97 protein-coding genes, 4 pseudogenes and 2 riboswitches (1 of these 103 cut by a window edge) are annotated in these 102,810 nt (G+C 57.4%); of the genes and pseudogenes, 48 read left to right on the forward strand and 53 right to left on the reverse strand.

From position 1 onward, the window contains the following. The 4 genes from ABLV52_RS18885 to ABLV52_RS18900 form a co-directional block, all read left to right on the forward strand. Window positions 1-1,407, forward strand: the 3' portion of a protein-coding gene (locus tag ABLV52_RS18885) for a fimbria/pilus outer membrane usher protein (protein WP_348890771.1). Its footprint begins 1,128 nt before the window's first position; the window shows 1,407 of its 2,535 coding nt (coding positions 1,129-2,535); its start codon lies off the left edge, out of view; the stop codon is at window positions 1,405-1,407. Further along, complete coding sequence (locus tag ABLV52_RS18890) at window positions 1,391-2,449, forward strand: fimbrial protein (protein WP_348890773.1); 1,059 nt, start codon at window positions 1,391-1,393, stop codon at window positions 2,447-2,449. The genes ABLV52_RS18885 and ABLV52_RS18890 overlap by 17 nt, the downstream gene beginning before the upstream one ends. A 10-nt stretch (window positions 2,450-2,459) precedes the next feature. Continuing rightward, the gene (locus ABLV52_RS18895; RefSeq protein ID WP_348890774.1) at window positions 2,460-2,972 is read left to right on the forward strand and encodes a fimbrial protein; all 513 of its coding nucleotides are present in this window, start codon (window positions 2,460-2,462) and stop codon (window positions 2,970-2,972) included. Window positions 2,973-3,103: 131 nt separating this feature from the next. After that, the gene (locus ABLV52_RS18900) at window positions 3,104-3,727 is read left to right on the forward strand and encodes a LuxR family transcriptional regulator (protein ID WP_032452878.1); all 624 of its coding nucleotides are present in this window, start codon (window positions 3,104-3,106) and stop codon (window positions 3,725-3,727) included. A 252-nt stretch (window positions 3,728-3,979) separates the two neighbouring features. Here ABLV52_RS18900 and ABLV52_RS18905 read toward each other — a convergent pair whose 3' ends face one another. Further along, the gene (locus ABLV52_RS18905; RefSeq protein ID WP_348890775.1) at window positions 3,980-5,167 is read right to left on the reverse strand and encodes an outer membrane protein transport protein; all 1,188 of its coding nucleotides are present in this window, start codon (window positions 5,165-5,167) and stop codon (window positions 3,980-3,982) included. 60 nt (window positions 5,168-5,227) lie between these two features. Beyond that, window positions 5,228-6,853: a mechanosensitive ion channel domain-containing protein gene (locus ABLV52_RS18910; protein WP_348890776.1), complete on the reverse strand. Its 1,626-nt coding sequence runs from the start codon at window positions 6,851-6,853 to the stop codon at window positions 5,228-5,230. Window positions 6,854-7,473: 620 nt separating this feature from the next. Here ABLV52_RS18910 and ABLV52_RS18915 point away from each other — a divergent pair. The 9 genes from ABLV52_RS18915 (at window position 7,474) to ABLV52_RS18955 (ending at window position 17,291) form a co-directional block, all read left to right on the forward strand. Continuing rightward, complete coding sequence (locus ABLV52_RS18915) at window positions 7,474-9,063, forward strand: arylsulfatase (RefSeq protein ID WP_348890777.1); 1,590 nt, start codon at window positions 7,474-7,476, stop codon at window positions 9,061-9,063. A 96-nt stretch (window positions 9,064-9,159) separates the two neighbouring features. Then, window positions 9,160-10,455, forward strand: a complete 1,296-nt coding sequence (locus ABLV52_RS18920; RefSeq protein ID WP_348890779.1) for an anaerobic sulfatase maturase — start codon at window positions 9,160-9,162, stop codon at window positions 10,453-10,455. After that, entirely contained in the window at window positions 10,452-11,456 is a 1,005-nt protein-coding gene (locus ABLV52_RS18925; RefSeq protein ID WP_348816130.1) for a MoxR family ATPase, read from the forward strand. The genes ABLV52_RS18920 and ABLV52_RS18925 overlap by 4 nt, the downstream gene beginning before the upstream one ends. Next, window positions 11,456-12,361 (forward strand): DUF58 domain-containing protein, encoded by a 906-nt coding sequence (locus ABLV52_RS18930; protein ID WP_348890780.1) that lies wholly within the window; start codon window positions 11,456-11,458, stop codon window positions 12,359-12,361. Before ABLV52_RS18925 ends, ABLV52_RS18930 begins: the two co-directional genes overlap by 1 nt. Further along, window positions 12,362-12,802 carry a DUF4381 domain-containing protein gene (locus ABLV52_RS18935; protein ID WP_110237701.1) on the forward strand — a complete coding sequence of 147 codons (441 nt, stop codon included), beginning with the start codon at window positions 12,362-12,364 and terminating at the stop codon, window positions 12,800-12,802. It begins immediately after the preceding gene. Then, a complete protein-coding gene (locus tag ABLV52_RS18940; protein ID WP_348890781.1) occupies window positions 12,795-13,772 on the forward strand; it encodes a VWA domain-containing protein in 978 nt (325 codons plus the stop codon). The genes ABLV52_RS18935 and ABLV52_RS18940 overlap by 8 nt, the downstream gene beginning before the upstream one ends. Continuing rightward, window positions 13,769-15,283, forward strand: a complete 1,515-nt coding sequence (locus tag ABLV52_RS18945; RefSeq protein ID WP_348890782.1) for a tetratricopeptide repeat protein — start codon at window positions 13,769-13,771, stop codon at window positions 15,281-15,283. The genes ABLV52_RS18940 and ABLV52_RS18945 overlap by 4 nt, the downstream gene beginning before the upstream one ends. After that, on the forward strand, window positions 15,280-16,293 hold the full coding sequence (locus ABLV52_RS18950) for a BatD family protein (protein WP_023289724.1): 1,014 nt from the start codon (window positions 15,280-15,282) through the stop codon (window positions 16,291-16,293). Before ABLV52_RS18945 ends, ABLV52_RS18950 begins: the two co-directional genes overlap by 4 nt. Next, window positions 16,290-17,291 carry an HAD family hydrolase gene (locus tag ABLV52_RS18955; RefSeq protein WP_117137003.1) on the forward strand — a complete coding sequence of 334 codons (1,002 nt, stop codon included), beginning with the start codon at window positions 16,290-16,292 and terminating at the stop codon, window positions 17,289-17,291. The genes ABLV52_RS18950 and ABLV52_RS18955 overlap by 4 nt, the downstream gene beginning before the upstream one ends. A gap of 60 nt (window positions 17,292-17,351) precedes the next feature. Here the strand turns inward: ABLV52_RS18955 and ABLV52_RS18960 are convergent, their stop codons facing one another. The 8 genes from ABLV52_RS18960 to ABLV52_RS18995 form a co-directional block, all read right to left on the reverse strand. Continuing rightward, the gene (locus ABLV52_RS18960; RefSeq protein ID WP_060590609.1) at window positions 17,352-17,972 is read right to left on the reverse strand and encodes a LysE family translocator; all 621 of its coding nucleotides are present in this window, start codon (window positions 17,970-17,972) and stop codon (window positions 17,352-17,354) included. 187 nt (window positions 17,973-18,159) lie between these two features. Next, window positions 18,160-19,266, reverse strand: a complete 1,107-nt coding sequence (locus ABLV52_RS18965; RefSeq protein WP_044523279.1) for a PTS fructose transporter subunit IIC — start codon at window positions 19,264-19,266, stop codon at window positions 18,160-18,162. Between the two features lie 42 nt (window positions 19,267-19,308). Continuing rightward, the gene (locus ABLV52_RS18970; RefSeq protein ID WP_004179922.1) at window positions 19,309-19,620 is read right to left on the reverse strand and encodes a fructose PTS transporter subunit IIB; all 312 of its coding nucleotides are present in this window, start codon (window positions 19,618-19,620) and stop codon (window positions 19,309-19,311) included. A 55-nt stretch (window positions 19,621-19,675) separates the two neighbouring features. Beyond that, window positions 19,676-20,146 (reverse strand): PTS sugar transporter subunit IIA, encoded by a 471-nt coding sequence (locus ABLV52_RS18975; RefSeq protein ID WP_044523281.1) that lies wholly within the window; start codon window positions 20,144-20,146, stop codon window positions 19,676-19,678. 125 nt (window positions 20,147-20,271) lie between these two features. Then, window positions 20,272-20,952 (reverse strand): D-allulose 6-phosphate 3-epimerase, encoded by a 681-nt coding sequence (alsE, locus tag ABLV52_RS18980; RefSeq protein WP_087848825.1) that lies wholly within the window; start codon window positions 20,950-20,952, stop codon window positions 20,272-20,274. Window positions 20,953-20,975: 23 nt separating this feature from the next. Continuing rightward, complete coding sequence (locus ABLV52_RS18985; RefSeq protein WP_072420169.1) at window positions 20,976-22,238, reverse strand: PTS ascorbate transporter subunit IIC; 1,263 nt, start codon at window positions 22,236-22,238, stop codon at window positions 20,976-20,978. A 30-nt stretch (window positions 22,239-22,268) separates the two neighbouring features. Continuing rightward, entirely contained in the window at window positions 22,269-22,535 is a 267-nt protein-coding gene (locus tag ABLV52_RS18990; RefSeq protein ID WP_289553471.1) for a PTS sugar transporter subunit IIB, read from the reverse strand. An 11-nt stretch (window positions 22,536-22,546) separates the two neighbouring features. Beyond that, on the reverse strand, window positions 22,547-22,984 hold the full coding sequence (locus ABLV52_RS18995) for a PTS sugar transporter subunit IIA (protein ID WP_044523291.1): 438 nt from the start codon (window positions 22,982-22,984) through the stop codon (window positions 22,547-22,549). A 217-nt stretch (window positions 22,985-23,201) separates the two neighbouring features. Here ABLV52_RS18995 and ABLV52_RS19000 point away from each other — a divergent pair, with 217 nt between their 5' ends. Further along, entirely contained in the window at window positions 23,202-24,254 is a 1,053-nt protein-coding gene (locus ABLV52_RS19000) for a LacI family DNA-binding transcriptional regulator (protein ID WP_086075890.1), read from the forward strand. Between the two features lie 36 nt (window positions 24,255-24,290). Here the strand turns inward: ABLV52_RS19000 and ABLV52_RS19005 are convergent, their stop codons facing one another. From ABLV52_RS19005 to ABLV52_RS19040, 8 genes are all read right to left on the reverse strand, one after another. After that, entirely contained in the window at window positions 24,291-24,590 is a 300-nt protein-coding gene (locus tag ABLV52_RS19005; protein WP_348890784.1) for a LysR substrate-binding domain-containing protein, read from the reverse strand. Between the two features lie 139 nt (window positions 24,591-24,729). Beyond that, on the reverse strand, window positions 24,730-26,526 hold the full coding sequence (gene atzF, locus ABLV52_RS19010; protein ID WP_348890785.1) for an allophanate hydrolase: 1,797 nt from the start codon (window positions 26,524-26,526) through the stop codon (window positions 24,730-24,732). Beyond that, entirely contained in the window at window positions 26,523-30,128 is a 3,606-nt protein-coding gene (gene uca / locus ABLV52_RS19015) for an urea carboxylase (protein WP_348890786.1), read from the reverse strand. Before uca ends, atzF begins: the two co-directional genes overlap by 4 nt. Window positions 30,129-30,294: 166 nt before the next feature. Beyond that, window positions 30,295-30,930: an urea amidolyase associated protein UAAP2 gene (locus tag ABLV52_RS19020; RefSeq protein ID WP_023289733.1), complete on the reverse strand. Its 636-nt coding sequence runs from the start codon at window positions 30,928-30,930 to the stop codon at window positions 30,295-30,297. Window positions 30,931-30,940: 10 nt separating this feature from the next. Continuing rightward, the gene (locus tag ABLV52_RS19025) at window positions 30,941-31,669 is read right to left on the reverse strand and encodes an urea amidolyase associated protein UAAP1 (RefSeq protein WP_348890788.1); all 729 of its coding nucleotides are present in this window, start codon (window positions 31,667-31,669) and stop codon (window positions 30,941-30,943) included. Between the two features lie 4 nt (window positions 31,670-31,673). Beyond that, complete coding sequence (locus ABLV52_RS19030; protein ID WP_044523302.1) at window positions 31,674-32,450, reverse strand: ABC transporter ATP-binding protein; 777 nt, start codon at window positions 32,448-32,450, stop codon at window positions 31,674-31,676. After that, window positions 32,447-33,262: an ABC transporter permease gene (locus ABLV52_RS19035; RefSeq protein WP_023289736.1), complete on the reverse strand. Its 816-nt coding sequence runs from the start codon at window positions 33,260-33,262 to the stop codon at window positions 32,447-32,449. Before ABLV52_RS19035 ends, ABLV52_RS19030 begins: the two co-directional genes overlap by 4 nt. Before the next feature lie 24 nt (window positions 33,263-33,286). Further along, window positions 33,287-34,345: a putative urea ABC transporter substrate-binding protein gene (locus ABLV52_RS19040; RefSeq protein WP_348890789.1), complete on the reverse strand. Its 1,059-nt coding sequence runs from the start codon at window positions 34,343-34,345 to the stop codon at window positions 33,287-33,289. Window positions 34,346-34,401: 56 nt separating this feature from the next. Further along, window positions 34,402-34,500, reverse strand: a riboswitch (guanidine-I (ykkC/yxkD leader). Window positions 34,501-35,039: 539 nt separating this feature from the next. Between ABLV52_RS19040 and ABLV52_RS19045 the strand changes: the two genes are divergently transcribed. After that, window positions 35,040-35,390 (forward strand): hypothetical protein, encoded by a 351-nt coding sequence (locus tag ABLV52_RS19045; RefSeq protein WP_348890791.1) that lies wholly within the window; start codon window positions 35,040-35,042, stop codon window positions 35,388-35,390. A gap of 45 nt (window positions 35,391-35,435) precedes the next feature. Then, window positions 35,436-35,660 carry a hypothetical protein gene (locus ABLV52_RS19050; protein ID WP_032428852.1) on the forward strand — a complete coding sequence of 75 codons (225 nt, stop codon included), beginning with the start codon at window positions 35,436-35,438 and terminating at the stop codon, window positions 35,658-35,660. 228 nt (window positions 35,661-35,888) lie between these two features. Here the strand turns inward: ABLV52_RS19050 and ABLV52_RS19055 are convergent, their stop codons facing one another. Continuing rightward, the gene (locus ABLV52_RS19055; RefSeq protein ID WP_032452906.1) at window positions 35,889-36,320 is read right to left on the reverse strand and encodes a DUF4354 family protein; all 432 of its coding nucleotides are present in this window, start codon (window positions 36,318-36,320) and stop codon (window positions 35,889-35,891) included. Window positions 36,321-37,030: 710 nt separating this feature from the next. Between ABLV52_RS19055 and oxlT the strand changes: the two genes are divergently transcribed. Continuing rightward, complete coding sequence (gene oxlT / locus ABLV52_RS19060; protein ID WP_050534108.1) at window positions 37,031-38,287, forward strand: oxalate/formate MFS antiporter; 1,257 nt, start codon at window positions 37,031-37,033, stop codon at window positions 38,285-38,287. Between the two features lie 37 nt (window positions 38,288-38,324). Here oxlT and ABLV52_RS19065 read toward each other — a convergent pair whose 3' ends face one another. The 5 genes from ABLV52_RS19065 to ABLV52_RS19085 all read right to left on the reverse strand — a co-directional run bounded on the left by ABLV52_RS19065 (window position 38,325) and on the right by ABLV52_RS19085 (window position 40,454). Then, window positions 38,325-38,861, reverse strand: coding sequence for a GNAT family protein (locus ABLV52_RS19065; protein WP_348890793.1), 537 nt, complete (start codon window positions 38,859-38,861; stop codon window positions 38,325-38,327). A gap of 71 nt (window positions 38,862-38,932) precedes the next feature. Further along, complete coding sequence (locus tag ABLV52_RS19070; protein WP_012968192.1) at window positions 38,933-39,061, reverse strand: hypothetical protein; 129 nt, start codon at window positions 39,059-39,061, stop codon at window positions 38,933-38,935. Next, complete coding sequence (tssD, locus tag ABLV52_RS19075) at window positions 39,049-39,528, reverse strand: type VI secretion system tube protein TssD (protein WP_032418948.1); 480 nt, start codon at window positions 39,526-39,528, stop codon at window positions 39,049-39,051. The genes ABLV52_RS19070 and tssD overlap by 13 nt, the downstream gene beginning before the upstream one ends. A 42-nt stretch (window positions 39,529-39,570) precedes the next feature. Further along, window positions 39,571-39,759 (reverse strand): hypothetical protein, encoded by a 189-nt coding sequence (locus ABLV52_RS19080; RefSeq protein ID WP_032411087.1) that lies wholly within the window; start codon window positions 39,757-39,759, stop codon window positions 39,571-39,573. Window positions 39,760-39,761: 2 nt separating this feature from the next. Beyond that, window positions 39,762-40,454, reverse strand: coding sequence for a hypothetical protein (locus ABLV52_RS19085; protein ID WP_012968190.1), 693 nt, complete (start codon window positions 40,452-40,454; stop codon window positions 39,762-39,764). 340 nt (window positions 40,455-40,794) lie between these two features. Between ABLV52_RS19085 and ABLV52_RS19090 the strand changes: the two genes are divergently transcribed. Beyond that, window positions 40,795-41,373 (forward strand): TetR/AcrR family transcriptional regulator, encoded by a 579-nt coding sequence (locus ABLV52_RS19090; protein WP_023289743.1) that lies wholly within the window; start codon window positions 40,795-40,797, stop codon window positions 41,371-41,373. Here ABLV52_RS19090 and ABLV52_RS19095 read toward each other — a convergent pair. After that, window positions 41,349-42,447: pseudogene (locus ABLV52_RS19095) on the reverse strand (iron-containing redox enzyme family protein). The gene ABLV52_RS19090 and the pseudogene ABLV52_RS19095 sit on opposite strands and share 25 nt — an antisense overlap. Before the next feature lie 202 nt (window positions 42,448-42,649). Here ABLV52_RS19095 and ABLV52_RS19100 point away from each other — a divergent pair. Further along, a complete protein-coding gene (locus ABLV52_RS19100) occupies window positions 42,650-43,564 on the forward strand; it encodes a DMT family transporter (RefSeq protein WP_023289745.1) in 915 nt (304 codons plus the stop codon). A 39-nt stretch (window positions 43,565-43,603) separates the two neighbouring features. On the opposite strand, the gene ABLV52_RS19105 is transcribed toward ABLV52_RS19100, so the two are convergent. Then, window positions 43,604-44,836: an MFS transporter gene (locus ABLV52_RS19105; RefSeq protein WP_348890794.1), complete on the reverse strand. Its 1,233-nt coding sequence runs from the start codon at window positions 44,834-44,836 to the stop codon at window positions 43,604-43,606. A gap of 275 nt (window positions 44,837-45,111) precedes the next feature. Between ABLV52_RS19105 and ABLV52_RS19110 the strand changes: the two genes are divergently transcribed. Together ABLV52_RS19110 and ABLV52_RS19115 are read left to right on the forward strand one after the other, a co-directional pair. Further along, window positions 45,112-46,719 carry an FAD-NAD(P)-binding protein gene (locus ABLV52_RS19110; RefSeq protein ID WP_348890795.1) on the forward strand — a complete coding sequence of 536 codons (1,608 nt, stop codon included), beginning with the start codon at window positions 45,112-45,114 and terminating at the stop codon, window positions 46,717-46,719. A gap of 107 nt (window positions 46,720-46,826) precedes the next feature. After that, on the forward strand, window positions 46,827-47,927 hold the full coding sequence (locus tag ABLV52_RS19115; protein WP_023289748.1) for an NADH:flavin oxidoreductase/NADH oxidase: 1,101 nt from the start codon (window positions 46,827-46,829) through the stop codon (window positions 47,925-47,927). Between the two features lie 230 nt (window positions 47,928-48,157). Here ABLV52_RS19115 and ABLV52_RS19120 read toward each other — a convergent pair whose 3' ends face one another. Together ABLV52_RS19120 and ABLV52_RS19125 are read right to left on the reverse strand one after the other, a co-directional pair. After that, window positions 48,158-48,646 carry a hypothetical protein gene (locus tag ABLV52_RS19120; protein ID WP_032452914.1) on the reverse strand — a complete coding sequence of 163 codons (489 nt, stop codon included), beginning with the start codon at window positions 48,644-48,646 and terminating at the stop codon, window positions 48,158-48,160. Window positions 48,647-48,734: 88 nt separating this feature from the next. Then, window positions 48,735-49,640, reverse strand: coding sequence for a LysR family transcriptional regulator (locus ABLV52_RS19125; protein ID WP_348890830.1), 906 nt, complete (start codon window positions 49,638-49,640; stop codon window positions 48,735-48,737). A gap of 175 nt (window positions 49,641-49,815) precedes the next feature. On the opposite strand from ABLV52_RS19125, the gene ABLV52_RS19130 reads away from it, so the two are divergent. Beyond that, a complete protein-coding gene (locus ABLV52_RS19130; RefSeq protein ID WP_348890797.1) occupies window positions 49,816-50,793 on the forward strand; it encodes a nitronate monooxygenase in 978 nt (325 codons plus the stop codon). 32 nt (window positions 50,794-50,825) lie between these two features. On the opposite strand, the gene hpxK is transcribed toward ABLV52_RS19130, so the two are convergent. The 7 genes from hpxK to hpxU all read right to left on the reverse strand — a co-directional run bounded on the left by hpxK (window position 50,826) and on the right by hpxU (window position 57,227). After that, a complete protein-coding gene (gene hpxK, locus ABLV52_RS19135) occupies window positions 50,826-52,085 on the reverse strand; it encodes an allantoate amidohydrolase (protein ID WP_348890798.1) in 1,260 nt (419 codons plus the stop codon). Further along, complete coding sequence (locus ABLV52_RS19140) at window positions 52,082-53,323, reverse strand: alanine--glyoxylate aminotransferase family protein (protein WP_153678582.1); 1,242 nt, start codon at window positions 53,321-53,323, stop codon at window positions 52,082-52,084. Before ABLV52_RS19140 ends, hpxK begins: the two co-directional genes overlap by 4 nt. 15 nt (window positions 53,324-53,338) lie before the next feature. Next, a complete protein-coding gene (locus tag ABLV52_RS19145) occupies window positions 53,339-54,076 on the reverse strand; it encodes an amino acid ABC transporter ATP-binding protein (RefSeq protein WP_002905293.1) in 738 nt (245 codons plus the stop codon). Continuing rightward, the gene (locus ABLV52_RS19150; RefSeq protein WP_002905295.1) at window positions 54,057-54,713 is read right to left on the reverse strand and encodes an amino acid ABC transporter permease; all 657 of its coding nucleotides are present in this window, start codon (window positions 54,711-54,713) and stop codon (window positions 54,057-54,059) included. Before ABLV52_RS19150 ends, ABLV52_RS19145 begins: the two co-directional genes overlap by 20 nt. Beyond that, window positions 54,713-55,378, reverse strand: coding sequence for an amino acid ABC transporter permease (locus ABLV52_RS19155; protein WP_023289754.1), 666 nt, complete (start codon window positions 55,376-55,378; stop codon window positions 54,713-54,715). The genes ABLV52_RS19150 and ABLV52_RS19155 overlap by 1 nt, the downstream gene beginning before the upstream one ends. Window positions 55,379-55,387: 9 nt before the next feature. Next, the gene (locus tag ABLV52_RS19160; protein WP_023289755.1) at window positions 55,388-56,173 is read right to left on the reverse strand and encodes a transporter substrate-binding domain-containing protein; all 786 of its coding nucleotides are present in this window, start codon (window positions 56,171-56,173) and stop codon (window positions 55,388-55,390) included. A 214-nt stretch (window positions 56,174-56,387) separates the two neighbouring features. Beyond that, window positions 56,388-57,227 carry a MurR/RpiR family transcriptional regulator HpxU gene (hpxU, locus tag ABLV52_RS19165; RefSeq protein WP_023289756.1) on the reverse strand — a complete coding sequence of 280 codons (840 nt, stop codon included), beginning with the start codon at window positions 57,225-57,227 and terminating at the stop codon, window positions 56,388-56,390. A 179-nt stretch (window positions 57,228-57,406) separates the two neighbouring features. Here hpxU and hpxW point away from each other — a divergent pair, with 179 nt between their 5' ends. The 4 genes from hpxW to hpxZ are packed head-to-tail and all read left to right on the forward strand — an operon-like array spanning window position 57,407 to window position 60,966. After that, entirely contained in the window at window positions 57,407-58,993 is a 1,587-nt protein-coding gene (gene hpxW / locus ABLV52_RS19170; RefSeq protein ID WP_348890800.1) for an oxamate amidohydrolase, read from the forward strand. Between the two features lie 10 nt (window positions 58,994-59,003). Beyond that, on the forward strand, window positions 59,004-59,189 hold the full coding sequence (hpxX, locus tag ABLV52_RS19175; protein WP_023289758.1) for an oxalurate catabolism protein HpxX: 186 nt from the start codon (window positions 59,004-59,006) through the stop codon (window positions 59,187-59,189). After that, entirely contained in the window at window positions 59,186-60,583 is a 1,398-nt protein-coding gene (locus ABLV52_RS19180) for an AtzE family amidohydrolase (RefSeq protein WP_121936043.1), read from the forward strand. Before hpxX ends, ABLV52_RS19180 begins: the two co-directional genes overlap by 4 nt. Next, window positions 60,580-60,966 carry an oxalurate catabolism protein HpxZ gene (gene hpxZ / locus ABLV52_RS19185; RefSeq protein ID WP_348890802.1) on the forward strand — a complete coding sequence of 129 codons (387 nt, stop codon included), beginning with the start codon at window positions 60,580-60,582 and terminating at the stop codon, window positions 60,964-60,966. Before ABLV52_RS19180 ends, hpxZ begins: the two co-directional genes overlap by 4 nt. A gap of 172 nt (window positions 60,967-61,138) precedes the next feature. Here hpxZ and asd read toward each other — a convergent pair whose 3' ends face one another. Then, on the reverse strand, window positions 61,139-62,257 hold the full coding sequence (asd, locus tag ABLV52_RS19190) for an aspartate-semialdehyde dehydrogenase (RefSeq protein ID WP_044523352.1): 1,119 nt from the start codon (window positions 62,255-62,257) through the stop codon (window positions 61,139-61,141). A gap of 323 nt (window positions 62,258-62,580) precedes the next feature. Between asd and ABLV52_RS19195 the strand changes: the two genes are divergently transcribed. The 3 genes and pseudogenes from ABLV52_RS19195 to fabF all read left to right on the forward strand — a co-directional run bounded on the left by ABLV52_RS19195 (window position 62,581) and on the right by fabF (window position 64,649). Beyond that, window positions 62,581-63,138 carry a helix-turn-helix domain-containing protein gene (locus ABLV52_RS19195; RefSeq protein WP_049014063.1) on the forward strand — a complete coding sequence of 186 codons (558 nt, stop codon included), beginning with the start codon at window positions 62,581-62,583 and terminating at the stop codon, window positions 63,136-63,138. Window positions 63,139-63,179: 41 nt separating this feature from the next. Next, window positions 63,180-63,355 (forward strand): annotated as a pseudogene (locus ABLV52_RS19200) (EmrB/QacA family drug resistance transporter); the annotation flags it as partial. 19 nt (window positions 63,356-63,374) lie between these two features. Then, window positions 63,375-64,649 carry a beta-ketoacyl-ACP synthase II gene (gene fabF, locus ABLV52_RS19205; protein ID WP_348890803.1) on the forward strand — a complete coding sequence of 425 codons (1,275 nt, stop codon included), beginning with the start codon at window positions 63,375-63,377 and terminating at the stop codon, window positions 64,647-64,649. A 261-nt stretch (window positions 64,650-64,910) separates the two neighbouring features. Here the strand turns inward: fabF and ABLV52_RS19210 are convergent, their stop codons facing one another. Further along, the gene (locus ABLV52_RS19210) at window positions 64,911-65,402 is read right to left on the reverse strand and encodes a DMT family transporter (protein WP_072420149.1); all 492 of its coding nucleotides are present in this window, start codon (window positions 65,400-65,402) and stop codon (window positions 64,911-64,913) included. 9 nt (window positions 65,403-65,411) lie between these two features. After that, on the reverse strand, window positions 65,412-65,846 hold the full coding sequence (locus ABLV52_RS19215; RefSeq protein WP_023289765.1) for a DMT family transporter: 435 nt from the start codon (window positions 65,844-65,846) through the stop codon (window positions 65,412-65,414). A gap of 99 nt (window positions 65,847-65,945) precedes the next feature. Between ABLV52_RS19215 and ABLV52_RS19220 the strand changes: the two genes are divergently transcribed. Together ABLV52_RS19220 and ABLV52_RS19225 are read left to right on the forward strand one after the other, a co-directional pair. After that, a complete protein-coding gene (locus ABLV52_RS19220; RefSeq protein WP_348890805.1) occupies window positions 65,946-66,881 on the forward strand; it encodes a LysR family transcriptional regulator in 936 nt (311 codons plus the stop codon). A gap of 251 nt (window positions 66,882-67,132) precedes the next feature. Next, a complete protein-coding gene (locus ABLV52_RS19225; protein WP_348890831.1) occupies window positions 67,133-67,489 on the forward strand; it encodes an ASCH domain-containing protein in 357 nt (118 codons plus the stop codon). 502 nt (window positions 67,490-67,991) lie between these two features. Here the strand turns inward: ABLV52_RS19225 and ABLV52_RS19230 are convergent. Continuing rightward, window positions 67,992-68,792: a helix-turn-helix transcriptional regulator gene (locus ABLV52_RS19230; protein ID WP_178944547.1), complete on the reverse strand. Its 801-nt coding sequence runs from the start codon at window positions 68,790-68,792 to the stop codon at window positions 67,992-67,994. Between the two features lie 92 nt (window positions 68,793-68,884). On the opposite strand from ABLV52_RS19230, the gene ABLV52_RS19235 reads away from it, so the two are divergent. Then, a complete protein-coding gene (locus ABLV52_RS19235; protein WP_348890807.1) occupies window positions 68,885-69,610 on the forward strand; it encodes a type 1 glutamine amidotransferase in 726 nt (241 codons plus the stop codon). 171 nt (window positions 69,611-69,781) lie between these two features. Here the strand turns inward: ABLV52_RS19235 and ABLV52_RS19240 are convergent, their stop codons facing one another. Further along, the gene (locus ABLV52_RS19240; RefSeq protein ID WP_348890809.1) at window positions 69,782-70,783 is read right to left on the reverse strand and encodes a LysR family transcriptional regulator; all 1,002 of its coding nucleotides are present in this window, start codon (window positions 70,781-70,783) and stop codon (window positions 69,782-69,784) included. Window positions 70,784-70,881: 98 nt separating this feature from the next. On the opposite strand from ABLV52_RS19240, the gene ABLV52_RS19245 reads away from it, so the two are divergent. From ABLV52_RS19245 to ABLV52_RS19260, 4 genes are all read left to right on the forward strand, one after another. Further along, entirely contained in the window at window positions 70,882-72,204 is a 1,323-nt protein-coding gene (locus ABLV52_RS19245) for an amidohydrolase family protein (protein ID WP_348890811.1), read from the forward strand. Between the two features lie 66 nt (window positions 72,205-72,270). Continuing rightward, window positions 72,271-73,470 carry an arabinose transporter gene (locus tag ABLV52_RS19250; protein WP_348890813.1) on the forward strand — a complete coding sequence of 400 codons (1,200 nt, stop codon included), beginning with the start codon at window positions 72,271-72,273 and terminating at the stop codon, window positions 73,468-73,470. Window positions 73,471-73,525: 55 nt separating this feature from the next. Next, window positions 73,526-74,296: an SDR family NAD(P)-dependent oxidoreductase gene (locus tag ABLV52_RS19255; RefSeq protein WP_335892328.1), complete on the forward strand. Its 771-nt coding sequence runs from the start codon at window positions 73,526-73,528 to the stop codon at window positions 74,294-74,296. 164 nt (window positions 74,297-74,460) lie between these two features. After that, a complete protein-coding gene (locus ABLV52_RS19260) occupies window positions 74,461-74,808 on the forward strand; it encodes an ASCH domain-containing protein (RefSeq protein ID WP_348890832.1) in 348 nt (115 codons plus the stop codon). Window positions 74,809-74,896: 88 nt separating this feature from the next. Here ABLV52_RS19260 and ABLV52_RS19265 read toward each other — a convergent pair whose 3' ends face one another. From ABLV52_RS19265 to ABLV52_RS19300, 8 genes and pseudogenes are all read right to left on the reverse strand, one after another. Next, window positions 74,897-76,174 carry a DUF2254 domain-containing protein gene (locus tag ABLV52_RS19265; protein WP_348890815.1) on the reverse strand — a complete coding sequence of 426 codons (1,278 nt, stop codon included), beginning with the start codon at window positions 76,172-76,174 and terminating at the stop codon, window positions 74,897-74,899. Window positions 76,175-76,236: 62 nt separating this feature from the next. Beyond that, window positions 76,237-78,234, reverse strand: coding sequence for a choline BCCT transporter BetT (gene betT, locus ABLV52_RS19270; protein ID WP_142793133.1), 1,998 nt, complete (start codon window positions 78,232-78,234; stop codon window positions 76,237-76,239). Between the two features lie 243 nt (window positions 78,235-78,477). Next, window positions 78,478-79,098 carry a histidine phosphatase family protein gene (locus ABLV52_RS19275; RefSeq protein ID WP_085551109.1) on the reverse strand — a complete coding sequence of 207 codons (621 nt, stop codon included), beginning with the start codon at window positions 79,096-79,098 and terminating at the stop codon, window positions 78,478-78,480. A 143-nt stretch (window positions 79,099-79,241) separates the two neighbouring features. Further along, complete coding sequence (locus ABLV52_RS19280) at window positions 79,242-79,466, reverse strand: hypothetical protein (RefSeq protein ID WP_102006076.1); 225 nt, start codon at window positions 79,464-79,466, stop codon at window positions 79,242-79,244. A 204-nt stretch (window positions 79,467-79,670) separates the two neighbouring features. Then, window positions 79,671-79,745: pseudogene (locus ABLV52_RS19285) on the reverse strand (hypothetical protein); the annotation flags it as partial. Between the two features lie 90 nt (window positions 79,746-79,835). Then, complete coding sequence (gene puuE, locus ABLV52_RS19290) at window positions 79,836-80,735, reverse strand: allantoinase PuuE (protein WP_223171644.1); 900 nt, start codon at window positions 80,733-80,735, stop codon at window positions 79,836-79,838. After that, window positions 80,659-81,524: pseudogene (hpxA, locus tag ABLV52_RS19295) on the reverse strand (allantoin racemase). The gene puuE and the pseudogene hpxA overlap by 77 nt, the downstream one beginning before the upstream one ends. Then, a complete protein-coding gene (locus ABLV52_RS19300) occupies window positions 81,524-82,240 on the reverse strand; it encodes a GntR family transcriptional regulator (RefSeq protein ID WP_348890818.1) in 717 nt (238 codons plus the stop codon). Before ABLV52_RS19300 ends, hpxA begins: the two are co-directional and overlap by 1 nt. Before the next feature lie 144 nt (window positions 82,241-82,384). Between ABLV52_RS19300 and ABLV52_RS19305 the strand changes: the two genes are divergently transcribed. After that, window positions 82,385-83,881, forward strand: a complete 1,497-nt coding sequence (locus ABLV52_RS19305; RefSeq protein ID WP_023289774.1) for an NCS1 family nucleobase:cation symporter-1 — start codon at window positions 82,385-82,387, stop codon at window positions 83,879-83,881. Between the two features lie 101 nt (window positions 83,882-83,982). Next, complete coding sequence (guaD, locus tag ABLV52_RS19310) at window positions 83,983-85,293, forward strand: guanine deaminase (protein WP_023289775.1); 1,311 nt, start codon at window positions 83,983-83,985, stop codon at window positions 85,291-85,293. A 54-nt stretch (window positions 85,294-85,347) separates the two neighbouring features. Here the strand turns inward: guaD and ABLV52_RS19315 are convergent, their stop codons facing one another. Both ABLV52_RS19315 and ABLV52_RS19320 read right to left on the reverse strand, forming a co-directional pair. After that, complete coding sequence (locus ABLV52_RS19315) at window positions 85,348-86,289, reverse strand: hypothetical protein (RefSeq protein WP_023289776.1); 942 nt, start codon at window positions 86,287-86,289, stop codon at window positions 85,348-85,350. An 89-nt stretch (window positions 86,290-86,378) separates the two neighbouring features. Then, window positions 86,379-87,635 carry a sensor domain-containing diguanylate cyclase gene (locus ABLV52_RS19320; protein WP_348890820.1) on the reverse strand — a complete coding sequence of 419 codons (1,257 nt, stop codon included), beginning with the start codon at window positions 87,633-87,635 and terminating at the stop codon, window positions 86,379-86,381. 396 nt (window positions 87,636-88,031) lie between these two features. Here ABLV52_RS19320 and ABLV52_RS19325 point away from each other — a divergent pair, with 396 nt between their 5' ends. From ABLV52_RS19325 to ABLV52_RS19335, 3 genes are all read left to right on the forward strand, one after another. Further along, window positions 88,032-89,072, forward strand: coding sequence for a LacI family DNA-binding transcriptional regulator (locus ABLV52_RS19325; protein ID WP_101976439.1), 1,041 nt, complete (start codon window positions 88,032-88,034; stop codon window positions 89,070-89,072). Window positions 89,073-89,262: 190 nt separating this feature from the next. Further along, window positions 89,263-90,186, forward strand: coding sequence for a TIM barrel protein (locus ABLV52_RS19330; RefSeq protein ID WP_048297560.1), 924 nt, complete (start codon window positions 89,263-89,265; stop codon window positions 90,184-90,186). Window positions 90,187-90,198: 12 nt separating this feature from the next. Next, complete coding sequence (locus ABLV52_RS19335) at window positions 90,199-91,371, forward strand: Gfo/Idh/MocA family oxidoreductase (protein ID WP_348890823.1); 1,173 nt, start codon at window positions 90,199-90,201, stop codon at window positions 91,369-91,371. A 36-nt stretch (window positions 91,372-91,407) separates the two neighbouring features. Here the strand turns inward: ABLV52_RS19335 and ABLV52_RS19340 are convergent, their stop codons facing one another. The 3 genes from ABLV52_RS19340 to ABLV52_RS19350 all read right to left on the reverse strand — a co-directional run bounded on the left by ABLV52_RS19340 (window position 91,408) and on the right by ABLV52_RS19350 (window position 94,664). Further along, complete coding sequence (locus ABLV52_RS19340; protein WP_023289781.1) at window positions 91,408-92,514, reverse strand: DUF4056 domain-containing protein; 1,107 nt, start codon at window positions 92,512-92,514, stop codon at window positions 91,408-91,410. Window positions 92,515-92,579: 65 nt separating this feature from the next. Then, window positions 92,580-93,524: a hypothetical protein gene (locus ABLV52_RS19345; RefSeq protein WP_251907438.1), complete on the reverse strand. Its 945-nt coding sequence runs from the start codon at window positions 93,522-93,524 to the stop codon at window positions 92,580-92,582. An 18-nt stretch (window positions 93,525-93,542) separates the two neighbouring features. Next, window positions 93,543-94,664, reverse strand: coding sequence for a BamA/TamA family outer membrane protein (locus ABLV52_RS19350; protein ID WP_348890825.1), 1,122 nt, complete (start codon window positions 94,662-94,664; stop codon window positions 93,543-93,545). Between the two features lie 220 nt (window positions 94,665-94,884). Beyond that, window positions 94,885-94,986: riboswitch (TPP riboswitch) on the forward strand. Window positions 94,987-95,054: 68 nt separating this feature from the next. Here ABLV52_RS19350 and tenA point away from each other — a divergent pair. The 7 genes from tenA (at window position 95,055) to ABLV52_RS19385 (ending at window position 102,452) form a co-directional block, all read left to right on the forward strand. Then, window positions 95,055-95,750, forward strand: coding sequence for a thiaminase II (gene tenA / locus ABLV52_RS19355; protein ID WP_032452946.1), 696 nt, complete (start codon window positions 95,055-95,057; stop codon window positions 95,748-95,750). Further along, window positions 95,747-96,475 (forward strand): ABC transporter ATP-binding protein, encoded by a 729-nt coding sequence (locus ABLV52_RS19360; protein WP_048335802.1) that lies wholly within the window; start codon window positions 95,747-95,749, stop codon window positions 96,473-96,475. The genes tenA and ABLV52_RS19360 overlap by 4 nt, the downstream gene beginning before the upstream one ends. Beyond that, window positions 96,472-97,212 (forward strand): ABC transporter permease, encoded by a 741-nt coding sequence (locus ABLV52_RS19365; RefSeq protein WP_032452953.1) that lies wholly within the window; start codon window positions 96,472-96,474, stop codon window positions 97,210-97,212. Before ABLV52_RS19360 ends, ABLV52_RS19365 begins: the two co-directional genes overlap by 4 nt. Before the next feature lie 24 nt (window positions 97,213-97,236). Continuing rightward, window positions 97,237-98,172, forward strand: a complete 936-nt coding sequence (locus ABLV52_RS19370) for an ABC transporter substrate-binding protein (RefSeq protein ID WP_348890827.1) — start codon at window positions 97,237-97,239, stop codon at window positions 98,170-98,172. Window positions 98,173-98,478: 306 nt separating this feature from the next. Next, window positions 98,479-99,864, forward strand: coding sequence for a diaminobutyrate--2-oxoglutarate transaminase (locus ABLV52_RS19375; RefSeq protein ID WP_072096675.1), 1,386 nt, complete (start codon window positions 98,479-98,481; stop codon window positions 99,862-99,864). 9 nt (window positions 99,865-99,873) lie between these two features. Continuing rightward, complete coding sequence (locus tag ABLV52_RS19380; protein WP_072413243.1) at window positions 99,874-101,355, forward strand: aspartate aminotransferase family protein; 1,482 nt, start codon at window positions 99,874-99,876, stop codon at window positions 101,353-101,355. A 203-nt stretch (window positions 101,356-101,558) separates the two neighbouring features. After that, the gene (locus ABLV52_RS19385) at window positions 101,559-102,452 is read left to right on the forward strand and encodes a LysR substrate-binding domain-containing protein (RefSeq protein WP_348890833.1); all 894 of its coding nucleotides are present in this window, start codon (window positions 101,559-101,561) and stop codon (window positions 102,450-102,452) included. Window positions 102,453-102,810 lie beyond the last annotated feature (358 nt).

The raw sequence follows: 102,810 nt of genomic DNA on the forward strand, positions 1-102,810 counted from the left end.
AAAACGCCCTTTGCTCAGATGAGCGTTATTCTCGGCTTGCCCTATGGCTTTACGTTTTACGGCGGATTACAGGAGTCGAGTAAGTACCAGTCCCTCGCCGCGGGCGTCGGTAAAAACATGGGTAACTTTGGCGCAATCTCCAGCGATATCACCCAGGGCTGGTCCACGCCGCAAAATATGCCGAAATCCAGGGGGCAATCATGGCGGGCTCGATACAGTAAAAATTTTGCCGCAACGGGCACCAACTTCGCGATTGCCGGCTACCGCTATTCGACCAGCGGCTACTATGGCATGCAAGAGGTCCTGGATTCTTACGGTGACAGTCAGGCGCTTCAGGACCGACGCCGCAACCGTGCTGAGCTGACGTTGAGCCAGGGGTTGGGAGACCATCTGGGATCGTTGATGCTGAACGCCGCGCGTGAAGATTACTGGAATTCGGGTAAGGCGATGGAATCATGGAGCGTTGGGTATAACAACTACTGGCACAGTATCAGTTATGGCCTGACCTGGACGCTGAGTAAGAATGGGAGCGCGGGATCGTACAGCTCACCCCAGAGCGACGATAAAAACCAGATGCTGGCGCTGAATATCAGCATTCCCCTGGAAAAACTGTTGCCGCAGACATGGGCAAACTATGGCATGAATACCAGCAAGAATAACGGTACGACACACAGCGCTGGGTTAAATGGCGTTGCTTTGCCGAATAATGCGCTCAACTGGAATATTCAACAGGGTTTCGGCACTCACGACGTGGCCTACACCGGCAATATGAATGGTGATTATCGCGGCACCTATGGCGAAATCACAGCCGGGTACAGCTATGACAAAAATACCGATCGTCTGAATTATGGGATTCAGGGAGGTGTGGTTGCGCATGCCAATGGCGTGACGTTTTCTCAGCCCCTGGGTGAAACCAACGTGCTGATTGCCGCCCCCGGGGCTGCCGGCGTAGGCATCCAGAATATGACCGGAGCGACAACCGATTATCGCGGATATACGGTTGCCTCTAACTTAATGCCTTATCGCAAAAATGAGGTGTCATTAATCACCGATACATTACCGGCTAACGTTGAGTTAGAGCAAACGGTCAAAACCGTGGTTCCTACGCGTGGCGCGATTGTCAGGGCGAACTATCGGGCAAGCGTAGGCGTTCGCATGTTGATGACCTTGAGCCAGCGAAACGGCCAGTTAGTGCCGTTTGGCGCAATGGCCAGCGTTGAAGGAACAGATCATAACAGTTTTATCGTGGGTGATAGCGGACAGGTCTATTTGACGGGTCTCGATCCCGAGGTAAACCTGACCGTGAAATGGGGAAATCAATCCGCAAACACCTGCAGGGTTCATTACTCGATAAACATGACGAAGCTGAATAACGATGTGATTATCGATAATGCTGTTTGCCGATAACGTTGAAATGAATTTTTATATCAGGTGCATAGGTATGCGACTTTTCCGAACTGCATTATTAATGCTGGCTGTGTTGTTTCCATTGAGTGGCTTCTGTTGTGATTATACTTACATCGGCTCTCCCTATACCGTGGATTATGGCAATATTATCGTTCAGCGCGATGTTCCCGTTGGCCAGGCGATAAGCAATGAGATATATGGCTCTTTAGCACATGCTTATACCTGCGTCACAACCGGCAATGAAGGGTCTAGCTCAGGAATGAAAAGCGCTATTTTACCCTATGTCGCGACGTACGGCGCGCGGCGCGTTTATCAAACCAATGTGCCTGGGGTGGGTATTTCTTTTGGCTTTTACATGAACTCCAAAGCAGGCGCGTCGACATTTAGCGGCACCGATTATATTGACCGTGGTAACGCTTCAATGTCCAGTTGGTCTTCAAACCCAGGCGAGCTGGTTATTCATGATTATCAGCCGGTTATACAATTCTGGAAGATTGGTGATATTACATCTGGCTCAGTAACGGGACAACTGGCATCGTTTGTCGCCTTTACGATGCAATATCTCGGCGGAGAACAAGCTCCTGAGATCCCCGTCAATGCGGGGGCCGGATCTATTACCCAGGTGGCATGCGCGGTGACAACGTCGAATATGGTATTTGAACTGGGGGACGTTTTGGTCAGCGAGTTTGGTACTGCGGTGGGATCAACCCCCGCTAATGCGCAGAAAACGCAGAATCTCATTCTGGACTGTGATGCCGGAGCCAATATTAACGTCATGCTCTCCGGGGCACAAAATCCAGACGTCAGCGATAATACCGTGCTGGCGTTAACCGGTCAGGGAAGCGCAGGCGTCGCACAGGGGGTTGGCGTGCAGCTGGTTTATAACAATACCCCTCTCATCCTTGGCAATAATCTTGTTCTGAAGAGAACCAATGGCGGCCAGGAGATGTTTCCGTTAACCGCACGCTACTATCAGACCAATACAACGGTAACCACCGGCATCGCCAATGCCTCCGCAACGCTGAGTCTTACCTATCAATAAGGGCTGTTAAATGAAAATGAATAAACTCGTGTTGCTGATGGCATGCGCAATAGTATTGCCTGCGTTGTCGGCAGACAACGTCGATATCAAAGTCACAGGTCGGATTATCGCAGCGCCCTGCGTCTTTAACGGGGGGAGTGAAAATATGAATGTTGATCTTGGTAATATTCAGGCAACAAACATGTTCACCCCCGGGTCATCTTCCGATCCGGTTACCTTTAATCTCCTGTTTACCCGCTGTCCGCCGGGTACGTTAAGCGTGACAACCCGTTTTAGCGGAACGCCTGACCCGGAATCGGGCATGAATTATTACCAAAACAGTGGCACGGCAACCCGTGTGGCCATTGTGATGTCTGATGCTACTACAGGTTTGTTGATGGGCAGCGGATCCAGCATCACGCAAAATATTGCCGCAGACAGAACGGCGACGATTCCGATGAGCGCCATGGTGACCTCAGTGGCGGGAAGGCCGACGCCAGGTTCCATTCATGCCGTTGTCGTTTTGACAATGCAATACAACTGACGGGTCGCTGGCTATAGCGGGTCATAGGCGCGTGAGTCGTCATCCCCTTCAGGAAGCTAACAGGGTAAAAAAGCTGCGTCTATTATTCCCCCAATGCAGCTGCGCTTAATAATTATGTTTCGGTATAGTAAATGGTTAACATTGTAATAAAAGAGTGGGATACCCTCTTCAGGCGTGGACTGACCTTTTTTTTTAATGATTTCTTTTCTCAGCACAACACTAAAGTTAATTTCAGCTTTAACTTTACCTCAGAAAGCGTGAAGGTAGCGGACGTTATTGTGCTGGCATTATGCCCAGGAGAATGTTTTATTTGCCGCCCTGAGCTGCGGAGTCGAAAAAAAAGCATTGTGATTGGTATTGTTGATGATGACATGCGTGTCTCAGCGCTACCCTCTTGCTTTCAGGATATTATCTTTCTCTCTCGCCGACATTCCGTGACGCAGTTACGTACAGCAATGCATACCGCCTGGCACCGGCTGCAGCAGACAAATTATCGGCACTCAACCGGGTCATGTTGTGATTGCCAGCTTACCAAACTGTCGCCACAGCAAATCCGCATCATGAGCTATTTAAATGAGGGGATGTCAGTCATGCAAATTGCCGAAGAACTGATGGTGAGTGAGAAAACGGTCTATACGCATAAATATATGGTGATGAGGAAATTTAACTTACATAGCGATTATGAGTTAATGCTCCTGCTCAATAAACTGACAATAAATAGCGACTGGCCCAAGGGCTTTATAAATGTAAATTAATGATAGCTGGCAAGTCACAGAAACAGACCGCCGGGCGTCTTCCCTGCGCCACTTACCATCGCCCCCGGGTCTCAAAGAAAGACCCGAGGGATCGTGGATAACCAGCGCTCAGGATATACAGGCGAATTAATCAAACTGATTCAGGATAAACGCCACACCCACCGTACAAAGGCGGTGATGTCCCTTTACGAGGGCACAAAAAATCATTTGTGCATCCCTCCCCGCGCATTGCACGGCAAAGACATCAGCCCATTAGAATTGATAACTATAGTTTACATTAGCAAACCATAAATATGGGTGGTTGTAGCTACCGCTATAGATAGCAGGCGACTGAACGTGAGACGATTGCATATGCAAGTAGGAGACGGCGACGCCAATATTACTCTGCGGTGTAATCTGGTACTGGGCGCCTGTGGCAAAACGCCATTCATCACCCGTCGGTAAGGTGAGCGCTACGTCACTCTGCGAATTGTATACCGTGCTGTCAAAGGCAACACCAGCGTTGAGACGCCATTGTTCGGTAGGACGGTACTGCATGCCTAATGCCGTATGCCAGGAATCCTTCAGACGGCTCTTTTTATCCAGTTCCTGCCCCGCCACGGCAATTTGTGGGGCGCCAAACTGGCTCCAGTCCTGCCAACCGAGATCGCCCATCACCGACCATCGTTTATTGATATCATGCACCAGGCTCAGCATAATTTGCTGAGGCGCGCGTACCTGCGCTGAGACAGGAAGCTCGTACTCAACGTTGGCTAAATTCGGCAAGCGCGCCTTACCATCAATATCAAAATCGTATTCTGTCTTACTCGTCCATGCTATACCAAGTCGGGTCTGTTCCGTCAGCTGCATCAGCAAGCCAAGACGATACCCTAACGCCCAGTCGTGATCCTTCTGCGTTTCATCAGTATTATCGACGTTACGTGTTAATGACAGGAAGCCATAGTTGATGTTTACAGAGCCGCCCACAGACACTCTATCGCTTAATTTGTAAGCTATTGAAGGGCTGAGTGTCATCGCCACCATGGTGCTTTTCTTGATTAATCTGTCCCCAGCCCACTGACCAAAGTCAATCCCCAGGCCATAGTTGCCGTAAATGCCGAGGCCAGCATAGAGATCATCATTGATTTTTTGCGCATAGAATGCGCTGGCATTAGGGAAGAAGCGCATAATATCCCCAGGGCTCTTACGTCCGGCGTCATCGTTAAGTGAATAAGATACATCACCGTCCATCGCCTGAACTCCCCCGGTAAACATATGGTCAGGCAAACGAGTCATCCCGGCCGGGTTGGTGACAATCGTTGATGCATCCTGAGCGCGAGCAGCCTGCCCTGCGCCTGCCAGTGCCGTATCTTCTGTGCCAATTTCGTAGAAGTAGAGTGCACTCGCCTGCGTGGTCTGCGAAATAAGGAGCCCAAAACATACCAGTATCAATTTTTTCATGCGCTATCTGCCAATTTATATTACAAAATGTCCCTCTCTATCAGGAAGGACGGAAATAAGTTACGCACTCACATTTTTATTGCCATCGGGAGGAACCGCCGGGGCTGAATACCAGTTTTCTTTGGCAACAGTGACTGAACCCTCGGGTTGCATAACATAATTCGGGGACATAATCTGTACGTTGAATTCGTTAAATACATCCTGAATATGGCTATAAAGTTCATTGCGTGCTGCGGCTAATGATTGCCCTGCTTTCAGTTGTACCTGTAATTCGTAGGCGATATACCAGTCCATCAAACTGAGCTGGCGTACCAGCGGTGGTTGAGCCGGATCGACTGAGCTTGCCCGCTTGGCGGCGAGCTCTAGCATGGCGTGAACCTGTCGCCAGGGTGTGTCATAACCAATCGTCACGCTGATGGTCAGGTTGATGCCGCCACCGTGAGCATGTGCGCTCAAATTGGTGATTTTTCCACTCACAACCACCGCATTAGGCACCGTGACCACGTAATTTTCTCGGGTAATGATCTTGGTGGCCAACATACCAATTTCACTCACCAGCCCTTCGTTATCGGCCACGCGTATCACATCGCCTTTGCGCAGCGCGCGGGAATAAATCAGTACAAGACCGCTCATGGCGTGGTTCATCACCCCGGCAGAACCTAACGTCAACATCAGACCAAAGAAGACGCTGATCCCTTTAAACGCGAGTGAGTTAGCGCCTGGCAGAAAAGGGTACGCTGCTGACAGCGCAAACAGCCATACCACCACAGCGATCAGTTTACGAGTCGCCCCAACCGTTTCCGGATGAATGCCTGGAAGTTGCAAACGCCCTGCTGCCACCTGATTGAGAACCACTTTAAGCAGTTTCAAAATCACGGCGGTTAGCATAAAAATAATCAGCACGATCATCAGGCCCGGCAAGGCAGATACCACAGCAAGCGCTATGCCCTGAAAAATGCGCACAGACCAATCGCCCAGTGAGGCTCCCCATACGCGTGTCCATGGGAACAGGCTTAATACCCAGCTCAGCCAGACATACAGTGCTATGACGCCCAGCAAGATCATCAATGTGGCATAAAGTCGCGCTTCGATAGCACCGATAAAGCGTCGCCAGCTTTGGGGGATCCAGCTACGATTCTCGATGATACGTCGCCGAAATAGCTGTTTTACCCTGCGCCATGAGCGGTATGCACCGTACCAAAGCGCGGCTAGCCCAAGCAGACCTCCAACGGCTTTTATGGCGGAAAGCACCAGCCAGCTGCGGTTATACTGGTCGCGCAGAGCGGTTCTCTGCGCCTCCATACGCGCCATAACCCGCTGCGCGGCCTGATCGAGCGTGAGGTCATCCCCTTCGTCAAGATCACCTTCGGTAAGCAGCATAACTGGCTTACCGTTCATCACGATGAGTTTTCCAGGCTGGTTATAACGGGTAACAGATACCAGTTTGAGAGGTTGGCGAACATCCTCCTCAGTGAAATTCCGCAGCGTATTTCTAATTCGCAATACCCGCTCTTCCGGCGTGGTAAGTCCAAATTTAGCCTGCAGCATGACTATCGGCTGATGAAAGATATATACCGTACGGGCACGCTCTTGCGGCGTCGCCTCCTGTCGTGGCTCTGCGGCATGTGAAATGAAACTTGTTATCGTGAACAAGCTCGCCAGCCAAATGAACAGAATTTGCTTCATTTCCACCCTCAACCCACGAAACATTGTTGTTATTGTTCTGAAAAGTTTTGAACTATTTCTCTTTAACAATTGAGCATAGACTAGCCGTTCGCTTCTGCAATATGCACCAGAAGATATTGTTCGCCTATCTTATATCTCTACCCCCGCCGACTAACGGATACAACCGACTATTTCGAAGTTGAAAGTGAGTTCACATCAATATTGATCAAAGGATAACATTTTTCACCAGTAATGCATAATTCGTAGTCTATAAAATAATACGATTGGTTAATCGATTCAGCATGAATAGACTAAACTTTTGCATGAGAATAAGTTAAAGGGATATTCGGATTTTCCTTCCATTTATTTGGCACAACGATGAAAGTGATACTTCGTAACTGACACGGGATGCCGCAGCGACGCTAATTTATTAATAAACAACATTTCCTTTTATATAGTCGCGCTTTTGAATTAATCTGGTATTCCGATGTGTGACAGAGAATTCACTATAACCGCTAGTAATATTTCATTGACGATACTTGATTTTTTCGTCAAACCTATTAATTTTATTACTAAAATTAATGTAAGCGTTTTTACCCGTCTATACTCAACTTGCCATCATAAAGACTGGAGTGTCCCTAATGCAAAAAAGTGTCCCTTTTAGAAGGACCGTGATTGCCAGCATGCTGACGTTAGCGGCTGGCGTGGTTTCCACAGTCCATGCAGCACCCGCAACGACCGCCGCAGAAAATGCCCCGAAACAAGATCCCGCTAAACCAAATATTGTGGTAATTTTTGGCGATGATATCGGCTACTGGAACCTGAGTACCTACAATCAGGGCATGATGGGATATAAAACCCCAAATATCGACAGTATTGCTGCCGAAGGCGCCAAGTTCACCTCTTATTACGCTGAGCAAAGCTCTACCGCAGGTCGCTCATCGTTTATTACCGGCCAGATGCCGTTCCGCACCGGGATGAGTAAAGTCGGAATGCCGGGCGCACCTCAGGGTCTGCAAAAAGAAGATCCGACTATTGCGAACATCCTTAAGCAGCTGGGCTACGCTACCGGTCAGTTTGGTAAAAACCACCTGGGCGATCGCGATGAATTCCTGCCGACCGCTCACGGCTTTGATGAATTCATGGGTAACCTTTACCACCTGAATGCCGAAGAAGAGCCAGAAAACTCAGACTATCCGAAAGATCCTGCCTTCCGTAAGGAATTTGGTCCGCGCGGCGTAATTAAGAGTACCGCAGACGGCAAAATTGAAGATACGGGTCCATTAACGGTGAAGCGTATGGGCACCGTGGATGAAGAGACCCTGGCTGCGAATAATGACTTCATGGAGCGCCAGGTTAAAGCCAACAAACCGTTCTTTACCTGGTTCAATACCACCAGGATGCACAATAAAACCCACCTGAAAGATGCCAGCATTGGTGCAACGGGCCTTGGGACCTATGCCGATGGCATGGTGGAACACGATAAAATGATTGGCGAAGTGCTGAAGAAAATTAAAGAACTCGGCATTGAAGACAATACGATCGTCATTTATACCACTGACAACGGCCCCATGACCGCGACCTGGCCAGATGCCGGTATCACACCGTTCCGTGGCGAGAAGAATACGGGATGGGAAGGCGGTTTCCGCGTACCTGCAATGATCAAATGGCCAGGTCATATTAAACCAGGCACGCTAATTAATGATATTTTTGCCAGCTACGACTGGTTCCCTACCCTCATTGCCGCAGCGGGTAACCCGAATATCAAACAAGAGCTTTTAAAAGGTTATAAAACGCCATCTATTACTTATAAAGTTCATCTCGACGGCTATAACCAGCTCGACTTCCTGCAGGGCAAAGGCGAGGATCAGCGTAAAGAATTCTTCTACTGGAGCGATGACGGCGATCTGCTGGCTATGCGCTACGGACGCTGGAAAGCGCATTTCATGATTCAGGAGCATACCGGTCTTGATTTGTGGCGTTATCCGTTCACCAAACTGCGTGCGCCAATGATCTTTGATCTCGAAGTTGACCCGCTGGAGAAAGGCAGCGACGGTATGGGATACAACTCCTGGTTCTACGATCGTATGTTCCTGATGGGCGGCGCGCAGAAGTACGCCAAAGAAATGTTGGCCACCTTTAAGGAGTTCCCGCCACGTCAGAAGCCAGGTTCATTCACGATCTCTGATGCTTCGGCAATGCTGGAACAAGGCTCTAATATCAATAAATGATGAAAGCCTGCGGACAGACTGCCCCGGCAGTCTGTTCGTGCTTTGAAGAGCAGTCAATCTGCGCTTTGTTTGTTTTTCTGTTCAGGGGTCTGCTATATGAAGTACAGCACCACACTACCCGTTAAGGCGCTTCCGTCGGCGGAAAAATATGACGGCAAAGGGCCAGAATACAAGCGCCGCTTTCATGTCATGGCTAAACCAACCGGCTCAACCTGCAACCTCGATTGTTCCTACTGTTTTTACCTGCACAAAGAAGAGCTTCTGCATCAGGACAGGCATACCGGAATGAGTGACGAGGTGCTGGAGAATTTCATTCGCCAGTATATTGACGGTCAGGACGGTGACCAGGTGGTATTTTCCTGGCAAGGCGGCGAACCCACGCTGATGGGGTTAGCGTTTTTCCAGAAGGTTGTTAAATTTCAGAAGCAGTACCAGAAGCCCGGACAGCGTGTCGAGAATGATTTACAAACCAATGGCGTGTTGTTAAACGATAAATGGGCTGAATTTCTAAAAGAACATCAATTTCTGGTGGGACTCTCGATTGATGGCCCACGAGAACTGCATGACCGCTATCGCGTGACCCGTAGCGGCAAACCGACATTTGACAAAGTGATGGCGGGCGTTGAGGCCCTGAAGCGTCACGGCGTCCCATTTAACGCGCTGGTAACGGTAAACCGGACCAACGCCCGCTTTCCGCTGGAAGTGTACCGCTTCGTCACCCGCGAACTGGGTGCGACCTATGTACAGTTTAATCCCTGCGTCGAACCTGTTGATTTCAAACAAACCGCGCCGCAATTCTGGCAGGATGACACCATCCCGCTCACCGGTAGCCGCCGCGCGCGTCCTGGCGACCTCGACTCCATTGTTACCGACTGGTCGGTTGACCCGGAAGACTGGGGCACGTTTCTGATTGCCGTTTTTGAAGAGTGGGTGAATAACGACCTGGGCCGCGTGCAGGTCAATCTGTTTGAAACGGCGGTCGCCCAGACAATGGGAATGCCGGCGCAAATTTGCACCCACTCAGAATTCTGCGGAAAAGGGCTGGCGATTGAGAAAAACGGCGATATTTATTCCTGTGATCACTATGTCTACCCGGAATATCAGATCGGCAACATTGAGCATGCTCAGCTTTCGCATCTGGCTTTCTCCGAACGGCAGAAAGCGTTTGGCATGGGCAAGCGCGACACGCTGCCCAACTACTGTAAAGCCTGCCCTTATCTGAAGCTGTGCTGGGGCGAATGCCCGAAAAACCGCCTGGTGCGCGCACCGGACGGCGAGTTGGGACTGAATTATCTTTGCCCGGGCATTAAGGCCTTTTTCAACTATGCCGAGCCGATCCTGGTGGGCATCGCCACTTTAATTAAACGTGATTTTGCAGGGCTACGCCGATGATAAATCGAGAGAAGTTATTGCAGCTTGAGCAACGCATGAACGAACAGGTTCTCGGTCAGGAAGAACTGGTGCGCATGTTGATAGTCGCCCTGTTGTGCGACGGACACGTGTTGCTTGAAGGATTACCGGGCCTGGCGAAAACGCGCGCGGTACGCGAACTTGCCCGCCACGTTGAGGGGGATTACCGTCGTATTCAGTTCACGCCTGATCTTCTGCCCTCAGATATCACCGGCAGCGAAATTTATCAGCAAAACGCCATCCGTGAAGAGGATCAGTTCCGCTTCCGTCCCGGCCCGGTGTTCGGCAATATCATCCTCGCCGATGAAATCAACCGCGCCTCGGCCCGCGTGCAGTCCGCGCTGCTCGAAGCCATGGAAGAACGTCACGTCACCGTGGCGGGCAAAAGCTGGCCTTTACCCGGTGTTTTTATGGTTCTGGCCACGCAAAACCCAGTGGATCAGGAAGGTACCTGGCCTCTGCCGGAAGCCCAGCTGGACCGTTTTTTAATGAAGGTACTGGTGCACTATCCGTCAAAAGACAATGAACAGAAAGTGATGCAGCTGGTGCGCGCCGAGCAGCAGAAAAAGTATCAACAACTGACGAGTACCGCATCAGCACAGCCAGAACAGACCGATACGCTCATGCTGAGTCAGCAGGAAATCGCTGAATGCTGGCAGGCGATTTCCGCTATTCACGTCTCCCCGACCGTCGAAAATTATATCGTCAACCTGGTAGACTTAAGTCGTCATCCACAGTCGGTGAGCGATACGCTGGCCGGTTATCTGACGTTTGGCATCAGTCCTCGCGGCACGCTGGCCCTGGAGCGCTGCGGGCGAGCGCAAGCCTGGCTGGAAGGCCGGGACGCGGTGCTGCCCGAAGACATTAAAAAGATCGCCCCAGCGGTATTACGTCATCGTCTGATGCTCAGCTACCAGGCCAGCGCGGATAACTGCACGCCGGACGATGCCGTGCGGATGCTGCTTGATGCCGTGGTGGCATAATGAGTAGCGCCGTTCGCATTGACCGGGAAACGCTGCTGAAGCTCGCCGCAGAAGCGCGAGCCATCGCCAATCCGCCAGGGCAGATCCCGCCTGGCGCGCTTGGGGGTGAACGTACATCACGCCAGCAGGGCCGCGGGCTGAACTTTGACAGCCTGCGTCGTTATCAGCCCGGCGACGACGTCCGGCTGATTGACTGGCAGGCTACTGCCCGCATGCGTACGCCGTGGATCCGACTTTATAACGAAGAAAAAGAGCGCCCCGTCTTTCTGCTGGTTGATCAACGACGGGATATGTTTTTTTCCACGCGCGTTCAGACAAAATCCGTCGCGGCAGCGAAAACTGCCGGATTGCTGGCGTGGCGCAGCTGGCACGACGGCGATCGTTTAGGCGGTATTGTCTTTGGCGATCGGGACTTTTCTCTGCGTAAATGCCGCGCGCCAAACGGTACGCTTCCCGCATTTCTCGACGATATTGTGCAGTACAACCACGCCGTGGCGGATAATTATCCGCGGGAAACGCCTGACCCACATTCGCTGGCCACCATTCTGCGCCACTCTCTGCCGTTAATTCCAACCGGCTGCTGGGTCGCGTTAATCAGCGACTTTCACGATCTGGATAACGAGTGCGATGCGCTGCTGGCAGCCCTGCGCCGTCGAGGGGAAGTGAGTGCATTCGTGATCCTCGACGATCTGCATTTGCGCCTGCCTGCACACGGGCGGCTGGCCGCCCGGTATGAAGGGCAAGAGGCGGCCTTTTCGCTCTCGCCTGCGCTACAGGACGGCATCAAACAAAGCATCACGGCGCGACTCTCAGCCCAGGCGTCTCGTCTCACGCGACTTGGCGTGCAGGTGAAGCAGATTGTCGTCGCCGGGGATCTAGTCAGACAGCTTCAAAAAGAGGTATAGATGCTGGAGAAAGGATTTACGGTACCCGAACTGGCGGAACCGGTTCTTCCCGATTCACCGTCATGGTTTCCCCTACCGCCGGGATGGTTTGTACTGGGCGGTATCCTGCTCGCCCTGTTGCTCATTTATCTCATCATCCGCATCGCCAGATGGCGGCGAAACCTGTGGCGTCGCCAGGCGCTGGCGGCTCTCGCTCAACCGCAAACGGTAGACAGCTGGCTGCTGCTGATGAAACGTATTTTGCTGGTGCATCAGCCGCGGGAGCAAGTGAGCGGCGCGCTGGATCCTGCCCAATGGTTGCAAAACGTCCCGCTGGATGACGCGTTACGCCAGCACCTGTGCGAACGCTACTGTCAGCCAGAGAACCAGCTCAGTGATGGCGATACCGAACGGCTGCGTATGCAGCTTCGCTCCTGGCTTGAAGGATTACCCCATGTCTGACTTCTTCTCACGTCTGGCGTTCGCCTGGCCGTGGGCCTGGCTGCTACTGATCCTGCCGCTGGCAAGTCGCTTTGTGATGGCCAAAGAGCGCTCGTTGAAAGAGTATGTCCGGGTTCCTTTTTTGCCTGGGCTGATTAATGAGCTCCAGCTTAACCACCAACCCGCACATGGCGGGAAGCTATCCACCTGGCTGTTCTGGCTGGTATGGTCGCTGTTGGTCTGCGCCCTCGCCCGCCCGGAATTGCTTGCCCCGCCGCAGCATACTGAAAAACCGATGCGCGATATTATGCTGATTCTGGATGTTTCCGGCTCTATGGAGAAGAACGACGTCACGGGCGGTATCACCCGTCTGCAGGCGGTACAGAGCTCCGTTAAAAAATTCGTAGCGGCTCGTAAATCCGATCGTATCGGGCTGGTGATTTTTGCCAACAGCGCCTGGCCTTTCGCGCCCGTCAGTGAGGATAAACAGGCGCTGGAAACCCGTATCAATCAGCTTGCGCCTGGCATGGCGGGACAACAGACGGCGATTGGCGACGCGCTGGGCGTCACGGTGAAACTGCTGGATTCCAGCGGCGATACTGACGCCAGTAAATTAGCCATCCTTTTGACCGATGGTAACGACACCGCGTCACAACTGACCCCTCGCCTCGCCGCTCAGCTGGCGGCCCGTCATCACGTACAGGTTCACACCATCGCCTTTGGCGACGTGAACAGCGACGGCGATGACAAAGTGGATGTCGCTCTTTTACAGGATATAGCTCGCACCACCGGCGGGCGCGCCTGGACGGCAGAGAATAGCGGAGCTTCGCTGGATGCGGTCTGGCAGGAAATTGACGCGATTACGCCAGTGCAGGTAAAAAGCATCGGCTGGTCGTGGCGTATACCGCTTTTTGCCTGGCCGCTTGCCGCCGCACTGCTTCTGTTGCTGACCTGTAATCTGTATCGCGCGTTCAGGGAGAGAGCGGCATGAGTGATTTTCACTTTTTATACCCCTGGCGTTTGCTGCTGCTGATCCCGGCCATCGCGCTGTGGTGGTTACCCTCCGCCGGGCACAGCGCCTGGTCGCGCATCATGGACAAGCCGCTGGCGAAAGCGCTGATCGTCGGGCGGCAGCGCAAGCTCACCCGCGTACTGCCATGGCTGGCGATGCTTGGCCTCATCGCGCTGGCTGGCCCAAGTTGGCAGCGTCAGCTTCCCGCCGCGCTGACGACGGAAAGTAACGTGATGGTGATTTTGCAACAGGATACCGCCATGTTTGCCAGCGATCTGCCTCCCAGCCGCCATCAGAGGATGCAGACCAAAATCCTGTCCCTCATGGAGCGCATGCCGGGTACCCGATTTGGCCTGGTGGTGTATAAGTCCGGTGCCTGGTTAACCACCCCGCTCACTGTCGATACGGCGTTTTATTCGCTATTTCTGCATGCGCAAACCCCCGCGTTATTACCGTCTGGCGAGGGTTCCGGACTTCAGCATGCCATCTCACTGGCCATGCATAATATGCCCACCGCCCCGCGCAGCATTATTCTGGTGGCGGATACCCTAAGTGCGGATGACGCCAGATGGCTAGGCACACAAAAGACACCGCTGCAGATCTGGGTGCCGGGAACCGCTCAGGGGGGCGCGCTGCCTGAAAAATATGCCGCCAGTGAAACCGATACGCGACTGAATGTTAAACGCTTTGAGCAGGTGCGAGACGAGGGGATCCCCGTCACGCTGGTGACCACCGATGATGACGATCTGCCCGTGATACAGAGCCATATTCAACAAAGTGTCACCGCGCAGAACAATGCCCGGAGTGATTTACACTGGCGTAACGATGGCTGGATGCTGGCGATACCTATGCTCGTCATGCTGTTTATCTGGCGACGCCAGCTCTTTTGCTGGATTTTAATCGCGCCGCTGCTGCTCTGGCAGCCATCCGGCCATGCCGCCTGGCTGGATGCCTGGATAAGCCCCGATGTGCAGGGTCAGCGTGCCTTTGCCGAGGGGGATTATGCCCGCGCGGCCCAGCATTATAGCGACCCGCTCCGGCAAGGTATTGCATGGTATCGGGCGGGCAATTACCCCGCCGCTACCGCCGCGTTCCGCCAGGCGCAACAAACCCCGGAAACCCTGCTCTGGACAGGCAATAGTTATGCCCAGCAAAAACAGTGGCAGCAGGCGCTAAACAGCTATGACCGGGCGTTAAGTCTGCGCCCGGACTGGAAGCTGGCCCAGGGGAACCGCGCCAAAATCGCCGCGATCATCATGCAACTGCGGCAAAAAGAACGCGAGAAAAAGTCGGCGCAAGGTGAAAAAGCCGATTACAAACCTGATGAAATTAAGCATGATTTGAAACCCGACGATGGCGTTGAACAAAAGGACATTCAGCCCATTGCTGGAGGGAATCCGCAGGTGAATCAGTGGTACGAAAATCTGACCGTTTCGCCTTCGGGGCTGCTGGAAAGTCTCTACCGGACTCAGTCAGGAGAAGGCCAATGAAACTTATCTGGTTAATTCTTTTGGCGGCGCTTCCCTGTCAGGCAGCCATGACGGTCACGCGCGAGCTGGTCGCTCCCGAACACGTTGTCCCAGGCCAACCGGTGCGCGTGGCGGTGACGTTCTGGACGGATTCATGGTTTAATCCGCCACCGCAGTGGCCCGGTTTCCCGGTTGAAAATGGCGATATCTCGAGCAAAGCCGAACCCAATCAGCTGCTGACCCGTCACGCTGAGGGAACCAGCTGGAGCGGCGTGCGCATGGAACGCCAGCTCACTGCCTGGGATGCAGGTAAGCTGCGTTTACCGGCTTTTGAAATGACGTTAACCGCCTCCGGACAGGCGCCCGTGACGGTCAAACTACCGGCGCTGGAAACGCAGGTTAACTGGCCGCAAGGAATTGAACAGCCAGACCGTTTCCTGCCCGCGTCAGGTCTCTCGCTCAGCCAGAAGGTCAATATTTACCGTAGTGGTAAAGATAAAACGCTGCGTGCCGGCGACGTTATTGAACGCGTCGTCACCGTCCGAGCCACGGAGGTGATGCCCGCCCAAATCCCACCGCTGCTCTATGCCATCAGCGGCACCCATACCCAACGTCTGCCGCCTGAAAATCGTCTGCTGACTTCGGGTCGGGGGGATCTTGAAGGCGCGGAACGCGTGGAAACGCTCCGCTATTTGCCTGTTGTTGCGGGGGAAGTCACGCTGCCGCCGATCAAATTGCGGTGGTGGGATACAACCCATCAGCAGTGGCAAACCGCTGAACTCCCCGGCAGCACCTACCGAATTGCCGCTTCGCGCTCGGCCGGTGCGGAATCTTCGTTAAAGGGCGATCGTGGCACGTTGACCCGGCAGAATGCGTTAATGCTCGCAGGCGGCCTCGCGTTACTCATGCTGATGTTTATTTTCCGCCGCACTTTGCTGCGTAGCGCGCGTTACTTATCTCACCGTTGGCGCCGATTCTGGCAGCCACTTTCGCTACCGGGACAGACCCCGGATAACAGGAGTTCACGATGAAGCGTACGTTAATCGCTCTGACTTTATTCGCCCTCTGCGGCAACGCAGTGGCAGATCCACTCTCAGCATGGAACGATACGGCAGCCAAGCGCGCCATTGAAGAATGGGTGCAAGGTGCCACCAACCCAGACCGCTCAACGTTTATTCCGGCCGAAAAACGCTACGTCGTATTTGATAATGATGGCACCCTGTGGCCAGAAGCGCCGCTGACGTTTCAGATCCGGTTCGTGCTGGATGAGATCAAACGTCTGGCCCCGCAACACCAGGAGTGGTCTAGCGACGCGTTGGTGCAGGCCGTGTTGAAAGACGATATCAAAACTGTCGCCGCTTCCGGCGAAAAAGGGCTTATTCATCTTTTATCGCTGACGCACAGCGGCATGACGACAGATGACTTTAATCAGCGCGTTGCTAACTGGGTTTCATCGCATAAGGACCCGCGTTTTGGCTGCCAGTACGATCGGATGGGATATCAGCCGATGCGTCAGCTACTGGAATATCTGCGGGCCAACGGTTTCAAAACCTGGATTGTCTCCGGCGGCGGTATCGATTTTATGCGCGTACTGTCGCAAAAGATGTACGGTATTCCACCTGAACAAGTGATCGGGTCGTTTTCGCTTGGCGAATTCGCGTTATCTGATGAAGGGACAAAAATTACCAAGACAATGTCGGGGGCCTTCAATGACGATGCAGCCAATAAACCCGTGGCGATCCACCTTTTCATGGGCCAGCGCCCTGTCGCGGCATTTGGCAATAGCGATGGCGATCTCGCCATGCTGCAGTACACCGCCGCCAATCCTGACGTCAAACCCTTTGGCCTTCTGGTGCATCATACGGATCCCGTGCGTGAATATGCCTATGATAGTCATCCTCCAGCCAGCGGAAAGCTGATTGATGGATTAACGCAGGCAAAAGCGCATGGCTGGACCGTCGTTGATATGAAGCAAGACTGGAAAACGGTGTTTGATCCGGCACAGTGTGTGACCCAGCCGGGATCGTAGAGCCTGTACCTCAAGATAGCTGAGCAAAGCGCAAAAACAGGGGCAAAGGCCCCTGTTTGATTACCGGCGGCTCATCGCCAGCTTCGCCGCAAAAAGCAGAAACAGGCAGCCGGTCGTTCGATCCATCCATTTCACTACCGCCGTTTTTTTCAGGATACCCGCGGCATAGCGAGTGGCGGTAATCAGGGTTAACGACCACAGCGTACCAATCAATACATGGATAGTAACCAGGAGAAAGGTCCATGTGATGGGGGAATGCCCCGCCGGGATAAACTGAGGTAAAAACGAAACGTAGAAGACGCCCATTTTGGGATTAAGCACATTTCCCAGCATCCCACGCAGAAACCAGTTGCTTGTGGCGGTTGCCGCTGCCGGATTACTGTCAAATTGCTGGCGCGGACGCAGAAGCAACTGGATGCCCAGCCAACAAAGGTAGCCCGCGCCGCACCATTTCAATAAGGTATAAGCCAGCTCAGAAACCGCCAGCAGCGCGCCCAAACCAAAGGCCACCAGCGCCCCCCAGATAAAGCACCCGAGATCGATACCTAACGCGGCATGCAAGGCTTTGCGCCCGCCTTCAGCGGTCGCCGTGCGCAGTATAAGCGCGGTATCCAAACCTGGCGTCAGGGTAAGCAGAGTGGCAGCGAGGGTGTAAGCCAGAAGTGAATCAGTGACGAGCATTTCCTGTCTCCGAAAGAGACAAGGCTACTGAAGAGTTCACATTTTTGCAACAAGAATGTTCACCCTGCTCCACCTTCACCTGGGCTTCTGCCAGACGCAAAACACAGCCCATAACCAGGAAACAGTCGGCTATGGGCGGGTGTGCAGAAATAGCACAATGCGATTGATAAAATAATATAGAGGTAAGTTAACTCACTTTAATATCATCGAGGTCTATATCCTCTTCTTCGTGATCGTTATTAACAATGACATCGCGCGGTATATCTTTTTTGATGACAGCGTAGACTGTAGCGGTGACCACGATATTCACCAGCAGCGCCATAATGCCGGCCATGGGATGTGACATGGTGGGGATCATCAATACCCCACCAAAAGGCACCGTGGCGTCCGCACCATATACCATGGTCACTGCCCCACCGCACGCGCCGCCGATGGCCGCGGCGGCGATACCGCGGACGATATCGTTCATGACGATCGGGATAGAGCCTTCAACGATATTAACAATCCCCATCGGAACCGCCGATTTTAAGGTTTCCACTTCTTCACTGTTATAGATGTTCTTACGCAGAAGCTTGGCAATGAAAAAAGCCAGGCCGAAACCAATAGGCGTTGCGGTATTAACTAACTGAAGTGCGGTTATCGGCTCATTTATTCCCTGCGCCTGCAGCGTCAGAACGAAGGCAAAGCATGTTTTATTGAGCGGGCCGCCAAAATCAACGATACACAGCGCGCCTATCACTGCGCCCAACACTAAATTCGATGACGTACCCATACTTCTCAGGAAAGACGTAAGCGCTTCCGTAAAGATACCGATAGGCGTACCGATGATATAGACCATAATCAAGCAGCTGATAATGGAAGCAAAAAAGGGCACGATCAACGTCGGCATCAACCCGCGGGCCCAGTCCGGGACCTTCACCTTTTTAATGATCGCCAGCGCGATATAGCCGGCAATGTAGCCCCCGATCATCCCGCCGATAAAGCCAGCGCTGATGGTGTTTGCCGCCAGCCCGACGACAAATCCCGGTGCGATGCCCGGCTTGCCAGCAATCGAGCCGGAAATCCCCACCGCAATGACCACCGGCAACAGCCCAAGCGCCTTAGCGCCCAGAGTGGCCATCGCCTGCCATAAATCAAATTGCCCCGGAGTTAACGTGTCCTGCACTGTTCCACCAAGCCCCATGCCGATAGCAATAATAAACCCTGCGCCACAGACAATGGGGATCAGAAACGAGATAGCGGTCAGCAGATGTCCTTTAGGATTTGCTGCTTGCCATATTTGTTTTAGAGACATAAGTTACGCCCTTAAGTATAGAGTCAGCAGGCCGAAATAAAATTATGAATTGACTATTTCGCTGAGTTTTTCAATCAGCTTATTAGGAGATTTCACTGCCGTTTCTGTGGCGACTTTGACCACTTTCTTACCCGCAAATCGCTCTTCTCCCGTCACTTTAACATCAGCGGCAAGCAGCACAATATCTGCCATGGCAATCTCATCAGCGGTTAACTGATTCTCAATGCCTATGGTCCCTTGTGTCTCTATTTTAACGTTATGACCGGCTTTTTTGGCGGCTGTTTCAATTTTCTTTTGAGCAATATAGGTGTGTGCAATTCCCACCGTACAGGCGGTAACTCCGACGATATTCATCTCGATTCTCCGTGATTTATTTAATAAGGTACAAAAGGATGTTAACAACTATGTATTAAGCATCGGCGCTTTCAGTTTCAGAATTGAAAAGCGCAATGATTTTATGTGGATCAGATTCAACCAGTAACTTAGCAATAATGTCTTCGTCTGCCAGCGATCCGGACACTTGCGCTAACAGACGAATATGAGTGGCATTTTGATCCACCAGGCAGACCGCAAATAAAATAATACAGCGGACATCGCTACCATCCATTGTCTCCCAGGGGATTTCATGTTGGGTACGACCGATAGCTAATGCGGTTCGGGCCACACCGGAAGATTTACCATGCGGGATCGCAATATGATTTTCAAAACCGGTTGAGCCTTGCTCTTCCCGTAACCAAACATCGCGAATAAAGTCCTCCTTATTGGTCACCGCACCATCCTGTACCAGTAACTCGGTGAGTTCTTCTATCACCTCTTCTTTCGTTCTGGCAGTCATTTTTAGCTTGATGTTCTTTACATTAAGTACTGTTGCAATATCCATAATTCACCCGCATTCATATAGAGTGGTCGTTGAATAACAGAACAGGCATCGCTGGCGTGATGCAGTTTTTTAATATTTACTTGAATATACACTGTGGTTCGAAATAAATAATACGCAAAAATGAATCAGGCAGCGACGGTTTCACGCTGGAAAATATCGATCATTCTGTCCCATGCCAGGCTGACATCTTCATGAAGAGAAAACAGACCAGATGTACCAACGATAAATACATCCACCCCAGATTCAGCAATCAAACCAAAGGTTTTTTCATTGCAAGAACCATCAATTTCCGTCAGATAATGATAGCCATTATTTTTGCGCATACTGATGAGCTTTCTTATTTTGTTCAGCGACTCAGGTATAAACTTTTGCCCGGCATAGCCAGGGTCAACTGACATGACCGTCACTTTATCCAGCAGGTGCGCATATTCAGCAATGCTTTCAGCCGGTGTCGCCGGGTTCAGCACCACCCCGCATTTTTTTCCCGCATCCTTGATCTGATTCAGCAGGCGGAAAATTTTGTTATTCGCAGTCTCGGGATGGAAGCTAATGATATCGGCTCCTGCGGCGAGACACATTGGGATAATATCTTCCGGGTGGTTCACCATCAGATGGACATCGATGGGAACGGTAGTGATTTTTTTCAGATTCTCAATAAAAAAGGGAGACAGAGTGATATTGCGGACGTAATTGCCATCCATTATATCTACGTGATAAAAATCCGCTTTGTTATTCATTGCTGTGATCTGTTCTTTGAACTGTGTCAAATCCATACACATCAGTGAGGGTGAAAATTTAGCGCCCATAAACCAGCTCCGATAATAAATAGTTAGTTAAACATTGCGATGATATGACCTAAAACGATGCCGACAACGCCAAAGTCTGCATCGCCAAAGGTTGTAGAACCGAGGCCCATATCTCCCATCATTGGCAAAAGGATTGCCGGCAGGAACGAAATGAGCAGGCCATGGGCAAATGCCCCCACCACTGCCCCACGACGTCCGCCGGTGATGTTGCCGTAAACGCCAGCCGTTGCCCCGCAAAAGAAATGAGGCACTAGTCCCGGTACGATGACGCTCAAACCGAACAGCGGGCAGAGGAACATGCTGAGCAGGCCTGCAACAAAGCTTGCGAGAAACCCGACGATAACGGCATTGGGAGCAAAGGGAAACACCGTCGGGCAGTCCAGCGCCGGTTTCGCATCTTTCACTAGTTTGTCTGCAATACCTTTAAACGCTGGCACAATCTCGGCAATCACCATCCGCACACCGGCGAGGATGATATAAACCCCCGCAGCAAAAGTGAGGGACTGAATAATGGCGAAGATAATAAAATTCTGACCGGCACTCAGGGTCTCCTCGACAAAGGTTTTGCCTGCGACGACCACCAGCACCAGGAACAGAATCATCATGGTGAGAGAGATGGCCACCGACGAATCACGAAGGAAATTGAGTGACTTAGGCACTTTAATTTCTTCAATCGAGGGGCTACCTTTCCCTACGACTTTTCCCACCAGCGCGGAGAGCAGATAACCAATAGAGCCAAAATGGCCGAGAGCCAGATCGTCGGTATTGGTAATTTTTCGGGTAAACGGCTGCAAGATCGCCGGAGAGATCACCATCATCGCGCCGAGAATCACCGCCCCGATGGTCACCACCCAACCACCCGACAAGCCACCTACTGACAAGATCACCGCCAGCATCGCGGCCATATAGAGCGTATGGTGGCCCGTTAAAAAGATGTACTTTAATGGCGTCAAACGCGCCAGGGCGATATTGATCAACATGCCCAGCACCATGATCGTGGCGGTTTCCGTGCCATAATTCTTCTGCGCCAGCGCGGCCATCGCGTCGGTGTTAGGCACCACCCCCTGAATATGAAATGAATGTTCAAATAGTTGGCTAAAAATGGTTAATGTATAGGCAATGATACCTGCGCCAGCCGTTAAAATAACAAAACCCATGATGGTTTTCAGGGTGCCTGAGATAACGTCTGAAATTCCTTTTTTTTGCAACAGCAGACCGATTAGAGAAAACAATCCAACCAGAATCGCCGGTGTCCCTAACACATCGTAAATAAGGAAATGAAGCATATTAAACTCCACGGTTCAGAAAGCCGTTGCTTAAATGTGTTCTGCTAAAATCTCTTTGATTTTATTGTTGTCGAGTAAATTACGTAATCCAACAACCTTCGCGGAATGACCAGTTAAATGTTCGGCAATATCGTTGGCGCTCAGAATAAGGTCCGCAGTTTCGCTTTTCGCTGACGTCAGGTCGGTATGTGCGACTTCAGCCTCTTTATTCATTTCAGCAAGGATTTTTTTGACATTCATTTCAACGATAAAGCTGCTGCCTAAACCATTGCCACAGACGATGAGTACTTTTTTCATTCTCTTTTCCTTCAGTCAATAACGGCCTGAATCGCCTTAATATCATCGGCTTTTAACAATCGTTCTAGCTTTTGCCGATCGCTAAAGAGTTCTGCCAGTTCACCGATCATCGTGATATGTTCATTCCCGGAACAAGCGCATAGCATAATAACCACGTATACCGGGTCGTTCTCAGTCGAGCCAAATGATATGCCCTCTTTAATATGAAGGAGTGATAATCCATTCCTCAATGCACCTTGCTCGGGGCGGGCATGAGGCATCGCTAATCCTGGGGCTAATAGATAATAAGGCCCAAATTCTTCATGGCTTTTAAAAATCGCCTCAATATAGTGCTCTGCCATATACCCCTGCGCCAGCAAAGGTTCTGCTGAGAGTCGAATGGCATTTTTCCAGTTATCTATTGCGTTAATGACATTAATTTTATCCGGGGTTAACCAGTCTCTAATCATATGCACTCCCGAGGGATTCCATGTGCTGAACTATAAACAGCTAAATAAAATGCAACTGTGATACATCTCTCAAAGTTAGCGCTAACAAGCAAAAATGTTAAAAACAGAGTTACCGCTAACATGTGTTATAATGTGCTTTCCCCTACGCTGTGGTAAGTTATAATGTGTATCAACGATTTACTTTTGTTACTTATTATTTTTCAAACGGTTGGTGATCCTGGTGAAGAGTCTAGACGCAGACAATAGCCCGAAAGAAAAACGTCGTAAGGGAACTGGGAAGATAACCCTGACCGAAGTGGCTGAGTTTGTCGGCGTGAGCGCCATGACCGTCTCCCGTGCGCTGAGAATGCCTGAAAAAGTCAACCCTGACCTTCGCGATCGTATTGATGCGGCAGTCAGTCAACTCGGCTATGTCCCCAATCTCCAGGCGCGTAATCTGGCGTCGGTCCATTCCGATCTCATTTTGGCCGTCGTCCCCACCTTCTCTTCGCCAGGTTTTTTGCCGGTGTCGGAAGCATTACAAAAAATCCTGACTGAACGCGGCTATACCATGATGTTTATGGAATCTGGTCATGACGGTCAAAACGAACAAAAAACGTTTGAAAAAATGCTCGCCTATAACCCGGCAGCGATTATTCAGTTCAATATCGACACCATTGAGAGCTGCACCCAGCTGCTGGCCAATGTAGATGTGCCTATCCTGGAAATTGGCGCGTTAAATACCCAGCCTGTTGGCATGTGCATCGGCGTGGATTACGGTAAGGCAGTGAAACAGATCGTAACCCACCTCGCGGATGCCTCATTAAAAAACATCGCGTTGTTGTGTACCCCAGCCAACAATACGATGTTTCGCCAGCTTCTGAGTGGCTGGAACACGGCGATGTTGGCCCTGAACCGTTCGCCACATCGGGTGGTGACCACGCATTTGCCTTCAACCATCGCCACAGGCGTGAATATTTTCAAGGATATGATGATTACCTGGGGCGATCTGGATGCGCTAATTTGCACTTCGGATGAAATGGCGTGCGGATGCATGATGGCCTGCCACAGCGCCGGGATCAAAGTGCCCAATACCGTAGCCATTGCGAGTTTAGGCGGCGGGGTTTTATCGACAGTCTGTTCCCCTGCCCTGACAACCGTTGAATTTCCCTGGCATGACATTGGGGTGAAGGCGGGTAAAGCGCTTCTCGAGCTGCTTAACGATAAGCCTTGTGAAAAGTTCATAGAAATTCCGTCAGTACTCAAAGTCCGGGCCAGTACCGCGGTATAACCGCCATCCATGGCTTACTCTAGCGGCCCCCCCTGCTTATCGCTTCAATTCGTCCTGCCACAGCGGGGATGACGCCAGTTGATGGCATAGCGTGTCGATAAATACCCGGGTCTTGGCGGGAACCAGCGAGCCGGGCGGCATCAGGGCATAAACGCTGACCTTCGCCGCGCTACGCCAGTCGGGCAGCACGCGGACCAGTTCCCCGCGCTGAACCGCCTGGCTAACCATCCACCCCGGCAGCAGAGCGATCCCGGTTGCCCGAATGACCGCAGTCAGCAGCGCTTCACTGATATTGGTGGATTGCCGAACTGTTCTGGCAGCAATACCGCCAGCCATCAGCGCAATGGACAGCGGAAGCGTTTTATCCCGCCCCCCTCCATCAGTAACCTTCCCCGGCCGTCGCTCGGCGTCCGGGAGGCATCGGCCGGATGGTGCGGAAGTTCCCTCTGCGGCGCTACCGCAGAGGGTGTTCCGTTTACCTGGCCAGCCACTGACGCCAGCCGCCCCAGGCGGTGATCTCGGTGGCCGCGCCCAGCCCCCCGGCTTCGCAGATAAAGCCTGTCACCCAGCGGCCGTCCGCCAGCTCAATCTGTCCCAGCCCCAGCGGCGCGGGGATGGCGGCCAGCAGCGACCCCACCTCAGCGCTGGGGATCGCCCAGACTTCCACCGCTATCGCGGCCCCCTCTGGCTCGTCACGCACCATCGCCGGGCGCTTGCCATCCGGGAGGACATACAACCGATAGCGCGGCGCGCTGTGGGTCGCCTGCAGCAGCCGGCCGCCCCGCGCCAGCAATTGACCATTCAGCGGCTGGCCGGTCAGGTGGGCGCCGCATACCGCCAGGGCCATCCGATCATGGCCCGCGGGGCGCGCAGGCGGCGGGCTCTCCAGCCGCGCGCCGCCTGCCAGCGGCAGCCGCTCCGCGCGCTGGAAGGCGTCGGCCAGGCTCAGCAAATACTGATCGGTAAAGGCCCGGCCGAACAGCGTGACGCCGGAGGGCAGTCCGTCGGGCATAAACCCGCACGGCACGCTCACCGCCGCATAGTCCAGCAGGTTCATAAAATTGGTGTAGTAGCCCAGGTCGGCGTTGCGGGCGATGGGCTCCGCCGCCAGCTCGTCCAGCGTTACCGGCCGCGGAAAGGTTGGCGTGAGCACGCAGTCCAGCGTCTCGAGGATAGCATCGCACTGCGCTTTATACTCCTGCAGCTGATACATCGCCTTAAAGGTCGCCGTCGCGTCGATATCAGGCGCTTTCGCCAGCACGTCGCGAATGACCGGCAGCACGGCGTCCGGCTGCTGCTCAATCAACGGGCCAGCCACCGCATAGCGTTCAGCGACCCACGGCCCGTCATACAGCAGGCGGGCGGCGGCGAGAAAAGGCGCGAAATCGATCGCCACGGCTTCCCCGCCGAGCGCCGTCAGCCGCTGCACGGCCTGGGCGAACAGCGCTTCGCTGGCGCGGCAGCCGAGGAAGTTAAGCTCACGCGGGACGCCAAAGCGAAACCCGGCGGACGGCCTGCCGAAGGCCTGACGACTGTTCCACTGGGGATTGCGGCGGCTGTAGCTATCCTGCGGATCGGCCCGGGCAACCAGCGCCAGCAGCTGGCTGGCCTCGTCGGCGGTGGCGCTGAAAAAGGTCACGCAGTCCAGCGTGCGGCAGGCCGGTACCACCCCGGCGGTGGAGATCACCCCTTTCGTCGCTTTCAGGCCCACCAGGTTATTCAACCCGGCCGGGACGCGACCGCTGCCGGCGGTGTCGGTCCCCAGCGCGAAGCTGGCGACGCCCAGGGCTACCGCTAGCGCCGAGCCGGCGCTGGAGCCGCCGGAGGGATAAGCGGGATGGTACGCGTTGCGGCAGCGACCATACGGCGAACGGGTCCCGTTCAGGCCGGTGGCAAATTGATCGAGATTGGTTTTGCCCACCGGCACCGCCCCCAGGGCAATCAGCTGTGCGACAATGGTCGCGCTTTGCGTCGGCCGGTAAGCAAACGCCGGACAGGCGGCAGTGGTGACGATCTCCGCAAGGTCAATATTATCTTTGATGGCGAACGGCACCCCGTACAGCGGGAGCGTGTCTGGCGAATGGCCTTCCAGCGCCGCCAGAAACGGCGCCTGCTCCGCTTCGCTCAGGAGATGGATAAACAGATTAAACTCGGGATCCAGCGCTTGCGCCCGCTGGCGGATCGCCGCCAGCAGCGCGCGCGGGGTGGTGTGGCCGTTACGATAGTTCGCCGCCAGAGTCGCCAGGCGTAAATCAAACGTCTGCTGCATCATGCCTTCTCCTCAATAATCACTGCCACCCGCTGCCCGGCACGCACCGCGCTGCCTGGCTGCACATTGACCTGCTGAACCCTGCCATCGCACGGCGCCAGCAGCGGGATCTCCATTTTCATCGACTCAAGCACCACCAGCACATCGCCGGCGCGTACCTGGCTGCCGGCCGCGGTCTGTACCTGCCACAGATTACCGGATACCGGGCTTTCCACCCCCTGCTCCCCCGGCTGCAGCGGCGCATCGCCCGCCTCTTCTGTCGCGCTCTCCTGGCTGTCGAAATGGGCCTGGCCGCTGGCGATCCAGCGCTCGCGCTCGTCGTTAAACGCCCGCTGCTGATGGTCGCGAAATGCGCTAATGCTCTGCGCCTCGCGAGAGAGAAACTGCTGGTACTCCGCCAGCCGCAGCGTGCTGTGCTCGATGCGCAGCGGGTAGCGTCCGAGCGGGAAATCGCGGCGAATAGCCAGCAGTTCTTCCGCCGAGACAGGATAGAAACGCAGCTGGTCGAAAAAGCGCAGCAGCCAGGGCTTGCCGGCAAAATCGGCCACCTCGTGATAGCGATTCCACATCTGCAGGGTGCGGCCGACAAACTGATAGCCGCCCGGGCCTTCCATGCCGTAAACGCACAGATACGCTCCGCCGATGCCCACCGAGTTTTCCGCCGTCCAGGTTCGCGCCGGGTTGTATTTGGTGGTGACCAGCCGATGGCGCGGATCAAGGGGCGTGGCCACCGGCGCGCCGAGATAGACATCGCCGAGCCCCATCACCAGATAGCTGGCGTCAAACACCGTTTGCCACACCGCCTGCTCATCCGGGAGATCGTTTATCCGGCGAATAAACTCGAGGTTGCTTGGGCACCAGGGGGCGTCCGGGCGGACGGTGGTCATATATTTGTTGATCGCCTTGCGGCAGGCCGGATCGTCCCAGGAGAGCGGGAGATGCACCACCCGTGTCGGAACCTGCAGATCGTCGCTTATGCAGACCGTGGCCCACTCTTCGCGGACCCACGCCAGCAGTGTCTCCAGCGCCAGCGTTTCCGGCTGGAAATGGAGCTGCAGAGAGCGGATCCCCGGCGTGATATCGATGATCCCGTCCCGGGATTGCCCCTCAAGGGCCTGCATCAGGGCATGGATGCGAAAGCGCAGCACCAGATCCAGCTCCGCCTCACCGGCCTCCAGCAGCAGATGGGTATCGCCGGAGAGGCGCGCCACCAGGCGTTTGTCAGCGTCGCCGCAGGTCATCACCACCGGCGAGGTGAGCGGCACAGGCTGCCAGGCAACGTCCTGCGCCTGCAGGGTCGCCAGCTCCCCGCGACGGCCTGCCGCCAGCCGCCGGGCGGTGGGGACGTCAACCGCCACAAAGCGCACCTTATCCCCCGCCTTAAGCTGGCCCAGCTGCCAGAGATCGGCTTCGATCACCGTGACCGGGCAGACAAAGCCCCCGAGGCTTGGGCCGTCCGGCCCGAGGATCACCGGCATATCGCCGGTAAAATCCACCGCCCCCACCGCGTAGGGGTTGTCGTGAATATTCGACGGATGGAGCCCGGCTTCGCCGCCGCTGTCGCGGGCCCAGACCGGCTTGGGCCCGATCAGGCGCACGCCGGTGCGGCTGGAGTTAAAATGCACTTCCCAGTCGGTGGCAAAAAACGTCGCCATATACGCCGGGGCAAAGAACTCCGGTGCGCCGTGGGGGCCATAAATCACCCGCAGCGTTCGTACTTCCGCAAGCGCAGTGCGCAGCCCTGCGGGAAGCGCCGCGCCTTCCATGGTCTCAGCCGGAGGCGCAAGATGCAGCACGTCGCCGGCGCGCAGCGCCCGTCCGCCGTGGCCGCCAAACTGACCGAGGGTAAAGGTGCTTTTACTGCCCAGGTAGTCCGGCACCTGAATGCCGCCGCGCAGGCAGAGATAGCTTCTGACGCCTGGCCCGCTTATCGCCCCCAGCCTGAGGGTCGCCCCCGCCGGAACAGAGAAGACGCCGTCCATCTCCTGGTCGATGCCGTCGAGCGTTACGGGCAGCGGCGCGCCGCAGACTACCGCCTGCACCGCGGTATTAAATTTCAGCGTGGGTCCGCTAAGGGTGATCTCCAGCGCGGCGTCGCCCTCGGCATTGCCCAGCAGACGATTGCCCAAGCGCAGCGCCCGGTCATCCATCGGGCCTGAGGGCGGTACGCCCACCGCCCAGAACCCCAGACGTCCCGGGTAGTCCTGGACGCTGGTCTGGGTGCCGGCGCTGAGTACCTCCACGGTATCGGCCCGGTAGCGCAGTTGCTCCAGACAGCGGGTCCAGGGTTCCCCGGCGGTGAACGGCGCAAAGCCAAGGATCTGCTGCAGGTACTGGCGGTTGGTTTCGACGCCGTACAGGCGGGTCTCCGCCAGGGCCTGCGCCAGGCCGTCGATCGCCTCATCGCGGCTGGGGCGCCAGACGATAGCTTTCGCCAGCAGCGGGTCAAAAAACGGCGGCACTTCACAGCCGGCCTCGACCCAGCGGTCGATGCGCAGGGTAGCGCCGTCCGCCGGCGGAAACCAGACGTCGGTTAACAGTCCGGGCGAAGGCTGAAACTGACGGCCAGGATCTTCGGCGTAAATTCGCGCCTGAATGGCATGCCCCCGGGGCTGTAGCCCGGCGGCCAGCTCGCTCAGCGGCGGTAAATCCCCTGCCGCCAGGGCGATCATCCAGCGCACCAGGTCCACGCCCCACACCTGCTCCGTGACGCCGTGCTCCACCTGCAGCCGGGTATTGACCTCGAGGAAATAAAAGCGCTGCGCCGCGCTGTCGTAGACAAACTCCACCGTCCCGGCGCTGCGGTAGTTCACCGCTTTACCGAGGGCAATGGCCGCGCTACACAGCGCCTGCGCCATCCCGTCCGGCAGATTTGGCGCCGGCGTCTCTTCAATCACTTTCTGGTTACGCCGCTGCAGCGAGCAGTCGCGCACGCCGAGGGCGATAACCGCCCCCTTCCCGTCGCCGAAGATCTGCACCTCGAGATGGCGGGCGCGTTCAATATATTTTTCGAGAAACACCCCGGCGTCGCTGAAGTTGTTTTGCCCCAGCCGCTGCACCGTGGCAAACGCCTCGCTCAGTTCGCGGGCGTCGCGGCAGACGCGCATGCCAATCCCCCCGCCGCCCGCCGTGCTCTTGAGCATCACCGGGTAGCCCACCGCCTCTGCCGCCCGGCAGGCTTCTTCGCTGTCGGCCAGCAGGTCACTGCCTTCCAGCAGCGGAACGCCCTCCGCTTTGGCCAGCGCGCGGGCGGTATGCTTCAGGCCGAAGGTTCGCAGCTGTTGCGGGGTCGGGCCAACAAACGCCAGTCCCGCCGCCTCACAGGCCTCGGCGAAGGCGGCGTTTTCTGACAGAAAGCCGTAGCCGGGGTGGATGGCGCGGGCGCCGCTCTGCCGCGCGGCGGCAATGATCTTCTCTACGACTAAATAGGTTTGCGCTGCCGGCCCCTCGCCAAGGCTCAGCGCCTCATCCGCTTCGCGGACGTGCAGACTGCTCAGGTCGGCTTCGGCGTAAACGGCGACGCCCTTCACCTGCATGGCGCGCAGGGTGCGCAGAATGCGGCAGGCAATCGCCCCGCGGTTGGCAATCAGTAAGGTATCAAACATAAGCGGAACTCACAGCGAAGCGGGTCGTCCCGCAACAATTCGTCTTCCCCTGAGGTCGTCCCCGGGAGAACCGGCGCTTAAGGGTGGCGCGTCGGCGTGTGGTTCAGGCGGTCGGCGCGAACGGCGAACAGCCGAAAGGCCAGCAAACGCCAGCGCTGCCAGCGGGTCAGTTCCATACCAGCACCTCGGCGGGGGTCGGGTTCCAGCCATTGCAGGGATTGTTGAGCTGCGGGCAGTTGGAGATCAACACCATGGCGTTGCACTCCGCGCGCAGTTCCACGTATTTTCCCGCCGCCGAGATGCCATCCGCAAAGGTCAGACCGCCCTCCGGCGTCACCGGCACGTTCATAAAGAAGTTAATGTTGGCGCCGATATCGCGCTTATGCAGACGGCCATCATGCAGACAGGCGCAGAGGAAATTATCCCGGCAGCTGTGCATGTAGCGCTTGTCGAGGGCGTAGCGGACGGTGTTGCTCTCCTGGGCGCAGGCGCCGCCGAGGGTATCGTGCCGCCCGCAGGTATCGGCCACGATGGTCATCAGCGGACGGCCAAGGTTGGAATAGAGCACGCTGCCGGCGGTGAGGTAGGCGTTACCCTGGCGGCGCAGCGTGCGCTGCGCATCGTAGCGCTCGCGCGGGTTGTCGGCGTTGTAAAACAGGGTATCAATCGCCTGGTTGCCTTCGAGATCGAGCAGACGCAGGGTTTGCCCTTGTTTAACCTCGAACAGCCACGGCTCCCCGGCGGGGATCACATGGCGATAGACGGCCTCTTCCGGACGTCGGTGACTGGTGATAAGGGTCATAAACGCCTCCTTACAGGGCAAAAAGTTGGGTATTGCGGAACGCGCGCAGGTTCTCATCGCGGGTCAGGAGCGCCTGAGTGGCCGCGTCTTCATCGTCGGCCTGATACCAGCTCAGCTGCACCGGACGGGGGGCATACTCTGTGGCCGGATCCTGAGGATGCGGGAGCGTGGTGAGGACCAGCAGGACGTCCATCGGGGCATACAGTTCCACATAGTCCCCGGCGCGGCTGTTGCCGGAGACAAAGTGAAAGCGCCCCTCGTCATCGACGGTCACTTTGCTGAAGAAGTTGACCACCATCAGCAGATCTTCCAGACCGAGATCCCATTTCCCCATCTCCACCAGCAGGTTATCGACGCCGTTGCGGTAGAAGCCATTGCGTAATTCCTGGTAGCGTCCGGCGCCATATTTGTCGTGCGTCTCCCCGGCGTTGAGGACCCCGCCGAACGGATCGTGCCAGCCGCAGCTGTCGGCGACGATCCCGGCCAGCACCCGGCCCATATCGGAGTAGAAACAGTGCCCGGCGGTCAGGCGCGCGGTATGCTGTCCTTTGAGGGTATCCGGCAGGTTGAGCCGCTCACTTTTCTCATGGGGATTGAGCATCATCATGCTGACGTTTGCCCCGCCGTCGAGATCGGTCAGGCGCAGGATCTGCCCTTTGCGCAAAATCAGCGAGGTGTGCGCCCCGCCGGGAAGCCGCTCTTCGCGCAGGCTGGGGGTGGAGTGAAACAGTTCAGTCATCAATTTATCTCCTTAATGCGTAAACGTTGGTGTCGCTACCGGCGGCCAGTTGCGCCATCCGCGCTTCATTGAGCGGGATGTCGTAGGTAATACGCGCTCCCCAGGCGTTGGGCGCCTGCGGGTCGATGCGCACTTTGTCGAACACCAGCAGCCTCGTGCCCAGGTTGAAGCCTTCGGCCAGGTCGTGGGTGACCATAAACACCGTCATGCGCGTTTCGCTCCACAGCTGGAGCAGCAGCGCATGCATATCCTTGCGAATGCCGGGATCCAGCGCGCCGAAGGGCTCGTCCAGCAGCAGCACCCGCGGCTGCATCACGAACGCCTGGGCAATGGCCAGCCGCTGCTGCATCCCGCCCGAGAGCTGCGCCGGGTATTTATCCAGGGCGTGTCCCAGGCCCACTTTCTCCAGCATTCGCTGGGCCTGTTGCCGGGCCTCGCGCTTTCTGCCGCCAAACAGGCGCCCCAGCAGCGGGGACGCCGGCAGCTCCAGGCCGATGGCGACGTTATCCAGCACGTTGAGATGCGGAAACACCGAATAGCGCTGGAAAACCACGCCGCGACTGCGGTCCGGCTCCGCCGCCAGCGGCTGGCCGTCGAGCAGGATGGCGCCGCGGGTCGGTTGCTCCTGACCGAGCAGCAGACGCAGAAAGGTCGATTTACCGCAGCCGGACGCGCCGACCATTGAGCAAAACTCGCCCTCTTTCACCTGCAGATTAATGCGCTCCAGCACCACGTGGTCGCCGTACTCCTGCCAGATGTTTTTGATGTCGATAAAACTCATCCCCGGCCTCCTTCCGCCCACGGGAAACAGGCTTTGTGCAGCTGACGCAGCGCCAGATCCATCAGCCATGCCAGCAGCGTGATCCAGATGACATACGGAATAATCACGTCCATCGCCATATAGCGCCGCACCAGGAAGATGCGATACCCCAGCCCGGCGGTGGCGGAGATGGCCTCGGCGGAGATCAGGAACAGCCATGCCGAGCCCAGCAGCAGGCGCAGAGAAGCGATCAGCCGCGACAGCAGCTGAGGAAGCACCACCCGCAGCACCACCGTCCAGCTATTAGCCCCCAGGGTCTGCGCCTTTATAAACAGCTCCGCCGGGATCTCCCGCGCCCGCTGCTCCAGGTCGCGCGCCAGCATCGGCGTAATGCCGATGACGATCAGCATCACTTTCGACAGCTCATCCAGGCCAAAGACGATAAACAGCACCGGCAGGATCGCCAGCGGCGGGATCATTGACACCACCGTCATCAGCGGCGACAGCGCCGCGCGGTACATCGGGAAGACGCCGGCGGCGATACCGATGCCGAGGCCGATCAGCGACGAGACGGCCAGGCCCGTCAGCAGACGGCTCAGGCTAATCAGCGTGTCGGCCCACAGCAGATACTCGCCGCTGCGTTTGTCCGGGGTGAACGCCATCCGGTCAATGGCCGCCGCCATCTGCGACAGGCCTGGCAGCAACTTGTCCTGCGGATTGGCTTCCAGCCGCACCGCCGATCCCATAAACCAGGCGGCGATCAGCAGCACAAACGGCAGCAGCATCAGCGTCAGGCGCATCCCCTTTTGGGGATATCGGTTAATGTGGCGCATGGCGTGGTCTCCCGGCGGCAATCATTACAGCTGGCCCGCGGCGGCCAGCTTCAGGTAGCTGTCGTCAAAGCGCAGTTTGCGGTTGGCGGCATCGCCGAGCGTGACATTGCCCGGGAAGGTCATGCCGATAAAGTCCGCGCTCTGCGCCCCCTCGCCCAGCAGACCTTTATCGAAGGAGAACTGCGCCACACGCTGCATGGTTTTCGCCAGATCCGGCGAGGCGATAAACGCCAGGGTGTCGGCAGGCGTCCAGAAAAGATGAGTGGTTTTGAGCTGCGCCTGGTAGCCGGCGAGATCGGTACCGGAGTCGGCGGCCATAGCGCTCAGCGCCTGGGTATCGCCGGCCTTCATTTTGGCCATCATTTCAAACCACGCGCCGGTCAGCGCTTTGCCCAGCGCCGGGTTATCTTTCAGGGTCTGGGTATTGACCACCATCATGTCGATAAGCTCGCCCGGCACCTGCGAGGAGCTAAACACTTCGCTGGTTTGCGGGGTCTTTTTGATAACCGACAGCTGTGGATTCCAGGCCACCGCCGCCCGCACGCCGCTGGTGCCAAAGGCCGAGACGATATCGGCATCGGAGGTATTCACCACCTTGACGTCTTTTTCCTGCAGCCCGGCTTTTTCCAGGCCGCGCACCAGCAGATAGTGGGAGACCGACAGCTCCGGGAGATACACCGACATCCCTTTCAGGTCGCTGAGCTTTTTATCCGCCCCTTTCAGAACCACCCCGTCGTTACCATCGGAGTAGCTGCCGGTGATCAGCGCCGTGCTGTCGACACCGCCGGCCGCCGGAATGGTCAGGGCGTCCATATTCGTCATCGTGCAGCCGTCAAACTGCCCGGCGGTGTACTGATTGATGGATTCGATGTAATCGTTGAGCTGAACAATATTGATTTTGATGCCGTACTTGCTGGCCCATTTATCGATGATCTTTTCATTGCTGATGACGCCCCAGGGCATCCAGCCGGCGTAGATGGTCCAGCAGACGTTGAACTCTTTCTTGACGGCGGCAAAGGACGGGACGCTGGTCAATAGCGTCAGTGACAGGACAAGTGAGCGGAGGAGCGGCGATGTTTTCATGGTGGACCTCTGGTTAGCACGAGAAACGGAGCAGCGCGACACCCAACGGTGCTGCTGTCTCCCGGGCTTTTATCCCGCCGTGTAACCTCGCCGAGGTCGCCAGCTCTCGGACCAGACGTTCACCGCGGTGAACCGGAACCCTAGCCAGCTATTGTGTGATCTAAATTGTCTGTTGCGCTGCTTTCTGCTGATGGTATTGCAAGGGCCATGCCAGGAGCCAGACAGCAGTACTTTCAGTGATTTACCGCCAACCGGCGCATCGCCTCCCAAAAATGGGGAGTAAAAGTGGGGCATTGCATGGCTTTGGTGCAAAGGGAAAGCCCACCGCGTTCTGGCCAACAACCGGCCGGGGGTCATGGGGGATGAATCCTGTAGCTGATTATCATGGCGCGGGGTAAATGTTTGCCATTACGCCGCTTCGACATGGGGGATGTCGCAGGCGCTTCTTCCCTGTCCCGTCGCCAGGGGGCATCATATTTTTACCGCCTGTTTTACCCGCCTGAGGGTAAAGCATTTAAATGTTGAATACATACTAACGCTAAATCGCAGGGTTGTGCGTTTTAACGCACGGTGATAATATTGCGCCACGTTAAGTAGAGGGGTGGAATAAATTCACCATTCGTTAACTCAGAATGCTTGGCCTGTTAAATACAAGTTAAAATCACGCCAATGTTATTTAACACAGAGAGGTTCCATGAAAATATTGCTGATGTTGCCCACCCTTTTTCTGTTAAGTGGTTGTGTGGATCTGGGGGATGTGGGCATACACCCGGAAGAAGAAACCTATTACGTTAATCAGGGAAAAAATCAGGTGATCGATTGCCTTCATTATGCCGCTTCTAAAGCGAATTTATCGCTGGAATATGATGACACCCTTCCTGAAAACATCGATAAGTACAACCTGATGAATACTGAAAACACAACTGTCGCGTGGGTGGAAATCAGTAACTTCAACGGCAGGCAGATTTCGGTAGAATTTTATTATGCGCCGCATGCCCCGGATATACATCGGTCGGTCACTACCATTGCTGAACGGTGTTCATAATGCCCGGATAACCAGAGACAGAGTTAAGCTGAAAAGAAACGAATGATGAAAACCTCTCTCCTTTTGCTAATAGCAGTGCTGGTGATTTCTGGCGAGTTACACGCTGATACTGTTTTTTATCAGGATAGCCATTTTGTCGGGCACTCTCTTTTTACAGGCACCGTAAGCAAAGCGAAGCACCATAATAAATTAGCGATGAGTTTTGGCATTTGCCAACTGAGAAAAATCATCAGGAGCGTCACGGATAGCGACGCAAAAAAAGACGCGTAAAGATTGTCCAATAGCTGGCCAGTGTATCCCCCTCCCGGCAGACGCACCTCCCCCGTAAAATGAAATACGAGTGACCTACTTCAGATGAGCGTGGTGCTTGACACGGTTGATGTCTGCCGCGCACGCCTCCTCATCATCCAGATGTTATGTTCATCTCGTAACACCTGACGGACGCCTGGTGTTACGCTAACGTCATATAAGGCAGATCATCCACACTCGGGATGGTGGTTATTTTGTTAAGCAGTCTTTACCGAAAGCGAGACGGACAAAAGGTATATTCAGTATTTCAGGATCGGCGCTGCTGAAGAACACGTTACCTGTTCGGCTTTCAATGGGTTTGTATTTTTTCAGCATCTCCATTTCAATACCCGTGCTCATAAATGACTTGCCATTTTTATCATACAAAAAGAAGCACATTTTGTTATCTTTGCCAGGTTCAATGCTTTTATCAGAGAAGTTATCAAGCGTAACTTTATAGGTCACCAGATACTTCGCCTCGCCGGTCACGCTATCCCATTCACTTCCGGCGGCCTCCTTTAGGGCAAAAATCTTGACCCCTGAAAAATAAGGATCAGGATTCTTTTTATCAATAGCCTGCACCGTTCCTGAGGCAGCGATGGCTACAGCCAGCGCAATACCTTTGGCAATATAATTATGCATTTCCCACCTCATTCAATTTACTATCTAGTGAACGCTACCATAGATCATGATATTGGTATTATCAATGATATTCCCTGTCATCACTATTTGATGAAAATCCAGCCTGTCATTATATTTAAACTTATAAATCAGCGCATTGAGAAAATAACCATTAAAATAATTCCAATGTGAATTTAATAAATTGTTAACTGTAACTTATTTTTCACTTATTTCTGCGTCATGTTTAAGCAGGGTTTATCTTCAACTTCATCAGCATGCGATTTAAAGCCGTTCGCACCGACCAGGTTAGCGCCCCCTGTATCTATAGCGTGAATATAATCAGCGATCAGTAAGAGGATAAACAGGTGGGTGCCTGTCCCCCGCCTGAATGCCATGCCTCTTTTTCCATTGGACCTACCATCGGCCTTGAGCCAGTCAATAAGTGAAGCGCACAGCGATGACCCATTTGCACCGACTCAGTGCCGCCTGTTCACCATACTGAATCTCATCCCCTCCCACACTTCCATGTTAACTGTCTGTATATAAAGCACTATTTTAACTGGCACGTTTAATGCTCTGCGGTTGTATACAGCGATGTTGACAAGATCTCAGGCCAGGAGGCGACAACCCATAGCCACCTGCGGTCGCGACGCCAACGCCTTCTTCTCTCCGTGAAGCCTCCAGGGCGGATGCGTTTCACGGAAACCTGTTAACTGAAAACGGAGAACAACATGACGACACTCAGCGAACCGTTGGTTACCCCGAAATATGGCAAATGGCGCCAGCTGGTGCTGGGCCTGATCTGTATGGCCGCCATCTCCAGTCCGCAATATGTCTGGACGCTGCTGACGAAACCCCTGGCCGCAAAGCTGGGCGTCGGTCTGCCCGAGCTGCAGGTCACCTTCTCGCTGCTGATCATCCTCCAGACCTTCTTTTCGCCCTTTCAGGGGCGGTTAGTGGAGAAATTTGGCCCACGGCGGCTAATCGCTATCGGCACGGTGATGGCGGGAATGAGCTGGGTGCTTTCCGCACAGGTAAATGGCCTGGCGACGCTGTGGCTGGTTTATGGCTGCATGGGCGGCCTTGGAACCGGGATCGTCTACATCGGCGTTGTCGGCCTGATGGTCAAATGGTTTCCGCGGCAGCGGGGGTTCGCCGCCGGCGCGGTGGCGGCGGGCTACGGGATGGGGGCCATCATAACCACCTTCCCCATCTCCCTGTCGCTGACCACCAACGGCCTTGAACACACGATGACGACCTTCGGGGTCCTCTTCGCGCTCGTCGGCTTCCTCGCCAGTCAGGGATTGAAGCTGCCGCCGCCTGCTGTCTCTTTGCCCGTCAGCCAGACGGTGGCGCAGAGCAGCAGATCGTTTACCTCCCGGGAAATGCTGCGCCAACCGCTGTTCTGGCTGATGTTTGCCATGATGGCGATGATGTCGACTTCCGGGCTGATGGTCACTTCGCAGATGGCGGTGTTCGCCGAGGACTTCGGCATTAGCCAGGCTGTGGTGTTTGGCATGGCGGCCCTGCCGCTGGCGTTAACGATAGACCGCTTCACCAACGGTTTAACCCGGCCGCTGTTTGGTTTTATTTCCGACCGCTTCGGCCGCGAGCAAACCATGTTTATCGCCTTTGCGCTGGAGGGGGTGGCGATGACGCTCTGGCTGGCGTGCCGGGAAGATCCGCTGCTGTTTGTCCTGCTTTCCGGGGTGGTGTTCTTTGGCTGGGGGGAAATCTTCTCCCTCTTCCCGTCGACGCTCACCGATACCTTCGGCAGCGAACATGCCGCCAGCAACTATGGCTGGCTGTATATTTCTCAGGGCATCGGGTCAATCTTCGGCGGCCCGCTGGCGGCGTTGCTCTATCAGTACACCCACGGCTGGCATGTGGTTTTCAGCTGCGCCATTGGCCTGGATTTTGTCACCGCCGCCCTCGCGCTGTGGGTGCTAAAACCGTGGCGCGCGCGCTTTATCCGCCAGCATAGCTAACGACAACCCTGGCAGAAGTGACGGCCAGGCCGTCACTTCACTGATATTCGCTGCGCAGCAGCGCGTACAGATACTCATCGCCCCACTGGCCTTTAAAAAAGATATTCTGCCTGTAATGCGCCTCGCGACGAAAGCCCAGCCCTTCCAGGAGTTTGATCGCGGCGGTATTGCGGGTGTCTACCACCGCGATCAGCCGGTGATGGGCCAACGGTTCAAAGAGTAAGGCTATCACCGCCTGTATGGCTTCCCGGGCATACCCCTGATGCTGATACGCCGGGGAAAAGGTCATCCCCAGCTCGGCCTGTCTGCCCTGATCGAAAAAGTGGATCCCCACATCTCCCGCCAGCGCACCGTTGGCCTGGATCTCTACGGCAAGCTGGAACCAACTCTCATCCTCAGCAAAGACCAGGGAACGCTGTTGTTCATAGAAGGCAGTCGCCTCTGCCATACCGTAATGGCTCCAGCTCTGAAAGCGGGCCACTTCCGGCAGGTTGCGATAGCGGCTGAAAGACGGCAGATCTTCCGTTCTGAACCGGCGCAGTAGCAGCCGGGGCGTGGTCAGGGGTAGCAACATCTCTTCTCTTCTTCCTGGTGAGAGGGGCAATAGCGCGCCATCTTAACCTGCGCAGCCTGACGCTGCTAGCCTCATGGCGGAGCCTCATCCCAGCGATAGATTTTAGTGGTGGCCAGCGCCAGCATGGCGAAATCTTCCGGCGTATCACCGTAGGCGAAGATCTCCTCGTAATCGGTCAGCTGGGAGTTCAGGCGCAACACCGATCATTCCATGAGTCACGATAGATAATATTCCCTTCGGTATACTTCCAGGTGATCGCCTCATAACGCAATTCGAGTGTTTCGAGATGGGTACTACTCATCCCACCCGGAGAAAGAAATGGTGCAACCGTGGTAAATTTGACGTTTTCCAGAATGATATTGAAATATTCGGCTTCGATACCTGTTTCCAGAATGCGGTACATCTTGATTGTCGCCTTCTTCATGGTTCGGCCTTCGCAGACGGCTCTGTACAAGAGCGGTGTTGTTTGATCGAACTCCTTTACGATCGTTACAGGTTGGTGGATCCGCGTACCGGTTAGTTTTCCCCAGTTTGGATCTACCGGAATAGTTACCCCATGAGAAAAGGATTTTAACTCGATAGAACCCAGGCGCAGTGGCATCAAACAACTGCCGAGAATTGGGGAACCATTTTCATCTTCCAGCCATAAATGTGCGGGTGTAGACATATTATTTCCTTATAAATTTAATATAAAGTTAAGTTTTCAATGTCAAAATTTTACAAATCGATAAAACATTACAATTACAAATACGAAAAACAGGGGAACAAGCCAGAGAGGCGTCTCTGGAAAAAAGAGCCCTTGTGCCATGGCGAAGAGGATTGTCAATACAGCAGGGCCATAATATGAAATTAACGATCTGAATATTCTTCGCAGCAATCTTTTAATAAGATTCATCATAGCTATCGGATCATCCTGGTAATGATGTCTGCAATACCCTCATTCGATGCCTGTTGTACTGTAAACGCCTCAGATTTTAGAAACAATGGTTCTATCAGAAAGTACATCATTTCCAGCTCATGTGCGTAAAGTACCGAATAATACGCAGGTTCGGAAACGCAAAGACGATGCGCACTCTCTGCTGCTTTCTGCACAATACCATATATTCCGATAGCGCCTACCACTCCCCCTGCCCGGCGTCCAGCCAATGCACTAAGTTCAAGATTGAGGTTTATACCTGTAGCGACAAATGAGGCTGTTGCCAAAGCAAATCCAGCGTTGGTCAGTGAGCTTGCTGCAATATGAATGTTAACAGCCATAAGTATTCGCTTTATACGCTCCAGTTCCTCTGAAGTTTTGTCTTTGAATATTTTTTCAAAATATAGTTTGAGCATATCGTATGCAATATTTCCATGTTTAAGGAGATAAATCACACCGTTTTTAAATCGTATGTCTTCGGTTTTTTGTTGCAGGCACACATCTTGGTACTCATCGGTAAAACAGGACGAATAATAAAGCGCACGCTTTGCACCTGCGCCTATGGTTTCAATTTGATTTGCTACGGCCTTTTCTGCACCCGCTACGGCATGTTCGAGTTTTAACGCAAGAATATTGTTAGCCTGTAAATAACGGACAATTTCATTCTTGTAGTACATAACCATTCCTTGTTAATTATTTATTTTTCCAGGTGTTGTCGTCGCTCTTCATGAGCAAGCCCTGAGTCAATCGCTGGCTATGAAAGAGGGTATTTCTTGGCCAGAATACTGATTATTAACGCGACTCCTCCGTACTTATGCAAAGCGATTTATCGCAGACAAGTATGGTGACTTGTGCATGTCTACGCAATCTTGTTTTATTGAGGGAACCGACGCCGCATAAACCGCGGCTGATTTACTTTTTGCCCGCCTGGCGGCAAGATCCGGCATAATGCACCGCTGTCGCAGGACGACCGGGTCACCGGCAGTCATGACAGCGAACCATTCGACAGGAAAACGCATGAAGCCAAAACAAGCGGACATTCTCCGCCACGCCAGCGCGCTGTTTAATCGCGAAGGATATCAGTCGCCCAGCATCGAGCGGATTGCTGAGCATGCCGGCATCTCCAAAATGACCTTCTACCGCTACTATGCCGATAAAGAGGCGCTCATTCTGGCTATCCTCCGGCAGAAAGAGAGCGAGTTTATGCAGGATCTGACGCAGATCACCGCGGATAAAGCCACCGCGCGGGAGAAGCTGTTCGCCGTGTTCGACTACTATCAGTGCTGGTTGACCTGCGAAACCTTCCACGGCTGCATGTTTACCCGCGCGCTGTTCGAATATGGCGCGTCATCGCCGGCGATCCGGGAGCAGTGCTCCCGGTTCAAATCGCGCCTGTGGCAGTTCTTCCGCGATATTCTGACTCGGGTATTAAAACCAGAGCCTGCCGAACGGGTCGCCATGATGATGGTGATGCTCATCGATGGCGCCATCGCCGCCCAGCAGGCCGAGTCAGCCGAATGCCGGGAGATCCCGCCGGGGACGACCGCCTGGAGCGCGGCCAAAGCGCTGATCTACTCAGAAGGCGGTACGCTGTGAGCTCATGCTGCCGTCCAGCGACTGCAGCGCCGCCAGCAGACCATCATAGTAATCGTTGCAGGTTTGCAGGCGCAGCGCGGCGCCAAAGTAGACCTCCTCCATCGCCGCCGGATGTTTTTTGCCAATCGGCACAATCACATTGTTCAGCCAACCGTCCGCATGGCCGATATCGACCGTGATGTGTTCGGCATAGTAATGCACGTCGCGATCGCTAAGCCCAATCCGCCGACAGCCCGCCACCAGTTTTTCATACTGCGGCGGGTCGAGCAGTTCGGTCATCGCCATCACCCCCAGCGATTTGTAGTAATGCTGACGATTTACGCCGCCGAGCATAAAGGCGTTATACCCGGCCAGCCCCTGCCACTCATAAAGATGGGCAAAATGATTGTCGGGTAAGGCGATATTCCGCCGCTTCAGTAAATCCTTATACAGATTAACGTGGGTGATCTCAGTGCTGCCCTGGCCTATCTCATCCCACAGATTTTGCGCAATTTCGGCGCGGGTTTCCGGCAACGAGCCCACCAGCCCCATCGCCACCAGATCGAAGAAAAGCAGATTCAGCGCGCTGTCGCTTTTGAAGAAATAGTCGATTTGCGCCGCGGAGGCCTCGCTGGCAAGGAAATCGAACAGCGGATGATGAGACGCCGGGTGCTGCTGGCATAAGGCGCGCAGTTCGTCGACGATATTGCCGGCATTGAGCACCGGCCTCTGGCGGTGGAAACGTTTGCTTTCCGCCCGCAGCCACTCAGACTCAATGTAATTTCGGATCCCGGAGAGCAGCGGATGAAACTGATTGGCAGCCGCCGGCGAGAGCGGGTCGGCAAGCCAGGACTGATAAAGGATGAACAGCGCATGGTGCGCGCGCTTTTTGGCCTGCGGATCGTCAGCGGAGAAGGCGCGGATGCAGGTATTCTCCGTCAGATGCCAGGCTCTGTCGGCGACCAGCGGATTGGCCGTCAGCTTCAGCGACAGCGCGTTGCTGTGCAGAAGCTGGTCAATTAACTCATCCAGCGCCAGCCTGGCTATCACCGCGGTTTGGTCACTACCAATGACCCCATTGTCGGTATTACGCATGAATTTATCCCTGTGAAATGCATGGCGACTATACGTTATAGTACCGCTCACAATGCGGCAACGTAAATTTCAACCACATTGTTAATGCTCTGTTTATTAACAATTTTAAATAAACAGAACAAAAGCCACTAAAATAGTGTTGATATTATAAAAATAATAACGTTACCATTCAGTACAGTGACAAATGACACAAGGAATCACGATGCCCTATCTGTTACTGACGCTGGCCGCCCTGTTCTGGGGTGGGAATTACGTTGTCGGTCACGTGCTGGTTCAGGGCGTGGATCCGATCCTGATGACCGAAGCGCGGTGGGCGTTAACGGCGCTGCTGCTGGGCCTGCTCTACCGCCGGCAGATTGCCGGCAGTCGTCACCTGCTGCGGGAAAACGCCCCGGCGGTGCTGGTGCTCACCCTCTGCGGTCAGGTCAGTTTCCCGCTCACGCTCTATATCGGTCTGCAAACCACCTCCGCCCTCAACGCCGCCATCTATATGTCCGCCACGCCGAGCATGGTGCTGCTGATTAACCGGCTGATTTTTCGCGACCCGGTATCGGCCCGCAACTGGCTGGGGGTGGTCTTCAGCACCCTCGGCGTGATGATCCTCTTATTCCAGGGCAACCCGCTGCATGCCGCCTCGCTGCATACCTTTTCCGTCGGCGATCTGTGGGCGATGGGGTCGGCGCTGAGCTGGGCGCTCTATTGTTCGCTGTTACGTCTGAAGGACCGCCGGATCCCGGCGAATGGCTTTGTCGCCGTCAGCTCGCTGCTCGGCGCCCTGCTCCTGCTGCCGATCGTCGCCTTCTGGCTGATGCGCCACCCGGCGCAGGACTGGGATGCCTGGCGCGAGCCGTTTTTCCTCAGCGGGCTGGCTTATCTGGTGATTTTTCCGTCATGGCTGGCCTATCTGTTCTGGAATAAAGGGATCGCCACCATCGGCGCCACGCGGGGGGAGATTTACACCCACATCATCCCCCTCTCGGGTGGCGTGTTAAGCATCCTCTTCCTGCATACCCAGCCCCATGCCTGGCACCTGTTCAGCGCGCTGTTCATTATGCTGGGGATTGGCATCTGCTCGCTGGAAAAACGCCAGGCGGCGACGGTTCGCCTGCGCGGTTAGCGTGTCTGCCGGGCGCCTGATTACGCCCGGCGTCAGCCCTTAACGGCTGGTAGAGAGCGGCTGGTGACGCGCCGCTCCGGCAGGTTGCGCCACCCGGCCCTCGCGGCCAAAGAAGGTGAGAATGGTAATGACGATCGCCACCGTCCCGGCCACCAGGGCCATCGCCAGGCCGTAGTTATGCCCGTGGTGCTGCGCAATGGAGGCCTGCAGGGTGGCATTCACCGAGGCCAGCAGATTCCCCAGCTGATAGACGAAACCGGGCAGCACCGCCCGGGTGTTGGCCGGGACCAGTTCGTTGAGCCAGGTCGGGATCACCCCCCAGGCGCCCTGCACCATAAACTGCATCAGAAACGCCCCGGCCCCCAGCGCCAGCGAGCCGCTGGCGAAAGCCCACAGCGGGATCACCGGCAGCGCCAGCAGAGCGGCGATCATAATCGCTTTGCGCCGGCCAATCTTCTCCGACAGTAAGCCGAAGAACACCCCGCCGATGATTGAGGCGATGTTGTAGCACACCGCGATAATGCTGACCGTTTCCGGCGCAAACCCGTGCTGGACTTTCAAAAATACCGGGTAGAGATCCTGCGTCCCATGGGAGAAGAAGTTAAAGGCCGCCATCAGCACCACCAGATACAGGCACAGCTTCCAGTGGCTACGCAGCACCGGCAGCAGAGCCGTGCTCGCTTTACTCTGCCGGGCCGCCAGCCAGACCGGGGACTCCTCGACGCAGAAATAGATAAACGGCAACAGCAGCACCGGGGCGGCGCCAATGACAAACATCCCGCGCCAGCCGAGCTGTGCAAACAGCAGCCCGTAGGCCACGGCCGCCAGCAGATAGCCGAAGGGATACCCCGCCTGGAACAGACCGGACATCAGGCCGCGCGAGCGGTCAGGGATCGTCTCCATCGCCAGCGACGAAGCCACGCCCCAGATCCCGCCCATCGCCACGCCGTACAGCACCCGCAGCAGAAAAAACAGCATCAACGACGGCGCCGCGGCGGAGAGCAGCTCAAAGGCGGAAAAGAAAACGATATTGAGCATCAGGATCGGTTTGCGGCCAAACTTTTCCGCCGCCCTGCCGAAGATCAATGCGCCGACGGGCCGCACGGCCAGGGTCAGCAGAATCGCCAGGGTGACCTCTTCGAGGTCGACGTGAAAGGAGTGGGCGATATCGCTCAGTAAAAAAACCAACAGGAAAAAGTCGAAAGCATCGAGCGTCCAGCTTAAAAAACTGGCGATCGCCGCATTGCGCTGTCGTGAAGTCCAGCCGTGCATCTTGTCATCCCTATCCCGACGGCGTTGCCGGGAGCTTGCGCGGCGTCCGGCAGAGCAGGCTGGTGTCACCGCTTGTGTAAATTGTTTGTATAGAAAGTTGCTCTTTTGTTAATTACACCCCTTTTCCGGCCGTCGGCAAGTTTATTAGCACGCTAATTTGTTTCAAATTGCGTGCGACGGCCCACCGGTTCGCTAATTTTCGACCAGAATTAAGGGCAGGCTGGCTTCAGTGCACTGCCCCGATGCCGTATCCACCCACAGGAAGGGAGAGAATCATGAAGAGAATCGCCATCGTCGGCGCCGGGCCGACGGGGATTTACACCTTGTATGAACTGGTGAAGCGCGGTGAGCCGCTATCGATCGCGCTGTTTGAAAAAGAGGCGCAGGCCGGGGTCGGTATGCCCTACAGCGACGATAATACCGCGGCGCAGATGCTGGCCAACATCGCCAGCATTGAGATCCCCCCTATCGACCTGACCTATCTGCAATGGCTGCAGCAGCAGAGCGATGACTGGCTGGCGGCGCGCGGTCTTGAACGGCACGCGCTGCATGAGCGCCAGTTTCTGCCGCGGGTGATCCTCGGCGAGTACTACCGCGACCGCTTTCTGTATCTTGTCCAACGGGCCAGAGACGCCGGCTTCGTGGTGAACGTTTGCGAGTCCTGTGAGGTCACGGATATTGCGGTGCAGCCCGTCGGGATCGCCATCCACACCGACAGCGCGGCGCAGCCGGTTATCGTCGATCTGGTGGTGATAGCCACCGGCCATTTGTGGCCTGAAGAAGAACGCGCCAGCCGGCAATACTTCCCCAGTCCGTGGACCGGCCTGATGGAGGCCCGCATCGCCCCCTGTCGGGTCGGGATCCTCGGGACCTCCTTAAGCGCGATTGATGCCGCCGTGGCGGTTGTGGCCCGCCACGGCATTTTCCATACTGAACACGACAAAACGACCCATTTTTCCCTGCATCCCGGCAGCGAAGCGCTGGAGATCACGCTGATGTCACGCAACGGCGTGCTGCCGGAGGCCGATTTCTACTGCCCAATCCCGTGGGAGCCGCTGGAGATCGCCACCTCTGCCGCCCTTGAGGCGGCCGTCGCTCAGGGCAGCGACGGCCTGCTGGAGCGGGTGTTTCAGCTGATCGTCCAGGAGCTGGAATATGCCGCCCCGGCCTGGTGCCAGGCGATGGGGCTGCGCCAGCTGACGCCTGACAGCATCGCCGACGCCTGGTTTGCCGACCGTCTTACCCATGACCCCTTCCAGTGGGCGCAGCGCAATCTGCAGGAGGTGGAGCGCAATAAGCGCGAGCGCCACACGGTGCCCTGGCGCTATGCCATTCTCCGCCTGCACGAGGCGATTGAAACCGTGGTGCCGCAGCTCAACGACGAGGACAGCCGTCGCTTCCGCCAGGGGCTCGCCCGCGTGTTTATTGATAACTACGCCGCGATCCCGCCGGAGTCCATTCGCCGCCTGCTGGCCCTGCACCGGGCGGGCATTCTGCGAATTGTGGCGCTGGGTGAGGATTACGATCTGCAGCGCGAGTCTGACCGGACGCTAATTGTCCATCATCAGCAGCGCTGTGAATTCGATGTCTTTATCGATGCCCGCGGACAGAAAGCGCTGAAAACCCGGGATCTGCCCTTTCCTTCACTGCGCCAGCAGCTGCTGGCCTGCGGCGACGCTATTCCGGACGTTGGTGATGACTACACGCTGCAGGCGCCGGAGGCAGTGCGCGGCCGGGTCGCCTTCGGCGCCCTTCCCTGGCTGATGCACGATCGCCCCTTTGTCCAGGGGCTGACGGCCAGCGCCGAGATTGGCAGCGCAATGGCCCGCGCGGTGTCACAGCAGGCAACCGGCCGGCGGCGCCGTCTCTGGTTTATCGACTAGCGGGACGTTTAAACGCAATATCCGAATAAAGGGGGGCTGGCTGGCGTGCTATAAACAGTGGCTGTTCGCCCCCGAGCAAGACCACGTCTAACATTTACGAGGTACTCATGAGTCATCTTTTTAGCGCGACGCGTATTGGTCAGTTGACGCTGGATAACCGTATCGTTATCGCCCCCATGTGTCAGTACTCTGCCGACGAGGGGAAGGCGACGTCCTGGCACCGGATCCATCTCGGGCAGCTGGCGTTCTCCGGCGCCGGCCTGTTAATTCTGGAAGCCACGGCGGTAGAGCCGGCGGGACGTATCTCGCCGGGGGATCTGGGGCTGTGGGATGATGAAACCGAAAACGCCCTGCGCGCCGTGGTGGAGGATATCCGGGCCTGGTCACCGATCCCTCTGGGGATCCAGCTGGGGCATGCCGGGCGCAAGGCCTCCTGCGCGGCCCCCTGGCAGGGTGGCCATCAGCTGGCGCTCAACCAGGGCGGCTGGCAGACCGTCGCCCCCTCCGCGGTGGCGTTTCACGACGGCGATCGCGCCCCGGCCGAGCTGAGCCATGCCGATCTGGCGCGCATCAAAGCGGCCTTTGTCGCCAGCGCATTGCGCGCCCAACGCCTGGGCTTTGAGCTGATTGAGCTGCACGCCGCCCACGGCTATCTGCTGCACCAGTTTCTCTCGCCGCTCAGCAATCAGCGCCGGGACGAGTATGGCGGTTCGCTGGAAAACCGCATGCGCTATCCGCTGGAAGTGTTTAAGGCAATCCGCGAGGCTGTGGGCAACGCCATGGCGGTGGGCGTCAGGTTGTCGGCTACCGACTGGGTCGAAGGCGGCTGGGACGGCGAGCAATCCATTCAGTTCAGTCAGCAGCTGGAAGCGCTGGGCAGCGACTATATCCATGTCTCCAGCGGCGGATTGTCGCCGCAGCAGGCAATCACCGTCGGGCCGGGGTATCAGTTGCCTTTCGCCCGCGACATTCGCGAGCAGGTAGCCATCCCGGTAATTGGCGTGGGGCTGATCACCGACCCGCAGCAGGCGGAAGCGGCGCTGGAGAATGGCGATGCTGACCTGATCGCCCTCGCCCGCGCGGTGCTCTACGATCCGCACTGGCCATGGCACGCCGCGGCCAGCCTCGGCGCCCAGGTTCGCGTACCTTCGCAATATCTGCGCTCCGAGCCGCACGGCCTGAAAGGCACCCTGCTTCCAAACCGCTGAACCCGGAACGGGCATCAAAAAGGGGTATCGTAAGATACCCCTGAGCAGGATGTTATTGCCGTCCTATGTGCCGGGCGGCGGCAACGCCTTGCCCGGCCTACAATACCCGATCATTGCGCAGCCAACTCGCCCCGCTTGCAGGCCCGCGCAAGCGCAGCGCCGCCGGGCGCGATATCAGGCTCCACGCTCTGTTTATTACGGGCGGCGGCTGGCCAGGCAAACACCGCGAGTTACTGCTGGGCGGCCGGTGGCGTAGCGTTCTGTTTATCCTTCGCGATACTGTCCTGAATGGCTTTGGTTTTGCTCGCCGCTTCCGCCGAAAGCTGATTGGCATCGCCGATGGCGTTGTCTTTGATCTGACCCGCCTCTTTGACGATGCGGTCACTTTCCTGCTTTGCGTTCTGCTTCACCGCATCGGCCTGGGCTTTCGCCTGCTCGGCGATGGCATCCGCTTTCTTGTCCGCCTCCGCCTTGATCGCGCTGGCCTGATCCTTCAGACGGTCGGCCTCGGCGTCGGCCTGGCTTTTCAGCGTATCAATTTGCTTATCCGCATCCTGCTTAATCGCCTGGGCTTTGTCCGCCGCGGCATCCTTCATCTGCTCCGCATTATCTTTCGCCTTATCCAGTTTGTTATCTACTTTCGACGCATCGTCGCAGCCAAACAGGGTCAGGCACAGTGCGGAAGCGAGCAGTGTTTTATTCCAGAGTTTCATCAGCATTCCCTTACAGGTTGAGTCATTATCCAGCCTTGTGATTTATTGCCTTAATAGCATTCACATTTTATATATAAACGCTCAGCCAGCAGAGTCAAGCCGGCGGCGTCCGCGCCAGGGTCGCCACCAGCCCCTGCAGCCAGTCGGCAAAGACCCGCACCTTGTGCGAAAGATGCCGGTGCGGATAGAGCAGCGACAGCGGCCGACGCGGCGCCGGGAAGTCCGGCAGAATTTCTACCAGCTGGCCGCTGTCGATGTAGGGCTGTAAAAAGAAGCGCATTCCCTGCAGCATCCCCAGCCCCGCCAGTCCGGCGGCGGTAAAGACTTCCGAGTTGTCCAGCACCAGCTTGCCGGGAATGGCGATCTGCCGGACGCCCTCCGGGGTCTGGAATCGCCAGGGCATAATCTGCCGGCTGCTGCTGTTCACCCAGTTCACCGCCAGGTGCGACTGCAGGTCCTCCAGCGTGGCGGGCGCCCCATAGCGCGCCAGATATTCCGGACTGGCGCAGGTGGTTAACGCCACCTCCCCCAGCGAGCGCGCCACATAGTCGCCATCCTCCAGTTCACCCACCCGCAGCAGGCAATCCAGGCCATCGCGCAGCATATCCCGGCGCACATCGGAGCTGCTGAGGACAATTTCCACCTCCGGATGGGCCTGATAAAAATCCGCCAGATGCGGGATCACCAGCAGCCGTGCAAAAGCGATCGGCATATCGACGCGTAGCTGGCCGCGTATCGGCCGGTCCGGCGCGAACGACTCCAGCAGATCGTCGGCCTGGGAGAGCAGCGGTTTACTGCGGCGATAAAACTCTTCTCCCTCCGGCGTGAGATACAGGCGCCGGGTGGTACGCTGCAGCAGCCTGACCCCGCTCTCCCGCTCCAGCTGCTGCAGCGCTTTGGTCACCGCCGGGCGGTGGATCTGCAAATTTTCCGCCGCCTGGGAAAAGCTGCCGGCGTCGACGATTTCAATAAAGATTTTAATATTTTCAAACAGATTCATCTGCATAACGGCCCGTCCCCTATCTCATCGCCTGCCGTAATTATTACTAAATTAATAATAGTGCTGAAAGTTTTCGCTCATTTTTTAAAACAATAAAGGCGCCTACACTGCTCTCATTGCCGCATCGTTGGGGCGAAAAAAAATGATAACTTGTTAACATAAAAGGAAAAGTATCATGCAATCTAACCGCGTTGCCCGCATTCTGGGTATTGAAAAACCGGTGGTCCAGGGGCCGCTTTCCTGGCTGACCGATGCGCGTCTGGTGGCGGCCGTCGGCAACGCCGGTGGTCTCGGGGTACTGGGCCCGAACGCCGGGCTGACGGCGGCAACCGCCGTCTCCACGCCGGAAGCGACGGCTGAGAAAATGCGCGAAGAGATCCGCAAAACCAAACAGCTGACCGAGAAGCCCTTTGGCGTCAATCTGATCCCGACGGCGGAAAACGACATCTGGACGCCGGCGATCCTGCCGGTGATCAAAACGGAAGGCGTTAAGGTGGTGGTCTACACCGGCTACGGCGACGGTTCGTTAAAACCGGCGCTATTTGACGAACTGAAAGCCGCCGGGATCACCATTATCTACCGCGATATTAACCCGACGCCTGAGAACAGCCGCCGCGCGGAGCAGGCCGGAGCGGACATTATCGTCGCCACCGGCTTTGACGAAGGCGGCACGCTGCCGGGCACCGCGCTGGGGACCTTCACCATCGTCCCGCTGATTGTTGACGCGGTACAGCGGGTTCCGGTAATGGCCGCGGGGGGGATAACCGATGCCCGAGGGGCGCATGCCGCTCACGCCCTCGGCGCGGAAGGCGTCTTCGCCGGTTCGGTATTCATCAGCACCGTCGAAAGCCGGGTTCCCGACTCGGTGAAAGCGAAAATTGTCGCCGCCAACGGCCTGGATCTGCGGCTGTTCCGCACCCTGCCGGACTACTACCGCGCTCTGCCCGGCAAACTGAGCGACAAACTGGTGGCCCTGGACCGGGCCGGCGCCTCAAAGGCCGAGCTGGCTCAGGCGATGGGCGGTCTGCGCGGAATGCGGCTGGGCATGCTGGAGGGGAATACTGATGAGGGGTATATCTCGCTCGGGGCGGGGATCGGCAATATCCATGCCATCACCTCCGTCGCCGAGGTGGTCAACCGGCTGGCGGTGTAACGCCGCCAGCCGGGGTACGGCAACCGGCGCGATCAGGCGTCGGCCACCTGCTCTACCGCCCGGGAGAACGCGTCGATGGCCAGCCCGACGTCGGCGGTGGTGACCGATTCCGCCGGGTGATGGCTGACGCCCCCCAGGCAGCGCACAAACAGCATGGCCGATGGCCAGCGCTCGGCGATGGCGATGGCGTCATGCCCTGCGCCGCTCGGCAGCGTCAGCGACCGCCCCTGCACTGCCACCACCGCCTCGCTCAGCACCGCCTGCAGCTGGCTGTCGCAGGCGGTGGCGGCGATGCGATAATACTCCTCGGCGCTGAAGCTCAGCTGGCGGCGCCCGGCAATGGCCTGCGCCTCCGCCTGCAGCTCCTCCAGCAGCGCCGCCAGCGGCGCATCCTGCGGGCCGCGAATATCCAGCGTCAGCTGCACCTCGCCCGGTATCACGTTCACCGCGCCCGGCGCACAGCGCAGGGTGCCGACCGTCGCCACCAGATTGCCGCCGCGCTGTCGGGTCAGGCTTTCCACCTGCACCATCCATTCCGCCGCCGCGGCGAGCGCGTCCTTACGATGGAGCATCGGCACCGTGCCGGCATGGCCGGCTTCGCCGGTAAAGCGGCAGTTCAGGCGGCGGGCGCCGTTAATCGCCTCCACTACGCCAAGCGCCAGACCCGCCTGCTCCAGGCACGGCCCCTGCTCGATATGCAGTTCCAGATAGGCGGCGATATCCTGCGGGCGGCGGGCGGCATGGGCGATCCGCGCGGGATCGAGCCCGGCATTCACCAGCGCCTGGGCGACGCTCACCCCGTCGGCATCGCACTGCGACAGCCAGCTTTCGGGCCAGGTGCCGGTGACGCCGCGGCTGCCAAGCAGGGTGATGCCGAAGCGGGTGCCCTCTTCATCGCCAAAACCGACGATCTCGATAGCCTTTGCCAGCCGTCGCCCTTGCTGGTGCAGACGCTGCACCACCTCAATCGCCGTCAGCACGCCGAGCATGCCGTCGTAGCGCCCGGCGTTGCGCACGGTGTCAAGATGAGAGCCCAGCAGCACCGCCGGCGCGCCCTCCTGCACGCCTTCATAGCGACCGCAGATGTTGCCGACGCTGTCCTGCCACACCATCATACCGGCGGCCTGCATCCACTGACCCACCAGCTGGTTGGCCTGCAGATGCTCCGGCGACAGATAGACCCGGGTCAGGGCGTCGGCGGTTTCGCTGAGGGCGGCCAGCTGGTCGGCCCGCGCCATTACCCGGCTGGCGGCCGCCTCTCTCTCCGCCTGCTGGCGGACGGTATCACTCATAGGTTGCCCTCGGTGCGGTAGTGATCCCAGGCCGCCTGCATCGCCGCGCCCTGAGTGGTGGTGAACTTGAGGTAGTTCAGCACCGCCTCCAGCGCACTGAGGGTCTGCATCACGCAGTCTTTACGCGCGTTATAGCCCATGGTGCCAATGCGCCAGACTTTACCGTGCAGCGGGCCGAACGAGGTGCCAATCTCAATGCCGAAATCTTCCAGCATCAGCTTACGCACCTGGTCGCCGTTGATCCCGTTGGGGATCACCACCCCCAGCACGTTATTCATTTTGTGCCGCAGGTCGCCAAAGGTCTCGAGACCCATCGCCTGGATCCCTTTCAGCAGCGCATCGCCGTGCAGCTTGTGGCGAGCGATGCCGTTGTCGAGTCCCTCCTGAAGGATCAGGCGCGCGCACTCCCGGGCGGCGAACAGCGCCGAGGTCGCTTCGGTGTGGTGGTTAAGGCGCTCCGGCCCCCAGTAATCCATCACCATCCCGAGATCGAAATAGTTGGAGTAGATCATCTCGTCGACGCCATCGTGGTGGGCGTCGGTGCGGATCCCCTGCTCAATGCAGCGGCGGCGGCGGATCGCCTCTTCCATCCGCGGGCTGAGGGTAATGGGCGAGGTGCCGGAGGGGCCGCCCAGGCACTTCTGCATCCCGGCGGACACCGCGTCCAGCTGCCAGGCGTCGGTTTCCAGCGGGTTGCCGCCGAGCGACGCGGTGGCGTCAGTATAGAACAGCACGTCGTGGCGACGACAAATCTCCCCCAGCTCCGCCAGCGGCTGCAGCATGGTGGTCGAGGTATCGCCCTGCACGGTAAGCAGCAGGCGCGGGCGCACGCGCTTGATCGCGTCCTCAACCTGGTCCGGGGTAAAGACTTCCCCCCACGGCACCTCGATGGTGTGTACCTCTGCCCGGCAACGGCGCGCAATCTCGCACAGCAGGTGGCCAAACCGGCCGAACACTGGCACCAGCACCTTGTCGCCCGGACGGATCGCCGACACCAGGATCGCTTCGATACCAGCGCGGGAGGTACCGTCCACCAGCATCGTCCAGCGGTTTTCGGTGCGAAACACGCCGCGGTAGAGCGCCATCACTTCATTCATATAGTGGGTCATCGCCGGATCGTACTGACCCACCAGCTGGCTCGCCATGGCGCGCAGCACGCGCGGGTCGGCGTTGATCGGCCCCGGACCCATCAGCAGGCGCTGCGGCGGGTTAATTTGCGAAAACTGAGTGATATCCATCTGCCATTCCTTACGTTAGTTAAGACCGCGCACCGAGGAGATAAACTGTTTCAGTTCGGTTGTCTGCGGACTGGCGAACAGCGTTTTGCTGTCACCCTGCTCCCAGACGCGCCCCTGATGCATAAACACCACGCGGTCGCCCACTTCGCGGGCAAAATTCATTTCATGGGTGACGAGAATCAGCGTCATGCCTTCCGCCGCCAGCTGCTCCAGCACCTTCAGCACTTCGCCCACCAGTTCCGGGTCGAGCGCCGAGGTGATTTCGTCACAAAGTAAAACCTTTGGCGACATGGCCAGCGCCCGGGCGATGGCCACGCGCTGCTGCTGGCCGCCGGAGAGGTTGGCCGGGTAATAATCCAGACGGTCGCCGAGCCCGACCTTCTCCAGCATCCGCTGCGCCAGCTCGCGGCATTCGGCCTGGGACTTCTTCAGCACCCGCCGCGGGGCCAACATGACGTTCTCCAGCGCCGTCATGTGCGGAAAGAGATTGAAGTTCTGGAACACCATGCCGATGGAACGGCTGATCTCCCGGGCCTGGGAATCGCGGTCGGTGATGGTCATGCCCCCCAGCTTGATGCTCCCCTCCTGGTACCCCTCCAGGCCATTGATGCAGCGCAGCAGAGTGCTTTTGCCCGAGCCGCTGCGGCCGATGATCGAGATCACTTCCCCCATGTCGATATCCAGATCGACGCCCTTCAGCACATGGTTGTCGCCGTAGTACTTCTGCATCTGATTAATGGTGATGAGAGGCATTGAATTTGTTCTCCAGATAACGGCTGTAGCGGGACAGCGGATAGCACAGAATGAAATAGCCCAGCGCCACCAGGGCAAACACTTTAAACGGCTGGTAAGTGACGTTGGTCAGCATGGTTCCCGCCTTGGTCAGCTCCACAAAGCCAATAATCGAGGCCAGCGCTGTGCCTTTGATCACCTGTACGGCGAACCCCACCGTCGGCGCGATGGCGATCCGCAGCGCCTGCGGCGCCACCACCCGGTACAGGGTCTGGCCGAAGCTCAGCCCGAGACAGCGCGAGGCTTCCCACTGGCCTTTCGGCAGCGCGCGAATGCTGCCGAACCAGATATCCAGCAGAAAGGCGCTGGTATAGAGCGTCAGGGCCACCGACGCCGCGGTCCATGCCGAGACGTCGATACCGAACAGCGCCACGCCGAAAAATGCCAGAAACAGCTGCATCAGCAGCGGCGTCCCCTGAAACAGTTCGACGTAGCCGCGGATCAGTCGTTTCACCTGCCGTCCGCCGGTCAGGCGCAGCAGCAGCAACGGTAAGGTCACCAGCGCCCCGCCGGTGAACGCGACCAGAGACAGCAGCACCGTCCAGCGACCGGCCAGCAGCAGGTTGCGGATAATGTCCCAGTCGGTAAAGGTGGTCATCATGCCTGCACTCCCAGCCATTTACGCCCCGCCGCCATCAGCAGCTGACGCATCGCTATCGATAACGCTAAGTAGATCCCGGTGGTCACCAGATAGACCTCAAAGCTCAAAAATGTCCGCGACTGGATCAGGTTGGCGGCGAAGGTCAACTCCTCATAGGAGACCTGCGACACCACCGACGAGCCGAGCATCACGATGATGCACTGGCTGACCAGCGCCGGATAAATCCGCTGCAGCGCCGGGGGCAGCACGACGCGAACGAAGGTTTGCGTCCGGCTGAGTCCGAGCACGCGTCCGGCCTCCCACTGGCCTTTCGGCGTCACCTGAATGCCGGCGCGCACGATCTCGGTGCTGTAGGCCCCAAGGTTCACCACCATCGCCAGCAGCGCCGCTTCGCCGGCGGTCATTTTCAGTCCCAGGTTCGGTAAACCAAAGACGATAAAAAAGAGCTGCACCACGAACGGCGTGTTACGAATGATTTCCACATATCCGCCCCATACCCGGCTGAGGATGCCCGGGCGGCCGCTGCGGATCGCCGCCCCGAGGATGCCGATCGCCAGTCCGCCGATCGTCGCCAGCACCGTCAGCTGCACCGTCACCCACAGGCCGGCCAGCAGCTCCGGCCAATGCGGCCAGAGCTCAGAAAAATGAAGTTGCTCCGTCATCCACAGACCTTACGCGCCGAGGCTGGCAGGCAGCGGCGCTTTCAGCCACTTCTCAGACAGACCGTTGAGGGTGCCGTCCTTAATGCCCTGCTCGATGAGGGTATCCACTTTCGCCTTCAGCGCCGGTTCGTTCTTTTTCAGCCCGATAAAGCACGGCGAGTCCTTCAGCATAAAGCTCGGCACCGGCGCTTTGTCGGCGTTCTGCCGGGCGATGGCCGCCACCACCAGGTTCCCGGTGGCGACATACTGCACCTGACCTGACAGGTAGGCCGACAGGGTGGTGTTATTGTCCTCGTAGCGCTTAATCTGCGCCGCCTGCGGCGCCACGCTGGTCAGCACCATGTCTTCCACCGCCCCGCGGGTCACGCCGACGCTTTTACCGCTCAGCGCGGCCGCGTCCTTCAGCTCCGCCCCTTTCGGGCCAAACACCCCGAGGAAGAACGGCGCGTAGGCGCGGCTGAAGTCGATCACTTTCTCACGCTCAGCGTTTTTGCCGAGGCTGGAGATCACCAGGTCCACCTTATCCGTCTGCAGATACGGCACGCGGTTGGCGCTGGTTACCGGGACCAGCTGCAGCTTGAGCTTCATCGACTTCGCCAGATAGCGCGCCATGTCGATGTCATACCCCTGCGGCTGCAGGTCGGTCCCCACCGAGCCGAACGGCGGGAAATCCTGGGGTACGGCAATGCGGATGACGCCGCGTTTTTCAATATCCTGGAGCTGGTCAGCCTGAGCGGCGGAAACAGACGAAAGGAGACAAGCGGCCCCGGCCAGTGCGATCAACAGTTTCTTCATGATGTTTACCCGTTACGTTAGCATGAAACAAAAGATTCTTTGAATCTGTTTTTGCAACTAATGTGCCAGATACGGTCGATGCGCGGGTTGGCGAGGAATTAAGGCAAAAAGTGAGAACGGACAGGGAGTAAGGAGCAGAAGAGTAAAAATCGACGGCGCCAGAACGCGGAATCAAATGCACCATATTGATGCACAGCACCACGCTGGCGCCCCATCAGCGTTGTTCCAGCTCGTCCAGTTGCTGATAAAGCGTAGCGATATCGTGGATCCGCGGACGACCGCTGTCGAGCGTTTCATGCAGAAAGGCATTGGCCAGCAGATTGATCAGACTGTTGACCGAGGCATAGCTGTCGTAAGCCGAGACGCTGTCCAGCGGCGCGCAGAGCTGCCAGCGGGAGAGCGGGAACAGGCTGTGGGCCTGCGGCTCGCACATTAACAGAACCGGCACCCCGTCGCGCTGCAGCTGCTGCAGCAGCGGGCGCACGATCCGCGGCCGCCGGCGAAACGCCATCATCACCACCAGGTCATCGGCGGTCAGGTCGACCAGCTCTTCGCTGAGGCTCTGCCCCGGCTGGGGCAGCACCAGCACCTGCCCGCGAGCCTGCAGCAGCTGCTGGCGCAGGTGTAGCGCCGCCGGATAGGCATTGCGCATGCCAATCACCACAATGCGGCGCGCGGCCACCATCGCCGTCAGCGCCTCGGCGAACTGGTGAGCGTCAAGGGCATTGACCCATTGGGTGAGGTTCGCCATCTCCTGCTTATAATGACGCGCCAGCAGCGTGTTACCCTGCACCGCGTCGCGCTGGTCGGTCAGCGGCATTCCGCTCTGGCGCAGGGTGCGCAGTTCATCGCGCATGTCCTTATATTTGTCATAGCCGAGGCGCTTGAACAGCCGGCTGACGGTGGCTTTCGACACGCCGCTCAGCTGCGCCAGCTCGGCGCTGTTGTAGCTTATCAGGTCATCAAAGTGGTCAAAGATGAAATCCGCCACCCGCTGCTCCTGCGGCGACAGCGAGGCATATTGCCCTTTCAGTCGTTCATCGAGTTGTTGCATAGCGCCCCTGTAACTTTCGTTTCATCATCCATCCCTCATCATACTGTATCTGCTATGCCTTACACATAGCGTGCCAGCGGGAAAATTCCGGTCATTGTTTTTATCAATGAAACGAAACGTTCAGAGATGGAACAGCTTTTGCAGTGTTCTGCGGGTGATTCGTTCAGAAAGGATAATTTATGCACAGTAGCAACGTTTCGACCCACGGCATGGCGGTCGCTCCTCACCACCTCGCCAGCCAGAGCGCGCTGGCCATCCTGCGCGAGGGCGGCAGCGCCATTGAAGCGATGGTGGCTGCCGCCGCGGCCATCGCCGTCGTCTATCCGCACATGAACGGCCTGGGCGGGGATGGTTTCTGGCTGATCGTGCCTCCCGAGGGGGATCCCATCGCCATTGACGCCAGCGGTGCGGCCGGCTCGCTGGCCACCCTCGAGGCCTATGCCGGTCAGCGGCATATCCCCCACCGGGGGCCGCAGGCTGCGCTGACCGTCGCCGGCACCGTCAGCGGCTGGGACGAGGCGCTGCGAATTTCACGGGACTTAACCGGCCGCGCGCTGCCGGTGGTGCGCCTGCTGGCCGATGCTATCGGTTATGCCGAAGACGGCATTCCGGTCACCGCCTCGCAGGCCCACGCCACCGCCAGCAAACTGGAAGAGCTGCGCCATCAGCCGGGCTTCAGCGAAACCTGGCTGGTATCGGGCGAGGCCCCGCGGCCCGGCAGCCGCTTTCGCCAGCCCGCCCTCGCCGGTACCCTGCGCATGCTGGCCAGCGACGGTCTCGACAGTTTCTATCGCGGCCCGCTGGCCGAACGTCTCGCCCAGGGGATGGCCGCGCTGGGGATGCCCGTCACCCTCGGCGACCTGCAGGCCCACCGCGCCCGGCGCCCGGCGCCGCTGAGCCTTCAGCACCGGCAGGGCACGCTGTGGAACCTCGCCCCGCCGACGCAGGGGCTGGTGTCGCTGGCGATCCTTGGCATCACTGACCGTCTGAACATGGCCGACGCCGACGAGGCGCAAACGGTGCATCGCATCGTCGAAGCCACCAAGCGGGCGTTTGCCCTGCGCGATGCGCATATCACCGATCCGCGCCATCTGGATGTCGACGTTCAGCAACTGCTGACTCCGGAGGCGCTGCAGCCGCTGGCCGACAGCATCGACGACGCCAGCGCTTCGCCCTGGGGCGGCGGCAAAGGTCCGGGCGATACCGTCTGGATGGGCGTCGTGGATAACAGCGGCCTTGCGGTGTCATTCATTCAGAGCATCTATCACGAGTTTGGCAGCGGCGTGGTGATCCCGGACACCGGGATCGTCTGGCAAAACCGCGGGGCGGCCTTCAGCCTCGATCCGCAGCATCTTCTGGCGCTGGCGCCAGGCAAACAGCCGTTCCATACCCTCAACCCCGCCGCGGCGCGCCTGAACGATGGCCGGGTGATGGTCTATGGCTCGATGGGCGGCGACGGTCAGCCGCAGACCCAGGCGGCGCTGTTTACCCGCTATATCCTGCAGGGGGCGCCGCTGCAGGAGAGCATCTCCCGGCCGCGCTGGCTGCTGGGCCGCACCTGGGGCCAGTCCTCGGATTCACTGAAGCTGGAGGGACGCTTTGCCCCCGCCTGCATCGCTCGCCTGCGCGAGCTGGGGCACGAGGTGGAAGTGCTGGCCGATTTCAGCGAGGCGATGGGCCACGCCGGGGCCATTGTCCGCCATCCCAACGGCCTGCTTGAAGGGGCTACCGATCCACGCAGCAACGGCGCCGCCGCCGGATACTAAGGAGCAGACCATGACCACACAGCCAGACTGGAGCGAGTATCTGACGCAGATGACCCACCTGTTGCGCCTGGAGCTGGATGCGCCGCGCCGTGAGGAGCTGGAGCGCCAGTTTGCCCGCATCGCCGCCATGGCGCAGCCGCTGATGGACTATCCCCTCGGGCCGCGCGACGACATTGCGGGGGTGTATAAAGCATGACACTTCACCATTTCACCATCGCCGAGATCCAGCGTGCGCTGCACGAGGGCGAACTGAGCGCCCGGGAGATCGCCCGTCAGACGCTGGACGATATCGCCCGCGTGAATCCGCAGATCAACGCCTGGACCGAGGTCACCGCCCAGCGCATGCTGGCGGAGGCCGACAGCATCGACGCCCTGCGCCGGGAAAAGCGCCCCCTGCCGCCGCTGGCGGGCATTCCCTACGCGGTGAAAAATCTGTTTGATGTCGCCGGGCACACCACCCTCGCCGGCGCGGAACTGCTGAGCGACCGGCCGCCGGCAGCCAGCGACAGCTGGGCGGTGCGCCAGCTGCACAGCGCCGGCGCCCTGCTCAGCGGGATGCTCAATATGGACGCCTACGCCTACGGCTTCACCACCGAAAACAGCCACTATGGCGCGACGCATAACCCGCACGATCTGTCGCGGATCGCCGGCGGATCTTCCGGCGGTTCGGCCGCGGCGGTGGCGGCCGGGCTGGTCCATTTCAGCCTCGGCAGCGATACCAACGGCTCGATCCGCGTCCCCGCGTCGCTGTGCGGGATCTTTGGCCTGAAACCCACTTTCGGCCGCCTCTCCCGCTCCGGCAGCCATCCGTTTGTCCCCAGTCTGGATCATATTGGTCCCTTTGCCCGCCGGGTGGCCGACCTCGCCGCGGTGTATGACGCCCTGCAGGGGCGCGACCCGGCCGATGACTTTCAGGCCGATAAAGCCAGCGAGCGCACCGGCAACCTGCTGGAGCGCGGGCTGGAGGGTCTGCGCTGCGCGCGGCTGGGGGGCTATTTCACCACCTGGTGCGATGACGACGCCCGGGCGGCCGTGGATCGGGTCGCCCACGCGCTGGGCGCCGACAGCGAGCTGCAGTTCGCGGATGCCGCCCTGGCCCGCTCGGCGGCCTTTATTATCAGCGCCAGCGAAGGCGGCAATCAGTATCTGCCGGATCTTCGCCACTCGCCCGAGCGCTTTGAGCCTCACTCCCGCGAGCGGCTGCTGGCCGGGGCGATGATCCCCTCCGCATGGTATCTGCAGGCCCAGCGCTTCCGCCGCCATGCCCGTCAGGCGATGAAATCCCTGTTCAGTCAGGCCGATGTGCTGATCGCCCCGGCCACCCCATGCAGCGCCACGCCGATTGGCGCCGAGGAGATGGTGATTAACGGCCAGCCGCTGCCGGTGCGCGCCAGCATGGGAATGCTGACGCAGCCGATCTCCTTCCTCGGGCTGCCGGTGGCGACCGTGCCCCTGCGTACCGCCAGCGGCAAGCCGATTGGCCTGCAGCTGATTGCCGCGCCGTTTAACGAACAAGCCTGTCTTCGCGCCGCGCGGGCGCTGGAAGCGATGGGCATTACCGATGCCCGAGTGGCGGAGAGTGCAGCATGATCAATCTGGATAATATAGACCGCCCGGCGATCCTCGCCGAGGTGACGGCGGCGTTTTATCAGTATGAAGAGGCGCTGGTCAGCAATAACATCGAGGCGCTGGATGCGCTGTTCTGGCACGATCCGCGTACCGTGCGGCTGGGGGCCGGTGAAAATCTGTATGGCATCGAGGCGATCCGCGCCTTTCGCGCCGCCCGCCCCGCCGCCGGTCTGGCCCGCGACCTGCGCCATACCACCATCACCACCTTTGGCGCGGACATGGCGGTGTGCAGCACCGAGTTCACCCGCGAAGGCTGCGCCCGCCCTGGCCGCCAGCAGCAGACGTGGGTGCGCTTTCCCTATGGCTGGCGGATTGTCGCCGCCCATGTCAGTCTGATGGACTGAGGGGAACAATACCGATTATGGCCAGGTGGATACCGTCTCCACTGGCCATTCCCGAACCGGTAAAAATGGAGTTATTGACGATGGTCAGGATAATTGAGGGCTGCTGAATCAGCAGATAGTCTTGCGCTGAAAAGGTCATTTCTGCCGCAGGCCTGTCAGGCAGCACCAGTCATTACACTTTGCCAAGCAGGATATTTAACATACGGCGCAAGGGTTCCGCCGCGCCCCATAACAGCTGATCGCCCACCGTCAACACCGAGTAGATCGGCTCATTATTTAGCGACATTTTCTTGTAGCGGCCAATACCCACCTGCAGCGAACCGCTAATAGCAGCCGGGGTCAGTTTACTGACACTCTCTGGCTTATTATTGGGGATATAGTTTACCCACGGATGGGAATGGGTCACTAACTCTGCGAATTCCGTTTCGCTGACCTCACGTTTAAGTTTAAGGGTAATGGCAGCGCTGTGGCAGCGGATCACGCCGACCCGAATACATAAACCATTAACCGGGATGGTGCCGGGCGCAAGGCCAAGTATTTTATTGGTTTCCGCCTCACCCTTCCATTCTTCGCGGCTATTTCCATCGCCTAAATCGCTGTCGATCCATGGAATAATGCTGCCCATCAGCGGGACGCCAAAATTCTCCACCGGCATGCCGGCGCTATTAATCAGCTCACTCACTTTATTAACTAAAGGCAGCACGGAACCTGATGCCGCCAGTTCATCAGCGGACAAATGCTGGCTGATATACGCGCTTTGCGCGATCAATTCCCGCACCTGTTTAGCGCCCGCCCCGGAGGCAGACTGATAGGTCATGACGCTCATCCATTCGATCAGATCAGCCTTGATCAGCCCGGCCAGCCCCATCAGGCTCAGCGTAATGGAGCAGTTGCCGCCGACAAACAGTTTCACTCCCGCTTTCACCGCACGATCGATATTATCGCGGTTGACCGGGTCGAGAATAATGCAGGCGTTCTCATCCATTCGCAGCGCCGAAGCGGCGTCGATCCAGTACCCTTGCCAGCCCGAGTGAATTAACGCCGGATAGATGGCTTTGGTATAATCCCCGCCCTGACAGGTTATAATAATATCCATTTCGGCGAGGGCGCTCAGGGAATTCGCATCTTTCAGCCTGTCGCTTTTACCATTAATAACCGGGCCCGCGGCACCCGCACTGGAGGTACTAAAAAAATGCGCTGAAATATCGTCGAAATCATTCTCTTCGATCATTCGCTGCAACAATACTGAGCCAACCATGCCCCGCCAGCCAACAATACCCACCTGCTTCATTTATTTAACCTTAAAAAGTTATGAGAATATTAATTTGTGTTCGCCATACCTTATATCGTATCCCCCAATAAAGGTCATTACCCACCACATCGATTTCTATGATTATTAAAATGTTTCATCTGCCATCAGCGGTTTTTATCTCTTATTACGGTAAAGCAGAAATAAGCAAGCGGCGGAGACTGTCCCGCTTTCAGCATTCAAAGGAAGAAATGACGTAGCGGAACGCGAGCGGCTGCTCCCCTGACGGTTATCAATAGTAACTTGCATTTTGATAGTGACTATGTCAATTTGCTGGCAACAGCCACCTGCTCCCTGAACCGCCCATGAAAAATGAACCGCTTTGCCACGCTCCCTGCCCCATCGCCCGTAGCCTGGGCCGCATCGGCGACAGCTGGAGCATCATGATCCTGCGCGACGCCTTTGCGGGCTTTACCCGCTTCGACGAATTTCAGAAAAGCAGCAACGTCGCGCCTAATATTCTGTCGCGCCGCCTGAAGGCGCTGGTCGACGACGGGCTGCTGGAGAAGGTCTGCTATAGCAGCACGCCGCCGCGCTACGAATACCACCTCACCCCGCGCGGCCGCGATTTCCGCATGGTGCTGCTGGCGCTGGCGGAATGGGGTAATCGCCACTTCGCCCCCGAAGGCCGTCAGATGCAGCTGGTGGAAACCGCCACCCAGCGACGGGTGGAGCCAGTCATGGTGGATAAAGCGACCGGGGAAGAGATTATTCCGGGTAAATACGCCATGGTGCCGGGCCCCGCCGCCTCGCCGCTGATGCAATATCGTCATGAATATCTGCTGCGCAAACGCGAAGGCGATAACGGGCAAAAATTCCAGCCTGAACCCTACAGAGATGCCGGCAATGAATCCGGCCAGTAAGAAAAGCGTCGTCGTTCTGGCGGCCATCTGAATAACGCCAGGATTTTGTTCAGCGCAGCGCGGCAAACTTCGCCACGCGGGGATCTCGCCGGATGCCGCGCTGGCGCAGCGGGAGGCGCGAACCCAGGCATTTTCCGATGCGTTCTACCTCATCATGATTGGTTTTTTGCCTGCCGCGCAGCTGGTTCCCTTGATGAAAAAGCCGCCGGCACACTGATACTACAGGAGAGTTAACTATGGGCGTTTCCGTTAAACGCATTGTCGTCACCGGGATGGGGATTGTCAGCCCGCTGGGCTGCGGCGTACAGCACGTCTGGCAGTCGCTGCTGGCAGGAAAATCAGGGATTACCCGGCTCAGCGAGCAGCTGGTCGCGGATATTCCCTGCAAAGTGGCCGGCCAGGTGCCGTCCATTGAAAGCGATCCGCTGCACGGCTTCGACCCGCTGGCGACCATCCCGGCGAAAGAGCGCAAAAAGATGGATCGTTTTATCGAGTTTGCGCTGGTCGCCGCGCGTGAAGCGCTGACTCAGGCCGGTTGGTCGCCGGCATCTGCGGCCGAACAGGAACGCACCGCCACGGTGATCGCCACCGGGATCGGCGGGTTCAGCGAGATCGCCAATGCGGTACATACCACCGACGAGCGCGGGCCGCGTCGCCTCTCCCCGTTCACCATTCCCTCTTTTCTGGCCAACCTGGCCGCCGGGCATGTGTCTATCGCTCACGGTTTCCGGGGCCCCATCGGCGCGCCGGTCACCGCCTGCGCGGCGGGCGCCCAGGCCATTGGCGATGCGGCGCGGATGATCCGCAGCTGCGAGGCGGATATCGCCCTCTGCGGCGGCGCGGAAGCGGCAATACATCGCGTTAGCCTTGCCGGGTTCGCCGCGGCAAGGGCGCTCTCCAGCGCCTCCAGCGACCAGCCGGAAGCCGCTTCCCGCCCCTTTGACCGCGACCGCGATGGATTTGTGATGGGAGAAGGCGCGGGGCTTATCGTGATTGAGTCGCTGGAGCACGCGCTGGCGCGCGGCGCCACGCCGCTGGCCGAGCTGGTGGGCTACGGCACCAGCGCAGATGCTTATCACCTGACCGCGGGCCCGGAAGACGGTAACGGCGCGCGTCGGGCCATGGAAACCGCCCTTCGCCAGGCCGGAGTGACCGCTGAAGAGGTTGACCATATTAACGCCCACGCCACCTCGACCCAGGTCGGCGATAAAGGCGAGCTGGCGGCGATTAAAACGCTGTTTGGCGCCCATCCCGTCGCCATTACCTCGACGAAATCCGCCACCGGCCATCTGTTAGGCGCGGCAGGCGGGATTGAGGCCATCTTCACCATTCAGGCGCTGCGTGACCAGGTAGTGCCGCCGACGCTGAACCTGCATCACCCCGATGAAGAGGCGGCCGGTCTTAACCTGGTGGCGCTGGAGGCCCGCCCGCAGAAGATGCGCTATGCGCTGTCGAACGGTTTTGGCTTTGGCGGGGTTAATGCCAGCCTGCTGCTGAAACGCTGGGAATAATCGTCAACTCCCCCGCCGGCGCGGGCTGGCGAGGGAGCTCCACCCGGACTGCCTACGCTGTCGCTGGTATCACTTGTCCACCTGGCTCCTGTGTTCTCTGCTGAAGCTGAAAAATTCGCTACCACCGCTGAAGCCGGGTGAGCGGCCCCTTTCTCTTAAGGTCAAAAAATGGGAGCCACTGACGCGTTGCTGCGAAAACGGGTGCGTTGGGGTTATGGCGTCCTGTAGACCAAAACCGATGTTAATGACGAAGACCTGAGCTTATGTGTTAGCGTTTTCCTGCTGCCTGGGGGGTGTCGCCGTTGCGGCTTTTGACCTGCTGCTGGCGTAAATGAAGAACAGCGCGATACCCAGGCAGACAATGGCGCCGATTCGGCTCAGCGAGAATGGAATCGACGCATTGCCCAGCCAGCCGAAGTTATCGATCAGCATGCTCATGGTTAACTGGCCAAAAATGACGGCGACCGTAGCCACTGCAGCGCCAATACGCTGGACGGCCAGTACCATAATGACGATATACGGTACGCCAAACATTGCGCCCAGCAGCTGCCATTTAGGCACGTCCATCAGCGTCAGGGGGTGTTTGGGTTCGAAGAAGAAGATCAGCAATCCCGTCACCAGCGCGCCGACAGAAAATGTCAGGAACGCGCTTTTGAATACGCCGACCTTGCTGCCCAGCTGGCCATTGATAGCCGCCTGGATACTCAGCATGGCGCCACCGGCGACGGCGAGCAGAATCATGATAATTGTCATAACGTTACTTTACCCCTGGGCAACCATAACCAGCGCTGCAATGATAAAAATCAGCGCAATGATACGCTTACTGTCAATTTTCCGGCGCGACGTACCGAGCAGGCCGAAGTGATCAATCATCAGGCTCTTGAACACCTGGCCTGCCAGAATGCCGATCATCGTCATGGCGATGCCGATTGCCGGCGTTACCACGGTGAGGATGATGACGTAGATCGGCCCAAGCACGCCGCCAAGCAGCTGCCACGCTGGTTGCGCAAAGAATGACGGGCTATTGCGCGGGCTGAAAAAAAGCATCAGCAGAAAGGTCAGCGCCGCACCCACGCCGAATATGCTGAAGGTAGCCCAGAGGTCACCGACCTCCCCACCCAGTGGCCCGAGCAATCCTGCCTCTATGGACAGTCCCATGCCTCCGGCAATGACGATAAAAATCAATATGAGTTGCATAGCAATCAGTCTCCCAAAGTCCAGGCGGAGAAGATTACGACTTAACATGGATGAGAAAAATGCCATAATGAGATAAACACCTGTGCAGGATATGCATTAATGAATGAGCTTGGGAACATCAGTATTCGCGCCCTGCTGATTTTTATTGACGTTTATGAGACGCAGAATTTCTCTGTGGTAGCTCGGCGGGAAGGGATATCTGCCTCTCAGGTTTCGCGCGTCATCCATCAGATGGAGGATGTGCTCGGGCAGCAGCTTTTTTATCGCAATACCCGCGCGATAATCCCGACGGAAAGCGGCCATCTTTTTATCCGCTATGCGCGAGCCATGACTGGCAGCATGGAGGAGGCGCGGCGGGAACTCAACGAGAGAACCCTTGAGCCTTCCGGAATGGTGCGCATAAACGCACCGGTGTTCTTCGGACAGCGCCATGTCGCCCCCGCGTTACCCGGCCTGACGGCGCGATATCCGAAGCTCAGCATTGAGCTTACCCTGACTGATGATTACATCGATCCGCACCGCGAGCCGGCTGACGTAATTTTCCGCATTGGCGTGCTGACGGATTCCGCATTTCATGCGCGCGTGTTTGGCCAGCAGTTCTATCATCTTGCCGCGTCACCGGATTACATACGCCGGCACGGCATGTTGGGATCACCCGAAGAGCTGGCGCGGCATAAATGCCTGGTCTATCGCGGTTCCTCAGGCCCAAACCAATGGCTGCTGCGCTGGCACGGAGAAGAATGGGTGCACTACCCCGTCTCGCCCCTGATGTCATCGAATAATGCTGAAACTCTGCTGATTGCCGCGCTCGGGGGAATGGGGATTGTGCTGTTTCCTGACTGGCTGATTGGAGACCGGCTGAAGCGCGGCGAGCTTGTCGAACTGCTGCCGGAGCTGGATACGTCCATAAAAACGGAGCCACAGCATATCGCAGCAATCTATCCGAATGCCCGCCACCCTCCTCTGAACGTTCGGGCGATTATCGATTACTACCTGGACGCGTTCGGTTCACCGCTTTACTGGCAGTCTGAATAAGACAGGCGATGTTATTGCTCGTCCTGAAGTTAATTTCCGTTTCTGGCACAGAGCCAACGAGTTAAATGCCCTTGAGGTCCGTTTTGAGCGAAGACCGGACCACACTATCTAAAGAAAGATATCGCTGATAATGTTGGGACCGCTCAGGTTAAAAAAGGTATAACTTTCTTTTCATTGACGATAACGAAGGAATTTTCATGGTTGAAGTTGAGGAAATAAAAAGGAAATATCCAGGCGCAGGGGCCTGGCAAATGGGTGACAGTCCGGAACTGGCAAGCGAGCTTGCGGAGCTGATTAAAAAAGGGATCAAAACGGCTTCTTGCGGATCTTTTGCCTCTTATCAGCAGGAAGAGTCTGCCCCGAAGATTGGGGATTATAACATTATTCTTGATGGCCAGAATGTTCCAGTTTGCGTGATCAGACTGGTTTCGATGCAGCTGGTGCGTTTTTGTGATGTGACTGAAGCGTTCGCCCGCAAAGAGGGTGAAGGCGATTTAAGCCTTGAATACTGGCAGAAAGAGCATCAGCGTTTTTTCATTCGTGAAGGTCATTTTTCTGAGGATATGGAGTTGATCGCAGAAGAGTTTGAAGTGGTTGAGGTGCTGTGAGACAAGGTTAACGGGCTGACGTTTTATCAATCGCCTTTGATAACAATATTCGATGCTGGCGCGGAGCGGAAAAGCTATCGAGCAAAAGGTCTGCAGTGTGCGAGGGACAAACGGTCAAAAGGAGTTAGAAAAAGCCCCCTTTCATAAACAGAGGGCCACTTGGTTCGCTTATTTCACGGTTTCAATTTTCGGCGGCTGCCAGGTCCCGTCCAGAATCGACTGCTCACCCCAATAAGCGCGAATATACAGTGATAACTTACCGTCCGGTGCCGGCAGCCAGTTATTCACCTTATCTTCTGCTGGGCGCTTTTTGCTCACCACCGCGCTGGCAGGCGCAGGCCAGGCCGCCCGTGCACAGGATTACAGGGGTAAATATCATTCTCTTCCCCAGGGATTTCACGGTGATTCTGTTCCTCGCAGATGGCTCCCCTGCCATCCCCTCTTTGTCGGGCAAAATATCCGATCGGCAGCGATGAGCAAAAAGCGGATATGGTTTCCCGGTTTAAGGCACAAAATCGCGCGGCGTTGAATCAAGAATGGAACGAAAAGCAGCGGTAAATGCCGCCGGGCATGAGAAACCAAGCTGGTAAGCGACCTGTTTGATTGGAACGCCGTTCGCGAGAAGATCCAACGACGCATAAATTCTGGCTCTCTGCTTCCATGTTCGAAAACTAAAGCCTGTATCCTTCATAAACAATCGGGAAAAGGTCCGTTCCGACATGGCCGACATAAAAGCCAGCTCGCTCAGCGATGCTTCCCAGCGCTGATTGACCAGTAGCGATCTGGCCGCGCTAAATAATCGCTCATCATTCGGCATGGGTAGCGCCATCGTTAAAGGTGGCGCCTCGCTGAGAATTTCCAGAAGCAACAACGCTATCTTCCGTTGAATCGGTCTGGCGTAGTCCTCACTGAACAGCCCTGCGATAAGTTCTTTGACTAACGACGTAGCCGTGATCACATGCACCTGATGACTCTTCGTAAAGCTCATACATTCTGCGATAAGGCTACTGCTGAAATAGATCGCCCTGAGATCGGTTTGTGAAAGCAGATGGTAACTATGGATATGCAGAGGCGGTAGCCATAATGCCCGCTGAGGAGGGATCACCCAACGGTCACTCTCTGTTTGCACCAGCATCACCCCTCTGGTGGCGAAGAGTAGCTGCCCCTCAACATGATGATGGGGAGGATCTACCTCACCGCGTTGATAGCTTATCGCAGTACTGGACCAGCCTGTGGCTTCATCATGTCTTGGCGCTTTATCTATACTACCTGGCATTTCAGATTTAGCCCCTGCATTTATCATATCGAAACTGGAACCACCCGGAGTAGAGCCTTAGGCAATGGGTGCGTGACTTATCATTCTGATCGTCAAAGATATTACAGGAGCTTAACCTCATGCGTGTACACTTTATCGTACATGAAAGTTTTGAAGCCCCGGGCGCATATGAAACCTGGGCAATAAACCAAGGTCATGATGTAACTTACTCACGCGTCTATGCAGGCGATCGGCTACCTGCTGACGTCGAAGGCATCGATTTTCTTATCGTGATGGGCGGTCCGCAAGATCCGGACACAACGCTTGAAGCGTGCCCGCACTTTAATGCTAAAGCGGAACAGGCGCTGATTGCTTCCGCGGTTAAAACCGGTAAGGCGGTGATCGGTATCTGCCTGGGTTCACAGCTCATTGGTGAAGCTCTGGGCGCGCCGTTCTCTCATAGCCCGGAAAAAGAGATTGGTAAATTCCCGATCACATTGACCGAAGACGGCAGAAAGGATGAGATGTTCTCTCACTTTGGGAAAACACTGGAAGTGGGTCACTGGCATAACGATATGCCAGGCTTGACGCCGGAGGCCAAAATTATCGCTTACAGCGAAGGCTGTCCCCGGCAGATCGTTGCCTATTCAGACCGCGTCTTTGGTTTCCAGTGCCATATGGAGCTCACATTGGACGTTGTAGAACGGCTGATCGCCCATTCTGAGCAAGACCTGAGCCGTGCAGCAGACTACCGTTTCGTTGACACGCCTGCAGCGCTCCGGGCGCACGATTACAGTGAAATGAATCAAGCGCTTTTTGGCTTTCTGGATAAGCTGGAAGCACGTTACAACGCCGCTCAAGCATAATGTCATGCCCGGTGAGCTTGCCATCGGGTTGAGATTGTCATGTCCGCTCCTGGCACAGAGCGGACGAACTAACTGATTTGAAGGTCCGCTATGAGCGAGGAGCGGACCTTCAATCTCCCGACACTTCGGCTAAATAGCTTTCTTCCCCGAAGCAGACTGAATATATGCTTGTCATCGCTGTGCGCTGGGCTGGAACTCTTCAAAATCGTCACTGATTTCAGTGCAAAAATTCAAAAAGGCCTCGACAGCCGCTGGTGCCAGACGACGCGATGGGCGGGCAACGTACAGTGGATAGGTTTCATCCGGCCATTCCGGAAACAGTTCTGTGAGCTTCCCGTCTGCTATCAGGTGCGCGACACTCAGTGATAACACCTGCGCAATACCGGTGCCGCTCACGCAGGCCTGCACCATAAGATCGACATCAGTAGTGATCAGATGCCCCTGTGTCTCTACAGACAGCCATTCCCGACCGCGCCGAAATTCCCAACTGAACGGTTTACCGCTGCGCGGATCAATATATTGAATGCATTCATGCCTGGTAAGATCCTGGGGATTCTGTGGTCTTCCGTGCTGTGCCAGATAAGCCGGCGCGGCTACCGTCAGCACGCGCGTATTCAGCAGCAGCTTTGATGTGATGGTAGAGGGAGGTTGCGGCCCAAAGCGCACTGCGACATCGATCCCCTCCGTCACCAGATCGCCGACATCGGGTTGCTGCACCACCGTCAGTTTCAGATCCGGATGACGCTGGCGTAACAGCGGCAATTTGGGTGCCAGAATGTAACGAGCAAAGATGGGATTCACGCTAACGCGCAATGCACCACGCACCGCCACGGCAGCACCAGAAACATAGCTTGCCGCTACTTCAATGCCTTCCAGATGCGGCGCAGCGCGCTCATATAAAACCCTGCCTTCGCTGGTGAGGTTCAGGGTGCGCGTGGTGCGGTTCAGCAGACGTACACCGAGCCGTGCTTCAAGCCGATCAATAGATCGGCTTACGCCGGAAGCTGAAAGTCCCAGTATCTCGCCAGCGCGGCTGAAACTACCAGCCTCGACGACAGCTGCCAACACACTTAGCCCCGAGAGAAGTCGTCCGTCAAAACTCATAAGCACCCATCTTTGATTTTTAGCAAAAATAATTTGAATAAAACTACCTTTATCAAAGATGGTGCGCAACCTATTGTGTCGTCCACATCGTTGCGACTCGCAGTTTACCTGGTTCAGGCCGGGTAATTCCGCAACGAACGGCCCCCCTTAATTCTGAGGAATACGACATGACAACAAAGCGCACTCTTTTCAAAGGCGGCATTATCCTTACGCTGGATGCCGATGTTCCTAATCTTGACGTCGGCGATGTCCTTGTCGAGGACGATCGGATCGCGGCTGTTGGTCCGGCTCTGCAGGCGGATGACGCTGAGGTGATTGATGCCACTCATCATATTGTTATGCCAGGACTGATTGATGCTCATCATCACATGTGGCTGGGTGTCATGCGTCGCATGATGCCAGATGTGGACGATCTGTTTGCTTACATTGATGTTGTCGCTGAAAAACTGGGTGCCCACTATCGGCCGCTGGACATGTTTCTGAGTACCAGACTGACCGCGGCCGCCTGTCTGGACGCCGGTATCACTACCGTTATTGATGCCTGCCACAACGCGCGCAGCCCGGCCCACACTGATGCCGCGCTGGATGCCCTGCAGGAGAGCGGTATTCGCGCATTACACATGGTGGGTGCGGCGATGGACAAGCAAGCCTCAGCCGCGCATCTGCCGGGCGATCTGCCGCGGCTGGCGCAGCGCTGGAATACCCCGGAAAGCCGGGTACGCGTGGGCCTGTTCGGGCAACTTAATCTGGACTGGTGGCAGGTCGCGCGTGATCTCGACATGCGGATTCTGACGGAATTCATCGGCGATCTGGCGAAGCTCGGCCCGGAATTTGCCAAACCGGGTGTGCTGGGTACGCACAATATATTTAACCACTGTTCTCGGGTTCCGCATGAGACATGGCAGCTACTGGCCGAAGCAGGTGTTAACGTCACCGTTAATCCGCGTTCAGATGCGCTGTTTGGCTTCGACGATGAGAGCTTCGCCTATCAGAAGGCCGTTAATTATGGTCTGACGCCAGCGCTGGGCATTGATCTGGATACCGCGTTTGGCAGCGATATGTTCGGAGAAATGCATGCGCTGTTTGGACAACAGCGCTCAGCGATGCGCTACCGGCGCTTCCGTGGCGAAGAGAGTGTACCAGCACCTATTACGGTCGCAGCGGTACTGAAGGCGGCAACCGTCAATGGCGCCCGCGCGGCCGGACTGGAGGATCAGATTGGCACCCTTACGCCAGGTAAGCAGGCTGACATCATCATGGTACGCACCAGCGGCGTCGCCGTCTTCCCGGTCACGAATGTAACCGGAACGGTGGTGCAGGCGATTGAACGCGCGGATGTGGACACGGTAATGGTGGCGGGACAGTTACGTAAGCGCGCGGGCCAGCTGATTGACGTGGATCTGGCCGCACTGGAGGCGGATACCACAGCGTCTCTTGATTTCCTGCTCAAAGCCAGCGGCTGGCATGTCGATCGCTTCACCGCAGCCTGATGACAGAGCGGCCCGTCGCAGCGGGCCGTATCACACTTATACGCCTTTCTCGCACAGGAGATTTCCATGCCAGATCTCGCTATAAAGCGAAGCATGCAGGAAAACAACCCGCCCGCGCTGCTTCCCCGCCCGGCTTCGGGCGTTATCGCCGCACTGTTCTTTGGCTATCTGGCGGTTGGCCTGCCATTGCCGGTGATTCCGTTATTCATACATGGTCACCTCGGTTTCAGTAACCTCGTCGTGGGACTGGTGATCGGCATTCAGTTTCTGGCCACCGTGCTCACCCGTGGCTATGCCGGACGGGTAACCGACCAGCTGGGCGGCAAGCGTTCTGCACTGCAGGGGGCACTGCTTTCGGCGCTGGCGGGTGGGTTGTATCTGACCGCTTCCGCGTCAGATCTATCGCCCACCGCCAGCCTCGGCATCGTCATTGCCGGTCGTCTGATGGCTGGCTTTGGCGAAAGCCAGTTCGTCACGGGGTGTGTCTCCTGGTCGATTGCTTCGGTTGGCCCACAGCGGGCCGGAATGTCGATGTCATGGACCGGCGTTGCCATGTTCGCAGCCCTGTCAATTGGCGCGCCGGTTGGCATGGCGCTGTATCAGCATTACAGCCTCGCGGTAGCCATGATGGCCTGCATTGCTGCACCGGTCCTGGCTGCGCTGATCGCGCTGGGCTCTTCTGCTTATTTGTCGCCGGGAGGCACACGATTGCCATTTTATCAGGTGATCGGACGTATCTGGCGCGAAGGGCTGGGGCTGATGCTGCAGGGTGTCGGCTTATCCGGACTCACCGCTTTTGCCTCGCTGTACTTTGCGGCACACCACTGGCAGAACGCCGGTCTGGTCATGACAGCCTTTGGACTCGGGTTTATTTTCGTTCGCCTTGTCTTCGGCCATCTGCCCGATCGGATGGGAGGCTATCGCGTGGCAATCTGGTCGCTGACGGTTGAAGCCATCGGCCAGGCCATGTTGTGGCTGGGCACAAATGAATGGACGGCGCTTGCCGGTGCGCTGGTGACCGGACTGGGCTGTGCGCTGGTTTTCCCGGCGCTGGGTGTCGAAGCACTCCGGCGGGTGCCACCGGCCAATCGTGGTAGTGCGATGGGCGCCTTCGTCGCTTTTCTTGATATCGCCTATGGCCTCTCTGGCCCGGCTGCGGGGTTTATCGCTGGCCATTACAGTTATGCCGCCGTTTATCTCTCTGGCACGCTGTGTGCACTGCTGGGTGCGCTGCTCGCGAGTGTCTCCCGCCGCGCCCAATTCTGAATATCACGCAGTGCCGTCAGTCGTGTCTGGCGGCGCACTACTCTGGAGAAGTTCTATGTCTCGTATTTTTATTTCCGGCTCGTCCACCGGCCTGGGTCTGATGACGGCTGAACTGCTGGTTCAGCAGGGGCATGACGTTGTGCTGCACGCGCGTAATAGCAGCCGTGCAGAAGATGCCCGGCGCGCTTTACCGCAGGCCGAAGCGGTCGTCGTCGGCGACCTCGAAACGATTGCGGGGGCGAAGGAAACCGCATCACGCGTTAACGATCTCGGGCATTTCGATGCGGTGATCCATAACGCCGCAGTGGGCTATCGTGAAGCCAGTCGTGTCACCCGGGACGGGCTGCCGCATGTGTTCGCAATTAATACGCTTTCCGCTTACATACTAACCGCATTGATCGCGCGTCCGCAGCACCTCGTCTATCTGAGTTCTGGTATGCATCATCATGTCGGAGCCTGTCTGGACGATATTCTCTGGCGCAAGCGGCCCTGGAATGGCGCCGACGCCTACGCTGAGAGTAAATTGCATGACGCGATGCTGGCGTTTGCCGTGGCGCGTCGCTGGCGGGACGTGCACGTCAACGCTCTGGAGCCCGGCTGGGTGCCCACCAGAATGGGCGGCCCGGGTGCGCCCGATGATATGGACCAGGCGCATCTGACTCAGGCCTGGCTTGCCGCCAGTGATGATCCGCAGGCAAAGGTAACAGGTAAATATTTCTACCACCTCAAGCGCATGACCGCGAATCCACAGGCCAATGATGTTGCACTGCAGGATCGGCTGCTTCATATCTGTGCTGAGCTTTCAGGTGTCATGTTGCCGGAGTAAGAAGGAAAATTTAACCACCGTTAGTAGAGGACATATCATTGGCTGTCTGATTCCCGACGGTTCTTTGGCCGGCTGTAATTAATCGTACAGCCGGTTAATAAAGCACTTCATCCTTCAATTATCTACTTTGAGCGATTGGTACTTAACCGAATTGTGAACCCTTGATGTTCACTCTGCGCAAACAACTGGTTCTAAGTGGGATTAAAACAGCAACCTGCTGTTCGAAAATTTCTTTTCAGCGTGAATATGAACGAGGCGAAGCTCCCTGCGCTGGAAGTGACAATATCATTCTCGACGGAACAGGACAGCCAATGTGCGTGATTCAGACTGTCAGGTTGCAGGTCATTCGCTTTTGTGAAATGACAAGCGAACTCGCCAGCAAAGAAGGTCAAGGTGATTTAAGTCTGGAGTACTGGAAGGAAGGACACAAACGTTATTTTGAGCCTGAAGGCACTTATTCTGAGGAAATGGAACTTGTCTTTGAGGAGTTTGAGCTTAGCGAGATTTTGTAAAAGTCCGCCCCTGGCACAAAGCAGACGCCCATTCTCACGCGAATGCTTTGCCCTTTACTTGCCAACAACCGAATCGCTTGCTCCGCAACTATGTTTTTTTATTAGAATCTTCGCCACCAAATAAATTATAATAAATTGATTTTATTAGACATCTGTCAGAATCTATATGGTCAGCACGTGTTGCATGTTCTAATGTTTCAAAAGCTAAATTATGCGCGGCCTCAGAAAATATCCCAGGCCAACCCTTACTCAGCATAGACAGTCCTTTAAGGACTCTTATCTGAATCTCTCTCATACTGGCACCATCGCGCGCGACAGGTGAGAAAAAGTCTTCCAGTAGATCGTTATTCTGAAGTGGTGCAACATGAACTGAAGGATATTTCACTTCTATTTCATCAGATTTATTCTGCGCGTAAGTGGAAAGTATACGAACACCTCTGCCAATGACATCAATGGCGGTTCCAGGATCGTTCACTGCGGGGGAAAGGGCCCGGCAGGCTATTTCGGCCATGACGCTAAGACAAAATCGGGGATCCTGAGCAAATGAACGTACATCCGACACAATAATCGCCTCAAGTAAATCGGCGCTGATTGATGACTCCTGGCCTTGACTTAGGTACAAAACGGGCATGGATGGATGTATGAAACTGCCTGGCTGCGCCACGAGGTATACATGACGGGGATCATTGGTCAGCAGCTTGCTAAGTTGCACCATATCAATATATTCAACATAGCCAATCTTCTTCGGATAAACTGCAACCGTTCCTTTCGGCTGTTCATTGTTCTCAAGCCATGGATATCCGCCGAGAAAGGGATTTCTTGCTCTCGCAATAAATGATTCGATGGCCGCCTGTTCTACTTTTGCCGTTGTCTCACCTACCCTCCCCAGCGAGGTCAAATGCTGTATCCAGCGAAGTAATGTGATGAGGATTAAGGCAATGACAACCAGTGTGACAATGAATAAAATGACTCTCCCCCTTTCTCCATAAGCTCCCATATTGAGGGCAATAATCCCTACCAGACTGAAGAGAAAAGAACCGATGAAGGTGGCCAGTACATTTTGTGTGGTTACGTCTTCAACAACTAAACGCGTAGCTCTGGGAGTCACATTAGTAGTGGCTGAACCGTAGGCTGTGACCATGATACTCAACGAAAAAGTGGTCACTGCCAGCATACTCGATGCCAGTATGTTCAGAATGTTATCGACTGCTTCCGCACCAACCTTCACGGAAACCGACTCAGGTATCATTGATTTAAAAAGAATTGATAAAAGGGCCGTTATTATCGCGACAATGGCGAATAACGTTGCCCTGAACCATAGCTTTTTAAATGTCTGCTTCAGAATCCATTTCCAGCGTGAAATCATTCTGCATTCCTCATATTGCGGCCGGGATAAATAATTGCCGCCCCCAGGACGGCATGTTGCTATTAACGAACCAGGTGCAGGAAGTGCAGATGTTTTTCGTACTGGTCCAGTATGTCATTAATCAGCTGTTCCTGGTTCCAGCCCATCACATCATAATTTTGACCGCCTTCTTTGAGATAAACCTCAGCGCGATAATATCTATGTTGTTCAGTCTGCTGCTCATTATTATCCATCGCGGCGAGCGCGAAGGTCGGTGAGCTATACCCGCGAAGCCTCACTTCATATATAAAATTCAGCTCGTTACCCAAATCGACTTCAAGACGAATACGATCCTCGACTGTGTCACTGATGTGGCTTATCGTCCCCTGCTTGTTCAGCTCTTCCTGAACCAGCGTCATGGCGGGCTGGATGACGTCGTCCATAAAACGTTTCACAAGAGATCGCTTCGGCAGATACGCGATATTGCGTAACCTTCTCTGCCAGGGAATTGGGTTACGTGCAGCCGTAGGAGCAATTGTCGCCATACTCAGGCTTTCACGCTTGGTCAAATCCCGGCGCAAAGCTTTTAAAAGTCCGTATATGGATATCAGTAAGATCACTGAGAAAGGCAATGCACTCGCTATTGTCACTGTTTGCAGCGCACTTAGCCCTCCGGCAAGGAGAAGCGCAATTGCGACAATGCCCATGAGCGATGCCCAAAATATTCGCTGCCAGACGGGTGTGTTTGCCACTCCACCTGATGCCAGAGAATCAACAACCATTGCCCCCGAATCAGCAGACGTGACAAAGAAGACGATGACCATCGCCATTGCGATGAATGACAGCACGGAAGAGAACGGGAAATGCTCGAGGAAATTAAACAGGGCCAGCGCCACATCCTGCTGAACAGTATTGGCGAGGTCTGTGGCCCCCTGGTTCATAATGAGATAGATCGCGCTGTTACCAAACACCGTCATCCACATTAGCGTAAAACCCGCGGGAACAAACAGCACGCCGGTGACAAACTCGCGAATGGTTCGCCCGCGGGAGACCCGGGCGATGAACATCCCCACAAACGGCGACCATGAAAGCCACCATCCCCAGTACAGTAATGTCCAGCCCCCCAGCCAGTTGCTCGACTTAGGCTCATACGCGTAAAGGTTGAACGTTTTACTCACCAGTTCCGAAAGATAACCGCCCGTATTTTCCACAAATGACTTCAGCAGAAGCACGGTTGGTCCCAGACACAGAACCAGCGCCAGGAGCAACAACGCCAGACCCAGATTGAGCTCAGACAGGATACGTATTCCCTTATCCAGGCCGGACACCACTGAAATCGTCGCTAACCCCGTGATGAGCACGATCAGAATGACCTGCACCGTTTCATTGATGGGCACCCCGAAAAGATGGTTCAAACCGGCATTCACCTGCAAAACACCGTAACCCAGCGATGTCGCGACGCCAAAGACCGTGCCTATAACAGCGAAAATATCAACCGCATGGCCTACAGGCCCGTATATGCGATCGCCAATAATGGGATAGAGTGCGGAGCGCAGAGTTAAAGGCAGACCGTGACGGTAACTGAAGAACGCCAGAATCAGCGCCACAATGGCATAAATTGCCCATGCGTGCAGTCCCCAGTGGAAGAAGGTCAGACGCATTGCTTCCTTGGCTGCCGCAACGGTTTCTGGCGTGCCAACGGGAGGCGAAAGATAATGCATTACAGGTTCGGCAACGCCAAAGAACATCAGGCCGATCCCCATCCCTGCCGAAAAAAGCATCGCAAACCAGGAGTGGTAGCTGAAATCAGGCTGCGCATGGTCCGGGCCCAGCTTGATATCACCGTAGCGTGAGAGTCCAAGGAAGGTGACACTTAGTAAAATCAGGGCCACAGCAAGGATGTAGAACCAGCTGGCATTCGTGAAGATTTGTTGCTGTAGTAGTTTAAAATTTTTGTCGGCGACATCCGGGAATACGGCGGCAAAGGCGACAAGAAGGAAAATTAGCAAAGCAGATGTAAAGAATACCGCTTTGTTAATCTGGCTTGTAGACTTCTTCGGGGTTGTATCATTATCACTCATAATCATTTATTCCATTAATTAAATCCGCACTGGATAGACGGCACTACCTTTCACAGAGTAGCAAAGTTCAACTGGCTATGCGGCGTTAATCGGAACGCATGGTGTAATAAGTGCCGATACAAATCATCCTGTATTCTAAGGGGTTCCTGGTTACTCAGCCTGCCGCTTCGTGGGGCATTTATTTGTATCAAAGCTGGGATATACGTGAAGTGAAGTATATTAATTTGGGGTAAGTCAGACTGTTCAATCCAGGTGACGTAAATGTGTCGCGATCCCCCATCTAAGGGCGGTACACCTTCCATTAACCAACTCGAAAACGGAGTAACTCGCGTTGGGTTGCGCATACCTGTGAAAATCATCCACAGCTCCGCTTGTTAGCATCGCAAGCACGCCCTGAATGACCTGCCCGTGAGAGACAAGACATATTGTTCGATGATGATGTTTTTTTTCCAGATTGGATAAAAAATGCATAATTCGCTGCGAAGCATGTGAGAGAGACTCCCCCCCTGGCGGACAATACTCTGCATCAAGGTTGAATAACGCTTCTGCGGCGTCTGGATTATTCTGCAGGAGCTCTACGCTTGTCATGCCCTCAAACTGACCAAAAGCCTGTTCTTTCAGAGCTGGTTCAGCTATCAGTGAACAATAAAAACTCTCCGCCAGGCGCTGTCCCATTTGCCAGGCCCGGCCAAGCGGAGAAGCGTAAACACATTCTACCCGGTAATTACTCGCTGCAAACGCCGCCAGTAAGGCTGATGTTTGACGCTCCCCCCGAAGCGTCAATGCGCTATCATTGTGTCCCTGAATACTACCTTTTACATTCCATTCTGTTTCTGCGTGTCGAACCAGTATCACTTGCATCATTGAAAGGTCACGTATGCTGTTGTTGGAAATCTTACAAACTAAAAACACCCCGTTTATATGCAGGCAAGTTCTTAGCTCTCGGCGAAAAACAGGAACACGTGTCGCTGAGAAGAGTTATGTTCAGCCGCCCCTGCCGGCGGCCGCTATCTCAGTAAAACCTGAATCAGCTGCACGACGATATACACTCCCGCTACCGCCTGTATGATCCGAAACCCCCATCTCAGATAGCGCCATTGATGGCGTTCGCTGGCATCAGCGGCTTCAATCGCGGGATCATAACGTTTTCTTTTCCTGGTTCTGAATGTATCGAATCCCCACAGGATGAGAAGAAAGATGATGATGACTTTTTCAACGATAAGATGGTTCACAAAGAGAGACTCCGGTCTTCTCACGGTTACAGACAGAATAGAGAAACCGCCTGGAGGCAGCCACCACTAAATGTAGGGGTACCTGAAGACGCAAGCCAGGCATTCCAGGATTGTCTGTCTTATGACTGCGTTAACGCATAGCAACGCCATAAAAGTGACATTCATTTCCGACCCATGCTGCAGGGAGCCCTCTTCCCCGGAGCATCAAGCTGGGTGATAAAACGATGGCGGCTGCCCGGTCACGCGGCGGAACAGGGTGGTGAAAGAGGACGCAGATTCATCACGTCGTCTTTCAGGTTTTATCGGTGCGAGAGCCGCGTTCGGGCGATGCCCTCTCCCTGGGGAGAGGGCCTGATGAGTGGCAGCAAGCTACCCGCGATACGGATGGACCTCGCGCCAGTGGTCGGCGATCTGCTGCCGGGTGCAGACCCATACCTTGTCGTGCTGCTGGATATAGTCAAGGAAACGCTGCAGCGCGCGGAAACGGCCCGGACGCCCCAGCAGCCGGCAGTGCATCCCCACGGACATCATCTTCGGCGCGGTTTCCCCCTCGGCGTACAGCACGTCAAAGCTGTCTTTCAGGTAGGTATAAAACTGCTCCGCGGTGTTGAACCCCTGGGCGGTGGCAAAGCGCATGTCGTTGGCGTCGAGGGTGTAAGGCACGATCAGGTGCGGTCGGCGGCTGCCGTCGCTGCAGGCCACTTCGCTCCAGAAAGGTAAATCATCGCCGTAATAATCGCTGTCGTAGTCAAAGCCGCCGTGCTCCACCACCAGCTGGCGGGTGTTGGGGCTATCGCGGCCGGTATACCAGCCGGTGGGCGGCTTGCCGAACAGATCGGTCAGCACCTGCACCGCTTTGTGCAGATGCTCGCGCTCCTCGGCGATATCCATGTGCTGATAGTGGATCCAGCGCCAGCCGTGGCTGACCACATCGTAATCCGCGGCCTTGATTGCCGCCACAATCTCCGGATGCCGCGCCAGCGCCATCGCCACGCCGAAGACCGTCAGCGGCAGCCCGCGCTGGCTAAACTCGCGATGGATGCGCCAGAACCCGGCCCGACTGCCGTATTCATAGAGAGAGTCCATCGACATATGGCGCGCCGGGTAGCTGGCGGCGCCGATAATATCGGACAGGAACTGTTCCGAACCCGCATCGCCATGCAGGACGTGGTTCTCAGCGCCTTCCTCATAGTTAAGGACGAACTGCACCGCGATCCGCGCCCCGCCCGGCCAGCGCGCGTGCGGCGGCTGCCCTGCATAACCTCGCAGATCGCGAGGATAGTTTTCCTGGTTCTCAACCATCACCTGCCCCTTTTAAAATGGATTTAACGACTGAAACTGTCCGCTTAACGCTTTTTTCTCCGGGAACGCTAAGTCCCCGTGCTTGCTGGTCGCCAGCCCCAGCGCGACCAGCGACTCGACCATCTTCACCGCCGCGCTGACGCCGTCGATCACCGGCACCCGCAGCTCGCGGGTCAGCTCCTGCGCCAGCGTCGCCATCCCGCCGCAGCCAAGGACAATCGCCCCGCTGCCATCCTCGTTCAGCGCGCGGATGCAGCGCTCACGCACTTTCTCCTGCGCCAGGCCGCTGCCGTCTTCCAGCGCCAGCACCGGTAAATCAATGGCGTGCAGCGCCGCGCAGTGTTGATGAAAGCCGTACTGGTGCAGCAAATGGCGGGCGATGATCAGCGTGCGCGGCAGCGTGGTCACAATGGAGAACCGGGTGGCGACCATCGTCGCCATGTGCATCGCCGCTTCCGCAATGCCGATCACCGGCCCCTGAGCCAGCTCGCGCGCCGCCAGCAGCCCCGGGTCGCCGAAGCAGGCGATCACATGCCCATCCACTCCCTGCTCGCGTCCGGCCCTGATCTGCTCCAGCACGCCGACCGCCGCGATGGCTTCGTCAAAGTGGCCCTCTATTGACGGCACGCCGGCGCGGGGACAGACCGCAAGGATCTCGGTGCCCGGCGCGGCGACCGCACGCGCGGCGGCGCCTATCGTTTCGGTCATCGCCAGGCTGGTGTTGGGGTTGATCACTTGTATACAAACGGAAGACATCACGACTCCTTGTGGCCGGCGAACAGCCGGGAAAAATCGGGCAGACTGACGCCATCGCGCTCGAAGCACAGGCTGGCGACAATATGATCAAAATGGTGCATCAGCGCCTCGCTAAGCGGCTGCAGGGCTTTATCCCGCAGCAAACCGACCAGCAGCTGGTGATCGTCGCAACGGCAGCCTTGGCGCCAGGGTGCGCCCCAGGCGGCAATCACTAACGAGGAGCGCTGGCTGAGGCGGGTCACCATCTCGGTGAGCACCGGGTTGCCGGAGATAGCCTGCAGCTGAATATGAAAGTCAGCGGAGTGGCGGATCGCCGCCGGGCCGTCGTGCGCCTCATGGGCCTGCTGTTCACGCTGGATAATGTTCTCCAGCGCCGCCAGATGCGGCGGCTGACAGCGCGCGATCACATCGGGCAGATTAGCGACCTCAAGCAGCGCCCGGGTACGAAAGATCGCCTGGGATTCTTCCACGCTCGGGCTGGTGACGTGTGCACCACGTTTGGGCGTTAACGTGACCAGTTGCACAGCGGCGAGTCGTTGCAGCACCTTTCTGATGCCGGTGCGGCTCACGGCGAACACTTCCGCCAGCGCCTCTTCCGGCAGTTTACTGCCCGGCGGCAGCTGATGTTCGACGATAGCCGTCATCAGCGCCTGGTAAATGCTTTCGTCCTTATCCTGCAGCGCTGGCGCGGCCTGGAGACGATGTTCATTATTCATTAACCCACTCCGGTTTCACTTATCGATAGCAGATCGTATACATAAAATTTATTTTTTGTATACAAGATTCATCATTCTGGCCTGGATCCTGCAATAGCCTCAGCAATCCATATCAAAGGGTTTTCATTCAGAGGAGCAGGTTTCATGCCACATTCATCCCACACGCAGCAGACGAAGACTCACGAGGCGGCCGCCGGCTACAGTCCGCGGCTATGTAATGACGATCTGGCGCCCACCCGCGACCAGAACTGGAGCTGGTACAATATCTTTTCATTCTGGATGTCGGACGTGCACAGCATGGGCGGCTACGTGGTGGCGGCAAGCTTCTTTACGCTTGGGCTGGCCAGCTGGCAGGTTCTGCTCTGCCTGCTGGTGGGCATCTGTATTGTGCAGCTGTGCGCTAACCTGGTGGCGAAGCCCAGCCAGATGGCCGGGGTGCCTTACGCGGTGATCTGTCGCCAGGCGTTCGGTGTCTTCGGCGCCAATATCCCGGCGGTGATCCGCGGGCTGATCGCCTTCGCCTGGTACGGTATTCAGACCTATCTGGCGGCAAACGCCCTGATGCTGGTCCTGCTCAAGTTCTGGCCCTCCCTTGCCTCGCTGACCGGCAGCAGTTTCCTCGGGCTGTCGACGCTCGGCTGGCTGTGCTTCGCCACCATGTGGCTGCTGCAGGCGATGGTTTTCTGGCACGGCATGAACGCCATCAAGCGTTTTATCGACATCGCCGGTCCGGCGGTCTATGTGGTAATGCTGGCCCTGGCGGGCTGGATTGTATACAAGACCGGTCTCGACGGGATCTCCTTTACCCTCGCCAGCAAATCCCTGAGCGCCGGAGAGCAGACCTGGCAGATGATCACCGCCACGGCCCTGGTCGTCTCCTACTTCTCCGGGCCGCTGCTTAACTTCGGCGACTTTTCCCGCTACGGCAAAAGCATGGGCGAGATCCGCCGCGGCAACCGCTGGGGACTGCCGTTTAACTTCCTGCTGTTCTCGGTGGTCACCGTGGTGATTGTCTCCGGCACCCAGTCGCTGTTCGGCAAAATGATCACCGACCCGATTGAAACCGTCAGCCGCGTGGGCAACGATCTGGCGGTGGCCATCGGCCTGCTGACTATGATCACCGCCACCATCGGCATCAATATCGTGGCTAACTTTGTCTCGCCGGCCTTCGATTTTTCCAACTGCGCGCCGCAGAAAATCAGCTTCCGCGCCGGCGGGATGATCGCCGCGGTGGGGTCGATACTTCTGACGCCGTGGAACCTGTTTAACTCACCGGAACTGATCCACTATACCCTCGACGTGCTGGGCGCCTTTATTGGCCCGCTGTTTGGCATCCTGATCGCCGACTTCTATTTGATCAAACGCGGCCGGGTGTCGGTGGACGACCTGTTTGACGATACGCCGAAGGGTAAATACTGGTACCGCAACGGCTTTAACCCGAAAGCCATTGCCGCCCTGCTGCCGTCGGTGGGCCTGGGGCTGATTATCAGCTTTATTCCGGCCCTGCACGAAGTGGCGAACTTCAGCTGGTTTATCGGCGTCTTCCTCGGCGCGACCACCTACCGCTGGCTGGCTCGCGACGAGCGTGAAGTGGCGGCGAAAGCCGCCTTCCGCTCCGGCGCGGTGGCGCAAAAAGAGTAACCTTCCCCTTCTGCCGCGGCGACTGGCCGCGGCAGGCTGCAACCTGGCACCAATCTTGCTGTTTATCACTATTCCCTGAGCGTTAAGAGAAGGCAGGTTCGATGATGGATTACCAGACCGCGGTGCGCGGTGCATTTTTTGATATCGCCGGCGTGGCGGAGACGCCGGATGAGGTGGCCGCCCAGGCCCGCTATCTCAATGATGGCCTGTTGTTCTTGCAGGACGGGAAAATTGTTACGCTGCTGCCATGGCAGGAGGGTGAAGCCTTTCTGCATCCGCTGAAGGGCTATGTTGACCTGCGGGGTAAGCTGCTGTTGCCGGGGTTCGTCGATGCCCATGTCCACTATCCGCAGACTGAGATGATCGGCGCCTTTGGCGAACAGCTGCTGGAGTGGCTTACCACTTACACCTTCCCGGTGGAGAGCCAGTTTGCCGACGCGGAGTATGCCCAGGAGATAGCGCAGTTTTTTGTCAATCAGCTGATTAGCCATGGCACCACCACCGCGCTGGTGTTTTGTACCCTGCATCCGGCCTCGGTGGAGGCGTTGTTCAGCGAAGCGCTGCGCCTTAATATGCGCCTGATCGCCGGAAAGGTGATGATGGATCGCCATGTGCCCGACTATCTGTGCGAAACCGCCGGGGAAAGCTACGAGCAGACCCGGGCGCTGATCCGCCGCTGGCATCAGCGCGGCAGGCTGGGGTATGCCATCACCCCGCGCTTTGCCCCCACCTCGACGCCGGCGTTGCTGGAGGCGGTGCAGCGTCTGCGGGCCGAGTTTCCCGATACCTGGCTGCAGACGCATCTCAGTGAAAACCGGGAGGAGATCGCCTGGGTTAAACAGCTGTGGCCGGAGCATGCACGCTATCTGGATGTCTATCATCATTACCAGCTCACTGGCGAACGCAGCGTATTTGCTCACGGGATCCATCTTGATGATGCCGAGTGGCAGTGCCTGCATGACACCGGGTCTGCCGTTGCCTTCTGTCCGACCTCGAATCTGTTCCTCGGCAGCGGGCTGTTCCGCCTGCCCGCCTGCTGGCAGCACCGGGTGCGGATGGGCATCGGCAGCGACGTCGGGGCCGGGACCACCTTCAGCATGCTGCGAACGCTGGGTGAGGCCTACAAGGTAGGACAACTACAGAGCTATCGCCTGCGCGCCAGCGAGGCTTTCTATCACGCCACTCTCGGCGGGGCGCGCGCCCTGCGGCTGGAAGAGAAGATTGGCAATTTTCAGCCGGGCAAAGAGGCCGACTTTGTGGTCATTGACCCGGCAGTCACTCCGCTGCAGCGTCTGCGGATGGGCCGCTGCCATGATATTTATGAGCAGCTGTTCGTACTGATGACCCTGGGCGATGAGCGCAATATCAGCGAGACGTGGGTGAACGGCGAGCGGGTGTGGTGTCAGGATTGATCCTCGCCCTGGCCCTCTTCAAAAGGGAGAAGGCGCTGGCTGGGTTAGTGGCATTCAAAAACTCATCGCCAGGCCGAGGCCATAGCCCGTGGTGTTATTGCCGAACATATAGCGCGCCACCAGCCGGGTGCGGGTGATAAAGACCGGGTATTTACTGCTGTCCAGTTCGAGACCAACCCCCAGGGAGGTCAAACCGGTAAAACCCAGCGCCCCTCGCTGGTCGCCGATAAATTCAGTATGCGCGCCCTCCAGCACGTAGCGCAACGGGTTGCCCAGCAGCGTCCAGTCAGCGATCGGCGCGCGGCGGCGCAGATACAGGCCGAGATTCTCCGCGCTGGCTTCGCCCTGCACCACCTCGGCGCTGCTGCCGAAACTTTGCAGACGCATATAGGAGTAACGCAATTCGGCATCAATATCCTGGGTGGCGGAGAAGCGTTCATAATCCAGCATCAGCGCCCCGCCCAGCCCCCAGGCGTTGAAGCGTCCGCCGTCAAGAAACTGCAGATCGGCGTTGGTTTTTCGCTCTATGACCCAGCGGCCAAGGCGTACATCGCTGGCCAGGGTGCCGAGCATCACATTGACGATCGGCCGCAGCACCAGGTTACCTCCGAGGCTGTCCCGGTGCAGCGAAAAATCCCAGCCGACGCCGCCGGTGGTGGTCAGACTGTTCCATTTGGTCGGCACATTCCGCGTCTGTTGGCCATTGCTGACGACGAATCGCGGGTCGTAACGGCTGTAGCCCATTGTGCCTTCGAGGTAAAGAGGAAACGACTCGCTCAGGGTCGCTCCGCCGCCAAACTGGGTGATGGTCAGGTTGTGTTTATCGTTGCTCCCGGAACCGATGTTGAGATCGCTGGCGGTCACGTCGGGAACCACGGTATAGCTCATCAAGGTCAATACCGCATCGGCACGTTGTTTAATCGCGTGCCCGTCCGCCGCCAGCGTCGTCGGCGCAGAAAGAGAGACTACCGACAGCAGAACGAGAAGACGCACCATACGTTGTTTGCCACCTCAAACACAGGCTAATCTTATTACCACCCGTTACAGCAGGCTGGCTCATCCTCAGTATAGACGGAGAGCCCGAATCAAGCTGCGCCACCGCTATTGCGCAACAGTTCCGCACTGTCAAAAGGCATGCGCGTTACCCGGTTGCGCCCGTCATTTTTCGCCGCATACAGCGCTTTATCGACGCGGTAAAACAGCTGATCAATCGCTTCGCCATCATGATGCTCGGCGACGCCAATGCTGACGGTGACCGACAGCGTCTGATATTCGCTGACCGCCTGGCGGATCGCCTCCGCCACCATCAGCGCGCGGGCGATCGGCGAATGGGGCAAAAAGAGCAGAAACTCCTCGCCTCCCCAGCGATATATCTTATCTTCACGGTCCACCGAGGTTTCCAGAATGCGGGAGATCACCAGCAGAACTTCATCGCCTTTTTGATGACCGTGAATATCATTAATACTCTTGAAATGATCGATATCGATTAACAACAGACAAAAACCATGGGCGATAAACGACGGCGCGTCGACGAGCCGGTAAAATTCGCGGCGATTTAACAGTCCGGTTAAGGGATCGTGGGCGGCGGAAAATTCCAGCTCTTTTTTCAGATGCACTTCTTCAGTGATATCGTGAATGATGCATAACATCAGCCGGATATTATACAGCACCACCGGCCCGGCATAGGTTTGAACATGGCGCAGCGAGCCGTCAGCCAGAATATGAGTAAAATTAAGCGGCTTATGCCCGCCGGGCATATTGGCAATGTTATTCATAATGGGGATCACATCCCGGCCCAGGGTATTAATTTGCCAGGTATGTTTAGTGCGCATTTCCTCATCGGAATAATGATAAAAGCGCAGCGCGGCAATATTGGCATCGACAATCCGGCCCTCTTTCTGAGGATCGATCAACAGCATCGGCGCGGTATTGGTCATAAAAAAGCGGGCAAAAAAGCCATTGTTCCGCCGCTGGTAGCGGCGGGAGCCGGTATGAATCGACTGATTTTGCGCGAGCAGCTTCACCGCTTCGAATAACAGTAAGGTGCCGCTGTCCTCGGTCTCCACCAGGGTGGTTTTACAATATACCGACTGCAACCCTTTGGCGGTCAGCAGCGTCCAGACTTCAAATATCTCAGTCATGGCGTCGAGATAGCGCAAATAATGCTGCAGCTGCGTTTCCGGGCAGGTGGAATAGATACCGTTGCGCATCTCATTCAGCGACATATCGCCGCTCAGCGTCCGGGAAGCCTGATTGGCATAGACCACACACTCTGTAAAAGGATGGACTACCCAGATCGGGGTGCTTAATACATCAAAAACAGCCAGTTCTTTTAATAACATACAGGCCCCAAACCGACCCACTCCCGGCGCGGAACGGCACATCATTCAGTGCAGCTCTGACGCTGGCATAAAGTGATAGCAAAAATAATCGAGTAACCGTCATTACGCGCGTGCGCGGCAAGTATAGTCGGTTCCTGGCCCAGCGACGCCTACCCGGAGCGACTTTGCGCACGGTTTAACCGACAGAGGAGACACTGCCTTTATTATTAATTTTATTTCAATAGCATAGCAGCAATGCCAGAACGGGTAGTCGCTTTTGATCACAGACTGTGTATACCCGTCACACTTTACGCTGCAGGGGGGCAGGCTTGTGCCGTGGCACGCAGATGGCCGTTGTTCTGCTCAGCGTTATCATGATAGTTTCTATCATAACGCTCATTTTCAATGGTCATCACAGTGAAAAAATCCGCCAGCAAAATCACGCTTACCGACATTGCGCGCGAAGCCAACGTCGGCGTGGCCACCGTCGACCGGGTACTCAACAAGCGCGCGGCGGTGAAAGAATCTACCGCGTACCGCGTGCTGGAGGCCGCCCGGCGGCTGGGGTTTACGCTCGAACAGCCGCACTATCGCCTGGCCGCCGGCAAAGCGCCGGTTACCGTCAGGATGGGCTTTATTCTGCTGCAGGAGACCCACTCCTTCTACCTGCCGCTGGCGAGGGCGCTCGCAAGAGAGGCCGCGCCGTGGCTGCCGGCGGGCGAGACGCCGGCGATCCTGCATTTTGCCATTGATGCGGTGGAAGCGATGGCCCAGGCCATTCACCGGCTCAGCGATGAGGTGGAGGTGCTCGGCCTGGTGGCGCTGGATCACCCGCTGATTCGCCATGCGGTGGGCCGGGCCGCCGCCCGCGGCGTTCGCGTATTCACCCTGCTTTCGGATCTGTCGGTTCCCCAGCGCAGCGGCTATATCGGCCTCGATAACCAAAAAGCCGGGCGCACCGCCGCCTGGTTTATCGACCGCTTATGCCGTGGCGAAGGCGAAATAGCCATTATCATTGGCGATAATCGTTTTACCTGTCAGGAAAGCTGTGAGATCAGCTTCCGCTCCTGTCTGCGCGAGCAGGGTAAAGGGCAGCAGATCCTTGAGCCGGTTCGCAGCCATGAACGGGCGGATGTCGCCAGAAGCGTAACGGAACAGCTGCTCAGCCAGTACCCGGCCCTGCAGGCGATCTATGCTCCCTGCGGCGGCATTGAAGGGATTGTCGGGGCGCTGCGCGACAGCGGCCGCCAGCAGGCCGTCACCCTGGTCTGCCATGGCCCGCTAAGCGACAGTGAACTGGCGCTGATCGATGGCACCATCGATGTCATTCTCAACCACCGGCTGGATGACTTTGCCGCCGCCACCCTGCGCGCCATGACGGAAGCCGTTTCGCGGCCGCCCAGCGAAGTGATTTCGCACCCTCAGCCTTTCGATATCATTACCAAAGAAAATATGTAAACGCCCGCCCCGTCGCCGACGGGGCGGCCTCACGCCTGGACCACGCCTGGACTCATTTTGATAAATAACTATCAAATACAACCTCAATACAAATCATGACGGCCATCATAAAATTATCATTCCAACATTGTTGGCTATGAAATTTTCATTCAATACTCAGCGGCATCCCCTGTGATAAAAGGAAGCCGACATGACCTATCCTATCGCCAACGCCCCCTGTAGCTGGGGCGTGGATGACCCGAAAAACCCTGACCTTCCCGCCTGGGCTACCGTGCTGAAGGAGGCGGCGCAGGCCGGCTATCGCAGCATCGAGCTCGGCCCGTGGGGCTACCTGCCCACCGACCCGACCAGCCTGCGCGCGGCGCTGGAGCAGCATCAGCTGTCGCTGGTCGCCGGGACGATCTTTGACGATCTGGTGAGCGAAGACCATTATCCCACTCTGGAGGCGCTGACCCATCAAATCTGCCGCAATCTGTCGCAGGCTCCGGCCGCCGACCCCATCCCGGGACACCCTTTCCAGCCGCCCTATCTGGTGATTATCGACTTCGGCAACCCCGAGCGGGCGCGCTTTGCCGGACGCAGCGCGCTGGCTCCGCGCCTCAATGACGCAGACTGGCAACGGATGATGGCGCACATTACCGCCCTCAGCACCCTCGCCTGGCGGGAGTACGGCGTGCGGGCGGTTATCCATCCCCACGCCGGGGGCTGCATCGAATTTGCCGATGAAATCGAGCGGCTGGCCAACGCTATCCCGCACGACGTGGCAGGGTTGTGTCTGGATACCGGGCATCTCTACTACGCCGGAATGGATCCGCTCACCTGGCTGGATCGCTATTACGCGCGGCTCGACTACCTGCACTTCAAGGATGTGGATCCGCAGGTTTACCAGCGCGCCGTCGCCGAAGGCATCGACTTTTTCACCGCCTGCGCCGAAGGGGTGATGTGCCCGCTCGGCAGCGGCGCCATTGACTACCCGGCCATTAACGATTTTCTTGCCCGCCGCGGCTATCAGGGCTGGATAACCATTGAACAAGAGCGTGATCCGCGCCATGCCGCAGGCAGCCTGCAGGCGGTCACGGAGAGCCTGCGCTATCTGCGCGGCGTTGGATTCTGACAGGAGAACCCCATGATTAACGGTTTAAGACCGCTCGACCGCACCCTGCGCTGGGGCATGGTCGGCGGCGGCGGCAGCAGCCAAATCGGCTATATTCACCGCTCTGCCGCCCTGCGCGATAACACCTTTGCGCTGCTGGCCGGCGCCTTTGATATTGATGCCGATCGCGGGCGCCAGTTCGGTCAACAGCTGGGGGTCGATCCCGCACGCTGTTACGCCGATTACCAGAGTCTGTTTCGCGGCGAGGCTGCCCGCCCGGACGGTATTCAGGCCGTGTCGATTGCCACGCCGAATAACACTCACTATGCCATCTGTCGGGCGGCGCTGGAGGCCGGGCTGCACGTGGTGTGCGAAAAGCCGCTGTGCTTCAGCAGCGAAGAGGCGGACGAACTGGTGGCCCTCAGCCAGCGGCAGCGTAAGATCATCGGCGTGACCTACGGCTATGCCGGCCATCAGATGATCCTGCAGGCCCGGCAGATGATCGCCGACGGACTGCTGGGCGACATTCGTATCGTCAATATGCAGTTTGCTCATGGCTTCCACGCCCAGCCGGTGGAGCAGGAAAACGCCAGTGCCCGCTGGCGGGTCGATCCCCGCTTCGTCGGCCCCAGCTATGTGCTGGGGGATCTTGCCACTCACCCGCTGTTTCTGGTCGAAACCATGGCCCCGCAGTTGAAGATCGCCCGGCTGATGTGCGCCAGACAAAGCTTCGTCAAAAGCCGCGCCCCGCTGGAAGATAACGCGCATGTGCTGATGGAGTATGACAACGGCGCCGTCGGCTCGCTGTGGAGCTCCGCCGTTAACTGCGGCTCCATGCACGGGCAAAAGGTGCGCATCGTGGGGGAAAAAGCCAGTCTTGAATGGTGGGATGAACAGCCCAACCAGCTGCGCTACGAGGTGCAGGGCGAACCGGCGCGCGTTCTGGAGCGCGGCATGGGCTATCTTGATCCGCTGGCGCGCCAGGACGATCGCATCGGCGGTGGCCACCCGGAGGGGCTGTTCGACGCCTGGTCGAATCTCTATCGCCGCTTCGCCATCGCCATGGACGCCGCTGACCGGCGTGACGAGGCGCTGTTGGCGGACTTCTGGTATCCGGACGCCCGCGCCGGGGCGTTCGGCGTCCGCTGGGTGGAAAACTGCGTACGCTCTGCCGACAACGGCGCCTGTTGGGTCAACTTCCGCTAATTCGCCGGCTCAGGGCCTCGCCCTGAGCCTTTCTCGCTACTTCTCAATGCGCGCCAGCTGGGTTTTATCGGCCTCGCGGGCGCGATCGGCCAGCCCCTGAAACGCGGCAGCGCCATAGTATTGCTCAGGAACCGGCAGCGCCTGCATATCGTGCCCCGGATAGATCTGCAGCTCGCCGAGGTCGCGCAAGCGGAATCCCCCCACCTGCGCCGGCATGGTCAGGCGATATGGCGGCATGGTTTCGAAAGGGACCGGCGTCGGCAGCCGGTTTTCCTGTAGATCGTAATTACGCTTCAGCACCAGAAACTTATCCGGCACCCGGCGGCGACTGTTCCACCAGTCGCCATCGATCCGCTGGAACATCGCTTCCGTCTCCCCTCGCGTGGCCACCATCAGCCGGGTCAGCGCCTTTTTCAGCGCCGCCTCCATGGCCCGGTTATACGCTTCCACCGACCCGCCGTGGCCGCTAAGGATGACGTTAATCGCCAGCCTGGCACCCAGTAAGTTGGAGTAGAGATCCTCCGGCGAAAACGCGGAGATCTCTTCTGAAAACCCGGGCACTGACTGGAAGCCATACCACTGGGCGATCTCATGCCACTGGGCGATTTCGAAGGCCAGATGCCCGGCGAGCCAGGCCGCCAGCTGATAGCGCTGCCTGACCCCCGCCGGCGGCGTAAAGGCATTGAGCTGAACGCGGCGCACGCCAAGTTCTTCGCTGTAGAATATGCGCCCCGCCTGGCCCAGCGTCGGCGAAATGCGATTGAACAGATAAAAGGTGTAATCCGCCGTGTCGCGCACATGGGCAATATCGATAAACCCGCCGCGACGGGTATAGATAAGCCCGTTCTGCTCCTCGCTCAGCCCCAGCAGATTTTTCACCGCGCCGAGCGCGCTGTCGTTGTAATGGTGCTTGCCCAGGGTATCCAGGGTCAGCACGTTACCAATCTGATACACCGGGATCGGAATGCCCACCGCCCGCACGTGCAGGTCGTAGCCAAAGGCGCAGCATGGCCGCAGCGATTCCGGCGGCGACAGCTCGCCCAGGGTGGGCGCAGGATGGATCGCCGTCACGGCGGGCAACACCGGGTCCTGCGCCAGCGCCGGCAGCGCCAGCGCGAATAACAGCCATAAGGCTTTACGCATCAACAGCCTCTCCACAGCAACAAAAGAGCGCGCATCTTACCGGCAGACGGCGCCTGCAGTTTTAGTTAAAAACGGTATTCACCGGAGACAAAGAAGCTGTTGCGGTCGTTAAAACCGAATTCAGTCAGCACGTTAAAGTTTTTGGTGACCTCATACTGGGCGCCAATCAGCATATTCCACGGCGAGGTCAGCTTCTGCTTAACGTCGAATTTGCCCTCGCCGTCTTTATTGACCGCGGCAATAAGGGGCTGCAGCTCTGGCGGCATGTGCAGGTCGGCGAGATCACCCTTAAACTCCTGCTGCACGTCCTGATACATGCTCCCGACCCACAGGCTGAGATGGGACGGCCCGTCGATCCCCTGAAAACTGAACCGATAGCCGACGCGCGGCGAGACGGTGACCGCCGAAATGCTGCCGTCGAGGATATCGAAGTCGGTGCGGGTGTAGTTAGTATCCACTAACCCAAACCAGTTGCCGTAGCCGCCGGCGAGCGTAAAGCCGGCCCCCCAGGTGGTGCCTTTAAAATCAAGGGTAAAATCAATATCCTGCAACTTCCCGCTCTGATAAAGCTGGTGAACCGCGCCGGCGATGGCCCGATCCAGGCCGCGAAACTGCGATGGGTCTGAATCCACTGAAACCTGGGAGACGGACGACCCGCGGGTATGCCCCACCAGTCCGTATACGTTAAGGAACGGAAAGACCCACATATCCAGGCGCAGGTTTTCGGTTTTGCTTTTCTCGCGGGTGTGTCCGGCATCGATGGCGAACATATCGCTGGGAATGGGATGATTGCCGAGCTTAAGCCCGGAAAAGGTAATACTGTCGACCATGATATCCTGGCGGATATTCATATAGCTCAGGTTGACGCCGTAGGGTAACGGAATGGAATATCCTCTGGCGCGAGCCTCATCGCCCCAGATCGGAAAATAGCTGTCGCTGTCGTCCGGCTCCGCAGCCGACGTGCCCCAGGCCGCTAATAGTAGCGTTAACACCGCGCCGGATGTTCTCATTTTTGTTCTCATGTGTAGTTATAAACCCGAACCGACATTGAAATAGACCGCCTGCTCATGCTCGCTGAACGCCACGTCAATCCCGGTACGCAAACCGTACTGTCGCGCGATCAGGTAACGAAAACCGGCCCCCCATGCCACCTCTGACTGTTCCCATAGCGTTTCCGCCGCGTCAGCGGCGCTCCCGGCGCCAACGAATCCCTGCAGGATCCAGCGCGGAGTGACCGCCCAGGCCAGCTGGGTTTGCGCCGTGGCCACGTAGTCGCCCTGATAGCGGTAGCGCGAAATCCCACGCAGCGCGATGTAAGGACGCGCCATCGGCATCAGGTGCTTATCATGGTGGGTTAAGGACTGATAATTGCCCGCGACCGCCAGGGTCAGCGTCTGGCTGAGCGGAATAAACACCTTCCCGTCCAGCGAAAACGTGTTGTAGTGATAATCGCCCCCGAGCAGCGAACGGAAAAACCGATATTCGCCCTTCAGCGCTAACCCACTCTGAGGATAGAAAATATTATCGGTAGTGTCATATTCCGCCACCACCCCCAGCGCCGAAGAGGTGCTGTTTTGCCCGAGCACCTGCTGCCAGACCCGGTTGACCCGCGGATTATCGAAAGCGACATCCGCCCGGGCATACACCTGGGAGCCCCCGAGAAACACCGGCGTATCGCCCACGCGAAACAGCAGCTTTTGCAGCGCGGCGACCCCTTTGGTCTGCGTCTGCACCGGTTTAGCATGGCTGAAGCCGCCGATGTCGCCGGAATAGATATCCAGATTGACGTTAGCGTAGCCGGCTCCCGCCAGGTAACGAATGTGATCATGCCGCCAGGTGTGACGATGGCCGCCGCCAATAAACCAGGTGCCATTCTGTGTGGCGGCCCCGCCGAAAGCGGTGAGCGGCGGAGGAATAAACTGCCCGCCCTCCCGGCTGCCTTTACCGTGTAAAAACAGGCCAAACAGTCCGCCGCCATAGCCGATCGCCGGCTCGGTTATCGCCAGCGGCACCGGCAGAAAACCGTAACGGTTTTCCGCCAGATACTGACTCATGTCGAGCATGCTATCTTCCGCATCGAAGAGATCGGCGGCATCGCCAGGCGGGCACAACAGGAACAGAAGCGCCAGCGCGGACAGCGGGAATTTCATGCTCACTCCAGGGCGTTGGGGCGCGCACGACACGCGTGGCGAACAGGATTATTACAACGGAATAATGAAAATATAACGTAACCGGAGAACCCTCACCAACGCGCAGCGGCCTGTTTTTCGGGTATTTTTGTACAAAAAAGAGCTGGCCGTCACAGAAAAACACCTTCGCGCCGCCGGACGGCGCGATGATTGTATTCATAAGGTGAATGTCGTATAACATAGCGCTACCGAGGGGTGTCCCGTGAGGGCTGAGATGGCGCAAGCCGAACCCTTTGAACCTGATCTGGGTCATGCCAGCGAAGGGACGGGTCGGCAATTTTGCCAGCATTACCGCCATTGCCTGTTCACACCCCTGCACGCCCGGATCTCCCCTGCATAAATGGAGGTCCTGTGATTGTTCCCGCGTTTAGCCAAGGTCTTTATGGCCGTTTACGCCAGCTGGCCGCCGCTGACTGGCAGCACTATGTGGCGCACCCTTTCGTCCAGCAGCTTGCCGAAGGCACCCTGGCGAAAAGCGCGTTCCGTCGCTATCTGACCCAGGATTATCTGTTTCTGATCCATTTCGCCCGCAGCTACGCGCTGCTGGTGAGTAAACTGCGCACACTGCCGGAGATGCGCGCCGCGGCCGCCTCCATGAACGCCATCCTTAACGAAGTGCCGCTGCACGTCGGCTACTGCGCCCAGTGGGGCATTAGCGAACCGGAGATGGCCGCCCAGCCCGAAGCGCCAGAAACCATCAATTATACCCGCTACGTGCTGGATATCGGTCATTCAGGCGACGCGCTGGATCTGCTGGTCGCCCTGATGCCCTGCGTGGCGGGTTACGCCGAAATCGGTCTGGGCCTGCTGCATCACCCAGCCACCCGACTGGAGGATAATCCTTACGCCTCGTGGATCCGTAACTATGGCGATGAAGGCTATCTGCAGGGCGTCAGCGCCGCGCTGGCGCTGCTGGAGACCGTGTGGCAACAGCGCGGAAGCGAGGCCCGCCTCGCCGGGCTGAGCGACATCTTCACCACCGCCACCCGCCTGGAGGCGCAGTTCTGGCAGATGGGGCTTAACGCCGCGGCGGAGTCCCGGGCGTGACGGCGCCAGGTATCGAGGTCCGCAAGCTGAGCCTCCATTTCGGCGACCGCCGCCTGTTCGATAACCTGTCGCTGACGGTCCCCGGCGGCCAGTGGGTGTCGCTGCTCGGCGCCAGCGGGGCCGGTAAAACCAGCCTGCTGCGGGTCATGGCCGGCCTGGCCCCCGCCACCCGCGGGGAAGTGGTCGCCAGCGACGGAAAGCCGATACCCGGCCGCCTGGCGTGGATGGGGCAGAAAGACCTGCTTTACCCCTGGCTGAGCGTTCGGGAGAACGTCGCCCTCGGCGCGCGGCTGCGCGGTGAGAAAGTGGATCACGCCCGGGTCGCCACCCTGCTTGAACAGGTGGGGCTCGCCTCCAGCGCCGACGCCCGGCCGGCGACGCTCTCCGGCGGGATGCGTCAGCGCGCCGCGCTGGCCCGCACCCTGTATGAGGACCGGCCCATCGTGCTGATGGATGAGCCCTTCTCGGCGCTGGACACCCTCACCCGCACGCGCATTCAGACCCTCGCAGCCACTCTGCTGGCGGGGCGCACGGTGGTGCTGATCACCCACGATCCGCTGGAAGCCTGCCGGCTGAGCCACCGTCTGCTGGTCCTCTCGGCCGCCGACGGGGAGATCGACGACAGCCATCACCTCACCGGCGCGCCTCCGCGCGCGCCGGATGCGCCCGAGCTGTTGAACGCCCAGGCGGCGCTGCTGCAGCAGTTGATGAGGGCCCACTCATGACTGGACGTCTCTGGCGCGGCGGCATGGTGTTCTGCGGACTGATGCTTCTCTGGGGGCTGGCCAGCCGCAGCGGCATTCCGCACTTTCTTTTACCCTCCCCGGCGGCGGTCGCCGAGGCGCTGTGGGTCAATCGCGCCTATCTCGGCTGGCACACGCTGATTACCCTCAGCGAGATCCTCAGCGGCCTGGCGCTGGGGGTGGCGCTCGGCGTCACGCTGGCGCTGGGCATGATCCTCTCCCCGCGCCTGCAGCGCTGGCTGATGCCGCTGGTGCTCACCAGTCAGGCGATCCCGGTCTTTGCCCTCGCCCCGCTGCTGGTGCTGTGGCTGGGGTTTGGCATGAGCGCCAAAGTGGCGATGGCGGTGCTGGTGATTTTCTTTCCCGTCACGTCCGCCTTCTTTGACGGCTTGCGACGGGTCAACCACGAGTATCTCGATCTGGCGCGCAGTATGAACGCGTCCTTCGGCGCTCAGCTGCGGCATGTCCGCCTGATGGCCGCCCTGCCGGCGCTGGGCTCGGGCCTGCGCATGGCGGCGGCGGTGGCCCCCATCGGCGCCATTATCGGCGAATGGGTCGGCTCCGCCGAGGGGCTGGGCTACGTCATGCTTAATGCCAACGCGCGGCTGCAAACCGATATCTGCTTCGCCGCGCTGTTTATTTTAGTGCTGCTAACCCTCTTCCTGTGGCTGGCGGTAGACACCCTGCTGCACCGGCTGATCGACTGGTCGCCGGAATAATCATGAAGTAATAAAGGAAAACAGATGAAAACGTCGCTTTTCGCCGGAGCAACCCTGACGGCGCTGCTCAGCGGTCACGCGCTGGCCAATGAACCGCTCACCCTGGTGCTGGACTGGTATATTAACCCCGACCATGCGCCGATTATGGTGGCCGAGCAGATCGGCGCCTTTAAGGCCCAGGGTCTGGACGTCAAGATTGTCCCCCCGTCGGATCCAGCGCTGCCGCCCCGCATGGTGGCCGCCCGACAGGCGGACCTGGCCATCACCTACCAGCCGCAGGTGCACTTCTTCGCTGACGAAGGGTTACCGCTGGTGCGCGTGGGCACCCTGATCGGCTCGCCGCTGAACACGGTGATCGCCCTGGATAAGCAGATCAAAACCCCGGCGGATCTGCAAGGCAAGAAGGTGGGTTACTCGGTCAGCGGCATTGAGCAGGCCACCCTGTCGACCATGGCGCAGCATGCGGGGATCGATCCGGCCAGTATCAAGCTGGTCAACGTCAATTTTCAGCTGACCAGCGCTCTGCTGGCGGGCCAGGTGGACGCGGTCATCGGCGGTTATCGTAATATAGAAGCGCAGGAGCTGAAGCTGCAGGGCAAAGCCCCGGTGGTGATGAACGTTGAGGATTATGGCGTACCGGCCTATGACGAGCTGGTGATTGTCGCCCACCGCGACGCGATTCATGAGGCGAAAATCCGTAAATTCCTCACCGCCCTGCAGGCCGGGGTCAGCTACCTGCGCGCGCATCCGCAGGAGAGCTGGGAGGCGTTCGCCGCCGCGCATCCGGAGCTGAAGACCAAGCTTAACCATCAGGCGTGGCTGCAAACCGTGCCGCTGTTCGCCGCCGATCCGGCGGCGCTGGATAAAGCGCGCTACGACACTTACGAACAGTTTTTATATAACAATAAGTTGGTGAAAAAAGTTACACCTTTAACAAATTATGCGGTTGAGCTGCATTGACTCTTGCTATCGCTGACGGAAGGCTTTCCGTCAGCGCTTTAACGCAGCGGCAATAAAAATATAGAGACTTTCTCACTAATAATTACACTTTAAAGGGTTATCGTTACCCTGGGTTGTTTTATTATAATTCAGCAGGTTACGTTAATTTTTACCCCGGTAAGAATAACGTCAAAATAACGCAATCAATAAAACGTTGAATGCGGATTTAAAAAGCCATATATTGTGCGCGCTTTATGAATGCCAATTCAATTCCTTACACCAATTATTCAACCAGCGTTCAACCGCAATGCTGGTTGTGGGAGTGATATGATGACGGATAAAGTCCGTATTGATACTTTACGTGCCGATTTATTAGACGCAAACAACGAAACCTTTTTGGCCCGTCAGGCCGAATTCGAATCGAATGTCAGGAGTTACCCGCGTAAGTTACCGCTGGCTATCACTAAAGCTGAAGGCGTGTGGCTGACGGATGCGGATAACAAACAGTACCTGGACTGCCTCGCCGGCGCCGGTACTCTCGCTCTGGGCCACAACCACCCTGATGTATTGCAGAGCATCCAAAGTGTCATTACCAGCGGCTTGCCGTTACATACTCTCGATCTGACTACTCCGTTAAAAGATCGTTTCTCCGAATACCTGCTCTCTTGCCTGCCGGGCGAAGGGAAAGAGTATTGCCTGCAGTTCACCGGTCCTTCCGGCGCTGACGCCGTGGAAGCGGCGCTGAAGCTGGCGAAAAAATACACCGGCCGTACGTCGGTGATCAGCTTCTCCGGCGGCTATCACGGGATGACCCACGGCGCGCTGTCGGTCACCGGCAACCTGTCGCCGAAAGCGGCGGTCAACGGCATGATGCCGGAAGTGCAGTTTATGCCTTACCCGCACCTGTACCGCTGCCCGCTGGGCATCGGCGGCGAAGCCGGCGTCAAAGCACTGACCTACTACTTCGAAAACCTGATCAACGACGTGGAGAGCGGCGTCCGTAAACCGGCGGCCGTGATCCTCGAAGCCGTTCAGGGCGAAGGCGGCGTGAACCCGGCGCCGGTCGAGTGGCTGCAGCGCATTCGCAAAGTGACCGAAGAGCACGGCATTCTGCTGATCGTCGATGAAGTGCAGGCCGGCTTTGCCCGTACCGGTAAATTCTTCGCCTTCGAACACGCCGGTATTCAGCCGGACATCATCGTGATGTCGAAAGCGGTTGGCGGCGGTCTGCCGCTGGCGGTGCTGGGCATTAAAAAGCAGTTCGACGCCTGGGAACCGGGTCACCACACCGGCACCTTCCGCGGCAACCAGCTGGCGATGGCTACCGGCCTGACCACCCTGCGTCACCTGCGCGACAACAACATTGCCGACAAAGTCGCCGCCCAGGGCGAGTGGCTGAAAGGCAAACTGGCGGAGCTGCAGAAGCGCTACCCGGTCATTGGCCACGTTCGCGGTCTCGGTCTGATGATCGGTATCGAAATCGTCAAGCCGAACGACGCGCAGGATCACATGGGCTGCTACCCGGCTGACGGCGAACTCTCTGCCCTGCTGCAGAAGAAATGCTTCGAAGCGGGCCTGATTCTGGAGCGCGGTGGCCGTCACGGCTGCGTGCTGCGCCTGCTGCCGTCCCTGCTGATCAGCGACGCGGAACTGAATGTGTTCCTCGACAAATTTGAACAGGCCCTGCTGGCCGCCGGTGTGAAACCGGTCTGAGTGGAGTCAGTGACCACCATGTCCACATTGAATCCGATTCTTGCTGGTTCGGCGCAGAGCGTTGAGGCCTATCAGCAGGTTATCGAGCAGACCAGTCAGGCCGTTGTGCAGTGGCTGAAGCAACCTGAGATGTATCAGGGGAAAAGCGTTGACGAACTGCGTGAGCGTATCTCCCTTGAATTTAACGAACAGGGGTTGGGTAACCAGGCGGCGATTGATCGTGCGATCGAGTACTTCCTGAAAGACAGCCTGTCGGTGCATCACCCACAGTGCGTGGCGCACCTGCACTGCCCGAGCCTGGTGATTAGCCAGGCGGCGGAAGTGCTGATCAACGCCACCAACCAGAGCATGGACTCCTGGGATCAGAGCCCGTCGGCGACCATCATTGAGATGAAGCTGATCGAGTGGCTGCGCGCCCGGGTCGGCTATCCGGCAGGCGACGCCGGCGTCTTCACCAGCGGCGGCACCCAGAGCAACCTGATGGGCCTGATGTTGGCGCGCGACGCCTTCTTCGCCCGTCAGGGACACTCCATCCAGCAGGATGGGCTGCCGGGGGATATCCGCCAGTACAAAGTGCTGTGCTCGGAAAACGCCCACTTCTCGGTGCAGAAGAACATGGCGCTGATGGGTCTCGGCTACCGCTCGGTTACGCTGGTGAAAACCGACGAATTCGCGCGGATGGACGTGGCCGACCTGAAGGCGAAGATTGCGCAGGCGCAGGCTAACGGCGAACAGATCATGGCGATCGTCGCCACCGCCGGGACCACCGACGCGGGGGCTATCGACCCGCTGCGCGACATCGCTGGTATCGCCGCGGAGCATCAGATCTGGCTGCACGTTGACGCGGCCTGGGGCGGCGCGCTGCTGCTGTCTGAGCAGTATCGCGACTATCTTGACGGTCTGGAGCTGGTGGATTCCGTTACCCTGGACTTCCACAAGCAGTTCTTCCAGACCATCAGCTGCGGTGCCTTCCTGCTGAAGGATGCCCGCCATTACGAGCTGATGCGTTATCAGGCGGCCTATCTGAACTCCGAGTTCGATGAAGAACACGGCGTGCCGAACCTGGTTTCTAAATCGCTGCAGACCACCCGCCGCTTCGATGCCCTGAAGCTGTGGATGGGCCTCGAAGCGCTGGGGCAGAAACAGTATGCGGCGATCATCGATCACGGCGTCACCATGGCGAAAAACGTCGCGGAGTACGTGAAGTCGCAGCCGACGCTGGAGCTGGTGATGCAGCCGCAGCTGGCGAGCGTGCTGTTCCGTTCCCGTCCGGCGCAGATGGCGCAGAGCGACGCGGCGGCTATCGCCCTGCTCAACCAGCGCGTCGGCGACGCCCTGCTGGCTTCCGGCCGCGCCAACGTTGGCGTGACCGAGCACAACGGCGTTACCTGCCTGAAGCTGACCCTGCTGAACCCGGTGGTGACGCTGGATGATGTGAAGGTCCTGCTGAGCCTGGTGGAGCGCACCGCTCAGGAGCTGCTGGCGCAATAATCTGCCTGAGCGAGGCGGCGCCTGTCGCCCCGCTCAGCGGCCAGCCCTGCCTGCACTAAGCCGATAAGTTCCCTTATCGGCTTTTTTTATGCCTGCCTGCGCGACTTCTACGCTTCTCGCCGCAGGGTCCGTTGACGCCTGCCCGCCGCGATGCCACAGTAAGGTCCCGATAATGGCAATCGCCAGAATCCAACGTCCCGGTAATAAGGATGATAATGGAGAAACGCTTACCCGGCCTCGATCTCGACGCCCTGCGCAGCTTTGTGACCGGCATGGAGTGCGGCAGCTTCGCCCTGGCGGCGCAGCGTCTGGCGCGCTCCACCTCCGCCGTCAGCGCCCAGCTCAAAAAGCTGGAGAGTCAGTGCGGCGCCGCGCTGGTGGTTAAACAGGGGCGTCACCTGGCGCTGACCGCGGAGGGCGAAAAGCTAATGAGCTACGCCAGACGGCTGCTGGCGCTCAATGATGAAACCCTGCGCGCGCTGCAGGGCGAACGGCTCACTGGCGAAATTCACCTTGGCATGCAGGAAGATTTTGGCGAATCGCTGATGCCGGGGATCCTTGGGCAGTTTACCCGCCACCATCCGCAGGTGCGGATCGTCGCCAGGGTGGATCGCAATGGCCCGCTGCGCCAGGCGCTGGCGGAGCAGACGCTGGATCTGGCGCTGCTGTGGCAAACCGAAGATCAGGGCCCCGGGCTGGGCCGCAGCCCGCTGGCGTGGATTGCGCATCCTGACTTTGACGTTCGCGCGCGGCTGGCGTCCGGCGAGCCGCTGCCGCTGGTGATGTTCGACAGCCCGTGCCTGATGCGTTCCCGCGCTATTGCCTGTCTCGATGCCGCAGGGATCCCCTGGCAGGTGGTGTTCGTCAGCCACAGCCTGAGCGGCATCTGGGCGGCGGTGCAGGCCGGCCTGGGGCTGACGGTACGCACCCGCATCGGCATGCCAGGCAATCTGCGCCCCGCCGGCGGATCACTGCCATCCCCCGGCAACCTGGCCGTCAGTCTGCAACAAACCCCGCGTCAGGAACCCCATTCCGCCGCGGTCACGCTGCTCGGCGAACTGATGTCCGAGGCCCTGCAGGAGTGGGTTGTTCGGTGACAGTGTCACGCCAATTTCCCTCACCCTCTCCCGGAGGGAAAGGGAACCGTTCGGCAGCGTCTGTTACCCCGGCAAACATTTTGTCTCCACCCGCTACGTAACCCGCCTTACCGGGCAAGCGCAGCGCCGCCCGGCAATGGGCATCCAGCACCCTTCCCGTTTCAACGCCCGGTGGCGGCTGCGCCTTACCGGGCCTACATTCTCCCTGCGCACTCCCGTAGGCCGGGCAAGCGTAGCGCCGCCCGGCAATGAGCATTCTGCGCCGCTCCCGCTTCGATGCCCGGTGGCGGCTGCGCCTTACCTGGCCTACATTCTCCCTGCGCGCTCCTGTAGGCCGGGCAAGCGTAGCGCCGCCCGG

This window comes from Klebsiella sp. GB_Kp056 (assembly GCF_040064755.1).
Lineage (GTDB): Bacteria > Pseudomonadota > Gammaproteobacteria > Enterobacterales > Enterobacteriaceae > Klebsiella > Klebsiella quasipneumoniae.

What these genes read in the sequence shown, in the direction of transcription:
- ABLV52_RS18890 (WP_348890773.1), top strand. Translation starts at nt 1,391, where the DNA reads ATGCTGTTTGCCGATAACGTTGAAATGAATTTTTATATCAGGTGCATA.
- ABLV52_RS18895 (WP_348890774.1), top strand. Translation starts at nt 2,460, where the DNA reads ATGAAAATGAATAAACTCGTGTTGCTGATGGCATGCGCAATAGTATTG.
- ABLV52_RS18900 (WP_032452878.1), top strand. Translation starts at nt 3,104, where the DNA reads ATGGTTAACATTGTAATAAAAGAGTGGGATACCCTCTTCAGGCGTGGA.
- ABLV52_RS18905 (WP_348890775.1), bottom strand. Translation starts at nt 5,167, where the DNA reads ATGAAAAAATTGATACTGGTATGTTTTGGGCTCCTTATTTCGCAGACC.
- ABLV52_RS18910 (WP_348890776.1), bottom strand. Translation starts at nt 6,853, where the DNA reads ATGAAGCAAATTCTGTTCATTTGGCTGGCGAGCTTGTTCACGATAACA.
- ABLV52_RS18915 (WP_348890777.1), top strand. Translation starts at nt 7,474, where the DNA reads ATGCAAAAAAGTGTCCCTTTTAGAAGGACCGTGATTGCCAGCATGCTG.
- ABLV52_RS18920 (WP_348890779.1), top strand. Translation starts at nt 9,160, where the DNA reads ATGAAGTACAGCACCACACTACCCGTTAAGGCGCTTCCGTCGGCGGAA.
- ABLV52_RS18925 (WP_348816130.1), top strand. Translation starts at nt 10,452, where the DNA reads ATGATAAATCGAGAGAAGTTATTGCAGCTTGAGCAACGCATGAACGAA.
- ABLV52_RS18930 (WP_348890780.1), top strand. Translation starts at nt 11,456, where the DNA reads ATGAGTAGCGCCGTTCGCATTGACCGGGAAACGCTGCTGAAGCTCGCC.
- ABLV52_RS18935 (WP_110237701.1), top strand. Translation starts at nt 12,362, where the DNA reads ATGCTGGAGAAAGGATTTACGGTACCCGAACTGGCGGAACCGGTTCTT.
- ABLV52_RS18940 (WP_348890781.1), top strand. Translation starts at nt 12,795, where the DNA reads ATGTCTGACTTCTTCTCACGTCTGGCGTTCGCCTGGCCGTGGGCCTGG.
- ABLV52_RS18945 (WP_348890782.1), top strand. Translation starts at nt 13,769, where the DNA reads ATGAGTGATTTTCACTTTTTATACCCCTGGCGTTTGCTGCTGCTGATC.
- ABLV52_RS18950 (WP_023289724.1), top strand. Translation starts at nt 15,280, where the DNA reads ATGAAACTTATCTGGTTAATTCTTTTGGCGGCGCTTCCCTGTCAGGCA.
- ABLV52_RS18955 (WP_117137003.1), top strand. Translation starts at nt 16,290, where the DNA reads ATGAAGCGTACGTTAATCGCTCTGACTTTATTCGCCCTCTGCGGCAAC.
- ABLV52_RS18960 (WP_060590609.1), bottom strand. Translation starts at nt 17,972, where the DNA reads ATGCTCGTCACTGATTCACTTCTGGCTTACACCCTCGCTGCCACTCTG.
- ABLV52_RS18965 (WP_044523279.1), bottom strand. Translation starts at nt 19,266, where the DNA reads ATGTCTCTAAAACAAATATGGCAAGCAGCAAATCCTAAAGGACATCTG.
- ABLV52_RS18970 (WP_004179922.1), bottom strand. Translation starts at nt 19,620, where the DNA reads ATGAATATCGTCGGAGTTACCGCCTGTACGGTGGGAATTGCACACACC.
- ABLV52_RS18975 (WP_044523281.1), bottom strand. Translation starts at nt 20,146, where the DNA reads ATGGATATTGCAACAGTACTTAATGTAAAGAACATCAAGCTAAAAATG.
- alsE (WP_087848825.1), bottom strand. Translation starts at nt 20,952, where the DNA reads ATGGGCGCTAAATTTTCACCCTCACTGATGTGTATGGATTTGACACAG.
- ABLV52_RS18985 (WP_072420169.1), bottom strand. Translation starts at nt 22,238, where the DNA reads ATGCTTCATTTCCTTATTTACGATGTGTTAGGGACACCGGCGATTCTG.
- ABLV52_RS18990 (WP_289553471.1), bottom strand. Translation starts at nt 22,535, where the DNA reads ATGAAAAAAGTACTCATCGTCTGTGGCAATGGTTTAGGCAGCAGCTTT.
- ABLV52_RS18995 (WP_044523291.1), bottom strand. Translation starts at nt 22,984, where the DNA reads ATGATTAGAGACTGGTTAACCCCGGATAAAATTAATGTCATTAACGCA.
- ABLV52_RS19005 (WP_348890784.1), bottom strand. Translation starts at nt 24,590, where the DNA reads ATGGCTGGCGGTATTGCTGCCAGAACAGTTCGGCAATCCACCAATATC.
- atzF (WP_348890785.1), bottom strand. Translation starts at nt 26,526, where the DNA reads ATGATGCAGCAGACGTTTGATTTACGCCTGGCGACTCTGGCGGCGAAC.
- uca (WP_348890786.1), bottom strand. Translation starts at nt 30,128, where the DNA reads ATGTTTGATACCTTACTGATTGCCAACCGCGGGGCGATTGCCTGCCGC.
- ABLV52_RS19020 (WP_023289733.1), bottom strand. Translation starts at nt 30,930, where the DNA reads ATGACCCTTATCACCAGTCACCGACGTCCGGAAGAGGCCGTCTATCGC.
- ABLV52_RS19025 (WP_348890788.1), bottom strand. Translation starts at nt 31,669, where the DNA reads ATGACTGAACTGTTTCACTCCACCCCCAGCCTGCGCGAAGAGCGGCTT.
- ABLV52_RS19030 (WP_044523302.1), bottom strand. Translation starts at nt 32,450, where the DNA reads ATGAGTTTTATCGACATCAAAAACATCTGGCAGGAGTACGGCGACCAC.
- ABLV52_RS19035 (WP_023289736.1), bottom strand. Translation starts at nt 33,262, where the DNA reads ATGCGCCACATTAACCGATATCCCCAAAAGGGGATGCGCCTGACGCTG.
- ABLV52_RS19040 (WP_348890789.1), bottom strand. Translation starts at nt 34,345, where the DNA reads ATGAAAACATCGCCGCTCCTCCGCTCACTTGTCCTGTCACTGACGCTA.
- ABLV52_RS19045 (WP_348890791.1), top strand. Translation starts at nt 35,040, where the DNA reads ATGAAAATATTGCTGATGTTGCCCACCCTTTTTCTGTTAAGTGGTTGT.
- ABLV52_RS19050 (WP_032428852.1), top strand. Translation starts at nt 35,436, where the DNA reads ATGAAAACCTCTCTCCTTTTGCTAATAGCAGTGCTGGTGATTTCTGGC.
- ABLV52_RS19055 (WP_032452906.1), bottom strand. Translation starts at nt 36,320, where the DNA reads ATGCATAATTATATTGCCAAAGGTATTGCGCTGGCTGTAGCCATCGCT.
- oxlT (WP_050534108.1), top strand. Translation starts at nt 37,031, where the DNA reads ATGACGACACTCAGCGAACCGTTGGTTACCCCGAAATATGGCAAATGG.
- ABLV52_RS19065 (WP_348890793.1), bottom strand. Translation starts at nt 38,861, where the DNA reads ATGTTGCTACCCCTGACCACGCCCCGGCTGCTACTGCGCCGGTTCAGA.
- tssD (WP_032418948.1), bottom strand. Translation starts at nt 39,528, where the DNA reads ATGTCTACACCCGCACATTTATGGCTGGAAGATGAAAATGGTTCCCCA.
- ABLV52_RS19080 (WP_032411087.1), bottom strand. Translation starts at nt 39,759, where the DNA reads ATGATGAATCTTATTAAAAGATTGCTGCGAAGAATATTCAGATCGTTA.
- ABLV52_RS19085 (WP_012968190.1), bottom strand. Translation starts at nt 40,454, where the DNA reads ATGTACTACAAGAATGAAATTGTCCGTTATTTACAGGCTAACAATATT.
- ABLV52_RS19090 (WP_023289743.1), top strand. Translation starts at nt 40,795, where the DNA reads ATGAAGCCAAAACAAGCGGACATTCTCCGCCACGCCAGCGCGCTGTTT.
- ABLV52_RS19100 (WP_023289745.1), top strand. Translation starts at nt 42,650, where the DNA reads ATGCCCTATCTGTTACTGACGCTGGCCGCCCTGTTCTGGGGTGGGAAT.
- ABLV52_RS19105 (WP_348890794.1), bottom strand. Translation starts at nt 44,836, where the DNA reads ATGCACGGCTGGACTTCACGACAGCGCAATGCGGCGATCGCCAGTTTT.
- ABLV52_RS19110 (WP_348890795.1), top strand. Translation starts at nt 45,112, where the DNA reads ATGAAGAGAATCGCCATCGTCGGCGCCGGGCCGACGGGGATTTACACC.
- ABLV52_RS19115 (WP_023289748.1), top strand. Translation starts at nt 46,827, where the DNA reads ATGAGTCATCTTTTTAGCGCGACGCGTATTGGTCAGTTGACGCTGGAT.
- ABLV52_RS19120 (WP_032452914.1), bottom strand. Translation starts at nt 48,646, where the DNA reads ATGCTGATGAAACTCTGGAATAAAACACTGCTCGCTTCCGCACTGTGC.
- ABLV52_RS19125 (WP_348890830.1), bottom strand. Translation starts at nt 49,640, where the DNA reads ATGAATCTGTTTGAAAATATTAAAATCTTTATTGAAATCGTCGACGCC.
- ABLV52_RS19130 (WP_348890797.1), top strand. Translation starts at nt 49,816, where the DNA reads ATGCAATCTAACCGCGTTGCCCGCATTCTGGGTATTGAAAAACCGGTG.
- hpxK (WP_348890798.1), bottom strand. Translation starts at nt 52,085, where the DNA reads ATGAGTGATACCGTCCGCCAGCAGGCGGAGAGAGAGGCGGCCGCCAGC.
- ABLV52_RS19140 (WP_153678582.1), bottom strand. Translation starts at nt 53,323, where the DNA reads ATGGATATCACTCAGTTTTCGCAAATTAACCCGCCGCAGCGCCTGCTG.
- ABLV52_RS19145 (WP_002905293.1), bottom strand. Translation starts at nt 54,076, where the DNA reads ATGCCTCTCATCACCATTAATCAGATGCAGAAGTACTACGGCGACAAC.
- ABLV52_RS19150 (WP_002905295.1), bottom strand. Translation starts at nt 54,713, where the DNA reads ATGACCACCTTTACCGACTGGGACATTATCCGCAACCTGCTGCTGGCC.
- ABLV52_RS19155 (WP_023289754.1), bottom strand. Translation starts at nt 55,378, where the DNA reads ATGACGGAGCAACTTCATTTTTCTGAGCTCTGGCCGCATTGGCCGGAG.
- ABLV52_RS19160 (WP_023289755.1), bottom strand. Translation starts at nt 56,173, where the DNA reads ATGAAGAAACTGTTGATCGCACTGGCCGGGGCCGCTTGTCTCCTTTCG.
- hpxU (WP_023289756.1), bottom strand. Translation starts at nt 57,227, where the DNA reads ATGCAACAACTCGATGAACGACTGAAAGGGCAATATGCCTCGCTGTCG.
- hpxW (WP_348890800.1), top strand. Translation starts at nt 57,407, where the DNA reads ATGCACAGTAGCAACGTTTCGACCCACGGCATGGCGGTCGCTCCTCAC.
- hpxX (WP_023289758.1), top strand. Translation starts at nt 59,004, where the DNA reads ATGACCACACAGCCAGACTGGAGCGAGTATCTGACGCAGATGACCCAC.
- ABLV52_RS19180 (WP_121936043.1), top strand. Translation starts at nt 59,186, where the DNA reads ATGACACTTCACCATTTCACCATCGCCGAGATCCAGCGTGCGCTGCAC.
- hpxZ (WP_348890802.1), top strand. Translation starts at nt 60,580, where the DNA reads ATGATCAATCTGGATAATATAGACCGCCCGGCGATCCTCGCCGAGGTG.
- asd (WP_044523352.1), bottom strand. Translation starts at nt 62,257, where the DNA reads ATGAAGCAGGTGGGTATTGTTGGCTGGCGGGGCATGGTTGGCTCAGTA.
- ABLV52_RS19195 (WP_049014063.1), top strand. Translation starts at nt 62,581, where the DNA reads ATGAAAAATGAACCGCTTTGCCACGCTCCCTGCCCCATCGCCCGTAGC.
- fabF (WP_348890803.1), top strand. Translation starts at nt 63,375, where the DNA reads ATGGGCGTTTCCGTTAAACGCATTGTCGTCACCGGGATGGGGATTGTC.
- ABLV52_RS19210 (WP_072420149.1), bottom strand. Translation starts at nt 65,402, where the DNA reads ATGACAATTATCATGATTCTGCTCGCCGTCGCCGGTGGCGCCATGCTG.
- ABLV52_RS19215 (WP_023289765.1), bottom strand. Translation starts at nt 65,846, where the DNA reads ATGCAACTCATATTGATTTTTATCGTCATTGCCGGAGGCATGGGACTG.
- ABLV52_RS19220 (WP_348890805.1), top strand. Translation starts at nt 65,946, where the DNA reads ATGAATGAGCTTGGGAACATCAGTATTCGCGCCCTGCTGATTTTTATT.
- ABLV52_RS19225 (WP_348890831.1), top strand. Translation starts at nt 67,133, where the DNA reads ATGGGTGACAGTCCGGAACTGGCAAGCGAGCTTGCGGAGCTGATTAAA.
- ABLV52_RS19230 (WP_178944547.1), bottom strand. Translation starts at nt 68,792, where the DNA reads ATGATAAATGCAGGGGCTAAATCTGAAATGCCAGGTAGTATAGATAAA.
- ABLV52_RS19235 (WP_348890807.1), top strand. Translation starts at nt 68,885, where the DNA reads ATGCGTGTACACTTTATCGTACATGAAAGTTTTGAAGCCCCGGGCGCA.
- ABLV52_RS19245 (WP_348890811.1), top strand. Translation starts at nt 70,882, where the DNA reads ATGACAACAAAGCGCACTCTTTTCAAAGGCGGCATTATCCTTACGCTG.
- ABLV52_RS19250 (WP_348890813.1), top strand. Translation starts at nt 72,271, where the DNA reads ATGCCAGATCTCGCTATAAAGCGAAGCATGCAGGAAAACAACCCGCCC.
- ABLV52_RS19255 (WP_335892328.1), top strand. Translation starts at nt 73,526, where the DNA reads ATGTCTCGTATTTTTATTTCCGGCTCGTCCACCGGCCTGGGTCTGATG.
- ABLV52_RS19260 (WP_348890832.1), top strand. Translation starts at nt 74,461, where the DNA reads ATGTTCACTCTGCGCAAACAACTGGTTCTAAGTGGGATTAAAACAGCA.
- ABLV52_RS19265 (WP_348890815.1), bottom strand. Translation starts at nt 76,174, where the DNA reads ATGATTTCACGCTGGAAATGGATTCTGAAGCAGACATTTAAAAAGCTA.
- betT (WP_142793133.1), bottom strand. Translation starts at nt 78,234, where the DNA reads ATGAGTGATAATGATACAACCCCGAAGAAGTCTACAAGCCAGATTAAC.
- ABLV52_RS19275 (WP_085551109.1), bottom strand. Translation starts at nt 79,098, where the DNA reads ATGATGCAAGTGATACTGGTTCGACACGCAGAAACAGAATGGAATGTA.
- ABLV52_RS19300 (WP_348890818.1), bottom strand. Translation starts at nt 82,240, where the DNA reads ATGAATAATGAACATCGTCTCCAGGCCGCGCCAGCGCTGCAGGATAAG.
- ABLV52_RS19305 (WP_023289774.1), top strand. Translation starts at nt 82,385, where the DNA reads ATGCCACATTCATCCCACACGCAGCAGACGAAGACTCACGAGGCGGCC.
- guaD (WP_023289775.1), top strand. Translation starts at nt 83,983, where the DNA reads ATGATGGATTACCAGACCGCGGTGCGCGGTGCATTTTTTGATATCGCC.
- ABLV52_RS19315 (WP_023289776.1), bottom strand. Translation starts at nt 86,289, where the DNA reads ATGGTGCGTCTTCTCGTTCTGCTGTCGGTAGTCTCTCTTTCTGCGCCG.
- ABLV52_RS19320 (WP_348890820.1), bottom strand. Translation starts at nt 87,635, where the DNA reads ATGTTATTAAAAGAACTGGCTGTTTTTGATGTATTAAGCACCCCGATC.
- ABLV52_RS19330 (WP_048297560.1), top strand. Translation starts at nt 89,263, where the DNA reads ATGACCTATCCTATCGCCAACGCCCCCTGTAGCTGGGGCGTGGATGAC.
- ABLV52_RS19335 (WP_348890823.1), top strand. Translation starts at nt 90,199, where the DNA reads ATGATTAACGGTTTAAGACCGCTCGACCGCACCCTGCGCTGGGGCATG.
- ABLV52_RS19340 (WP_023289781.1), bottom strand. Translation starts at nt 92,514, where the DNA reads ATGCGTAAAGCCTTATGGCTGTTATTCGCGCTGGCGCTGCCGGCGCTG.
- ABLV52_RS19345 (WP_251907438.1), bottom strand. Translation starts at nt 93,524, where the DNA reads ATGAGAACATCCGGCGCGGTGTTAACGCTACTATTAGCGGCCTGGGGC.
- ABLV52_RS19350 (WP_348890825.1), bottom strand. Translation starts at nt 94,664, where the DNA reads ATGAAATTCCCGCTGTCCGCGCTGGCGCTTCTGTTCCTGTTGTGCCCG.
- ABLV52_RS19365 (WP_032452953.1), top strand. Translation starts at nt 96,472, where the DNA reads ATGACTGGACGTCTCTGGCGCGGCGGCATGGTGTTCTGCGGACTGATG.
- ABLV52_RS19370 (WP_348890827.1), top strand. Translation starts at nt 97,237, where the DNA reads ATGAAAACGTCGCTTTTCGCCGGAGCAACCCTGACGGCGCTGCTCAGC.
- ABLV52_RS19375 (WP_072096675.1), top strand. Translation starts at nt 98,479, where the DNA reads ATGATGACGGATAAAGTCCGTATTGATACTTTACGTGCCGATTTATTA.